The organism is Arthrobacter psychrochitiniphilus, from assembly GCF_003185915.1.
In the GTDB taxonomy this organism is placed as follows: domain Bacteria; phylum Actinomycetota; class Actinomycetes; order Actinomycetales; family Micrococcaceae; genus Specibacter; species Specibacter psychrochitiniphilus.
In genome coordinates this window covers 114,568-229,910 of the sequence record NZ_QHLZ01000005.1, presented here as the reverse complement: position 1 = coordinate 229,910, position 115,343 = coordinate 114,568, and the positions used below count along the sequence as shown (strand labels likewise).

The window sequence follows — 115,343 nt, the reverse complement described above, 5'->3', positions numbered from 1 at the left end:
TCAGCCGCTTCGCAGCTTCCACCTGGCCCAGCCCATCCGGCGATGTTCCCAGCTGGTGCTGCACTTCCTGCATGGGCAGCGTCTTCAAGCTCTCCGCGGTCGCGGCATCGCTCCCGGGGACAGGTCTCCCCGGATTGGCGGCCGCCGGTTTCTTACTGGCCATGACATGCCCCGTCCGGGTCCCAGGTCCAGTTGCGGATTTCTGGCAGATCCGCACCGTGTTGGTTGATGTAAAGGTTGTGCTCGATGAGCTTGTTGGCCATCTCTTGCTTGAGGTAGTCCGCTTTAGCCCCGAGCTGGGGCAGCCTGTCGATGACGTCTTGGACCAGGTGGAAGCGGTCGAGCCGGTTTTGCACGCGCATGTCAAAGGGCGTGGTGATGGTGCCTTCCTCGTTGTAGCCGCGCACGTGCAGGTTGTGGTTTCTGCGCCGGTACGTCAGGCGGTGGATCAGGGATGGGTATCCGTGGAACGCGAAGATGATGTGCTTGTCGCGGGTGAACAACGAGTCGTAGTCTGCGTCGGAGAGCCCGTGGGGGTGTTCGCTGGCTGATTGGAGCTTCATCAGGTCCACCACATTGACCACCCTGACCTTAAGCTCGGGCAGGCGCTCGCGCAGGATCGAGACGGCGGCCAGCACCTCAAGGGTAGGGGTGTCACCGCAGCAGGCCATGACGACGTCGGGCTCGGCGCCACGGTCGTTGCCGGCCCACTCCCAGATCCCTATTCCCTGGGTGCAGTGGATCTCGGCATCGTCCATGGAAAGCCATTGGGGCATATCGCGTTTGCCAGCGACGATGACGTTGACGTAGTGGTGGCTTCGCAGGCAGTGGTCGGCTACGGTGAGGAGACAATTCGCATCCGGTGGGAGGTACACCCGGACAATGTCCGCCTTCTTGTTCACCACATGGTCAAGGAAGCCGGGATCCTGATGGGTGAAACCGTTGTGGTCCTGCTGCCACACGTGGGAGGCAAGCAGGTAGTTCAACGAGGCGATGTCACGGCGCCACGGCAGTCCCTTGGTGATTTTCAGCCATTTGGCATGCTGGTTGAACATTGAGTCGACAATGTGAATGAAGGCCTCATAGCAGTTGAACAGGCCGTGGCGGCCCGTCAGCAGATAGCCTTCCAGCCAGCCCTGGCACTGATGCTCAGAGAGCATCGAGTCCAGCACCAAACCGGACGGGGCCAAAAACTCATCGCCCTCGATCGTGCGGGCCTCCCATTGGCGGTCGGTGACCTCGAATACGGCGCCCAGCTGGTTGGACAATGTCTCATCCGGACCGAAGAGACGGAAGTTGCGCCGTTCCGCATTCAGCGCGATCACCTCACGCAGGAAATTCCCCAGCACAAGAGTGTCCTTGGCCTCGACGGCTCCGGGTGCGGCCACGGCGACGGCGTGCGTGCGGAAGTCGGGCATACGCAGGTCCCGCAGCAGCAGCCCGCCGTTGGTGTGCGGGTTCGAACCCATCCGCCGTTCCCCGGACGGGGCCAGCGCCTCCAGTTCGGGCAGCAGCCGCCCGTCCGCGTCGAACAGTTCCTCGGGCTTGTAGCTGAGCATCCACGCCTCCAACTGGCTGACGTGACCTGGGTGGCCATCGTCCACAAGCAACGGCACTTGGTGCGAGCGGAACGTGCCCTCGATCTTCAGGCCGTCAACCACCTTGGGCCCTGTCCACCCTTTGGGGGATCGCAGCACAATCATGGGCCAGCGCGGCCTGGTGGTACTGCCACCGGTACGGGCGTCGGCTTGAATGGTAAGAATGTCCTCAATGGCCGAATCCACCACGGTGGCCATCCGCTGGTGCATCTGCTCCGGATCGCTGCCTTCGACATAGCGCGGGTCCCACCCGCAGCCATGCAGGAACGCATCAAGTTCCTCGTGCTCGATCCGGGCCAGCACGGCGGGGTTGCTGATCTTGTATCCGTTCAGGTGCAGGATGGGCAGAACTGCCCCGTCGCTGACAGGGTTAAGGAACTTCGTGGACTGCCACGATGTGGCCAACGGCCCTGTTTCGGCCTCCCCGTCGCCAACAACGCACGCGACCACCAGACTCGGATTATCGAACACGGCCCCGAACGCATGGCTGAGCGAGTAGCCCAGCTCCCCTCCCTCATGGATCGAGCCCGGAGTGGTCGGTGCCACGTGGCTTGAAATGCCTCCCGGGAACGAGAACTGCTTGAACAGTTTCTTCATGCCAGCCTCGTCCTGGCTGACGTCAGGGTAGATCTCCGAATAGCTGCCCTCCAGATAGGTGTTGGCCACCAAGGCCGGTCCGCCATGCCCGGGCCCGGAAACGTAGAACATGTCCAACCCGTACTTCACGATCGCCCGGTTCAAATGCACATAGATGAAGTTCTGTCCTGGTGTGGTGCCCCAATGCCCCACCACCAGCGGTTTCACATCCGAGAGCGCCAACGGGCGCTTGAGCAGCGGATTGTCATAGAGATAGAGCTGCCCGACCGACAGGTAGTTCGCCGCCCTCCAATAGGCATCCATGCGGTGCAGCAGTTCCTGACTCAACGGGGGCCCCGGCAGCGGGGCGGTTGCGCAGACATCGGTGTTGTTGGTCATGGCTTGATCCCTTGTCATTGTTGGGTGCGCAGGGCGGGAAGAACACTGTCGTGTTCTTGTCGACGCCGATTTCGATCAGGGATTGCAGGTTGCGCAACTGCAACGCAAGCGGGTGGGCCATTACGTTCTTCATGCTGTCCGCCAGCTGGAGGCCTTTGAGCTCCACGCCGGTGACCTCCACACCCCAATCCACTGTCCTGACATCGAGGCTCTCTCGAATGTCCACGCTGACGTTCTCACGGGTGATGATGCCCTGCCACTGGATCGGCATAGTGATGGTCCGCCAACGGACCTTGGGCATCCTGTCGGGCCGGAACAACACACCCATCTCGTACCCTGTGAGAACACGGATCGAGAGTTTGAGCGCAATCAGCGCCAGTATCACGACCACCACAATATGGGCCACAATGACAGTCATGACAACTCCCTAGGAATTGGGCTCAATTCTCAAGGAACCAAGCCGTAAAGTGTTAAGTTCGCTGGCAGATCCGGGTCAGCTGGGGCCGGCGGTCAATGCTCAGAGAGACTTGGAACCGGTTCACGGTTGGCGTGTGTGGATCGGTCGGAGCCGGTTCAGCCATGTGCTGCGTCTTGGTCAGCGCTCCCGTCTCGGCTGAAAAACCGTCCACTTGCATCCGAATCGACGGCGTCGCGATCATGACTGTTCGCGTTCAAAATACCGTCGATACGGTTCATCCTACGCCCGTGTGACGCACCTGCGAGAAGATAGTTTTACCGTGTGGCGCCATTGGCAACTTCCCGCCCTACTGCCCATACTGAGGGGTATGAGCAGACCTGCAGACAACACTAATTGCCACGGTGGCGCCGATGATGCGCAGCCACGGGCATGAACACCCACCTTGAGCGATTGGCCCAGGTCGCAGAGATACTGGGTCGCCACGGACTAGGATCCCTCGTGGCCGCCACCGGGGTGGACCGTTGGCGGGTGGCACAGGCCGTGGGCTCAAAACCCCAAATCACGAACCCCCACCGCATCAGGCTTGCATTGGAAGAGCTCGGCCCCGTGTTCATCAAGCTCGGTCAGATGCTCTCCACCCGCCCGGATCTGCTGCCCCCGGGCTACCTCACCGAGCTCTCCAAACTTCAAGACGGTGCACCACCTGTGGCAGTGGACGCTGTCCGCGCTGTCATCCAGCAGGAATTGGGCGCCGCGCCGGAACAACTGTTCGCCACGTTCGACGACGCACCCTTGGCCAGCGCTTCGATCGGCCAGGCCCATGCGGCGAGACTTTTCGACGGCACCGAAGTTGTTGTCAAGGTTCGCCGCCCGGGTGTTGTGGCACGGATCAACGAGGACCTGGAGATATTACAGAACCTAGCCACCTACGCGAACCGTACGTGGCCGGCTGCTGCTGACTTCAATTTCAGCGGCATCGCGGCTGACTTCGCAGCCACCCTGCGCGCTGAACTTGACTACCTGCAAGAAGGCCGCAACGCGGAACGTTTTGCGGCGAATTTTGCTGCTGACCCGGGCATCCACATTCCCAGGATCTTTTGGGAGACAACGAGTTCTCGGGTACTCACCATCGAGAGGATCCGCGGCATCAAGGTCGACGACGTCGAAGGGCTGATTGAGGCGGGGATCGACACGCATGACCTTGCCGACCGGGCAGCCCGGGCCGCTGCCAAAATGATCTTTGAAGATGGCTTCTTTCACGCGGACCCTCACCCCGGCAATTTGTTTGTCGAAACGTCGGGCACCATTGGCCTCATTGATTTTGGCATGGTCGGGGAAGTGCGTGCACCTCTGCGTGAGCAGTTGGCCAAACTACTGCAGGCACTCACCACCAACAACCCCGACCGGATCAGTAGTGCGCTGCTGAACCTTTCTACTGCTCCGCCCACCGCAGACCGCGCTGCGCTACGCTACGACGCAACCGTATTTGTCCAGATGTACCAGGACAAAAAATTAGGTGAGCTCGAAATCGGCCCGCTGGTGGTCCAGCTGCTGGCGATCTTGCGCAACCACCGTCTTCAGCTGCCTCGTGAAATGGCCTTGCTGGCCAAGATGCTGCTCATGACGGAGGGCATGGGGGCCCGCTTAAATCCTGACTTCAGCCTCGGCAACGTCCTGAAGCCCTATGCCAAGCACATGGCACTGGAGCGTTTTGAACCCCGGAATCTGGCCCAGGCATTCTCCCGGTTGGGGTTGACGGTGGCCGAGCTCGGCCTGGACCTGCCGGAGAAATTGGAGCGGCTGGCTGGACGCATGGACGACGGCGTCGAAGTCCGTCTGCGTGCCTCCGAGTTGGAGCCGATGGTGGCCCGTGTTGAACAGATTGGCAACCGACTGGTTGCCGGGATGGTTGCCGCCGCTTTCATCCGAGGCATCGGGGATGTGGCAACGGCGGATAGCGAGCGGTTGACAAAGTGGGGGAAACCGCTCCTTGCCGGCGCTGTTGGTGCAGTGGGGGCGTTGAGCACCTATTTGGCATGGACGGGGCGGCACCGACGGGGCGGTGGACGAAGATGATGATTCTCGATTTCCCTACCCTGACACCGGCTTGAGTCCTTCCGACGGGCGGCCTGAACCGGTTGTAGAGGGTTCCGAGGAACCTAGACTTCCCACACGCGGGGCCCCCACACCCCCGGCAGTGGTTCACGGTCGCATCCCCCGGTGGCTTTTGGTGACTGCGTCCGTCATCATCCATGGCGCTTCCGTGTGGTGGATCATCCTGCCGCAATATTCCAATGCCGTGCCGACACTGGGTTCCCTTGAACAGCTATCCGTGTATCTGGTACTACTGGCGGTCGGTCTTGAGCTTGCCTCCTTTCTTGCCTATTCCGCACTCAGCGCCTCCGTCCTGGGCGCCGGACGCCCGAGCTACTTCACCCTTCTTCGCATCGATTCATCCGACGTTGGCGTCAGCCATGTGGTGCCCGGGGCGGGGCGGCGGCAGTCCGGTACCGCTTGTTGCAACGCGCAGGAGTCCCCCGGAAAAAGCCCTGAGCGCTGCGGCCATCCAAATTTCCGGTTCCAATCTCGTGTTGGCGACACTCTTTGCCGCGGGACTGCTACTGTCCCTCACCACCATCTCTGCCAATATGTACTACCGAACTGACTCCGTCCTCGCACTTGTTGCTCTCCTTGCCTCGGGCGTCGGAATGTGGTTCCTGACCCGCCACCCACCGCGGACAATTAATAAGTGGCCGCGGTCCATCGCGCGGCGTATCCCGCCGGTGAATGAGGACTGGATCGAGACCTTCCTTGGCACGATGGCCGAACGACTCCTCCACCTCGTCAAGAGCCCCGCAGGGTGGGCCTGGATATACTGCTCGCAGCCGCGAATTGGCTTCGGCACACCGGCAGGAGTAGCACTTCTGGGGGTGATCGGCTGGCGGCTGGTCCAGTTCTGGATGCACCTCCCCTCGGCGCAGCAGCGTACACGTCCCCGCGACTGGGCCTGTTCCGAAAGAAGCCCTAACTGGCCGCTGATTTCCCGCAGCACGGCTTCACAGTTTCACTGCTTGACCTGTTTCGCGGCTTCACGGCGATTTCAGCGCAGCGGCCACACTAAATCTTGCCGCACGCCGGTGAATGTGGTGGGCGCGTCCGCGGCCGCGCGCCACCGGCCGTCCTTGGGATGGGCGGGAAAAGAACCATCTCTTGGCAAATTCCACCAGCACCAGATACACCACCGTCATCGCCAGTAACGCCAGAAAGAAGGGCACGGGCAGCGGATCAAAGCCCAAGATGGCGCCCCAGGGTGAAAGCGGCAAATAGATGCCGACCGCCACAACACCCAGAGAAGCCCAGAGCAGTCCGGCGGAGGGGCGGCTGCGCAGAAACGGCACGCGCCGGGTCCTAATGGCAAAGATGATCAGGGTTTGGGTGGCGATGGACTCGATGAACCAGCCGGCCCGGAACTCCCCCGGTGCCGCCGTGAAGACGAACAGCATGAGGCCGAACGTGGCAAAGTCGAACAGTGAGCTGATCGGGCCGAACAAGAGCATGAACCGGCGGATGAACGCAATGTCCCAATGAGAGGGGGCCAGCAGCTGCTCCGCATCGACCTTGTCCCCGGGAATGGCAAGCTGGCCGGTGTCGTAGAGAAGGTTGTTGAGCAGGATTTGGCCAGGGAGCATGGGCAAGAAGCTGAGCACAACGGAGGCGGTTGCGGCGCTGAACATGTTTCCGAAGTTGCTCGAAGTTCCCATGAGGACGTACTTGATCGTGTTGGCGAAAATTCGGCGCCCTTCCCGCACTCCTTCGGCCAGGACACCAAGGTCCTTGTCCATCAGCACAATGTCGGCCGCATCCTTGGCCACGTCGGTGGCACTGTCCACGGATATGCCGACGTCGGCGTGGTGCAGCGCCAGGGCGTCGTTGACGCCGTCACCCAGAAAGGCGACAGCGCGGCCGTCCTGGCGCAACATACGGATGATGCGCGCCTTCTGTTCGGGTGAGACCCGGGCGAAAATAGTTATGTCCCGGACGGCCGTGGCCAGTTCCGGATCCGTCAGCGCCTGAACTTGGACGCCCGTCAGCGTCCCGCCGGACACCAAGCCCAGGTCCCGGCACACTTTTTCGGCAACCTTGGCGTTGTCTCCCGTGGCAATCTTGACAGCGATGCCCAAGGAAGCCAACTCCACCAGGGAGTCCTTGGCGTTGGCCTTGGGCTTGTCCAGGAAAATGAGGAAACCGGCCAGGGTCAGACTGTTCTCATCCGCTGGCTTGATCGCGGTCATGCCCACGACGGTGCGGGTAGCGACGGCGATGACCCGTGCCCCGGCGTCGTACTGTTTATCCAACTGCGCCAGCGCATGCGGCGGGATATTGGAGCACAGCTCCATGACATCCTCGGGTGAGCCCTTCGTGACAATCCTTTGGGCACCGGCCGCATCCACCACCAGAACGCTGGTCATTCGGCGCCTGTGATCGAACGGTATGATGCCGAGTCTGCGGTGGCGCCCAGCATCAAAGTCGTTGGCCTGCGGCGATTCCCAGAGAGCGGCGTCAAGGGAGTTTTGGCCCACAGTGGAGACTGTGCCGTGCGTGTAGTCAGCTTCAGTGGCGACAAGTCCCAGCGTGAAGAGCCCCTGCTCGGAAACCTCGGGCAGGATGGGCAGGGCCGCCTGGAAGCTGATACGCCCCTCGGTTAGGGTCCCGGTTTTGTCCGTGACCAGTACATCCATGTCGCCAAGATCCTCGATGCAGATGAGCCTCTTGACCAACACCTGCCGCTTGGCCAAGGCCCGGGTTCCTGCTGCGAGGCAGGTACTAACGACAGCGGGCAGCAGCTGCGGGGTGATGCCGACGGCGATGGCCAGGGAGAACAGCAGGGACTCCAGCAGGGGGCGGCCCAGCAGGAGGTTTGCAATGAAGATCAGTGTTGTCAGGCCGACGGCCACTTGCAGCAGCAGAAAGGAGAAGCGTTTCAGGCCCCGCTGGAATTCGGTTTGCGGCTGACGCTCCCCCAGACCCATGGCAATTCGACCAAACTCGGCCCGGCCTCCGGTGGCGACGACAACTCCCGCGCAGCTTCCACTCTGGACGACGGTTCCCATGAACAGGCAGCAGGAAAGGTCCGCCAGTGCCGCCTCCCCGACGATGGCTGAAGTGGTCTTTTCCGCAGGCAGGGACTCCCCCGTGAGGATGCTTTCATCGCATAACATCTCCTCGCTGGTCAGCAGCCGGATGTCCGCCGGGATGATGGCACCCAAGGCCAGCCGCACCACGTCCCCGGGCACCAAACCCACCACGTCAATTTGGCAGGCAGTGCCGTCCCGGAGGACAACAACCGTGTGAGTGACGCGGGAATGCAGTGCCTCGGCCGCGCGTTCGGCCCGGAATTCGTTGCTGAAGCCCAAGCCCACACTGACCAGCAGGATGACCCCAATGACAATCGAATTCGTCGCATCCCCGAGAAACAGGGACAGGCTGGCAGTGACAATCAAAAGGATCAGAATGGGACTGCCCAGCTGCCGGCCCAGCACTGACCATGGGCTGGCCTTGTGACTGCGCAGCGCGTTGGGTCCCACGGCAGCCAGGCGATCCTGCGCTTCACGGCTGGAAAGTCCCAGAGCGCTCGAGTCAAGTTCAGCCAGCACCTGCTCGGGCGTGTTCTGGGCCGCATCTGCGATGGACAGCAACTTTATCGGTAGGCCGTTGACGTCATGCTTTGCCAGCAGGCTCATCGTCACCGCCTTGGAATCCTTGGGCAGGGCTGGTCAATCTCTCTTGCTTCATTTCAGTGTGCACAACCAGCACCGGGCAGGTGGCGTGTGCGGCGCAGGCCGAGCTGACAGAGCCCAGCAACAAGCCTGCGAATCCGCCGTGTCCACGTGAGCCGAGAACGAGAAGCTGCGCCGATTCAGCCAGGTCCAGCAAAACCTTCGCTGGCTGGCCGCGGACAATTTTGCTGCCAATGCCGTCAGGCGGTTTGTCCCCGAATGCGTGAACCAGCGCTGTTTCGATGACCTGCTGTGCCGTGTATTCAGGATCCCAGTCAGAAGATGCGAAGGGGCCGTACATCGACTCAAGATGCCATGCGATAACCGCTGTGATGGTGGCCCCGAGGGTTGGTGCCAACGTGTTTGCCCATTTCAAAGCAAGAATTGATTCCGGTGAACCGTCGACTCCCACCACAACTGGCGAGCCTTCTGGGCGTGTCGATTCTTTCATGGCATGAACCGTCCTTTTAGTTCTCATACTGACTCCCGGCGGGAGCCGTGCACAGGGTCCAAAGTCTCTATCTGGCCGCACCGGCTATCTCTACCAATGGGCGTTTCCACCATCCCCAGCCCTTTCTGCGGGCCCGTTGAGGGTCTTCATGGCGAGCTGCTATCCGAGCGTTCGCAGAGCACGGTGGGCGCTTTCCACCAGAACGGAGGCACCAGCTGGAACGTCGAAGATCTCACCATCGAATTGGCCTGGCAAAGGGACCTCAGTACTGAATTCGTAACGGGAAACGCTTCTCTGGTGACCGAGCCCCACGCGTGGTGTGCGGCAGGGAGATGACCTCGAACTGCCCGTCGGCAGGAATCCTTGAGTCGCTCACAGTTCCGTACTTTGCCATTCCGTTGACGTTGGCAAGAACTAGGCTGTCGAACCGGGCCCGGGCCCCGTCGGGCCGCACTATTTCGAAGGACCGCAACCTGGGAAGCGTTAGTACCACGCCAAACAGTTCAGGCACCCGCCCCTTGCCAGAGTTTTCGATCCCGCGGGCCATGGCCGCAGTGAGTCCGAAACCAACATAGGAATGCACAAATCGCTCTTTGGTTAGGCCACCATTGTCACGGACAGTCAACTTCAACAGGTCCATCTGGCGGATGGGCCCGGCAACGATCGCGTCCACGACGGTCATGGTCGCGATGCTGCGCCGATGGTCATTGGCGTTCCCAGCCGCCAAAACGGCGCAGATCGTGGTGCTGTTGGGGACGTCCATGACGCCATTGACCACGTCGTTGAAACCACCGTCTCCGCTGACGGACACGATCAGCAGTGGCAATCCACCCGAACCCTCGCCACCAGAGCAGGACGCCAAGGACTGCTGTGCAGCGGCCCTGGCCAACTCACGCCCGTGCCCGGCATGGCTGGTGGGCAGCTGCTCGATAAGGATCTCCGGCATGCGTACGGCCAACTCCGTGCACAGCTGACGGCTCAGATAGGGCGCGACCTTCTCCGGGTTCGGTTCGAAGATCACCACGATCCTTGAGAAACGGGGCTGGCCGCCGGCTTCTAGTAGCCGGTAAACTCTTCGGTGCGGATATCGTCGTCGTCTACCCCTGCACCGTTGAGGAGGCTGCGCATGGCGGTCACCATCCTGGCTGGCCCGCAAAGATAGTAGATCGGCGCGCTCAGGTCCTGGATATGCCTGGCCAGCATCGCTGCATCGACGTACCCGGTTTCCCCGGTCCAGCCATGCCGGGATTTTCCGGCCCCGTCATAGTGGGCACGACGGTGACGTTGGCTTCGGCATCTGCCACATGGTTCAGCTCGTCCAGGAATGCTGCATCCTCGGGACGCTTGTTGGAGTAGAACAACATAATCATGTGCCCAGTCTTGTCGTGGACCGATTGCAAGATGATGCTGCGCACAGGCGTGATTTTCGATTCCGCCGGTCAGAAAAACCGCGGGCCTGTCCAGCTTGCTGTGCAGGGTAAAAGAACCGTAGGGGGCATCCAGCTCCACGTCGGTGCCCAAAGGCATGTTCTTGAGTACACGCTTGAATGCGGTGTCACGCATGCGGGTTGTGCACATCAGGTTCGGCTCATAGGGGGCGCTGGCAAGCGTGAATCCCCGGGTGTTTGCCTCCGCATCGGTCTCTGAAGGCTCAAGCAGGGTGTAGTCCGCGAATTGACCGGCTGTGTACGTGAATCCTTCAGGCTTTTCAAACTGGAACAGCATGGTCCCTTCGGCTGCTTTTTCCTTCTTCACGAGTTTTGTTCTTAGAAGTGACATGGCGCAGCACCTCAGGGTGAAGAAGTGGAATCGGAAGGTGGTTCTGGCTCCTTGTCTGGTCCTAAAAAGTGGAAGGGGAAAACCGGGTATGAATAGCCACCCATCCAGTAAGGCGAGTAGCCATAGTAGCCGTAGGAGTCTTGGTGGTAGGACCGTGTGGTGACCAGCTCTGGGTCGTACGGCGGCGCCCCTGCTACCCGCTCACGGGTTTGGTCGATGTGAACCTCGCCCGGGGTGATGCCGGTGATGGCGTCAACGGGGATGAATGACTTCTTCTCGCCCATCCCTAGGAACCCGCCGGATTCCACCACCAAAAACCGGACTTTTTTTTCGCGCGGATCGATCAGCAGGTCATGGACTTTCCCGATGTCGTGGCCGTCCTTGTCTTTCACGGAATATTTACGGACATCCTCATCGCCTAGTTTAATGCTGGCACCCATGTCACTAAGTTTCATGAGCGTGCTGTTGCTGTTCTCGTTTGGTGCCTCGTTTGTTGCCATGGTTCATCCTTTCGCAGGTGCTGTGCCGGCGTCCCCTGCATTCCCGGCAGACTCGGTATTAGCGGCTGCTTGCTGTCACCATTTATCACTTGGAGCGGATACTCTCCAACAGGTTCTTCCATGATGCGTCGAAGGATTCGGTGCCTTCGTGTTGGAGTTCTCCGGCAAGCTTCTGGTGGTCGATGCCGACCTCAGCGAAGGATGACAGGGTCTGCTTCGCGGCTTGGGCCTTCGCCACTGGTAGGTCTCCCACCTCCCCATGATCGCCGAAGGCGGACAGCGTGGCCTCAGGCATCGTATTGATGGTGAAGGGCGCGGCCAACGCTTGGACGTACAAAATATCCGGCGCGGCCGGGTTCTTTGTGGAGGTACTCGCCCACAGCAAGCGCTGAGCCCTGGCTCCCTCGTTGGCCAGCCGGCCCCACCTCGCGGACTCCAGCAGCGTTCGGTACCCCTTGTAGGCAAGCGTCGAGACAGCGATGCCCAGCCGGTTCTCAAGGTGGTCTGGAACCCGTCCGGCGACAGCTTTGTCCCACCTGCTCACGAACAGCGAGGCTACGGAGGGAACAACGGGGTTCCACCCGGCAGCCACCCGCCGCTCGATGCCGCGTAGGTATGCCTCGGCGGCATCTTGGTATTGTTTGGCCGAGAAAAGCAGTGTCACATTGATGGGCACCCCTGCAAAGATGCACTCCTCGATGGCCGGCAGGCCCTCGGCCGTTCCTGGGATCTTGATAAAGATGTTCGGACGCTCCGTTTTTGCGTGCAGCGCCTTTGCCTGTTCCACGGTGGCGTTCGTGTCCCGGGCCAGCAAAGGGGAGACTTCCAAGGAGACCCAGCCGTCCACCCCGTCGGTGCGTGCATGGACCGGGGCGAAAAGGTCGGCGGCCCGCCGCAGGTCAGCCAGTGCCAGGTCGAAGAAGACTTCCTCATCGGAGCCCCCTGCCACCTTGCCGCCGGCAATGTCCTGGTCATAGTCAGTTCCGGCTGCAATAGCCTTGTCAAAAATACTCGGATTGGACGTTAACCCGGTGATGGAGTCCTCGGTAATGTAACGCTCGAGCGTGCCGGAATCGAGCAGGTTCCGGGTGATGTTGTCCAACCAGAGGCTCTGACCGAACTCGTGCAGTTGCTGTGTTGGTTTCATCGTGTTTCCTTCTGTTTCAGTGCCCGCTGTGTCAGTCATCGCTGTGTCCGCGCCCGGCTAGTTCGCGTGCGGCCGTCACAATGTGCCGGGAAGATATGCCAGCGGCGTCCAGGAGCTCGGAGGGCTTGCCTGAAGTGGGCAGTCCGCGGACGGCCAAGTGCGCAATTCTCAGTGCGGGCACGGGGGCATCGGCCAAGGCTTCCAGCACCGCGCTGCCCAATCCCCCTTCAGGATAGTGGTCCTCCACCACGACCAGACGGCTGCCGGTGACGTTGCAGGCCTCAATCAGGGCCGCCCTGTCGATGGGTTTGACCGAGTAGGCGTCAATGACCCGGGCCATGATGCCCAACTTCGCAAGTTCCTCGGCAGCAGACAGGCACTCATGGAGCGTCACGCCGGCGCCGATCAGGGCCACCTGGTCCTCGGGCCCGGCGCGGTGGAGTTTCGAGCCGCCAACAGGGAACGCTTCGGCAGCGGGATAGATCACCGGGTAAGCGCCCCTTGTGGTGCGCAGGTAAACAATGCCTTCGGTGTCGGCCATCGTCAGGGTGAGCTTGGCAGCGCAGGTGGCATCAGCGGGGTACAAAATGACCGAACCGTATACAGCGCGCAGGGCGGCTAGGTCTTCCAGCGCCATCTGGGATGGTCCGTCCTCCCCGATCTCAACTCCGGCGTGGGAGCCTACCAATCGGATGTTGACCTGTGAGATCCCGGCCATGCGGATGAAGTCAAAGGCACGCGAGAAGAACACGGCGAAAGTGGACGCAAAGGGTACGTACCCGCGCACCGCGAAGCCCACGGCCGATGCGACCAGCTGTTGCTCTGCGATGAACATTTCAAAGTACCGTTCTGGGCACACTTTGGCGAACTCTTCGGCGTGCGTTGAGTTCCCGACCTCCCCGTCAAGGACGACGACCTCGGGGCGGGCCGCCAGTGCGGCGATGGCAGCTCCGAAGGCTACCCTGGTGGCCACCTTCTCGCCCAGTTCATAGCTGGGAAGTACGACGGCGGCACCCGGGTTGGCTTTGATGGCCGGGACTGCGTGGCCCTGGGTTGGTGAAAGTGTTTTGATGACCAAATGGGTGGGTCCACCCAGCGCACTGATGGCCCGTTCCGCCATCTCCGGCGGGAGAGCCAAGCCGTGCCAGCCATTCTTGTCCTCCAACTCCGTCACGCCCTTGGCCTTGATGGTCCTGGCTAGGATCACTGTGGGCGTATCTGTATCGGAGCGAGCTTGGCGCAGTGCCGTATCGATGGCAGCTAGGTCGTGACCGTCAATGACGATGGCACGGGCCCCAAAAGCTTCCACACGGGCAACATATCGCTGTACATCCCATTGAAGTTCAGTGGGGCCGCGCTGGCCCAGCCTGTTGATGTCCACAATCGCGGTCAAGTTCCCCAACTGGTAATAGCTGGCCTTGTCCAACGCCTCCCAGATGGAGCCCTCAGCCGTCTCGCTGTCCCCGCACAACACCCACACGTGGAAGGGCAACTTGTCTAGGTACTTCCCGGCCAAGGCGATCCCGACGGCGTCGGGCAGGCCCTGGCCTAAGGAACCTGTTGCCACATCAACCCATGGAATTGTCGGGGTGGGGTGCCCGGCCAGGCGCGCCCCCAAGCGGCGGTAGGTATTGATGAGCTCGTCCTCATCGACCACCCCGACAGCCCTGTACATGGAGTACAACAGCGGGGACGCATGGCCCTTGGAGAAGATCAGATGGTCATTGACCGGGGAATCGGGTTGATCCCAGTTGTAACGCAGATGTCCCGTCAAAAGGACCGCCATCAGATCTGCCGCGGACAAGGACGAGGTGGGGTGGCCTGAACCGGCACTGGTGCTGCAACGGATAGAGTCCACCCGCAACTGTGCAGCTAGTCTGCGGTTGATAGCAAGATGCTCTTCATGCATGGTGGGGCTCCTGCCACCGGGGGTTCTCGTGGAAATCTTCCATGAGTGATCAAGACAGTGAACTGCAGGGTCTGGGCGGCACCTTTAATCAAGCTACACCCGTGGATCCACAGCCACCAGAGCCCCTAGTTACCAGAGCACAGAACACAGCCAGACAGCCGCCCTCAGGGGTACAGATGTGGCTGCTGTTGCACCGTTGCCTGCTCTGTTGCGTTTGTGGGCAAAGTGATAGATTTCCTCACAAGGTTGCCGAGCCGCATGGCAGCCGACGGCCACAGCCCAAGAACAGGCCCAGCTTCGCTAGTGACCATCCAAGAGGGCCAGGATCGCGGTGCCACGTGGGAACAAGTCCAACAGAAGAGGCCGTCCCGCGTCCCGGGGGCGACTCCATTCCCCATAAGGGAAGAATCATCGTCATCACCCTCGCGGCCGCGTTGGGTGGTCTGCTCTTCGGTTTTGACACATCGGTGATCAACGGCGCCGTCAATTCAATCCAGTCCGACTTCAACCTCGGTTCCGCAGCCATCGGGTTCACCGTCGCCATCACCTTGATCGGCTGTGCCGTCGGCGCATGGTTTGCCGGACAACTTGCAGATATCTGGGGACGCAAGCCCGTCATGGTCTTGGCCGCGCTCTTGTTCGTTGCCAGCTCTATCGGCTCGGGATACGCCTTCGCCGTGTGGGACCTGATGACGTGGCGGCTAATTGGTGGACTCGCCATTGGCATCGCCTCGGTCATAGCCCCTGCCTACATCGGTGAGATGGCCCCTGCCCGCATGCGTGGCGCGCTGAGCTCGCTCCAGCAATTAGCCATCACCCTGGGCATCTTTTTGGCACTGCTCTCCGACGCCGGTCTGGCCGGGGCTGCAGGCGGCGCCAGCAACGAACTGTGGTGGGGCATGCCTGCCTGGCGGTGGATGCTGCTGGTTGGTGTCATTCCCGCCGTCGTCTATGGTTTGTTGTCCCTGACCATCCCCGAATCTCCCCATTTTCTAATCCGCAAGGGCCGCAGTAAGGAAGCGCTCGCGGTGATTGTGCGCGTCGCCAATCCAGCGAACCCGGAGCAGCGCCTGAAAGAAATTCAAGACAGCTTGGAAAACGAAAAGCGCTCCACCTACCGCGACTTGCGCGGGCCCGCACTGGGGCTCCAACCCATCCTGTGGATCGGCATCGGCATGGCCGCCTTTCAACAGCTGGTGGGTATTAACGCGATCTTCTATTACTCCACCACGTTGTGGCAGTCTGTGGGGTTCAGCCAACAAGACTCTTTTACAACCTCCGTCATCACGGCCACCATTAACGTTCTATTGACGTTTGTGGCCATCTTCTTCGTCGACAGAGTAGGGCGTAAGCGCCTGCTGCTCGTGGGTTCGGTGGGCATGTTCGTGGGGCTTATTGCGGCCGCCATCTCGTTCTCCCAAGCGACTGGTTCAGGGGACTCCCTGACCCTCGCGGCACCATGGGGGCCGATCGCCTTAGTCGGTGCCAACTTGTTCGTCATCTTCTTTGCCGCCACGTGGGGGCCTGTGATGTGGGTGGTCTTGGGAGAGGTCTTCCCGAACAAGATCCGTGGACTGGCCCTAGGCATCGCCACAGCATTCAACTGGATCTTCAACTTCATCGTGACACTGCTCTTCCCGATCATGAGTGCCGCCGTCGGCCTTGGCTTCGTCTACGCCGGGTTTGCGTTCTTTGCCGTCTTGTCCTTCTGGTTCGTCAAGGCACTGCTGCCTGAGGTCAGCGGTCTAGAACTTGAGGACAAGAGCAAACTGATACGCCACAAGACACCACCAAGGACATAGCCGGCGCAACCGCCACGCTGGGATTCATCCATCGACAGTGGTCAGCTTGGCACCCTAGCAGATCCACACCAGTGGGGATAGGCTCAAAAATATGGCACGTCACCCAGACGATAATCTGGATCCTCCATCAGAAACCTCATCCGTCCCTGCCCAAGGCGCACACTCCCAGCTGCCTCCGGTGCCCGCAACGGATGAGGGTCCACCCACCTACAAGAGCTTCCGCTCAGAACTCACTCACAAGGACGACGACGTCATCGACCCCGAGTGGGCTGGCTCGATTCCGGCACAATACGGGGTGGCTCCCCGGGTACGGATCGGTGCCAGCAAGTGGTTTAATCTGCTGTGGCTGATTCCGATCGGCTTCGTAGTGTTGGTCATCGGGATCGCGGTGGCCAAGGGTATCCGCGGGCTCCCTGGGGTGGCGGCTTTCATGGCCGAGTATCCCGGAACTTCAAGCCTTCGCGCCGATGCCCCTGTAGGCTTCCCTGCGTGGCTGGGCTGGCAGCATTTCTTGAACCTGTTCTTCATGCTCTTCATCATCCGCTCAGGTTGGCAGATCTTAGCTGATCATCCCCGGCTGTACTGGACCCGCCACAGCACCCCGGGCAGGGGCTGGTTCCGGATGCAAAAACCTGTTCCCACCAATCCGCTGTACACCGCAAAAGAAGACTCCATCACGTTGCCCGCCGGAGTCGGCTTGCCGGGCCGGCGCCACACCATCGGGCTGGCACGTTGGTGGCACTTGGGCATCGACACGCTGTGGCTGCTCAATGGCCTCATTTTCTATGTTCTGCTCTTCTCCACGGGGCAGTGGCTGCGTCTGGTGCCGCTGCACTGGGACGTCATCCCCAACTCCATCTCAGTCGTCATCCAATACTTGTCCTTGAACTGGCCCGTTGAAACAGGCTGGACCAACTACAACAGCCTGCAGCTGATCGCGTATTTCCTGACCGTCTTCATCGCAGCTCCGCTGGCACTGATCACGGGCTTGGGCATGTCGCCAGCACTGTCCACAAAATTCAGGTGGATCAGTAGCATTTTTAGTATTCAGGTGGCCCGGTCCCTGCACTTTTTAGTCATGTGCTATTTCTGTTTGTTCATCGTCATCCATGTCACCTTGGTCCTGACGACTGGTGCTTTAGCCAACCTCAATCACATGTATGCCGCGCAGGAGAGCGAATCCTGGACCGGATTCTGGATCTTTGCCGCGTCTATGGTCATCGTGGTGGTCGCCTGGGTGGCAGCGACCCCGCTGACGTACCGTTACCCTCGGAAGGTACAACGGGTCGGGTATGCCTTGATTGGCCCCGCACAACGTTTATTCGAACATATCGATTCCAAGCCGGGGCAGTACACGGAGAAGGACATCTCTCCCTATTTCTGGCACAACGGCAAATATCCCGAATCACAGGAATATAAAGACCTCAGGGATGGCGACTTCGCCAACTATAAGTTGCAGGTCAGCGGGCTGGTAGCGAACCCTGTGCACCTGGATCTGATGGCGTTGCGTGCCCTACCCCAGCATGAGCAGATCACCCAGCACTTTTGTATCCAGGGCTGGTCAGGGGTTGCAAAATGGGGAGGCGTCTCACTGCAAACCATCATGGACCTGGTCAAACCAGCCCCGGCAGCCAAGTGGGTTGTTTTCTACTCCTTCGCCGAGGGCTCCGACAAGGGCCTGTATTACGATGCCCAACCCATCGAGCAAATGCATTATGAGCTGACTATGCTCGCTTACGATATGAACGATCAAGCCCTGTCCTACGGCCATGGCGCCCCTCTGCGGCTGCGTAATGAGGTCCAGCTCGGTTTCAAAATGGTCAAGTGGATCAAGGGCATCGAATTCGTTGAGGACTTCTCCGAAGTTGGCGGTGGCCAAGGCGGTTACAACAACGATCACGAATTCTTTGGTTACAGCCAATCGATCTAAATCAATAGCGGCTAAGTCCGCACAGAGGAAGAGAGCATGGGAGCCCAAGAGACTTTCGTCATTGTTGGAGCCGGGTTGGCCGGGGCAAAGACTGCCCAGGCACTGCGTGAGGAGGGCTTTGCCGGGCGCATAGTGCTTCTTGGACAGGAGCCCGAGCGTCCCTATGAGCGGCCGCCGCTGTCCAAGGATTTTCTGCAGGGAAAATCAGAGCGGGAAAAGATCTTTGTTCATGCCCAGTCTTGGTATGCCGAGCACAACGTCGAGCTTCGCACCAGCACCAAGGTCACAGGGATTGATCGTTCAGCACACAGGGTGGACTGTGCCCGAGGCGGACCTGTCAGCTACGACAAATTGTTGCTGGCCACCGGCGCGTCACCACGTCAGCTTTCGGTCCCCGGCAGCGACAGACATCGGGTGTATTACCTGCGCCGCATCGAAGATAGCCAACAACTAAAATTTGCGCTCTCAGTTTCATCACGTGTGGCAATCCTCGGCGCCGGATGGATTGGGCTCGAAGTCGCCGCAGCCGCACGCGCGGCGGGTCTGGAAGTGACTGTGCTGGAACGGGGAGAGCTTCCGCTCCAACGAATTCTAGGCACCGCACCGGCCGAAATATTTGCCAAGCTACACCGCGACCATGGCGTGGACCTGCGTTGCGGCGTCCAGGGGACCCGGATCATTGGCGATGATCCCCGGCAGCCCACCGGCGTGGCGCTAAGCGACGGTTCGCAGCTCGGTGTGGACCTTGTAGTGGCAGGCATTGGCGCCGTACCCAACACCTTGCTGGCGCAGGCAGCCGGACTGGAGCTTGAGAATGGTGTCATGGTTGATAAGCACCTGCGCTCCTCAGATCCCGATATCTACGCTGCCGGGGACGTTGCAAACGCCTTCCACCCGCTGCTGGGCAAACACATCCGCAGTGAGCACTGGTATAACGCTCTGAGCCAGCCGGCCGTGGCGGCCCGGTCCATGTTGGGGCAGGACGCAGTCTATGCGGAGCTGCCTTATTTCTACAGCGACCAGTACGAGTTGGGGATGGAGTATTCCGGCTATGTGGCCCCTGGCGGCTACGATGAGATCATATTCCGCGGCGACCCGGCAGCTCTGACATTCATGACGTTCTGGATCAAGGACCGCCGGGTGCTGGCAGGTATGAACGTGAACATCTGGAACCAGACCGAGACCATCAAGGCCCTGGTGCGCTGCGGCCGGCAAGTCGATGTGGCACGGTTAGCAGATTCGAAAATCCCGTTGGAGAGAGTCCTGGCTGAGGCTAGGGCCGGGGACGGGTAGTTGGCGGTGCCCTTCAAAGCGCCTGCCCCTGCTGGCGTGTTGGCGGAACGGAGCCTAGGGTGGGCGCATGAGAACGGGCAATGTGGCCGGTGTGCGCTCTACCGCAGCGCGTTCATCTGTGGCGCTACACGCGGCAATGGCGATCAGCGGGCTGATCATGATCCTTTTTTTGTTAGCCCACATGTATGGCAACCTGAAGGTCTTCGAGGGCCAACAGGGCTTTGACAGTTATGCCGGATATTTGCGGGAGATCGGCCAGCCACTGCTGCCGTATGCGGGCGCGTTGTGGATCCTGCGGGTAATTTTGCTGGTCAGTGTCCTGCTCCACATCTTTTCCGCGTTCACCCTGTGGCACCGCTCGCGCCGGGCCACGGCAGGCAAAGGCGGTTGGCGATACGAGACCACCAAGAACCGGCGCGGCGTCCAACGAAGCTACTCCTCGTTCACCATGCGCTGGGGCGGGGTGATCATAGGCCTCTTCGTGATCTACCACCTGCTGCACCTCTCCGCGGATGTCATTGCACCCGGTGGTGCCTCTGACAGCCCCTACCAAAGAATGGTCAACGGGTTCCAAATCTGGTGGGTTGTGCTCTCTTACGTGATCGCCCTCATTGCCCTCGGCTTCCATCTGCGCCATGGAATCTGGAGCGCTTTCGCTTCCCTGGGCGCCAACAAATCCGTCGCCACACGGCGTTTCCTCAATCAGCTGGCAACCGTTGTCATGCTGATCATTCTGGTGGGCTTTCTCGTTCCACCGCTGGCAATCTTCACAGGATGGGTGAGCTGATGGAGCCGTTATTCACGGTGGGAGAACCGATTCAGGATGCGAAGGCCCCCGCCGGGCCGCTTCAGGACCAGTGGGAGACCCGCCGTTTCGGTGCCAAGCTGATCAACCCTGCCAACCGGCGCAAGCTCTCCGTCATCATTGTCGGCACCGGGCTGGCTGGCTCCTCGGCTGCGGCCACCTTGGGCGAAGCCGGCTACCACGTTAAGAGTTTCTGCTACCAGGACAGCCCCCGGCGCGCCCACAGCATTGCAGCCCAGGGCGGAATCAACGCAGCCAAAAACTACCGCAATGACGGCGACAGCATCCGCCGTCTTTTTTACGACACCGTCAAGGGCGGGGACTACCGGTCCAGGGAGTCAAATGTTTACCGGCTCGCGGAGGTCAGTTCCGCCATCATCGACCAGTGCGTTGCCCAGGGGGTTCCCTTCGCCCGAGACTACGGCGGTCTGCTGGACACGCGCTCCTTTGGCGGGGTACAGGTGTCCAGGACGTTCTACGCACGCGGGCAAACAGGCCAGCAACTGCTGCTGGGCGCTTATCAAGCCCTTGAGCGCCAGGTCAGCGCAGGTACGGTGGAAGTACACACCCGCCACGAAATGCTCGAACTCATCGTCATCGACGGCTTGGCACGCGGGGTTGTGGTCCGGGACCTCGTGGACGGGACGCTGGAGACCCACCTGGCGGACGCCGTCGTCCTTGCCACAGGAGGCTACGGCAACGTCTACCACCTCTCCACCAACGCCATGGGGTGCAACACCAGTGCCACGTGGCGGGCCCACCGCAAGGGTGCTTTGTTCGCCAATCCTTGCTTCACCCAAATCCACCCGACGTGCATCCCTGTCAGCGGCGAACACCAATCAAAGCTGACACTGATGAGCGAATCGTTGCGCAACGACGGGCGCATCTGGGTGCCTGTGCAGGCCGGGGACACCCGGGCACCCGGGGATATTCCCAAGGACGAACGGGACTACTACCTCGAGCGCCAATATCCAGCCTTCGGCAACCTCGTCCCCAGGGACGTCGCCTCCCGTGCCGCCAAGAACCAGTGCGACGCCGGCCGCGGTGTGGGGCCTGGCGGGCGCGGGGTATATCTTGATTTGGCGGATGCCATCACCCGTCTGGGCAGGGACGCGATCGAGGAGAAATACGGCAACCTCCTGGACATGTACCAAAAGATCACCGACGAGGACCCATACCGGTCCCCGATGCGCATCTACCCGGCCGTGCACTACACCATGGGAGGATTGTGGGTTGACTACGACCTGGAGAGCACCATCCCCGGGTTGTTCGTCATCGGCGAAGCGAACTACTCCGATCACGGCGCGAACCGGCTCGGTGCCAGCGCACTGATGCAGGGCTTGGCTGACGGCTACTTCATCCTGCCCAACACCATCAACGACTACCTCGCCAAAAACCCTGTTGGCACCGCAGATTCCTCCCACCCAGAGGCAGTGAAAGCGCTGGAAACGGTCCGCGAACGCCTCAACCGCTTCCTGTCCATTGCCGGCAACCGGACCGTTGACTCATTCCACAAGGAGCTCGGGGCCATCGTGTGGGAGTACTGCGGCATGGAACGCAACGCCGAGGGCCTTGAACATGCTGTTGGTCTGATTCGTGCGCTCAAGGCGGAGTTTTGGTTGGACGTCAAGGTCACCGGCATGAACGAGGAACTGAACCAGACGCTGGAACGGGCAGGCCGGGTCGCAGACTTCTTCGAATTGGCCGAGCTCATGTGCATCGATGCGCTCCACCGTGGTGAATCCTGCGGCAGCCATTTCCGCACCGAAAGCCAAACCGGCGACGGCGAGGCGTTGCGCAACGATGATGCCTTCGCCTATGTTGCGGCGTGGGAATTCACCGGCGAAGGCTCCCCTCCGCGGTTGCGCAAGGAGAACCTCGAGTATCACAACGTGGAACTGGCGCAGAGGAGCTACAAATGAACATCACCGTGCGCATCTGGCGCCAACACGACCAAACCGCCGCGGGCCAGATGGTCAGCTACCGGGTGGACGGAGTCTCCCCCGACATGTCTTTTCTGGAAATGCTCGACGTACTCAACGACCAGCTCAGTGCTGCCGGAGACGATCCGGTGGCCTTTGACCACGACTGCCGCGAAGGCATCTGCGGCATGTGCAGCCTGGTCATCAACGGGATCGCCCACGGCCCCGAGGCGCTCACCACCACCTGCCAGCTATACATGCGCCACTTCAACGACGGCGACACCATAGACATTGAACCGTGGCGCTCTGCTTCCTTCCCGATCCTGCGGGACCTCATCGTGGACCGAAGCGCCTTGGACAGGATCATCCAGGCGGGCGGCTATATCAGCGCCCCCACAGGATCAGCCCCGGACGCCGCGGCAACCCTCGTGCCCAAAAAAGACGCTGACCGAGCTTTCGACGCCGCCGTGTGCATCGGCTGCGGAGCCTGCATCGCAGCCTGCCCCAACGGATCAGGAATGCTCTTCACCGGAGCCAAGGCCAACCACCTGGGCGTTCTCCCCCAAGGCCAGCCCGAACGCCACGAACGGGCACTGGCCATGGTCAACCAACACGACGCCGAAGGATTCGGCGGCTGCACACAGATCGGCGAATGCACCGCCGTGTGCCCGGTGGGAATCCCACTGGACATGATCTCCTTCCTCAATGCCGATGTCCTGTCCGCATTGCCCAAAGAAAACACCTGATCCTAGGCCCCGCTGTGGAACAGTTTCGGAGCCCGCACTACGCTGACGGTTGGCAATGCAAGCAATGAAGAAGGCCGGCTGGTCGGTGATCCTCAGAAGATCTACCCGTTGATCCCCTCGGAACTGGTGATTGACCACTCTGTCATCACTGATGTTTTCGGCACTTCGGGCGCATTTGCGGCCAACGCAAAGCTGGAATTCTTCCGCAACAAGGAACGCTACCAACGTGAACTGCTGCGCTGGGCGCAGCAGGCCTTCTCCGACTTCCTGGTCCGCCCCCCGATACAGGCATCTGTCACCAGATCAACCTTGAGTACCTCTCCCGCGTGATCTTCACCCGGGAGGCTGCAAAAGGACCCGGCAGCGTTAATGGCGTGGCGCTGCGCCAGGCATATCCGGATAGCCCGGACAGCACCACACCCACACGCCCGTGGTCAAAGGTCTCGGCGTGTTGGGCTGGGGTGTCGGTTTTTACGGTCCGGGTGTGGTTGCCATTCCACTGGCCAATCGCGCCACCCTTGGAAATATGAGCCCGGAATATGGTTGAACTTGCGCAATTTTCCCGATCGGCGCGATCACCTTGGATTATCTTCGTCTGACCGAATGGCCGGAACAGCAAATTCAGCTGGTGGTGGCCTGCGTCAAGGAACAGGGGCTCTGGCATGACGCCGGGCACGGAGCGAGCCATTCCCAGTCTGTCGAGTTCGAGCTGGCCGGGGTGGAACCATTCATCGACAGTCCCAAGCGCCCGCAGGATCGCATCCCGCTGGCCTGCGACAGGGATCGCCCAGGCGACCGGCCCGTGGACCGTGGCAGCGACGGAGACGGTGGCGGTGACGGAGCGACCTCACAGTACCCGTCGAATCCGGCTCAAGTAACATTGCCGGGCACAACGCCGGTTATTGTCGAGCACGGCCGCGTCGTCACCACCTGCATCGGCAACTCCGGTCCGCTAATTCCGCAGGCACCACAGGCCGTGACAGCCAACGATCTCACTGTCAGTTCGGTGCTCAGCGGGAACCGCGACTTCGAGGGCAGGATCCACCCCCAGACCCAAATGAATGTTCTTGCCTCACCACCGCTCGTGGTCGCCTATGCGCTGGCCGGCACCATGAACATTGACCTGCTCACGGATTCACTGGGCGAGGGCGCGTCGGGTGAGCCCGTCTACCTGCGCGATATCTGGCCCTCCAGCCAAAAAATCCAGGAAGTGGTTGGCGAAGCAGTTCATGACAAGCTGTTTGCGCCCGGCTAAGCTAACGTCTTCGATGGGGATCACAACTGGCAAAATCTTCAAATTCCCACCGCCGACATGTACGCCTGGGATGATGCTTCGACGGATGTTCGCCGGCCGTTATCTGCTGTAGCACGGCGTACAGCGCGTCGACTTCAACTCCTACGGATCTCGCTGCGGCACCCATGAAGTTATGATCCGGGGCACGTTCGTCAACCTCAGACTGCGCAATAAGATGGTGCCCGGCACCGAGGGGGTGGGGATTCACTCGCCATCTGCCAGACGGCGAACAGCTGAGCATCTTCGAGGCGTCACGGAAATATCTCTAAGACAACGTCCCATTGATTGTTATCGCCGGGGCTGAATACGGCTCGGGCTCCTCCAGGGACTGGGCGTGCTCCCGCTACAGTTCAGCCCCGGCGAGAACGCAGAGACGCTTGGGCTCAGCGGTGAAGAGGAGTACTCCATCATGGGGCTAGCCGGCGCCGCCGACATCCCAAAACAAGTCTTGGTGCGGGTTCAACAGGATGGAGAGTCCCGAGACATCAAAGCAATCGTGCGGATCGACACCCCGCCAAGGCCGCATATTTCCAAAACGGCGGGATCCTCCACAACGTCCTGCGCCAGCTTCTGGCGGCCTAAGCCCACCCCGGTCCTGGCGTTCTAAACACGAAATTTGCCTCAGCCTTCTTTGGCGATTTGAAAACCTTTCTGATTGTCCCCGTGCGGACTGGACAAACGTGAGGCACGGAGTGGGCTTTACACAGCCAGAAACTCTCTCCTCACGGGCAACACCTGCAACATCCCAACAATGATCTCGGCTGACGTCTACAGCCATGGGCGAGTAATTTAAGGGTAGGCCTCTCTAACAAGATTCTCCCGATCATTTCAACCCACAGCGATCTGGACGGTCAGCTAGACGCCCTAGATGCTTGGAGGGCACCACGATGCGGTATTCCGAATTTTTCAGGGACAAGACTATCTATAGGCGGCCACCAAGCGGAGAGATCTATTGCCTATTCCCAGATAGTGTCAAGGCGGCCCGTGCGTCTCCAAACTGGGCACCGTCCACGGTGCTAACCGCCCCTTGAGGGCGTGAATCGTTTCTCGTCGGCCTCTAGCCCCCACCCCAAGCTGCTGACATACTGATGGTGAAGGCGGGCGGACTCGCTTCCTGTACGCCAGATCAAGCTTTATGAGACCCTCCTTGCCTATTCAGACAGGGGCATCGCCTGCGAGGATGTGGAGGAATGTCATGCCTAAATTAACCGCCGAGGAACGGCGCAGCGGCGGCCGGACGGCAAGGAAAGAATGCCCCAGATCAAGCCACGCACCGTGGGATCCGCACCTGACCGGCCGGATCCCGTCACTCTTCTTGAGGGACAATCGGTCCTGCGTGTCCCCGAGCTCGTGCCCATTCGTTACGGGCGGATGATGGTCTCGCCGTTTACCTTTTTTCGGGGGGGGGGGCGGCGCTTCTCATGGCCGCGGATCTATCGACCACACCAAACTCAGGCATCATGACACAACTCTGTGGCGACGCCCACCTCTCGAATTTCGGTGTTTTCGGAACCGCAGAGCGCAAGTTAACGTTCGATATCAACGATTTCGATGAAACCCTGCCAGGGCCGTGGGAGTGGGACCTCAAACGTCTGGCGGCAAGCTTTGAGGTCGGCACCCGCAATGCCGGATTCACAGCACAACAACGGCGGAAGACAACGCTGGCCGTTGCAGAGGGCTACCGCAAGCAAATGCGTGGGGCTGCCAAGGCGCGCGTGCTGGACGCCTGGTACGACCGGCTGGACGCGGACCGCATACTTTCATGGGTCCGGTCAGAGAAAGAAGCTAAGCGGGCCGGCAAGCGCCAGGTAAAGAAGACCCAAGCAATTGTGGCCAAGGCGCGTACTAAGGACAGTGCAGCTGTATTTTCCAAACTTGTGCGGGAGATCGACGGCGAGCTGCGGATTCAGGCGGATCCCCCGCTCATTGAACCCATCGAGGACCTGATTGGCGATGCTGGAGCACGCAACCGGCTCGAGGATTCGATGCGAATGCTCCTGCACGAGTACGCGGCCACTCTGGCTTTCAAGAACCATCCGGTCAAGGAGTTCTCATTTGTACATATGGCTCGCAAGGTCGTTGGTGTAGGAAGCGTTGGCACCCGGGCCTGGATTCTGCTCCTGACGGGCAGGGACGCAAACGACCCTCTGGTCCTTCAGGCCAAGGAGGCCCAGGAATCGGTACTTGAGCGATACCTTGGGCCCAGCCAGTATCCCAGCCACGGGCAACGGGTGGTTGAGGGTCAGCGTCTGCTTCAGGCATCGGGGGACATCTTCCTCGGGTGGCAGTCCGCGGAGGGAGTGGACGGGATCATCAGGGACTTTTACCTACGGCAACTCCACGATTGGAAGGGTTCCGTGAACGTTGACGACATCCGCCCTCGCGGTGCAAAATTCTACGCGTCAGTGTGCGGGCAGACGCTGGCCCGGGCCCATGCCCGAGCCGGTGACCGGACTCTAGGCGCGTGATCTTGGATGCCGAAGTTGACCGTTGCAGCTGCTGGCTGAGCACGGCCGGTCCTAGCTGATGCCCGCCTAAGCTGTTGCCCGTCTTGGCACCCACGAAAGGTAGATACCTACAAACCGTGAGGCTTGGAACTTAGCTCCGTGGCAGGCCGTAGCAGCCCAACCGGGGCCGCAGCCAGGCTTCCACCACGTTTTCCCACCGTTCCGGGTCCACGTTCCATTCCTTGGTGTGCCGGGCCTTGCTGAACGGCTCGAACGTGACCATCTCTGGATTGCGCCGCGCCAGTTCCGCCGTGGGCTCATAGGGCACAAAATCATCATCAATGCTGTGCAGAATCAGTGACGGTGTCCGCAATTCAACGGCGCGCGAAACCCAGTCCATACTCTTGAGGTTTACGGGCCCAGCCAGGCCCGTAATGCGCCGGCCCAGTGGGTGGGTCAGCATGACCTCGGCGTATTGGCCAATGAAGTTGGGGATCCGGTTCAGCTGTGCCTGGTGCGCTAGCACGTTAACCCAGTTGATGACGGGAGCATCTAGCACCAACGCCAAGACGTGTTTGCGGTTGCGGGCCAGATCGGCCGTCTGCAGGCTGATGGTCCCACCCATGGAATTGCCAAAGAGCACCACGTCCTTGGCCCCACGGGAGATGGCAAAGTCAATGGCGACTTCCACATCGGCCCATTCGGTGACCCCCAGCCCATACCGTCCGTCTGGCGCTGCGGGGGCATCGCCGTCGTTCCTATAGGACATCAGGAGCGCATTCATACCCAGACGGTGCGCTGTGGGAACGGCCCGCAGCCCCTCATTGCGGGTGGCTCCGCGCCCATGGACCATGATGGCCCAGCTCGCTCCGGGATCGGGGGCCGGCAGCAGCCAGGCAGGTGCTGGGCCCACGGGAAGGTTCAAGGTGATGTCCTCACTGAGCAGCCCCATCTCTTCGGGGTGTGCGTGGAGGTTGCCGGACCACCAGCCGGCCGTGGCGGTGCGCAAATCCCCACCGTGCACGGCAAGTACTTCACGCGTGACGCTGCCTTCGCGCGGAACATAGGAGATGATTTTGCCAATCACGGCGTGGGCGCGGCTGTTGTTGAAGAACAGCCCGTAGCTGCCATCAATGGTGGTGTCGGGTGTGGCCTCGAGCACGATCTGCAACGCCGGGCCGTCGGCAATGACGGCGAGAATTGCAACATCGTCCACTCGCTGCTTTTCCGGGGTCACTACGCGGCGGGCAAAGTAGGCGGCAAGGCCAGAGGTTGCCGTCACCACAACGGCTGCCCCGGTCCCCGCCGCTGCGGCACCGAGGGCGCCCCACTTGAGCCATGGACGCGAGGGCTGAGAAGAGGATGCCATGCCACCATTGTGCCCACTGCCCCGGCGCGCGTCGAGCGGCGCACCGGAGCTTTCGTAACTTTCTTCGCACTTCTCTGTGCTTGTTCATTGTTTTCTTCTCAGGACGCATATGCTGGTGCCATGAGCGAGGCAATCATCATTTTGACAGAAGAAGCACTGACGTCCATTGACGCGGGAAACATCACGGAGCTCTACGGGCCTGAGGATGATGTGGAGTTGGTCCTGGTAGTGCCGGCAGATACTCGGCGCAATCTACTGGTGGACGTGGTTGATCAACTGACCATGCTGGATCTGCCCGGTGCCCTGCGGGAATTCCGCGAAAAGCCTGACGTTAACACTGTCAGGGCAGAGGCTGCGGACATCTTGGCGGCCTCCTTGTCCTCGCTTGCCGAAGCCGGGGCCAAGGCCACTGGCACTGTTGCCGAGGGCGACGCCGTTGCCTCCTTGGTTGCTAAAGTCACCGAATGCGGCGCTCGGCAGGCCGTGGTGGTCACCCGCCCGCACGCCGTCGCAGACACCTTCCGGCAGGACTGGGCGCATCAGGCACAACGCAAGCTGGGTCTACCCGTTTTACATTTGTACTCTGATTCGGGATTTATTGGTGACTCTTAAACGTTGGCAACAGTATGAACAGCTTTGAGAACTCCCCCACCGTCACCAAGAGCGATTCCCAGTGGCGAGAAGAACTCTCGCCTGCCGAGTATAAGGTCCTGCGCAAGGCTGGCACAGAGCGCCCCTTTACCGGCGAGTACTGGGACTCCATGCAGGAGGGCGTGTACGAATGCCGCGCCTGCGGTGCCGAGCTTTTCACTTCCAAGGAGAAGTTCTCCTCGCACTGCGGCTGGCCTTCCTTCTTTGCACCGCTGGCAGAAGGCACCGTGCGGTACCTGCATGATAAAACACTCGGTATGGAACGCATCGAAGTGCGTTGCACCGCGTGCGATTCTCACTTAGGCCACCTCTTCAAGGGTGAAGGGTACGACACCCCCACGGACGAACGCTTCTGCATTAATTCCATCTGCCTGACCCTTCGCCCTGCTGACCCAGCCTAAAGGCCCTGCGGGGAGCTGGGCTCTGCGGGGAGCTCACGGGAAGTCCCCCGCCAAAAGGCTCAAGAGAACTGTCGCCTGAATTGTTCACAACACTCTGAGCCAGAGAGTTTCTTATGCTCAGGCTCTTTTGACATTAGATCTTCTATTCCATTGCTACGCTCGGAATTAACCGGTCTGGAACACCTCCGGCCACCGACGAGCCTAGGAGACGGCCATGAGTCTGACGCTGGAAACCATCAATAACGCCAATTCCTTTGACGCCAGTTCCTTCGATTACTCTGAGCTGGCCCACCACCATGGGTGGCTGTCCCTGAAACAGGCTGCCACGGCCCTGGCGGAACTCCAGATCAAGGACGGCTCCGTGCCGGAGGAAGCCAACCACCCCGTTGCGGCGGAGCTGATTGAGGCCATCACAGCTGCCATTACTGCTCTGGCACCTTATTTCCCCCACGACGGCGAGTACCTGCACCTGCTGGTGGATGATTTCACCAAGTGGCTCGCACAAGGGCTGGGCGTGCCGGATTTCCTTGATTCTCTGCTGGCCTTCTGCCCTCAAGACCACCGCGTCAACGGCTTGGGGCATCTGGTGGTGTTCCCCATGTACACCCAAAACGGTTCAACGTCCCGCCTCGTGGAGGCCGTACTCGTAGAAACGCTGTGGCCTGAATTCATTAGCGAACTGGAAGCCGGGGACTATTCCAACAAACTTTTTGTTCCCCTGCGGTTCATTGACTTCACCCCCGGCTACAACAGCAACTCCGCCGTCCTCTTTCCCGAAAGCGTCGCCGTCCGCGAAACTCCCGCGTTCACGTGGGGCGCCATCTTCCAGGACCGCGAAGCCGCCCGCTTCCGCCGGGTGGTCCGGGAGGCAGCACAAGTGACCCGCCTGGAATTGCCGGCAGATGCTCTGGAACTTTTAGAGAATCAGGAACTGACGCAGGAAACCTTCATCATGTGGGACCTCATCCATGACAGGACACACATGCGCGGGGACCTGCCCTTTGATCCGTTCATGATCAAGCAGCGCATGCCGTACTTCCTGTATTCGTTGGAAGAGTTACGCTGCGACCTTACCGCGTACCGCGAATCCGTGGCCGTGGAAGCGGATGAGGAGGCCTCTCCTGAGGCTCGCAAACACGCAAAACTTGTTCAGTATGCCGTCATTTTTGACAGGATTTTCCGCTTCGCCATCACAGGCTCCCGGGTGCGCAACTACGACGGACTGGGAGGGCAGCTGCTCTTCGCCTGGCTGCACCAGCACCACGTGCTGCACTGGACCGACACCAAGCTGAGCATTGACTGGGCAGAAGTGCCCGCCGTGGTGATTGCCTTGGGCCACGAGATTGAGGAACTGTACTGGCGCTCCATTGACAGGCCCAAGGTGGCGCACTGGCTCGCCGCCTACCAGCTGGTCTCCGCCACGTTGACACCCCACCCGGCCTCACTCTGGGCCAAGGGTCCGGACGCCCTGCCATTGACGGCGCCGCTGCGTGAAATGACCGACGCCGTCATGGATGATGAGTTCCCCCACTCCATGTTCTACGAGGCCCTGAACAAGAAAATGCGGGACGTCATTGAATCCACCGCTGGCATAACCGGCACGAGCGCAGCTTAGGTGGGTACTGTTGAAAGCATGAACAGTCCCCTCGTTTTGATCGCCGGTGGCAGCAGTGCCGCCGGAATTGCTGTAGCCGGCGCCCTCCTCGGCGCTGGCATGCGTGTGCTCACTGTAGGGTCCGACGCCGAACGCATCAGTGCCGCCGCCAAACTCACCGAGGGCGCAGTCCCTCTCGTGTGCAACTTGGCTGACCCAGAGGACGTGGCCGAGCTGGCGGCCGATCTTCGAACCGGCTATGGCCGCATTGACGGCCTGATCCACCTGGTTGGCGGGTGGCGCGGCGGCACGGGAATCACTGGCCAAAGCGATAGCGACTGGGACTTCCTGCACACAACGGTCCTGACCACGTTACGGAATACCAGCAAGGCCTTTTATGACGACCTCGCTGCCTCACCCGTGGGCCGGCTGGCAATAGTCTCCTCCACCATCGTCACCAACCCCTCCGCCGGTGACGCCAACTACGCGGCGGTGAAGGCAGCAGCTGAAACGTGGGTGCGTTCCGTGGCCGCCGGATTCGCTGCCCCTCCGGCGGAAGGTGCCGCGGCCGCCGTCGTGCTGGTGGTGAAGGCCCTGGTGGATGCCACTATGCGCGCGCGCTCCCCTGAACGAACGTTCCCCGGTTTCACAGATGTGGACCAGCTGGGTCAAACTGTTGCGGGACTTTTCACCACGCCGGCCGCGGACATCAATGGTGCCCGGTTGGTCTTGGCACCACATTCATAAGAGAAAAAGGCACATAGTGAGCATTGGCAAGGAATCCATACCGCTGCACCAGAGAGACCTGAAGGGCTTCGCCTCGGATAATTATTCGGGATTTCACCCCGAGGTGCTGGCGGCACTGACTGGCGCCAATGGCGGCCACCAGGTGGCCTACGGCGGGGACGAGTACACGGCCGAACTTCAGAGGCAGATGACCGCACTATTTGGCCGTGAGGTTGAGGTGTTCCCGGTGTTCAATGGCACCGGGGCCAACGTGGTGGGACTCTCGTCACTGCTGCCGCGGTGGGGTGCTGTGGTGTGTGCTTCCACCGCCCACATCAACATGGATGAAAACGGCGCTCCGGAGCGGGTGGGCGGCATGAAGCTGCTCTCTGTTCCCACACCGGATGGGAAGCTGACGCCGGAGCTGATCGATAAGGAAGCCTGGGGCTTTGGCGATGAGCACCGCGCCCAGCCGTTGGCCGTCTCCATCACCCAGACCACTGAACTGGGCACCTGCTACACCCCGGCCGAGGTGCGCGCCATTTGTAATCATGCACATTCGCTGGGCATGAAGGTGCACATGGACGGTGCCCGGCTTGCCAATGCAGCCGCCTTCCTAGGCGTGCCGCTGCGTGAATTCACCTCGGACGCTGGCGTTGATGTGCTCTCCTTTGGCGGGACCAAAAACGGCATGCTGTACGGCGAAGTGGTAGTGGCGTTGAACCCGTCGGCGTGCGATGGGCTGATCTACCTGCGCAAAATGGATATGCAGCTCTCCTCCAAGATGCGCTTCATCTCGGCACAATTCCTGGCCATGCTGGCGGACGATTTATGGCTCAGCTCAGCCACACATGCCAATGCAATGGCCGCGCGCCTGCGCACCGCCGTTGAATCCCTGCCCGGCGTCACATGCACCCAGGCAACCCAATCAAACGGCGTCTTTGCCGTTCTGCCAGCCGGTGTGGCAGAGCTCCTGCGGGAAAGCTTCCGCTTCTACGACTGGGATGAGAGCGCCCGGGAGGTGCGCTGGATGTGTTCCTTTGATACGTCTGAGCAGGACGTTGACGCCTTCGCCGCAGCACTCGAGACTGCCTTGGAGCTTGTGCCACAGGCCTAAAGCGGCGCTGTTCCATAGTGCGCGCCAGGTAGCGGCGGGCCCGGTTAATGAGACCGGTTCCGGCGCGCCTGCGGAACTTTGTGACGAGCGCATCATAATGTTCGTGTGTGAGCCCCTCTCCAGCACTGCCGTCAGAGTTTCTGAGCGCATTGACCTCGTTGCGTGCTGCCCGGTATCGCAGCGAACTAAAACTCGCCGAGGTTCCTGCCCCGGCCAGGCTGGCCCCGTTCGGAGTAGCTTTGGGCGCGGAAATTCTCTGCAATAACGAAGAACTCGCTAAGGGACGTTTCATTCTCCTCCATGACCCGAACGGCTCTGATCTGTGGGGCGGCACATTCAGGGTTGTGACCTATATCCGTGCGCAGCTGGAATCCGAGATGGGCAACGACTCCCTGCTCGGTAACGTGGCGTGGGCTTGGTTGGTGGAGGCATTGGAGGAACAAGGTGTCACCTACACCCATGTGGGCGGGACAGCCACCCGCATCCTGTCCGAAAGCTACGGCACCTTGGCCACGCGCCCCGACGCGATAGACCTTGAACTGCGAGCCTCCTGGACGCCGGTTGGAACCTCCATGAAAGAGCATCTTGAGGCGTGGGCCAACATCCTATGCACCTTCGCGGGTGTACCACCGGTGCCAGACGGCGTCACGCTGCTGGCACCGCGGCAGAACCGGCCTGATCGCTAAGGGAAACTCATCTGCTCCCATACGCATATACACAGCCACCAGCTCCACCTGGGCGCTGCGGGTTGTTCGCAAGGGTGATCTGATGGGTTCGGACGGAAGCAATAACCCTTTAATCCGGGCCGATCGGACGCTCCGGGTCTCCATTCGGTAGACTAAGGCCATCATGACCAATGCAGATTCAAACGCACACAGCCGCGCCAGGGCCAAAATGTCCACAACACATCAGAGCCGCGGCGCCATCGCACCAACGCACCAGAACGCTTCCACCGGCGGCGCAGCCACCGGGATAGGTACCGATCTGGCACCAGAACTTCTCTCCTCTGTGCTAATTGACGGCGTGCAGGTTGAACTGGGCGAACTCCCTGAGCTGGTGAATCTGGACATGCCCCGGGACGGCATTCCCGCCGTTGTGGAAACAGAACCTGCCCTACGCCGATGCGCAGCAGCCTTGGCAGGCGGTACCGGACCCGCCGCCGTGGACACCGAGCGCGCCTCCGGATTCCGCTACGGCCAGCGAGCCATGCTCGTGCAGATCCGCCGCGAAGGCGCCGGTACTTGGCTCATTGATCCGGAAGCTTTCCCTGATCTGAAGGTCATCGACGAGGCACTGCGCGGCGTGGAATGGATTCTGCACGCAGCCAGTCAAGACCTGCCCTGCCTGGCGGGAGTGGGCATGTGGCCAGATAAGTTATTTGACACGGAACTGGCAGCCCGGATCGCCGGACTACCCCGCGTGGGGCTCGGTGCCGTGGTTGAATCACTCCTGGGTTTCCACTTGGCCAAGGAGCACTCCGCCGCAGACTGGTCCACCCGTCCCCTTCCCGAGCCGTGGCTACGCTACGCCGCACTGGATGTGGAAGTCCTGGTAGATCTGGAAGAGGAACTCCAAACACTACTGGAAGAAGGTGGCAAACTAGACTTTGCCGCCCAGGAATTCCAGCACCTCCTTGACGCCGGAGTACCCGAACCGCGGGTGGATCCCTGGCGGCGTACTTCGGGATCACACACCGTCCGCAGCCGGGTGCAACTCGCTGCGGTCCGCGAATTGTGGCAAACCCGTGAAAAACTGGCTGAGCACCGCGACATCGCACCGGGCCGCCTCATCCCGGATTCGGCCATCATCGCCGCAGCGAAGGGTATGCCTGCCACCGTTCCCGCGCTGCTGGCCCTCGCCGGGTTCCATGGCCGCTCCGCCAAGCGCGACGCACCCAAGTGGCTCCACGCGATTCAGAGTGCCAAAAACAGCACCGACCTGCCCCCGCTTCAGGTCTCCAACAACACCCCGCCACCGCCGCGCGTGTGGGCAGAACGCGACCCCGAAGCGGCAGCGCGCTTTGCTACGGCCCGCAACCGCATGGCTGAGATCTCCGAGGCCATGAACATACCGGCCGAGAACATTCTCACCCCGGACCACCTCCGCCGCGTGTGCTGGCGTCCCCCCGCACAGATCACTGTTGCGTCCGTGTCTGAGGCGCTGGCAGACCTTGGCGCCCGGCCCTGGCAGATTGCGACAACGGCGAGTATGCTCAGCAATGCCTTCTTGCATCCTGAGCCGCTGGAGCTAAAAAAGCCCAAGCACGACGACGAGCAGCCCTAGCCCAGCCCCCTCCCCGCCAAACCCCGACGCTATCCCACCAATGGTTGGATTTTCGCGAACGCTATCGCACTGAACTGCGATAGCGTTCGGCGTTTAAGCCCCATTGCTGGGATAGCGTTGCTGATCTATATCGGGACGAGAGTGTGCATTGACGAAGTTCACACGATTTGGAGCATAAGTTACTGGCGAGTAACATGATGTGCACCACAACCGCTGCCCTGACGTTTAGGCTGGGCAGTATCCGTTGTTTGCGACCAAGGAGATAGACGTGAGCCATAATCGGCAAATTAGGGACGTGGTCTTTGTTGACGGCGTCCGCACACCGTTTGGACGCGCCGGGGAAAAGGGCATTTATGCCAACACCCGCGCCGATGACCTGGTGGTCAAATGCATTCGCGAACTCATGCGTCGCAATCCGCAACTGCCCCCCGAGCGCATTGACGACGTTGCCATCGCAGCCACCACTCAGACCGGGGACCAGGGCCTGACGATCGGCCGCACCGCGGCACTGTTAGCCGGCCTGCCGCAGTCCGTGCCGGGATTCGCCATTGACCGGATGTGCGCTGGCGCCATGACCGCGGTGACAACGACGGCGTCGGGCATTGGCTTTGGCGCCTACGACGTGGTCATTGCCGGCGGCGTGGAGCACATGGGGCACCATCCGATGGGTGCCGGGGCCGATCCGAACCCGCGCTTCATGTCCGAACGCATTGTGGATCCGGCCGCACTGAACATGGGCAACACGGCGGAAAACTTGCATGACCGCTTCCCGGCCATCACCAAGGAACGCACCGACGCTTACGCCGTGGCCAGCCAGAACAAATTTGCCGCAGCGCTGGCCGAAGGTGCCATTGCGCCCGACCTAGTGCCCGTGGCCACCATGAAGCCCGGCGCAGGCTGGACCGTGAACACCGCCGATGAGCCGCCACGCCCCGGCACCACCGTGGAAGATCTTGCCAGCTTGCGTACCCCGTTCCGCGCGCACGGCCGGGTCAGTGCCGGAAATGCAGCTGGCCTGAACGACGGCGCTACGGCGGCACTTTTGGCTTCTGCCGATGCTGCCGCCGAGCTGGGCCTGCCCGTCAAGATGCGCCTAGTCACCTACGCCTTTGCCGGTGTGGCCCCTGAAGTCATGGGCATTGGCCCGGTTCCTGCCACAGAAAAGGCGCTGCGCCTGGCCGGGCTGAGCATCGAGGACATCGGGCTCTTTGAAATCAACGAGGCCTTCGCCGTTCAGGTGCTTTCCTTCTTGGATCACTTTGGCATTGCCGATGATGACCCGCGCGTGAACCGCTACGGCGGCGCCATCGCGGTGGGACACCCCCTGGCCTCCTCCGGCGTCCGGCTCATGAACCAACTAGCCCGCCAATTCGAGGAGGACCACAGCGTCCGCTACGGCATCACCACCATGTGCATCGGCTTGGGCATGGGTGCCACCGTCATCTGGGAAAACCCGCACTTCAATACCGGTACGGACACCGCAACAACCACGGAAGGGAGCGCAGCATGAGCGCCCAAGACTTCAACAAACTCGCCGTCTTGTTCCCTGACGAGGTTGTGACTCACTCCTTTGTCCAAGACATTGCCTTGCCCGGCGTGGACGGAGCACCGAGCGCCGGCACTTTTGCGCTGATCACGCTCGATAACGGACTGGACCACCGCCGCCCCACAACACTGGGCCCCAACACCCTGGTGGAGCTGGGCACCGTCCTAGAAGCCCAGCGCGAGCGGGCAGCCCGCGGCGAAATTGTGGGCGTGGGCGTCACCGGCAAACCGTTCTTCCTGGCCGCCGGCGCTGATCTTTCCGCTGTCAAGAGCCTCAAGGATCCCGAGGCGGCACTGTGGATGGCCCAGCTGGGCCACGACGTCTACTCCACCCTCAACGCGTTGGGCGTGCCCAGCTTCGTATTCATCAACGGCGTGGCACTGGGTGGCGGGCTCGAAATTGCCCTCAACGCTAACTACCGCACCGTCTCCACCGGGGCCGGAGCGCTGGCCCTGCCTGAGGCATTCCTGGGCCTGGTGCCCGGCTGGGGTGGCGTGTACCTGCTCCCCCGCCTGATCGGACCGTCCAACGCCGTCACAGTCATGATTGAAAGCTCCCTCTCCAACAACCGCACCCTCAGCGGTCCGGCTGCTTATAAGTTGGGCATTGCTGACGCGCTCTTTGAACCCGCCGACTTCCTGGAACAATCACTGATCTGGGCTGCCCGCGTGCTCGCCGGCGCCGAAAGCGTCAGCCGCCCCAATGCGGTGAGCGAACCGCTGAGTGAGGAGAACAGCGCTGCGTGGGATGCCGCCGTCGTGCGTGCCAAGGCATTTGTGGAAGCCAAGACCTCCAATGCGGCCCCGGCCCCGGCGAAGGTCATTGAACTCTTGGAGAAGGGTAAGCACTTCACCAAGGCAGAGTCCTTCGCGGCCGAGGATGCGGCACTGGCCGAGCTCATGGGCACCCCGCAGTTCCGCGACACTGTGTACGCGTTCCTGGACCTGGTCCAAAAGCGTGCCAAGAAGCCGGCTGGAGCCCCGGATCCCAAGCTGGCACGCCCCGTAACGAAGGTGGGCGTGGTAGGCGCCGGGCTCATGGCTGGCCAATTTGCGTTGCTGTTCGCCCGCCAACTCAAGGTGCCCGTGGTCATGACAGACATTGACCAGGAGCGCGTGGACAAGGGCGTGGCGTACGTGCACGGCGAGGTGGATAAGTTGCTCGCCAAGGGCCGTATCAGCCAGGACGCTGCAAACCGGACCAAGGCGCTCGTGACCGGATCCGCCAGCAAGGAAGCCTTCTTTGACGCCGACTTTGTCATTGAGGCAGTCTTCGAAGAGCTGTCAGTGAAGAAGGCCGTATTCGCGCAGGTGGAGGCGGTTGTCTCCCCCGAGTGCATCCTGGCCACCAACACCTCCTCCCTCTCCGTCACCGCCATGGCTGCGGACCTGTTGCACCCAGAGCGTCTGGTGGGCTTCCATTTCTTCAACCCCGTGGCGCTCATGCCGCTGCTGGAGATTGTGCGCGCACCCAAAACTGACGACGCCGTCCTCGCCACTGCGTTCGCCACCGCCAAGGCGCTGCGAAAGAGTGCGGTGCTGGTCAAGGACGCCGCTGCGTTTGTGGTCAACCGCGTACTGCTGCGCCTCATGGCTGAGGTGTCCAAAGCCTTCGACGAAGGTACCGACGCGCACACGGCTGATACCGCGCTGCGGCCCATGGGACTGCCCATGACCCCGTTCACGCTGCTAGCCATGGTGGGCATTCCGGTGGCGCAGCACGTCACGGAGTCATTGCATGCCGCCTTCGGGGACCGCTTCCACGTCTCCGCCAACCAGCAGGCCCTGATCGATGCGGGTATCAAGGCGCTCTGGGTCAAGAATGAGGATGGTTCTCTCGCCATCCCGGCCCAGACCCTGGCCCTGTTGAGCTTCGGCAATTCCCCTTCTTCGGGGGACGAGTTGCTGCGCAAAACCCAGGACGCTTTGGCCGAAGAGATCGGGCTCATGCTCGCCGAAGGCGTGGTGGCCGGGCCGGAGGATATTGATTTGTGCATGATCCTCGGCGCTGGCTGGCCCATGCACCTGGGCGGGATCACCCCGTACCTAGACCGGGTGGGCGCCTCCCAGCGGGTCAACGGGAAGCCGTTCCACCCGGTGGTGTAACTCACCGGTTGCTTGCCTCACTCACCAGCACAGCTTCTACCCAGTACGGCTCCGGTCCCTCACCTTGCCAAGGCGAGGGACCGGAGCCGTCCCTAGAAAGAAGGAACCATGGTCAAACCACTTGACGTTTTTTTCTCCCGAACGGAGAGGTATTCGCCGTTCCCTCGGGGAACCCCCAACCTGATAGCTGTGGCCGTTTGGCATTCTCACAGCGCAGCCTGAAAGAATGCTTCTATGACTGTTGAGCCTTCCCTGACCCGCCGCTCCACTTTGCGAGCTACCACTGCCGTCACCGGCGCCGCCTGCGCACTGGCCCTTGCTGGCTGCGCACCCTCTGTCAGCAACACCAAGGCCAAGGGCCAGGCCCCGGAAGAGATTCCCACGGGCGGCACACCCTACGAGGTGGGGAAAATTGCCGAATTGCCTGTTGGCGGCTCCGCGGCGGCAACGGCCGGTGAGGTGGAGGTCATGCTGTTCCGCCCAGACGAGGCCACCGTCCTTGCCTACTCCGATATCTGCACTCATGCAGGCTGCAAAGTGGCTCCCAGCGGCGAGGACTTCAAATGCCCCTGCCATGGAAGCATCTTTAAGGGAAGTGACGGCACGGTTGTCTCCGGCCCGGCGAAGGCCCCGCTGCCCCGGTACGCTGCCAGCATTGACGGTGAATGGATCACTGTTTCTGTCTAGAGGCCACGGACGCCCGGCTGAGGCGTCGCGCCCACTCGCTACGACTAGAGCTGCACACCCCCATGCGCCCTAGAAGAGTGCCACCTTGGGCGTTTTCGGGAAGATTAGATCGAGTTCGGCGAGATCCTGCACGGTTGGCTTCCACGATGCGGCACGCGCGTTCTCCTGTACCTGCTCGGGCTTCGTGGCCCCTGCAATCACACTGGCAACCGATGCCTGTGCTGCCAGCCAGGAGAATGCGACCTGTACTTCCGTCAGGTCCCGGGCAGCCGCAAAGTCGCTGAACGCCTGGAATTGGGACGTCTCTGCCTCTGCCACCATGTGCTGGCGTGTGTGCGAGAGCCGGCTGCCCTGCGGCACCGCGCCGCCCTTGTATTTTCCAGTCAGCAGCCCATTCGCAAGCGGGAAGTAGGGCATGACACCGAGCCCGTAAGCCTCGGCGGCCGGGGTCACTTCCTGCTCTGCCCGGCGGTCAAGGAGATTGTAGTGATTCTGACTAGCCACAAAACGCTGTGTGCCAGCCACACGGGCAGTGTATTCGGCATCGGCGATCTGCCAACCCGCCAGGTTGGAGTGGCCAATGTAGCGAACTTTTCCGGCATGGATCAGGTCATCCAGCGCTGAGAGTGTTTCAGCCATCGGGGTGAGTCCATCGGGGGTATGGTAATAAAACAGATCGATATAGTCGGTGTTCAAGCGCCGCAGCGAGGCTTCCACCGCCTGCGCGATGTACTTCCGCGAACCGCGCGCACCCCCTCCGAAACCGTTGGCGCCCTGGGCATCCATACCAAATTTAGTGGCCACAACCACCTCTCCCCGGTGCCGGCCGAGTGCTCTGCCGAGCATTGTTTCGCTGAGCCCGGCCGTCATCCCGTAGACGTCCGCTACGTCAAAATGGGTTATGCCTGCCTCCAGTGCTGCATGCACGACGGCGTCACTACCCTCCTGCGTCTGCGTCGCCGTTCCCCCTCGGCCCAAATTGTTGCAGCCCAGGCCCACGGTGGAAACTGTCAGCCCGGAGCGTCCTACTTGGCGGTATTCACTGTGATTTTCACTCATGCTTCAACAATAGTCAAAGCAACACCCACCACCCCGGCCAACGCTCGGTTAGTTTCGGGGCATTTTGAGCCAACGCTCGGTTGATCTTCCGTACCCAAAAAGGACGCTCCCTCAAGAAGGTGAGGGAGCGTCCAGAATAAACGCCCCTAAAATAACCGAGCGTTGGCTGGCGGGGTAGCGGTTATAGCGAGAAGGCTGTTCCTCCTGTGGCGCTGTGCTTGGCACGCAGCGCCGAGGGGTCATCAATGGGGCCGGTGGCCACTGTCAGCTTCGTGAAGTCAAGCTTTTCTTCACGGATGCACACCTTGATGTTAGCTACGGCGCGTGCTGCGTCGGGAGCCACAATGTAAATGTTCAGCTTGCCCAAGCCGTGCCCTGCCGCCGTGAACTCCAGCTTCTCCAAGACACCACTGCCGCGCCACGCCAAGTGTGGCGTCAGAGCGTCCTTGGCCCGGTGAGCCAGGTGCTTATCACGATCACTGACCTTGTCACTCTTGAGTGCGAACTGCGCCACCACCAGCACCTGCTCTTCACGGGAAAGGACAGCATAGCCGTCTTCGGTGCACTGCTCAGAAAAAGCCGCGAGCATGGCTTCGGCCTCTTCCAAGGAGTTAACAGCGGCCTCCTTGGACGTGCTGACATGACCCACGGTGCCATGGTTGACAACGAAGAATACGCCGTGCTCGCTACCCTCCGCGGCGTCAGTCTCCTCGGCTCCCCCAGCGTCAACCCACGCCTCACGGAAAATCAGCGTTCCGGCGTCGTCGCGTTTGTACATACGCACAATGTTGGGGTCAAGGCCCGCCAAAATGGTCTCATTGTGCTGCTCGGTGTTCATAGTCTCGCTCATGCTGGTTGCAGCGTCCTTCCAAGGGTGAACCAGGCCGCGTCGCGGCCATCGAATGGGGCGTGGCCGGCCGCCACGGCGTCCGTAAGTGCGCCCGTGGCGGTCTCCATACGCGTGCAGAGTTCCTGCGGATAGGAAAACTTCACAGTGTGTTGGGCAAATTCGTCGCGGTCATCAACAAACAATCCGCGGCTCTTGGTGCGCACCACGTCAAGGTCCATGTCAATCATGTGGAACTCAATAACGGAGGGGCGAATGCGGTGCCACTGCAGATCCAGTGCCAAATCAATGTACAGTTCCACGCCGTTTGGGTGCCCGTCATCGAAGAAGGTGGCCACCCAATCCCCGGTATGCGGGATCAAAAAAATGGCATCCGATTCGGTGTACAGGGCAGCACCTGGCCGGGAAATGAATTCATGCGTGCCTTGGAAAATCCAGTGCCCATGCTCATCCGTGCCAAGGTGGCGTCCCGGCACAACCCAGTGGGCTGTGCCGTCATATTTGCGGTTACGGGCAACCACTAAGTCCCCGGGCACCGGAAAATCCGCGCCCTGGAGCGTAGTGTGAAAGGCTTCCGTCACAGGATCGGCATCTGTCCCGTGCGGGGAGCAACTTCACCGGGCAGCGGCCGCGCAAAGGGCACCTTCGTGCCAAGGACCTGTTCCACGACGTCCTGGGCCACCCGCTGTGCCGTCAGTCCCACACGTTCTAGGACTTGCTCGCGCGAACCGTGTGCCAAAAATTCCACCGGCAGACCCACCTCATTCAGGGCGGTGTCTATCCCTGCGGCACGTAATTCTTGGCGGATGCGGGAACCGACACCACCAGCACGGACCCCGTCTTCAACCACAATGACTATTCTGTGCTGTGAGGCCAGCTGCACAATGGAGCGCGGCACGGGCAGAACCCAGCGTGGATCAACCACAGTGGAGCTAATTCCTTGGGCACCAATCCGTGCGGCGACATCAAGGGAGAGTTCGCTCATAGAGCCAACACTGACTATCAGGACATCAGCCTGGGGTTCTTTGGCGGCACCTGGCATCTCGTGTTGTGAGCGGGACAGGACATCAACGCCGTCGTACAAACGCTCAATGGCCGCAACTTCCGGGCCCACCTTACCCTTGGAATAACGCACCACGCTGGGTGCATCCGAAATGGCTACCGCCTCACGAAGTTCTTCCCGGAGACGTTGCGCATCCCGGGGGGCGGCAAGGTGGAGACCTGGCACTATCTGCAGCATGGACAAATCCCACATGCCATGGTGACTGGGACCGTCAGGACCTGTGACACCGGCCCGGTCCAGCACAATTGTGACACCGGCCTTGTGCAGGGCAACGTCCATCAGGAGCTGGTCAAAGGCCCGGTTCAAGAACGTAGCGTAAATTGCTACCACCGGGTGCAGTCCACCAAAGGCCATGCCGGCGGCCATGGTCAGTGCATGTTGTTCTGCGATACCAACATCGATGACACGTTCGGGAAACTTTGCAGCTAACGCGGCGAAGCCAACGGGGAGCAGCATGGCGCCCGTTATGGCCACAATGTCTTCGCGTTCCTCGGCGATCTTGGTGATTTCCTCGCCAAACACACCCGTCCAGGACTTTCCACTGGATTGCTCTACAGAGGCCCCTGTTTCCGGATTGATGACGCCCACGGCGTGGAATTGATCGTTGATATCGGCACGGGCTGGTGCGTAGCCGCGGCCCTTCTCCGTGAAGGCGTGCACAATGACGGGCCCTGCATAGTTCTTGGCCAGCTGCAGCGCAGCTTCCATTGCTTTTTCATCGTGGCCATCCACCGGACCCACATACTTCATGCCGAGATCATCGAAGAGGCCCTGAGGGGCCCACCAATCCTTGACGCCTTTTTTGGCAGCGTGCAGGCTCTTGTAAACGAAACGGCCGGCAGCGTTGCCGTCCTGCAAACGCTTCTTACCCCAGTCCATGGACGCTTCATACTTCTTGTGGGTACGCACCTGGTCAATGGCGGGGCGAAGTGATGCCAGGTAATCGGCGACCCCGCCAACGGTGGGCGCATAGGAGCGGCCGTTGTCATTGACCACTATGACAACCTTGCGGTCCTTATCTGCGGCAATGTTGTTAATGGCTTCCCAGGTCATGCCGCCTGTGAGTGCCCCGTCACCAATGACGGCCACTACGTAGCGATCGTTTTCACCCTTGAGCTGGTGGGCCCGGGCAATTCCATCGGCCCAGGACAAGGATGAGGAGGCGTGGGAGCTTTCTACGATGTCATGCTCAGATTCGCCCCGGTCCGGATACCCGGACAGTCCGCCCTGCTGGCGCAAGGTGGAGAAATTCTGCCGACCCGTCAGTAGTTTATGCACATACGACTGGTGGCCCGTGTCAAAAACAATGCTGTCACGGGGTGAATCGAAGATCCTGTGGATGGCAAGGGTCAGCTCAACAACACCCAAGTTGGGGCCAAGATGGCCGCCTGTTTGGGACACGTTCGCAATGAGGAAGCCCCGGATCTCCTGGGCCAGCTCCTCCATTTGATGCTCACTGAGCCGGCTCAGGTCACGCGGATGCGTGATGGTTTCTAAAAGTCCCATGGGTACCTCCTCGGTGCACAGATAACATCTAACAATATCGCGTCTGACTGGTTTACGTGTGCGTGCCCCGGACGAACTACCGGATGAATGTTCCCGGCACTATATTCTGCACCGAAATGATCGGATTGAAAGCCAAAAACACGAAGGGGCGGGCCTCCGGTTTCCCGGCTGCCCGCCCCTTGAACGCTAGCTCACTGTAAGTACCAATTAATCCTTAGTACCAACTGCTCACTCTTACTAGCTTGCCGTGATCTGGCGCAGCACGTACTGCAGAATTCCACCATTGCGGTAGTAGTCTGCTTCACCGGGAGTGTCGATCCGCAATACGGCATCGAAGCTTACGGTGGTGCCGTCTTCGCTCACAGCAGTGACCTTGAGCGTCTTAGGCGTGGTGCCGTTGTTCAGCTCCGTCACGCCTGCTACGGAGAAGGTTTCCGTACCGTTCAGGCCCAAGGAAGCAGCGTTCTGCCCGGCCGGGTACTGCAACGGCAGGACACCCATGCCAATGAGGTTGGAGCGGTGGATGCGCTCGTAGCTCTCGGCAACTACAGCCTTGACGCCCAAAAGCGCGGTGCCCTTGGCTGCCCAGTCACGTGAGGACCCGGAGCCGTATTCCTTACCAGCCAGAACAACCAGCGGTGTGCCGGCGGCCTGGTAGTTAACGGAGGCATCGTAGACGTAAGCCTGCGGGCCATCAGCCTGGGTAAAGTCGCGGGTAAAGCCACCCTCAACGTTGTCCAGGATCTGGTTGCGGATACGGATGTTCGCGAAGGTACCGCGGATCATGACCTCATGGTTGCCACGGCGTGAACCGTAGGAGTTGAAGTCCTTGCGGTCCACCCCGTTGGCCAACAGGTACTGGCCAGCCGGGGTCTCGGACTTGAAGGAACCTGCGGGGCTGATGTGGTCCGTGGTGACGGAATCGCCCAGCTTGAGCAGCACGCGTGCCCCGGTGATATCTTCTACCGGATCAGCTTGCGCCTTCATGCCATCAAAGTACGGTGGCTTGCGAACGTAGGTTGACTTGGGATCCCATTCGAAGACGTTGCCTTCAGGAGTTTCCAGGGCCTTCCAGCGATCGTCACCGTCGAAGATGGTGGCGTAGGAGTTCGTGAACATCTCACGGTCAATGGAGGCATCCATGACTTCCTGGACCTCAACCGGGTTGGGCCAGATGTCCTTCAGGAAGACATCGTTGCCCTCGGCGTCCTGACCCAAGGCATCGGCTTCAAAGTCGAAGTCCATGGTGCCGGCCAGTGCGTACGCGATGACCAATGGCGGTGAAGCCAAGTAGTTCATCTTCACGTCCGGGTTGATGCGGCCTTCAAAGTTGCGGTTACCCGAGAGAACAGCGGTCACGGACAGATCGTTTTCGGCAATGGCTGCCGAAACTTCTGTGTCCAACGGACCGGAGTTACCAATGCAGGTTGCGCAGCCGTAACCCACTGTGAAGAAGCCCAGCTTCTCCAGGTACGGCACCAGACCTGACTTCTCGTAGTAGTCGGTGACAACCTTTGAGCCCGGGGCAACGCTGGTCTTGACCCACGGCTTGGACACCAGGCCCTTGTTGACGGCGTTGCGAGCCAATACGGCGGCAGCGAGCATCACTGAAGGGTTGGAGGTGTTGGTGCAAGAGGTGATCGAGGCGATTGAGACTGCACCGTGATCCAGCTCGAATTCAACGCCTGATTCGTTCTTGACGTGAATCGGGCTGGACTGACGGCCGTTAGCACCGCTAGCAGCGGAAACGAGCGTGCGCTCGGTGTCATGCTGGTGCGTGTCCGGGTGAGTGAAGGACGGGGCGTCCGAGGCTGGGAAGGACTCTTCCAAGGACTCATCAACTGTGTTGCCTTCAGCATGTGCATCAGCAGCAACGTAGTTGTTCAGATCCGAGCGGAACTGAACCTTGGCGTTGGTCAGCTCAATGCGGTCCTGCGGGCGCTTGGGGCCAGAGATGGAGGGAACCACCGTGGACAAATCCAGCTCGAGGTACTCGGAGAACGCGATCTCAACTGAAGGATCGTGCCAGAGGCCCTGCTCCTTGGCGTAAGCCTCAACGAGAGCAAGCTGCTCTTCGCTGCGGCCGGTCAGGCGCAGGTAATCAACAGTGACGCTGTCAATGGGGAACATGGCAGCCGTGGAACCGAACTCCGGGCTCATATTGCCAATGGTTGCGCGGTTGGCCAACGGCACAGCCGCAACACCTTCACCGTAGAACTCCACGAACTTGCCAACAACGCCGTGCTTACGCAGCTGCTCGGTGATGGTCAAAACCACATCAGTTGCGGTGGCACCGGCCGGGATTTCACCGGTCAGCTTGAAACCTACAACGCGCGGGATCAGCATGGAGACGGGCTGTCCCAACATGGCCGCCTCGGCTTCAATGCCACCAACACCCCAACCCAGCACACCCAGGCCATTGACCATGGTGGTGTGTGAGTCGGTGCCAACCAGCGTGTCCGGGTAGGCGCGCAAGACGCCGTCCACCTCGCGGGTCATCACGGTGCGGGCCAAGTACTCAATGTTGACCTGGTGCACAATACCCATGCCCGGGGGAACAACCTTGAAGTCTTCAAAAGCGGTCTGGCCCCAGCGCAGGAACTGGTAACGCTCACCATTGCGCTGGTATTCAATGTCCATGTTGCGCTCAACAGCACCTGAGTTGCCGAAGACGTCAATCTGCACGGAGTGGTCAATGACCATCTCGGCCGGAGCCAACGGGTTGACTCGGCTGGGATCGCCTCCGAGGTCCTTGACTGCTTCACGCATGGTGGCCAAATCAACAATGCAAGGAACTCCTGTGAAGTCCTGCATGATGACGCGGGCCGGGGTGAACTGAATTTCGGTATCGGGCTCCGAGTTCGGATCCCAACCTGCCAACGCACGAACGTGCTCGGCTGTGATGTTTGCACCGTCTTCGGTACGAAGCAGGTTTTCCAGCAATACCTTGAGGCTGAACGGAAGGCTCTTGGCGCCTTCTACCGAGTTCAGTCGGAAAATCTCGTAATCGGTTCCGCCTACATTAAGTACGCCTTTTGAACCGAAGCTGTCCACATTAGTCATCGATGGACTCCTCTCGCCACTACTTTTATCTTTGTCACGCACAGGACAGGATGCCAGTTAGGCACCCCTTACTCACGCTCTGAAACTGCTCCACGCTTCTTCAAAAAACGGTAGAGCAGTTCAACAGCTACGCATCCTGCGGCAGTTACCGCAATAGTAGCCGCTAACAGCCCACCACTTGGGATATCGAGGGCGAAGAAGTTGCGGGCGAACGGCACTGCCATGATCAACACAAGCCCCACCACCAGGGCGGCCACCAACAATGCCCGCCATTTATCGAAGGGCCGGGCCAGCGCCCCCAACACCCAAAGCGCCACCACCAGCACCGTCATGGTGGCAGCGGTTTGTGCCTCGCGAATCAGGTGTTCCCCGCTCAATGCCGAATTCGGGAAGGCACTCGCGTACCAGTACACGGCCATGATGCAGGCGGCCACAATAGTGCCGGAGGGAATCGCGAACATGAGTGTTCGCCGGAGAAATCCAGGCTGATAGCGCCGGGCATTGGGCAGTAGAGCCAGGAAGAACGCGGGGATGCCAATGGTCATGGAGCTCACAATGGACAGCTGGCGCGGCAGGAAAGGATACCGCCACATCAAGATGCCAATCGTGATGGAAATGATGATCGCATAGGTGGTTTTTGTGAGGAACAAATTGGCCACTCGCTCCACATTGGCAATCACCCGCCGGCCTTCTGCAACCACCGAGGGAAGGTGCGAGAACTGCCCATCCAGGAGCACCAGCCGGGACACGGCCTTGGTGGCGGCAGCGCCGCTGCCCATGGCGATCCCAATGTCGGCGTGCTTCAACGCGAGGGCGTCATTGACGCCGTCGCCGGTCATGGCCACCACGTGCCCGCGGCTCTGCAGAGCCAGCACAATGGCCTTTTTCTGCTCCGGAGTGACCCGGCCAAAGACGCTTTCACGCTCCAGAACCAGGGACATGGCATCCACGTCATCCGGGAGCTCCCGTGCGTCATATCCGTCACCCTCGAAGCTAAACCCAACATCTCGGGCCACCGCGGCAACCGTTCGAGGGTTATCTCCTGAGATGATTTTCAGCTCCACACCCTGCTCCCGGAAGTACTCCAGCGTGGCCCCGGCATCGGGGCGGACCCGTTCACGGAACACCAGCAGCGCCACAGGCGTCAGGTCCGCAAGGCTGAAGGAAGCGTCCGACGCCGGATGGGCCGCCTGCTCCTGTACCTCCCGGTGGGCCGGCTCCTTCACCTCCCGGTGGGCGAGGATGACAGCGCGCAGCCCACTGCCAGACGCTTCATCTGAGGCCGCTAACGCCTCCCGGTGGAGCCCGGCTGCCAGGACCACCTCCGGGGCGCCCAGCACCCATTCTCCCGCCGCAGGGCCGGCCCCAAAGGTGACGGCACTGAACTTGCGGGCACTGCTGAAGTGCACCTCGGAGAGGGGAAGCCGCGCCAGCCCGTCCCGGTAGCTGCCAGCAAGGGCCAAGGCCGTGGCATTCGCGTTGGGGTGGACACTTTGCCAGGCCAGGACTTTTTCCCAGCCGGGAACGGCGGAAAAGACAGTGGTGCTGGCCAGTTCCATGTGCCCTTCGGTCAGGGTCCCGGTTTTGTCTAGGCACACCATGTCCACACGGGCCAGTCCTTCCACCGCCGGCAACTCCTGGACCAGCACTTGGCGCCGGGCCAGACTCACGGCGGCCATGCCGAAGGAGATGCTGGTCAACAGCACCAGCCCTTCAGGGATCATGGCCACAATGCTTGCCACTGCGCTGACCACGGCTATGCGCCATTGGCCCGACGCTATGGCCTGGGTCCAACCACCATGGGCACTCATCTGACCATTGATGACGAGCAAAATGATAGGGATCAAGGCCCACGCAATGTACAAGATGATGCGGTTGATGGAGTTGCGGATCTCAGAGTTCACCAGCGAGAAACGCCGTGCCTCGGCGGTCAACACCGAAGCGTAGGACTCGGCGCCCACCCCGTGGACGCGTGCACTGGCGTACCCGGCCACAACGGCCGAGCCGGACAATGCTGTGTCACCAGAAATTTTGATGACGGGATCTGCCTCCCCCGTCAGCAGCGATTCATCAATTTCTAAGGCGTCTGCCGCCAGGATGGTGGCATCCGCCGGTACTTGATCCCCCGTGCGCAACAGCAGCACATCATCATGAACCACGTCAGCTACGGCAATGGCAACCTCCGCCCCGTCCCGGAGTACTCGAGCCCGCGGGGCGTGCAGGACGGCGAGCCTGTCCAGCGTGCGTTTGGCCCGGTACTCCTGCACCACTCCGATGGCGGCATTGGCCACCACAATGAACCCAAACAACGCATCCCGCGGGTCCCCCACCAGTAACACGAGAAACAGAGCGCTGCCCAACACCGTATTGAACAAAGTGAAGACATTGGCCCGCACAATGGCCCAAATGCTGCGGCTGCTCTCATGCGCCACAGCATTGCTGAGCTCAGCCAGCCGACGTTCCCGGACCTGAGCCGCGTCCAGACCATTCGTGGCCAGGCGTGCGGGGTCAACCGGAGCCAGAGCAGCGCGCGCCGCTGCCATGGCGGCGCGGCGGTGTGCCTCACGCCGTTCGGCAATCAACGTACCTTTGGGTTTGTTGCGGGTCAGGTCCCGGCGGGCCAGCTTGTGGTTCTGTACAACCTTGACCTGCTGGGCCGCCATTTCCTTGCGGGCCTGCTGCTTCACGTGGGTTCCTAGGCGTCTGACGGTTGAGGGAGGCTCTTCACTGGCACCAATAGGGCCACAGTTTCAACGTGGTGCGTGTGCGGGTACAGGTCAAAGGCCCGCAAGGATGCCAGCGCCCATCCGGCATTGGCAAAGTACTTGACGTCGCGGGCAAACGCGGCCGGATCGCACGCCACGTAGGCAATGGCTCGCGGCGAGGTGGCAACCAGTGCCCGGACCACAGCTTTTCCGGCACCTGCACGGGGCGGGTCAAGCACCACGGCGTCAAACCGGCGGCGCTGTCCTGCTGGGGTATGTGAGCCCCTGGAGGAGGTGCCCAGGATTCGCTCCACCCGGCCCTGCGAAATCTCTACCTGCTCGCTGGCGTGCAGGTTCTTGCGTGCGTCGCGGCTTGTGCCGGCGGATCCTTCCACGGAAAGCACGCTGCCCTCCGGGCCCACAGCATCAGCCAGGGGTGCCGTGAACAGGCCTGCTCCTGCGTAGAGGTCAGCTACATCGGCGCCATCATCTAAGTATCCGCCTTGCAGCAAGGCGCCCAGAGCGGCATCCGTGAGAACTTTGGGGGCGCGGCGGTGAATCTGCCAGAAGCCGTCGCCCGTGACCCGGAATTCGTGGTCGTCTGTGGTTTCCTTGACCCAGCCGCGCCCATTGAGCACCTCAATGGCACTGTTTTCCGGGTTCCAACGGGCCACCGAGGGCGCGTTTTCAAGGGCAGCCAAGGCGCGTGCGACCCGTTTGACAGCGGCCCCGGCAGCCTTTTCGCTCAAGGTGGGCTCCGGTGCCAGCAAAACCAGTACGCCTGAGCCATTAGCGGGAGCGGCAACTTCTATCCGCTCAATGCCGGTGAAGTCCAGTTCCCACAGACGGAGCTCGTTGATGGCAGGCAGGGCCAGTGGCATGTCATGGATGGGCACAATGGTGTTCGAGCGGTGCGCGTGCATGCCCAGCTTGCCGGAGCGGGTCACAGCGAATCCTGTGCGGGTCCGCCAGCCCAGGCCGGAGCGCTGATCAGCAGTGCCGTGCGCATCGACATCTTCCACCCCGGCGCTGAACAATGAATCGAGCTGCTCCGTGGCGATCCCGCCCAAGCGTTCGAGCTGTTCGCGCACCACAGCGGTTTTGAGGGCAAGCTGGCCGGACCGTGAAATATGGCCAAATTCGGCTCCCCCCACGGGCGCTGTGGAGCGCGCGCCAGCCCGCAAGGAGTCAGCTTCGGGCCAAAAGTGGGCTACGCGATCGGGTGAGGCCACCACAACATTGGTGACGTCGGCGCGCCAGAATTTGGCGTCGGGTTCGTTCTCAGTCAGCGTGATCTCAACGGTTTCGCCGGGAATTCCGTGGCGCACAAAAATGACGCGACCCTCATGCCGGGCGACGCAATGGCCGCCATGGGCCACTGGCCCTACGGTAACGCTCAGTCGGGGACTGCTGGTGGGCTCACTCATGTGCTCTACGCTCTTCTACTCTTGGTACTTCTTCGCGTCAGTGGAGGACTTCAGCTGCCAAGGCACACTGGCCACCACCACGCCGGGTTCAAAATGCAACCGCGTCTTAATCCGCAGGGCAGTCTGGTTATGCACCAGCTGCTCCCACCATTTGCCCACCACGTATTCCGGGATGTACACCACAATCAAATCGCGCGGGGAATCCCTGCGCATGGCCTTGATGTGGTTGATCAGCGGCGTTAGCGTTTCCCGGTACGGGCTCGCTAACACAGTCAACGGTACCGGGATGCGCAGCCGCTCCCAATCCGCAATGGTCGCTTCCGTCTCCGCGGGGTCCAGATCCACCGTGATCGCTTCCAGCGTGGAGGGCCGGGAAGCACGGGCAAAAGCAATAGCACGCATGACAGGCTTGCGCACGTGCGAGACTAAAATCACAGCGTGAATCCGGGCTGGGAGCGCCTTAGTGGCGGAGTCTGTCTCCACCGCCAGCTCACGGGCCACGTTGTCATAATGCTTGCGGATGCTTGCCATGACAGCAAACAGGGCCGCCATGGCGAGTAGCGCAATCCAGGCTCCCTGTTCAAACTTGGTGATCAGAACAATGATCAGCACCGTCAACGTCATACAGAAACCAAGAGAGTTAATGACCCGTGAACGCATCATTTTGAACCGTATGGTCTTGTCCTTGACCTTGAGCAATTCTCGGCTCCAGTGCCTCACCATGCCCAACTGGCTGGCCGTGAAGGAGATGAAAACGCCCACAATGTAGAGCTGAATCAGCCGGGTCACATCGGCGTTGAAGGCAACTATAAGAACCAGTGCGCCAACAGCTAGCAGCAGCACGCCGTTGCTGAACGCAAGCCTGTCTCCGCGGGTGCGCAGCTGGCGGGGCAGGTAGCCGTCCTTGGCAAGGATGGAAGCAAGCACTGGGAACCCGTTGAACGCCGTGTTGGAGGCGAACACCAAGATGGTGCCTGTGGCAGCCACAATGATGAAAAACGGGATGGACCCGGCACCGAATATGGTGGCCGCAATCTGGCTAATGGAAGGGTTTTGAACATAGTCAGCAGGTGGAGCTACTCCATTGACTAAGAATTCGGTGTGCGGATCAGCCACAATATGAACGCCCGTGGCGTTGGCCAGGAACAAGATGCTAGCCATCATGCCCGCAGCGATGGCCCCGAGCAGCAGCAGGGTGGTGGCAGCATTTTTACTCTTGGGCTTGCGGAAATTGGGCACCCCATTGCTGATGGCTTCAACACCTGTAAGAGCTGCGGCGCCGGAGGAGAAGGCTCGCAGGAGCAAGAAGGCACCGGCCAGTCCCACCAGACCCTGGTTGAAGGCGGCTTCGGGAACAATCTCAAAATCGGCCGACGGCGCCCGGCCCAGCGTGCCCGTAGCCGCCTGAAAAAGACCCGCCGCGGTCATGGCGAAGATGCAGAACATGAAAATGTAGGTGGGCACGGCAAAGACCGAGCCCGCTTCGCGAATGCCGCGCAGATTCACCAGTGCCAAGATGATGACACCCACCACGGCGATCACCGTTTGGGTTCCATGCCAGCCAGGAATGGCGGTGGCTAGGTAGTTAGCGGCCGATGACATGGACACGGCCACGGTCAGCACATAATCCACCATGAGCGCGGAGGCCACTGTGAGGCCGGCATTCTTTCCCAAGTTGACGGTGGCGATCTCATAGTCACCACCGCCTGAGGGGTATGCGTGAACGTTCTGGCGGTAGGAGGCAACCACCGTTAGCAGCACCACCATGACGGCCAAGCCCACCCAGGGAGAAAGCGCCACGGCCGCCACCCCCGCCAGTGCCAGGGTCAGCAAAATTTCATCCGGGGCATACGCCACAGAGGACAATGCGTCAGAGGCAAAAACCGGCAGGGCAATACGTTTGGGCAACAGCGTGTGATGCAGCGTATCGCTGCGGAACGGGCGGCCCACAAGAACCCGCTTGAACGCGTTGAAAAAATTCAGCACGCGGGTAACGCTAGCACCAGTGACGGCACCAGCGCCCCTATCCGGGTGCCGGGTCGCCACCATGACACACTAGTGACACGCCAGGATGCGCCATCGGCTTCGAGCCGGACTTGACCGCGGGGCCCTGCAGAGCATGAAATTGTTATCCGCACGGCTTAGAAAAGCCATGCATACAAGCGGAACCTGGAAAAAAATTCCGGGGCCGCCACATCAGGGAGCGTCAATGGCACATTTCGTGATCATGGGTTGCGGACGAGTGGGTGCAACCTTGGCCCATACATTAGAGGACTCGGGCCATTCGGTGGCAATTATTGACCAGGATGAACGGGCGTTCCGGCGTCTGCGCACCGGTTTTGGTGGCCGAAAGATCACAGGTGTCGGTTTTGACCAAGACACCCTCAAGCAGGCCGGCATTGAGGAAGCCTACGCTTTTGCCGCTGTTTCCAGTGGCGATAACTCAAATATTCTCGCTACTCGCGTGGCCAGGGAAACTTTCCATGTGGAACACGTGGTGGCAAGGATCTACGATCCCGGCCGGGCCGAGATATACCAGCGCCTAGGCATCCCCACGGTGGCTGCCGTGCGGTGGAGCGCAGATCAGGTGCTGCGGCGCATCCTGCCGGAGACTGCCATCAAGGGCGACTTCCGTGAACCGTCCGGGCGCCTGCTGCTGTGTGAGCTCTCGCCAAACGCGCAGTGGATTGGCTGTCATCTTGTGGATATGGAGAAAGCCGCGAACGTTCGGATAGCCTACTTGACCCGCTTCGGGGAGGGCATTTTGCCCGGCCCTGATACCAGCTACCAACAGGGCGACACCGTCCATGCCATGGTGGCCAGCGCCCGCGTAACAGAAGTTGCGCGCATCCTGGCAGCAGCACCCGTGAAGGAGTTTTAATATGCTTGTTGTCATTGTCGGTGCCGGCAGCGTGGGCTGTTCCATTGCCAAGGAACTGCTGTCCCACGGTCATGAGACCCTACTGATCGATCCCAAACCTGAAGTGATTGGCAAGAGCGGGCTGCGCGGCGCCCGCTGGCTGGTGGGCGACGCCTGCGAAATCAGCACCCTACGTGAAGCGAAGTTGGAAGAGGCTGATGTGGTGGTTTCGGCCACCGGTGATGACAAAGTCAACCTGGTGGTTTCACTGCTTGCCAAATCTGAATTTGGTGTGGGCCGCACAGTGGGCCGGGTCAACAATCCCAAGAATGACTGGATGTTTGATGATTCCTGGGGTGTGGACGTGGCCGTCAACACTCCGCGCCTGATGACAGCACTCGTAGAAGAGGCCGTGGAGATCGGAGACCTGGTCCGGCTACTGACGTTGCAAACCGGTGTGGCATCTCTGGTGGAGTTCACGGTTCCTGGTGACTCGCACGTGATTGGCTCAACCGTGGGAGCCATCATGTGGCCACACGATTCCTCGCTCGTGGCTATTTTGCGCGATGAAGCCCCCATCACGCCCAGCCCGGATGATGTGGTGGAAGCCGGAGATGAGCTGTTCTTCATCACCACCATTGCGGCCGAAAATGAACTACGAACCCTGCTGGTAGCCCGCTAACTGCGCTGCTGCCCTGCCCCGGCGCCCGGACTTGTCTCTAGAGTTCTGTGGACTTGTTCTCGGTGACGGGGCGGCTGACCAGCCAGGCGATCCACAGCCCGAAGGCATAAAGTGGCACACCCATGATCAAGCGCATGGCTCCGAGCGCATCCACTTGCCCGGCAAAGTACAGCGGCAGTTGCACCAGAAGCCGGGCACCCATGACAGCCACAATAATCCACGTGGCCACACGGTAGGCGCGGAGCCGTTCTGGTTGCGTCCGCCAGCGCACACCCTCATTGCGGGCGTAGCCGAACAATAGTCCAAGAACCGGCCAGCGGACTGCGATGGAGACCACCATGGCGGCGATGTAGGCGGCGTTGGTGTAGAAACCCACAGTATAGAAATTCTCGGCCTTGCCGGTTTTCATTGCCAAAAAAGCTGATAGCGCGACGCCGGCAATTCCGGCCAGCGCCTGCGTCAAGGGAGTGCGCTGGATCAGCCGGGCCACCAGGAACACGGCAGCCATGGCCACCGATCCCACCAGGGCAATAGTCAAATCCCGGGTCACGGTGAAAGCCACCAAGAACACCAGCCCCGGCAAGACACTTTCGGCAATGCCTCTGATGCCACCGGCTGCGGCGAGGAGATCTATGTGGCCGTTTTCCTTACGGACCAGTGTACTTTTCGCCGCCATTTCCTGGGCAATCTCGGCAAATCCGCCACTCGGCTTGGGATCTGGCATATTTTCTTCGGGGCTCTGCTGACTCAACTAGCTCTCCTGAATTCCAATGATCTCGTAGCGTGGGTTGTACATGGTGGGCAGTCCCTCGCGCAGGGAGACCATACCCTCAACACGGAGCCGAACGCCGGCGCTAATGCCGGGGACACGCCGTCGTCCTAGCCACACGATCCGCAGACGGTGGTTGCCTGGACCTTGGGCCGCGCGGTGAAAATCCGTATCGCTGAGAATCGCCGTGAAAGCGGGTGTGGCTGTGGCCGGGGGGATCGTAACGGCGTCGATGATTCCCCCGCACACCGCCCTGCCGCGGGCCGGCAGTTCCGCAATGGGGATTGCTGCCGGCCAGTTACCTTGCTCAGTAGTGGCCAAGGCTAACCGATCGTGGTGATTTCCGGACCGCGCTCCAGCGGGGAACCACCTTGAGCAGAGCCCATGTCCGGGCCGCTGGTAGCGGGTGCGGAGGCCATGGCGTCCTTGGGAAGGCGCAGGAGCAAGAGATCGCGCGGAGGCAAGGGCACCTCGCCGCGGACTACAACCACGCCACGGAACAAGTCTTCCAAAGGCAGCGCAGCTTGGCTATCAACAGCTGCAGCACCGCCCAAGACGCCGCGGAGGAACCAGCGCGGGCCGTCAACACCAATGAAGCGGGCAACCCGGAATCCCCGGCTGCCATCATCACTCTGGGCAGGTACCTTCGCCAACACTTCCTTACCGAAGGTACCGTCGAGAATCTCAATTTCGCCGCCCTGTGCACCCACCGAGAGGCCAATCTGCTCACGAATGTCTCGCCACAGGGGCTCCGAACGTGAGGCCGCAAACGCCTGGAGCTGCAGGCTGGAACCGTTCAAATCCAAGGTGACCGCAATAACGCGCTGGGTGTTCTCTTCAACTTCAAGGCGAAGCGAGAGGCCCTCCAACGGGGTCACCATCAATGCGCCCAGATCCACGTAACCGTCCGTGGTCTCGATTTCGTCAACATCGAGGGGGCCATGGAGATCTCTCTCGTACACCGTGTCTGCCGGGTCCGGAGGCAGCGCAACAGCATCAGCCGATGGCTGTGCTACTTCTGCATCTGCTATTTCTGTGCCAGCGTTCTCGGCGTCCTGTGTGTCAGCTTCGGAGACAAAAGGCACCGGAGCCTCGGAACTGCTCTTATTTTTCTTACCAAACCCAAAAGCCATGGGAATTAAGACTCCTTGTCAAGGATGGAAACTGCGGATCAGCAGTTAGTTGGGTGCTGGTGGATTCGTGGACGGGGAAAAACCGCCGGTTGAGCCGAAGCCACCGGTGCCTCGCACCGAATCGGCGAGTTCGTTCACGGCAATGAACTGGGCGGTTTCCACGCGTTGAATCACCATTTGTGCAATTCTATCGCCCCGTGACAGGGAGATGGAATGATGCGCATCGGTGTTCAGCAGGGTCACGGAAATCTCTCCGCGGTACCCTGCGTCAACAGTTCCAGGACTGTTGACAATGGTCAGGCCATGTTTGGCAGCCAACCCGGAACGTGGGTGGATCAAGGCAACAAAACCAAAGGGCAACGCGATGCTCACCCCTGTTGGGACAAGCACGCGCTCCCCCGGGGCCAGCACCAGATCAATGCGGCTGCGCAGGTCCGCTCCAGCATCGCCCGGGTGGGCGTAGCTGGGAGGTTCAATCCCGGCGTCGAGCATGTGCATCTGCACTTGAACTACGGAGCTCTGAAGATCGGTGGCGGGGTTGGCATCAAAAGTCTCATGGGTCACAACAGAACACTCTATCTTGAAGCCGTGGCTCCCGCCTGCGGGCAATAAGGGCACCTCAAGGTGAATTACGGGGCGAAAGATGAAAAGCTTGACCCATGTCATCTCAATCGCCACAAAGCTCCACCTCCGCAGCAACGGCAAACTACACCGAAAAGCTCTGGCCAAATTTCTGGGGTTGGGTGATTGTGCTGGGTCTCTCGTGTGCAGGAATCCTGATCTTCATTCCCATCAGCCCCACGGCGGGCTTCGTGGCATTTGCCGTGTTGCTGGCCCTGCAGACGCTGGTGCTGGTGACAACCACCCCCACCATCGCCGTCACACCGGAGACCCTGCAGGTAGGCCGGGCACAGATTGAGCGGCAATTTGTGGGAGAAGTCAGCGTCTACTTCGGCGACGACGCCACCGATCAGCGCGGCATCAAACTCAACGGCTTGGCGTATCTGTGCATCCGCGGCTGGATCAAGCCCGTGGTGAAGATTGAAATTACGGACCCGAATGACAGGACCCCCTACTGGTTGGCGTCCTCTCGCAACCCTGAACACCTGGCGGCGGCGCTGCGCGCTGGCCGCTAACTAGAAAAATACCCCGGGAAAACTGCTCGTTGAGCATTCTCCCGGGGTATTTTTCTGCCATAACGCGGCCTATCCTTCGCAGTCCCGGCAGTACATGAGGTTCTTGCTTTCCTTGGCCAGCTGGGAGCGGTGCCTGATAAAAAAACAGCTGCTACAGGTAAACTCGTCTGCCTGTTCGGTCATGATCTCCAGGGCTTGGTCATCAGGAGCGTGCTCGCCACCGGGCAGTTCGTAACTTTCGGCAAGCTCACTCTCGCTCAGGTCGATCACCGCTACCGGCGAAGCGGTGGCGCGGGGGGCCCTGTGGTGCTGGCGGGTGCCGGTGTTCATGTCTGTTCCCTCACTCTGTGGCCAGATGCAACTCTGGATTAATACAGCAAACACCCTAAAGGAAGCCAGCGGCTCTACTGCCCAACAGAGCTGCCGAGTTCGCAGCAGGCTTAAGTTTGACCCTCTATGAATGAGCTAAAGGGAAAAATTTGACAAAAATCGTAGCCATCTCACGCCACGCCTAGCGCGGTAGTAGGATTTGCCACGCATCGGTGGCAAAGTCTTGAACTGAACTAATAAGAGATTTTTGGAGGACGGCATGGCTGATTTACGGCTGGTGGGTGTCCACGACGACGGCGAACATCTGCTGCTCAGTGGTCCTGATGGGGACAATTACCTACTCCCCCTGGATGAGGCACTGCGCACAGCCGTGGGCCGGACCAGCCAACGCGCACCCAGGCTTAACCAGCCCGGTGCTCGCATGACTCCGCGCGAAATCCAGTCGCTGATCCGTGCCGGATCCAACGCCAGCGACGTCGCTGACCAGTCGGGGCTGACGCTTGAACAGGTGCGCCGCTATGAAGGTCCCGTCTTGGCGGAACGTGAGTACATTGCCAACCAGGCCCGAGCTGTTTCTGTAGCAATTTCCACGCAGCACACGGAAAACTACTCCTCCTCCATGGCTCAGGAACCCACCACGCTCGAGGAGATGGTTCTTCACCGTCTCTCCGCTTTCGGCATCGAGAAGGCCTCGCTGCGATGGGATGCTTGGCGTGACCACGCCGGTGCCTGGACCATCAGCGCAGACTTTGAGCCAGGCACCGAATGGGCTGCCAGCAGCATTGGCCAAGCCCCTCCAGCCTTGTGGAGCTTCCACGCCGGACGCAAGTCCTTGAAGAACGCCAACCGCTGGGCACAGCAGCTCAGTGAACTTGAGCCGTTGGACAGCCCTGTGCCGGAGCGCCGGCTCAGTGCCGTTGCCGACAAACCGTTCGATGTTGAGGCGGAGGCCGTTGCGGATCCGCACTCGCCGGAGTCCTTTGACGGCGGCGATGGCGCCGAACCCGAGCACTCCCCCGACGCCTCCTCCGAAGCCGTCGTCAAGGAACAGGACTCCAGTACCGGCTACTCGGGGCACGGTTTCTTGGACATGCTCCGTTCCCGCAGGGGTGTTCGTTTGGGCATTGACGAGGACGGCGACGACGAACTCGCAGCCATGCTGGGAACCCACGTTCCTGGCGCTCACCCTCGCGATGAAGCCCGTTACTCTCTAACCACGGATACGCAGGAGCCCGCCAGCACCACCCAGGGCACGGACTCCCCCAGCGATCAAGTGAAGAAGATGCCTTTTTTGCAATTGGCACCCCGATTGGTTGAGGACACGCACGTTGGCAGTGTTGCCGAGGTCAGTACTGAGACCCGGGAGATTGTCCTTTCCGGCGAGCCGTTGGCCCGTCTGAAGCCGCTCCAGGAGCCGGCAGCCCCCGAGTCGTCTGAGTACAGGGCTCCCTCCGCTGGGCCTCTCGAAGCCGCTGAGAGTGGGCCCAGCGATAGCGAAGTTGCCGCACGCCTGGAACGCAAGGCTGCGGCCAAACCCAAACGGTCCAGCGTGCCCAGCTGGGACGAGATTGTCTTTGGCACCAAGGGTGACTGAATCCTGATCCACCGAACCGCTCCCGGCTGCCGAACTCCTGGCGGCCGGGGGCGGTTTTGCGTTGCTGCGCCCGCTGCGAGCTTGCGCGTGACGGGTTGGCGGAGAGGGTGTGGGTGGGGCCACGCGCCCGAGGGACCCGCTGCGAGCTTGCGCGTGACGGGTTGGCGGAGAGGGTGTGGGTGGGGCCACGCGCCCGAGGGACCCGCTGCGAGCTTGCGAACAGTGGGAGGGTGTGGGGACTAGCGGCGTTTGCCCTTGGCCTTTTTCTCTGTGACCGGGATCCGCAGTAGCGGCACTTCCCTTTCGGCTTTGGTGATGGAGCCGTGCTGGCCCACCACTCCCATGGCTTGGACGCGAACGCGGCGCAGATCATAGAATGCCACTGATTCACGGGCCAGGACCAGCACGTCACCAATGCGTGCGCTGACGCTCTCGCTCACCTTGCCAAAGTAACCTGCCGTGATGGCTTGTTCCTTGGTCAGTACCCATGCTTTGTTCCGGAAGTGTTCCAGCCAGGCAGCCACGAGCCGGTCCCGGCCTTCCTCGGTTGTTTCGGGTTCAAGGTACAAGTGGACCATCCGGGGTTCCCCGGCGGTGTGACGGACGTTCTCCACCAAGTCCGGGAAAACAGAATAGTCAATCCGGTCTGAGTAGGGGATGTCAATCATCCCGTGATCGGCCGTCAACAGGATCAGGGTGTCCGAAGGCGCCGTTGCCGCTAGACGTTTCATGCCGGCGTCGAGCTCTTCCAATTGCCTCTCCCACTGGGGCGAGTCTGCGCCGTAGGCGTGCCCTGCCTTATCTAGTTCGCTCCAGTAGAGATAGACGAGTGCTTTGGGTGTGGCCGCCAATGCCGCGGCCGCCGCTTCCACTCTCGCGTGGGTGGAGGTGGCGCCCTTGAAGTTGCTTCCTCGCAGGGCCGCGCGTGTCATGGCTGAGTCGGCAAACTTAGGCAGGCTGACGGTGGTGGCTGGTACGTCTTGTGGCAGTGTTTGAAAGACTGTTGGAATTGGTTGCCACAGCAGCGGGTCTACGCCACCGTCCCAGTTGCCCAGCAGATTCACCACCTTGTCCTGGCGTGGATCAAGGACGTCATACCCCACCATGCCGTGTTGACCCGGTACTGCCCCCGTACCCAGTGCCGTCAACGAGGTGGCTGTGGTGCTGGGAAATGCAGCGTGAAGGGTACGGGGGTGTTCGCCACCGGAATCGGCGGCCATGACCCCGCGGAGGAACGGCGCATGGGAGGCGCGCTTCTTTAGCAGTGACTTCCCCAACCCATCGACCAAGACCACGCAGATCCGCCGGGCAGTGGGCAGTCTCAACACGTTGTTGTAGGACTCCGCGCCAAGCACGGCAGCGGCACTGGTCAGGACATCACCAACGCTGGCTTTGCCGTACTCGGGTGCGGCCGGCAATGTTGGCTGGCTGGCAAGGAGGGATTCGCTGGCGAGCGTGGTCTCGGGAACACCCACGGCGTTATCGGCGGTAATGGGAGCGAGCCAATCGTGCGCCGAAGGCAGGGAACCGGCCGGGTCCCGCATCGAGATGAGCTGGCGTACCGGTCCTGGTGTTCACGGCACGCAGGGCGCGGGCGAAGGCTTTGGCATCCGCCACGGCCTGCAGGCCCTCAGCCTCGGCGCTGATGCGCAAGGCGATGTCTTCCTGGGCGATGCTTCCCGAGTAGCCATGGTCGGCATCGCATTCGGCGTCCCCGCACGACGCCGGTCCCATTTCCACCCGCTGGCCCCCGGACCAGGCAATTGACAAGGTCAGCTCACGGGCCTGATCGGAGCTTCTGTAATCCTGAGGTTGAGCGTAAATGTAGCTCAGTACCACCGATTTGATCTGGCTGACGGGAACCGACTCCGTGGAGACCTGTGCCACCATCTGCTCTCCAGAGTCATCTAGCTGGTGATCATCAACGTGCGTGATCACCAACATTTCTGGGGTCAGTACCAAAACGGTAATGTGCCGGTGCACTTCAGTACGGTCAAAGTGGGTTTCCAGATGTACCAGGTGGGACAGCGGCTCCTGATTATCCAAAGCATCATTGACCACGTCGGCAACCAGCCGGGGATAAAAACCAGAGCGCTGTAACGCTGATTCCAAATCGCGGCCCTTGATGTTGGCCGGTACACCTGCTCCAAAGCTGTTCATGGTCCTTATTTTCGCACTTTGCACGGAGCGTTGCGAACTGACGCCGTGAAACTGCTCAACACCGTGGAATTACCCACCTAGGACCTCATGGCGCGTCTGGCACTGTCAGTGCGTTGGGCGGAGTTTCCGATCCGCACGTCCACGGCCAACACGGTCACCGTGGTGGGTCCAACAAGGATGGGTTTGAATTCTATGAGCGCCACTTCTGGATGTTCATCCTTGAGCATGGCAACACGCGCCACCAAATCTTCCAAGGCAGAAATATTTCCTGCTGGCAGCCCCTCATAGCCAAAAAGTTTCACGGCTGCCCTGGGCGATCGGATCAGGTCCGCCGAGTCACAGGCGGAAAGGGGCGGCACCCTGTGCGCCCAGTCATCGAGGAGGTTGACGGCGTCCCCGGACAAGCCGAAGGAAACCACCGGTCCCAACAGTGGATCTTCAATGGCGCGCAGTGTGCATGACTGCCCCACTTCTGCCATGCTCTGCACTTCCAAGTTTTTCTCACCGTATGGTTCAAGAAATTTGCGCATTTGCACAATATTGCGGCGCAGCGAATCCGCGTTTTCAATATTGATCCGTACACCTCCCAAATCCAGGCGGTGGCGCAGACTCGGATCTAAGGTCTTGATCGCGACAGGCCAGCCCAGACGTTCGGCGCCGGCCACAGCCTGGTCTTCGCTACCGAACGGCACGGACTCCAAGACCTCAATGCCGTAATGGCCCAGGAGTTCCCGGGCCTGATCGGTGCTGAGGGTGCGCAGTTGCGCGCCGGCAACGTCCTTTAGCCACGTATCCAGCAGGGCTTCAGCAGCCTGTGGGTTGACGCCGGCGGGTGGCTCAAAAACGGATGATTCCAGTGTTAGCCAGTGCGCATAACGCGTGACCGCAGCCAGTGCCGCTATGGCTGCTCCGGGATTGGAAAACGCTGGCAGCGCCCCGGCCATTTGCCGGTTCACGTGAATACTCACATCCACAATCCCAGTAAACACGGCAAGGACGGGTTTACCGGATTCCTCCGAACAGGCCTGCAGCGTCTTGGCGATGGTGTCCACGGGAAGCCCCACCACGGGCAAGAGCGTCACTATGGCCGAATCGGCACCCTTCTTCCCCAGAGCTGCCAGAACGGTCCTCTTGAGCAGAGGCAAAGCCCGCGACTGGCCAATGTCCAGCTCCAGAGCCGCCTGCATCTCCACCACCGTGAGCCCGTTCTCCTCGGCTGCATCAGCCACCACTGTGCCGAGAGCCCCGGAATTGGAAAGAATCGCCAGTCCCGGCCCCTTGGGCAGCGGCTGCCCCACCATGATCTGCGCCACATCGGAAAGTTCTTCAATGGTGTTCACCCGAACCACGCCGGACTGCCTGAGCATGGCGTCCAGGGCACCAGCCGGGGCCTGGGTGGTACGCACGGCGTGCCCCGGAGGAAGACGCAAGCCAATGGAATCCGACTTCGCTACAATGACAGGTTTACTGCGGGCCAGACGGCGCGAAATACGAGAAAATTTGCGCGGATTTCCAATGGATTCAAGGTACAGGGCGCACACAGTGGTGTTGGGGTCATCTTCCCAGAACTGCATCATGTCATTGCCCGAAACATCCGCCCTGTTTCCGGCGGACAACACGGTGGACATGCCCAGGCTGCGCCTGCTCAGGGAGGCGAAGAGGGAGACGCCCAGCGCCGCTGATTGGGTGAATACTCCGAGGCCGCCCTGCGTGGGCAGTTCTGGCGCCATGGAGGCATTGAGCAAAACGGCGGGGTCGGTGTTGGCCAGGCCCAACGACGCCGGCCCCACCAGCCTCATGCCGTTGGCTCGGGCCTGGCGCACCAGGTCCCGCTGCCGCGCAAGGCCGCGTTCGCCGTCGTCCCCGAAACCTGCCGTGGCAATGACTAAGCCCCGCACCCCTGCACGACCGCACTGTTCAATGACGCCGGGCACCTGATCGTAGGGGACGGCAATGACGGCCAAGTCCACAGGCCCGGGAACCTGGGCAATACTGCCGTAGGGCATCATGCCCGAAACCTCCAGCGCATCCTGGTTGACCGCATAGACGGCGCCCGTGAACTTACCTTCGATCACATGCTCCAGTAATTGCTGACCAACACTGCCCCACTCCCGGCTGGCCCCAATCACAGCCACCGAGGTGGGTGCTACCAACCCGGCGACGCTGAGCGCCTCGGCTCGGTGTTCGCGAGATGCCATGACGGCCCGGGATTTTTCTGTGGGGTCAATATCGAATGACAAGGAGATCACGCCATCATCAAAGTGCCGCTGCACCTCATAACCGGCCTCGGAAAATACCTGCATCATTTTTCGGTTCTCGGGCAGGACCTCGGCGGAAAACTTATCGATCCCGTTTTCGCGGGCCGCAGCGGCCAAGTGTTCCAATAGGATAGAGCCTAGGCCACGGCCTTGATGCGCGTCCGAGACGTTGAAGGCCACTTCTGCCTCGGTGGGCTCATTCAAGCGGTCATAGCGACCGATGCCGATGATTTCCCCGCCGCGGGTGATCACAAAGGCCACACGGTCGTGATAGTCCAGCTCCGTGAAACGGCGCAGCTCCTTGGCCGTAAGTTTGGACTTGTAAGTGAAAAAACGCAGGTAAATGGAGTTTTGCGATTGCGCCATGTGGAAAGTCTGGACGGCCTGCGCATCATCTGCCCGCATGGGACGCAAATGTCCTGTGCCCCCATCGCGAAGAACAACATCGGCTTCCCAATGGGCCGGATATTCGGGCGCTAGCTCTGGCTTCACCATAGAATCACTGTACCGACATGATGCCTGTTTTGGCGTGCATGCCACCCGCAACACCCAGTTAGAAAAGGAATCACCGCCACCATGGCCAAGCGCCAACCCCCTGCAGCAGATGACTTCGTTGAGAACATTGTTGACATTGATGTTTCCAATGAGATGGAAAGTTCCTTCCTGGAGTACGCCTATTCGGTGATTTACTCCCGTGCGCTCCCCGATGCGCGGGACGGTCTGAAGCCTGTGCAAAGGCGCATTCTGTACATGATGACCGAGATGGGTCTGCGCCCGGAAAAGGGGCATGTGAAAAGTGCCCGCGTGGTGGGCGAGGTCATGGGCAAGCTGCACCCGCACGGTGACTCGGCCATTTACGACACCATGGTGCGCATGGCGCAGGACTTCTCCTTGCGCCTGCCCCTCATTGACGGCCACGGCAACTTTGGCTCGCTCGACGACGGCCCCGCCGCCCCCCGCTACACCGAGGCCCGGCTGGCCGCGGCGGCCCTGACCCTGACCGGCAACCTGGATGAAGATGTTGTGGACTTTGTGCCCAACTATGACAACCAGATGATGCAACCCTCCGTACTCCCGGCCGCTTATCCGAATCTTCTGGTCAACGGGGCCAGCGGTATCGCTGTGGGTATGGCAACCAACATGGCCCCGCACAACCTGGTAGAAGTCATTGCCGCAGCCAGGCACCTGATTGAGCACCCGGACGCCACTCTTGAGGACGTCATGGCCTATGTGCCGGGTCCCGATCTGCCCTCCGGCGGGCGCATTGTGGGGTTGCAGGGTATTCGCGATGCGTACGCAACGGGCCGCGGTTCCTTCAAGATGCGCGCCAAGATCGCCGTTGAACAGCTTTCCCCACGCAAGGTGGGCCTGGTAGTCACCGAACTGCCGTACCTGGTGGGCCCGGAAAAGGTCAGGGAAAAGCTCAAGGACGCCCGCAATAACAACAAAGTAGTGGGCGTGGCAGATTTCATTGATCTCTCCGACCGCAAGCATGGGCTGCGTCTGGTCATTGAAATCAAGAACGGCTTCAACCCCGCCGCGGTCATGGAGCAGCTATACAAGTTCACACCGCTGGAGGAGTCCTTCGGCATCAACAACGTGTGCCTGGTGGACGGTCAGCCGCAAACTCTGGGTCTACTGCCGCTACTGCAGGTCTTTGTCAGCCACCGTATTGACGTGGTTCGCCGCCGCACAGCCTTCCGTCTGGGCAAGAAACAGGCCCGCCTGCACATTGTCGAGGGCATGCTCATTGCGATCGTGGACATTGACGAGGTCATCCAGATCATCCGCACCTCGGATGAAGTGGCCAATGCCCGCGAACGGCTCATGGCCGTCTATGACCTCTCCGAGATTCAGGCCAACTACATTCTTGACCTGCAACTGCGCCGCCTGACGCGTTTTTCCATGGTGGAGCTGGAATCCGAGCGGGACGATCTACGCCGCGAAATTGCCGCCCTTGAGGAAATTCTGGCCTCAGAAGAGGTTCTGCACCGGCTGGTTTCCGATGAACTCGGCGAGGTTGCCGCCAAGCATGGCACCCCCCGGCGAACTGTGCTGTTGGAATCAGAGGCCCTGGCACCGTCCGTGGCGAAGGCACTGGCCGCCGGCCTTGGCTCCAAAGCTGGCAAGGCCGCCCCGTTAGCCCTGGAAATTGCCGACGACCCCACCTGGGTGTTGCTGAGCGCCACGGGCCAAATTGCCCGGACGGCCACAGCGGATCCGCTCGTGGAATCAGGGGGCCGCAGCAAGCATGATGTGTTCACCTCGGTATTCAAAACCACTGCCCGCGCAGAAATTGGCGCCCTGACCTCGCTGGGACGGATGCTGCGCCTGCAAGTGGTTGATATGCCGGTGCTGCCGCCCACCGCGGCCCTGCCCAACTTAGCTGGTGGGGTGCCCGCCAAGGACTTCATCACCTTAACCAAGGGTGAAACACTGGTGGGCTTTGTGCCGTTGAACGCCGTCTTTGCGGTGGGCACGGCGGCGGGCGTGGTTAAACGGGTCACACCCGAGTACCCGCTGAACCGCGATGAGTGGGAGTACATCTCGCTCAAACCCAAGGACTACGTGGTGGGTGCCGGGATTTCCACGGAACACGAGGACCTGGTCTTCATCACCCGCGGTGCCCAGCTGCTGCGCTACAGTGCAGCCAATGTCCGTCCGCAGGGGCGGACCGCCGGTGGCATGGCCGGGATCAAGCTGGGGGCCAATGACGCCGTACTTTCCTTCGGGGTCCTTTCCCCTGCCGATCCGGACGCCGTGGTGGTGACGGTCTCGGGTGGGCAGGACGCTTTGCCGGGAACACCCTCGGGCTCGGCCAAGGTCACCGCACTCTCCGAGTATCCGAGCAAGGGACGTGCCACGGCCGGTGTGCGTGCACACCGGTTCTTGAAGGGCGAGGACCACCTGTTGGTGGCATGGGCAGGTCATGGCCCGGCGAAGGCCTCCTCAAGTTCTGGCGTGGCGCGGGCACTTCCCGTAGAACACGGGCACCGGGACGGTTCAGGTGTCCCGTTGACCGCTGGCATTGACCTGCTCGGTCCCAGTATTTCCACGCACGACGCCGGCCTGCCGCCAACCCTGCCTGCGGCCCCTCCCACAGTGAGTAGCCCGGCAACGGCACCGCCACCACCACTGCGTGATCCCAAACCCATCCCAGACTCCACCCAGGAAGCGTTTGAACTGCCGTTGGACTGATGCCGACCCATTTGCGCACCCCGCCATGGCCCCAGCCTAGACTGGGGCCATGGCAATCATTCCAGATGACAAAGATTGGACCTGGGTCTTGGATCGCCCCTGTCCAGAGTGTAATTTCAGTGCGTCAAAGGCCACTCCTGCAACGGCTGCAACCATGGTGCCCGCGCTGCTGCCTCGGTGGGAGGCAGCACTCCAGCGTGCCGGTGCCGAGGAACGCAGTGACCCTGGCAAATGGTCGGTGCTGGAATACGGCGCCCATGTTCGGGACGTCTTTGAGGTGTTCACCTCGAGGCTGGAACTCATGCTCCGTGAGGACAACCCCACCTTTGCAAACTGGGACCAAGACCAGGCCGCTCTTGACGGCAACTATGAGGCACTGGATCCGGCCGAGGTAGCAGCAGATCTTACCCAGAACGGTCTCGATGCGGCAGCCGCCTTTGGTGCTGTCACACCAGAGCAGTGGGACCGCAGAGGGCGCCGCAGCAACGGGTCAGAGTTCACCGTAGTCACAATCAGCGGCTACTTCCTGCACGATCTGGTCCACCACTTGCATGACATCGACGCCTGAACCGCCGGACGCAGGGAGCCCCAGATGCATCTTCACAGGAGGGACTTCACTCCGCCGCCGCCGAACCTGACAGATCAGGCATCGTTGCAACGAACATACCGCTACCTGCGGCTGGGCGTTGGCGGAACTGTGGTGCTCATTTTTGTTGCCGTCGCCGTCGCCATGGTCCAGGTGGGGGTGTTGTCCTCGGTCAGTGCCTACTTCTACACACCGGCCCGCACCGTTTTTGTGGGTGCCTTGATTGCTGCGTCACTGGGATTGCTGGCCATTTCCGGTACGGGACTCGAGCGGGCCCTGCTGGTCGCGGCCGGGTTGCTGGCACCCCTGATCGCTCTCGTCCCAACACCCCTGATCCCAGGATCAGTTCCAGGGATCGCCATCGATTGCGTGCCGGGGAACAGCTGTGTGCCCTCTGCTTACCGTCCCGACGTTGCGAATGGAATCTCCACCTACCTTGTAGTCAGTGTGGTCATGGTGGTTGCCGCGTTCTTCATTTTCAAGGGTCGCAACCACGAATTTCAGGCCGTCCGGAGCTCGCTGCTGGCGGCGAGCGGTCTGCTGCTCTTGGTGGCACTGATGTGGGTGTTGGCCCGGGAAGCGTTCCTGCAGTACACACACGTCACGGCCGCGATCGTGTTCTTCCTTGCGATCGGTACCGTTGCCGTGGCCAAAGCCTTCGAACACCACCACGGCATCCGGCCCACTAAGGAGTATCAGCGGCTGTACTGGCTCATTGCCGCAGGTTTCCTGCTCGACGCCGTGGTTGCCATTGCCGTCATCTCCGGCGGCTGGCTTGAAGCTTTAGCGGTGCCCCCGGTTCTGGTCTGCGAACTCGTAGCTCTGGCCCTGTTCCTGCTGTACTGGATTTTGCAATCTTTCCCCCGGTGGGATGCGCAGAACCCGGAACTGGTCTTCCCCGGTTCACTCATTGCGGCGAAGATGGGTCAACAGGGCCGCTCTCTGTGAGTGGCCCGCAGGGCCGCGCAATGTGAGGTACTCCATTCCTTGTGCACCTCCGTTGCCGCTAGGGAGGAACCCGGTACGGGACGCCGTGGTGATGATGCAGTAGTGATGCAGGCTTCCGGTTCCTTGAAGGGATTGGTGTCAGTGGGTGATTCAACCAAGACAAGGTGTGTCAAGGATCTGGGACGTTGCTTATGTGTTCCGGGATTATGCGTCCATACCGAACCCATCACCATGCGCCGTTTCCTTTGGGCGAAGGCTGGTCTCGGGCCAGAGCTGGATCAAGTAGTGCTTGCCTGGGGGTGCGGCGAGCCTGTATCCGCCGTAGTCCTCACCTCGGCCCCGCCAGCCACCGGGCCGGTGTTCAAGACGTGATAGACCGGGGAGGGGTCAAGCAGGGGCCAGAAAAAATTGGTGGTGGCAAGCCTCCGCCGCCAATTCTTCTTGTCCTCCCTTCCTGGCTTGCACGCGAACAGCAGCTACGGCGTGAGCAGGACCTTGATGGCCCGCCGCTCATCCATGGCGCGGTAAGCTTCCGCCGCGTCCGCCAGTGGAAGCGTGAGGTCAAATACCCGCCCGGGGTTGATCTTCCGTGCCCAGATCAGCTCGATCAGTTCGGGCAGGAAACGGCGCACGGGTGCGGGGCCGCCATGCAGGTGAATGCCGGAGAGGAATAGTTCCTGGCCGGAGAGTTCCACGTCGTGGGAGACACCGACATAGCCGACATGTCCGCCGGGGCGGGTGGCGCGAATGGCCTGCATCATGGACTCCTGGGTGCCGACGGCTTCGATGACCGAATGTGCCCCGTACCCTCCGGTGACAATGTCTGTGGCCCCAAAATCGCGGGCCATCTCCTGCCGGTCGGCGTGCCGTGACATGGCAATGATTCTCGTGGCACCGAGTTGACTGGCCGCGAGAATACCGAGCGGGCCGAGGGCGCCGTCCCCAACCACCAACAGCAACGGGACCAAATAGGCGTCGGGCATGCCCGGCGTAGCTACCAAGGTGCCGCCCGCCCAAGGGATGCGGGCGTATTCGGCTTGCGTGCCAATCCCACCCATGCCCACAACATGAACACACCGAGATTGGTAGCCGGCCTGGCAGATCTCGCACGTATTGTCCGAGGCCATGAAGGAACCCACAACGAAAGCGCCCGGTTTGGTGTTTTTGACGTCCGCGCCGATTTCCGCCACCACACCCACATACGCATGGCCCATGGAAGCGTCGTGTACCTCGTGGGCGCCGCGGTAGGGCCATAGGTCCGATCCACAGACGCAGCTCGCGGTCACCTTGATGATCGCGTCGGTAGCCTCAACAATGGTGGGGTTCTCACGTTCGGCGACGCGGATATCGCCGGGGGCGGCCATGATGACTGCGTGCATGGTGGTTTCCTTCTTGCGAAGTGGCTTGGTCTGCCCTTCAAAGACACCACTGCTTGCGAAAGTGCAAAAGACGCTAGTAGCAGTGAATTGCGTGGAACGCGCACAGGCCAGCGTAACCAAGCCCTTGGTAGCCAGATCCCAACTAGTCAGGTCCCGAGTAGTTTGTCCCAGACCATGCTGCGGCGCACCGGCTGGTAGCCCATGCTCTCATACAACCTGAGAGCTCCAGAGGGGTTCTCCGTGTCCACATCCAGTGCGGCACGGTCCAAACCTGCTTGCACAAAACGTGTCATGGCGTCGGCCAGCAGTGCCGGGGCGATCCCGCGCCCGCGCCACTCCCGGCGCACACCGAGCAGTTCGGTGTACCCCTCACCGCCATGCCCGGGACGTAAATCCCCCGGGTCAACCGTTACCAGCTGGTATCCGGCTACTTCACCGGTGGTGCTGTCCACGGCAACCGTACACAAGTCTTGGCGCAGGTGTTCGTGCCGCATTTCAACGGCCCACCGTTCCTGAGTGCGCGGCTCAGAACCCCAATGATCAGCGAAGGCCTCATTATGCCCCAGCCGCACAGCCTCGCTGAGCTCATCGGTCAACGGCGTGATGGTGATCCCCTCAGGAGCCTGCACGGCAGGCAGGTCAAGCAACGGCCGTTGCATCTGCGAGTAGTACCTCACCACAGAGTAACCGGCACCGGCAAGCAAGGCCCGTTGCCCCACATTGTCCTCTTCTACGTGGTTGCGCACCTTGGGTACCCGCGGATCGGGGGCTTGAACGTTGTCGAGGACCAGAGCGCTGTCAACCGCAAAGCGTGCGGCAGCCTGTGCTTCCTGCCAGGCAAGCAAGGCCGCCCCCACGCCGCGCCGGCGCCACAGCGGATCCACGCCGCCTTGGACATTGGCTTTGTCCCCGGCAGGGTTCTTGCTCACATCGGCGTAAGCGCGCAGCACGCCGTCCGCGTCCACACCAACCAGAGCATTTTCCGCCACGGGATTGCCCGGATCGGCCAGTGCAGCCTCCAGCTCGGAACGTTGGGCATGCCACGGCGCATTTTCAAACGCCGCAATGCGCTTAACAAGACCCAGCCAAGCATCCACATCGCCTATAAGCGGTGGACGGAACACCAGCCCATCAGCATGCGGGAGGGGAATGTTCGTGCCGGAGGGTTCCTCAATCATCCTCTCAGCCTAAAGGTGAGCACCCGCGCCTTCCAACACAGGCTCCCCCAACCGAAGGTGAGTATCGGCACGTTGGGCAAGGTCGTCGTCGTGCGTCACCAGCACCACGGCGGCACCGCTCAGAGCCGTACGCAAATCATCTATCAGCTCGGCGCCCTCGTCTTGGCCCAGGTGTGCTGTGGGCTCATCGAGAAGTACCACGTCGGCCCCCGCCACGAGCGTGCGGGCCACCGACACGCGGGTCCGCTGCCCGCCGGAGAGGTGGTGCCCACCGGGCCCCACCCGAGTGTCCAGTCCCAGCGGCAGCTCAGCGAGCCACGAGCCCAGCCCCACTGTGTGCAGGACGGCGCGCAGCTGCTCCTCATCAGGGGGTGATGTTGCCGGGCGAGCCAACGCCAAGTTCGAGCGCAAAGTGGAGTTGAACAAGTAGGCGTCCTGCGGGCACCAGGCGATCTTGGTCAGGGTCTTTGGCTCAGCGGGGTGGTTGTTGATCAAATAATGCCCTGATTCATTTTTCAAGAAGCCCAACAACACTGCCAGAAGGGTCGACTTCCCGGAGCCCGAGGGCCCGCTGATGCTCCACCACTTTCCGCGCTGAGCTGTCCCGCTCAAGCCTTCAAAAACAGTGTGCTCAGAGTTGGGGTAGCGGGCACTGATGTTCTCCACCTCAAGCGTCTGCACGTCAATCTTTTGCGCGTCATCGCGCCGCACGGCTTCGCCAGGAACAGAACCCACCTGCTGCGAGAATGTCTCATCAGGGGCCTCCTTCGCGACTTGGACTGTGACGGGAGCATCCAGTAAAGGAAGTGTCCGGCTCATCAAGGCGGCGAGGGCCGGAAGAGAACTGACTGCTTCTATGTATTGGCCCAGCGGCTCAGCCAAGGCAAGCATGAGCAGTGCCGCCACGGCGGCGGCACGGGGGTCAACACCAGCCACAATTGCGCTCAGGGCAGCCGCAATGGCGGCCAGGGAGGTCAACAAGCTGACAAAGCCCTGGCCTAGACCGTCAGCCCCTGCCAGCCGGCGCAGCGGCTTGGCCACAGCAGCATCGGCGTCCCTGAACCGCTGAGCCGCAATGGCACCCACGCCGTTGGCGCTCAAATCGCCGGCAGCGGCAAACAAGGTGGTGGCACGTTCGGCCAACCACACCCGGTGAACAGCAGCCGCGGCCGAGGCGCGCCGCTGGGCGGCAAGTACCAGAACAGGCAGCAGTACCAGTACCAAAACACCCAGTATCAGGACAACGCCGGCAGCTTGCGGAACCAGCAAGAACACGGTCAACAGCACCCCACCATAAGAGATCAATGCCGAAGGGATGGGTACCACGGCGCGCGGCACGGCGTCGCGCAGTTCATCAACGTCCGCCACCAACGTTCCCAGGGCGCCGCCCGATCGGGTGAGCCTGCCCCAGTGCACCACAGAGGAACCCAGTGAGTCCCACAGTTTCAGGCGCAGTTCTGTGGCCCAGCGGAATACTGCATCATGAGTCAGTAGCCGTTCACAATAGCGCAGCAGCGAGCGGCCAATGCCGAAGGCACGGACACCCACAATGAACGTCATCAGGTACAGAATTGGCGGCTGCGCGGAGGCCCACACAATGAGCCATCCGGAAATCCCTGACAGGGCTGCTGCGCTGAGCGTGGCCAGTGCCGAAACTAAAACTCCGGCGGCAAATCGTGGTGAGCGCAGGGGCAGGTGACGCATGTGCCGCCACTGAAAACGCGCCACAGGAACAGCTACTTCGCCTGTATCCACGGCAGCCAAGCCATCGGAAACTTCCACAACATCCACAGACTCCACTATGTTGAGCCCGGAGTCCGGACCGCTGGCGCACAAGAGTGTGCCTAGGAGCTGATCGTGAGTTGCAACAACCACTGCCACGCTCCCCCGCAGCCGGGCAAGTTCCCTCCTCACGGCGTGGGCGGAGACGGGGTCAAGATGGGCTGTGGGCTCGTCAAAGAGCGCCAGTTCCACGGCCGGATCCGCAGCAATCCTTGCTAGGGCGCGGGCTACGGCTACCCGGCGCAGTTCCCCAGGGCTGCATTCCAGCACTGGACGGTGGAGTAGATGTGCGGCATTGACAGCAGTCAGTGCCGCCACGATGGCGCTGTGGCTGAGGCCCTGGTTGTGAGGAACGCTGGCGTACAGGGCCACTTCCTGAGCCACCGTGGCCTCAGTAAAAGCCGGGTGCTGAGAGACAAAAACGATGGCTGCCGGGTTCCGGATGGCAAGTTCGCCACCAAGGCGTGCCGCACCGGGACCTGTCAGCGGCAGTAAACCTGCCAGCGCGGCAAGGATGGTGGATTTTCCAGTTCCGCTAGGTGTTGCCAACACCAGCGCTTCGCCGGGGGCAAGACTGGCGGTGAATCCGGAAACGGCGGCTTCGGTGCGATCTGGATAGCTGACGGTGAAGTTGTTGGCCTCAAGTACCACGTCCGCGGCGGCCGGTGCCTGGATCGGCTGGGAGGGCGAGGCTGCGCCGAGAATTTCCGTGGAACGGCGCAAGGCCTCCACTCCGTCCTCGCTGCCGTGGTGGGCTGCGCCAAGATCACGCAGCGGCCGGAAGCACTCCGGGGCGAGCATGAGCGCCAGCAGACCGGCCTCCAAGTCCATGGAACCACTCACCAGACGCACACCGATGAACACGGCAACTACGGCAACAGAAATGGTGCTGATGAGTTCCAGCGCCATGGAGGAGAGAAAGGCGGTGCGCAAAGTTGCCATGGTGGATTTGCGGTAGCCCTCACAAACGTCCTCCAGTGCCTTGCGTTGAGCGCCGGCGCGGCGCAGGCCCACCAGGACGGGAAGTCCGCGGGCCAGTTCCAGCAGATGGTTCGAGAGCCTGTCCAGGCCGTTGGCAGCCTGTTCCACCCGCTCCTGGGTGTGGAAACCGATCAGGATCATGAACACCGGCACCAGCGGCAAGGTCAGGGCTACGATCAGGGCACTGACCCAGTCTGAGATGAGAATTTGCAGGCCGATCGCCAGCGGCAGCACCGCACAGCTGACAAGTGCAGGCAGGTACGTGGCAAAGTAGTTATCCAGACCGTCCAGTCCACGGCTGGCCAGCATGCCTTCGGCCCCGACGGCCCCACCCTGACCGCCATTGCGCGGGTCAAGGCGGTGGGCCACGAGGTTGGCGCGCAATTCTTCCTTGGCACCGAGCGCTGCGCGGCGGGCCAGAATGGACGCTCCCCACACGGCTGCGCCCAGCAGGATGGCGCCCACACTCCCCTGCACCAGCAACTTGGTGCCATCCAGCGCCTCATGACCAGCCCATTGGGCCAAGGCATGGGCCAGGGCACCCAGGCCAAGAACCAGGGCAACGGCCTTCAGGGCAGCCAAGCCACCCAGACCGGCCAGAGCCAGTTTGGTTGAATTACCAGGAGGGAGTGTGGGGCGCATGCTCATACTAGGAATCTCCGCCAGTTGTGGTGTGCTCGAAGTGGGGCTCGCTGGTGGATCCAACAGAAACATATCCGACGGCGGGACCAAACTCGTGCGGTTCGGGCAGGTGAGCCACGGTGATGCGCTTGCGGAAGATCCAGTACGTCCACGCTTGGTAGGCCAACACCAGCGGGACACCCACAGCCGCCACAATGGACATCAGGCCCAGCGTGTAGCTTGAGGAAGAGGCGTTCTCCACTGTCAGGTTCCACAGCGGATCCAGCGTGGACGGCAGCACTACGGGGTAGGCGGCGCTGAAGATCGCGGTAGCACCTGCAAGCAGGAAGCCGCCCATGGCCAGGAAGCTGAGGCCTTCACGGCCTGCCTTGTTGGCCATCCAGGAAGCTACGGCGCACGCAACGGCTACGGCGATCAAAAGCCAGCTAAACCATTTGCCGTTCTCCAGGGCCACCGCAATGGCCCACACCGCCATCGGCGCCAGTCCCACAGGCATCCACCGGCCCACCAATCGGCGGGCGCGGTGGCGGATGTCGCCGTCGGTCTTCAGGGCAACAAACGCTGCGGCATGGATGATAGCGAAGCCCACTACGGCGAGCCCACCAATCACGGCGTACCAGGTGAACCAGGCGAAGGGCCCTCCCACGCGGTCGCCATTCGCGTTCAGCGGCAGACCCGTGGTGGTCAAGGCCAGCATGGCACCGATGCCGAAGGCAGCAACGAAGGAGCCTAGGGCGATGGCCCAGTCCCAGACCGTCCGCCACATATCGGAGTGGACTTTGCCCCGGTATTCAAAGGCCACGGCGCGGAAGATCAGCGCTATCAGCACGAACACCAGGGGAATGTACAGTGCCGAGAACAGCGAGGCATACCAGAACGGGAATGCGGCGAAGGTGGCGCCGCCGGCAGTGAGCAGCCACACCTCGTTGCCGTCCCAGACAGGCCCCACGGTGTTGAGCAGGACACGGCGTTCCTTTTCGCCGCGGGCGAAGGTCTTCATGAGTATGCCAACACCCAAATCGAATCCTTCAAGGAAGAGGTAGCCGATCCACAGCACGGCAATCAGTATGAACCACAAAGTGGGAAGAAAATCCATCATTAGTCCTTTGGCTTCAGCAGCAAGTCAGGGGCGCGGGCACGCTGTTGGTGCCCTGGAGGTCAGTACGCGAACGCAAGCACATCGTCGTCCGCTTCCCCGCCTGGGCCGGCGCCGCCGTCGTCCGTCTTTTTGGTCTGGTCCAGTTCCGGCATGGCCGAGACCACGCCGCCGCGGATGTACTTGGTCAGCAGGACCACTTCCACTACCAGCAGCACGGCGTACACGGTGGTCAGTGCCACGAGGGAGAAGATCACCTCGCCGGCCGAGACGCCAGGGGAAACGGCCGAGGCGGTGAACATGAACACTTGATCGATGCCGCTCATGGACGGGTTGGGTGCCACCACGAAGGGCTGGCGGCCCATTTCGGTGAAGATCCAGCCGGCGGCGTTGGCGCCAAAGGGCGCAAGGATGCCGATCAGGGCAAGGCGCATCAGGGCCTTGGACTTGGGAACGGTGCCCTTGCGGGTGGCCCACAGGGCTACGGCAGCGGCGGCAGCAGCAAGCCCGCCAAAGCCGATCATCATGCGGAAGCCCCAGTAAGTGACGGGCATGACCGGAACGTAGTTGATCTCTTGGCCGGCCCGGTCACCGTACATCGGATCATCGGGAAGGTACTTGCCGTATTTGGCCTGGTACTCGGGTACCAGAGTGTTCACGCCCTTGATCTCGGTGGTGAAGTCGTTGTGAGCCAGGAAGGAGAGCAGGCCTGGCACTTCCATGACGGCCACAACCTCGGAGCAGTCGCGGCTTCCAACGTCACCAAGGGACAGGATGGAGAAACTGGTTCCGTCATGGCAGGCAGCCTCGGCGGCTGCCATCTTCATGGGTTGCTGTTCAAACATCAGCTTTCCTGACAAGTCACCGGAGACGGCGGACCCGGCAAAAGCGATCATGGCAACCACGGCACCGAAGCGCAGTGATTTGATCCACACCGAATGATCCTTCTTGTCTCGGCCCGGTATGGTGGCTGATTCGCCCACAATGACCCGTCCCGTGGCATCCACGGTGTCAATGCCGTCCTTGCGGCGGCGCCACAGCTGGTACCAGGAGATACCGAGGAGGAAGCCGCCGGCCACGGCCAGCGCACCGGTAATGGTGTGGAAGAAGGCCACGAGTGCGGTGTTGTTGGTGAAGACAGCCCAGGCGTCCACCATGACGGGGCGCCCGTTGAGCATTTCCACACCTACGGGGTGCTGCATCCAGGAGTTCGCCACGAGGATGAAGTATGCCGAAACAATGGATCCTGCAACGGCGATCCAGAGGCAGGCCAAGTGAATGCGTGGGGGAAGCTTCTTCCAGCCGAAGATCCACAGGCCCAGGAAGGTTGATTCAACGAAAAAGGCCAGCAGGGCTTCCATGGCCAGGGGCGCCCCGAACACGTCACCGACGAAGCGGCTGTATTCGCTCCACGCCATGCCGAATTGGAACTCCTGGACGATCCCGGTGGCCACGCCCATGATGAAATTGATCAGGAAGAGCTTGCCCCAGAACTTTGTCATGCGCAGATAGGCTTCGTTGCCGGTTTTGTGCCAGCGTGTCTGCAAAATGGCCACCAAAGTACCCAAGCCGATGGTCAGCGGCACCATTAGGAAGTGGTACACGGTCACTATTCCGAACTGCCACCTGGCAATGTCCAGAGCTTCCACTATGTTTCCCCTCGTCCATGAAAAATATTCAGACTATCCAGCACGTTCTACATCTTGTAGAACTTCTATTTCTACCTTGTGTAGAACATCGCTGTCAAAAGCTGTATATTTAGTGATGTACGTATATTTGGCGTACTCTTACGTGTTTCGATGACTGCAGTGAAGTAGAGGATTTGAATGGCAACGCTTGGGGATTTGGAAAGAGCTGTCATGGACCTGCTGTGGGAGCATCAGGAAGCCATAACAGCTAATATTCTGCGGGATTTACTCTCGCAGCGGACCACGGATGACAATGCAGAGTCACGCCCGTTGGCCGTCACCACAGTGCTGACGGTGCTGTCCAGGCTGGAAAAAAAGGGCTTGGTTGAGCGCGAAAGGGCTTCACGACCGCACCGCTACCGCGCTGTCACAAGTCGCGAAGAACACACCGCAGAACTCATGCTGGAAGTATTGGGCTCCGCCCCGGACCGCGAAGCCGTTTTGGCGCGATTCATCGGTACCGTCAGTCCCGGCGAGGCCCAGACACTGCGCACCCTTCTGGGACGTCCCTAACATTTGCATCCACTAAGCGCACTTGCCACGCCCAGTGCTTGACTGAGCTCGTTGAGCGCACTGGTGGAGCCCACTGGCGCAGTACCCTGTGCAAGCCAGAGACGGTAAGTTGTAGAACATGTTCTGGACCTCCTGGTTCCTTGCCGCCTTGGCTATAGCCTTGGCGTGGCCGGTGCCTGTTTTTCTTTCCCGCGCGGCATGGCCTGCCCGGGCACCTTTTGCCGCCATGGTGTTGTGGCAGTCCATAGCCCTTGCTGGTGGCCTGTCCATGATTGGGGCCATGCTTTGCTGGGGTTTGGTGCCCCTGGGTGAGAACCTGGCCAGCGGGCTGCACGGACTGGCCCTGATCTTGCTGGGCCGGGATTCCCTTGACACACTGGGATTAATCCACGCTTTTGCACTCAGTGCGGCGGCCCTACTCTCAGCCCATTTGGTCTTCACGCTGTGGCTGACCTACTACCGCATCCAGCGCCAGCGCAGCAGGCACCGGGACCTGTTGAACCTGCTCAGTTCACCGTCAACCGACCGCCCCGACACGCTCGTCATCAATCATCAGGCCCCTGTTGCATATTGCCTGCCAGGGGGCTCACGCTCCGTTACCGTGCTCTCAGAGGGGCTCCTTGAGTTGCTCTCACCTGAGGAGTTGCATGCGGTTCTGCTCCATGAGCAGACTCATCTGTTACAGCGCCACCACCTGCTGTTGTGGGCCTTCGCCGCATGGCGTTCGGCACTTCCTTGGCTACCCACCTCGAAGCTGGCCCAGCAGGCGGTTTCGTCCCTGATTGAGATCATGGCCGACGACGTAGCCTTGCGTTCCGTGGACAAGGCCACCTTGGTCACGGCCATCGCCTTGGTGGCCAGCGGTTCAGCCCAGCTGCCTGCCGATACGCTGATGGCGGACAACGCAAGCCAAATCGACACGCCCACCACCACCTCGGCCCGCCTGAGTAAATTGTTGGCCCCCGCCCCAGCCCTGGCCACGGGCCGCCAGGTACTGATCATCGCCGGGGCGCTCATGCTCCTGGCCATTCCCACAGCCCTCCTGCTGGTTCCCGGCATTCTGGCCTAGAGCGGCGCAGGGCGCCTTAATGCCAGGTGGTGCGAGCCGCTGCGGGGTTGGGGCTAGTGCAAGGTGGGGCTAGGCGTCAATGCGTCCCTGATCCAACTGTTCACTACCGGCAACAATGAATTCCTTGCGGGGCGCCACCTCTGAACCCATGAGAAGTTCAAACGTGTGCTCGGCACGGTCGGCGTCGGCGCTTGTGACCCGTCGCAGCATCCTATGGCGAGGATCCATGGTGGTTTCGGCCAACTGGTCAGCGTCCATCTCGCCCAGACCCTTGTAGCGCTGAATAGGGATCTTGTGGCTCTTTCCTGCCTTTTCCAGCTTGGCGAGGAGCTTATGCAGTTCGTTCTCAGAGTAAATGTAGATCATTTCATTGGCTTTGGCGCCTGCGTTGATGACCTCCACCCGGTAGAGCGGCGGAACAGCGGCATACACATTTCCGGCATCGACCATGGGGCGCATGTAACGGAAGAACAAGGTCAATAGGAGTGTCCGGATATGTGCGCCGTCAACGTCAGCATCCGTCATCAGGATCACCTTCCCGTAACGTGCTGCGGCCAAGTCAAAGCTGCGTCCTGAGCCGGCTCCAACCACCTGGATTAGGGCTGCGCACTCGGCGTTGGCCAGCATGTCTCCCACCGAGGCCTTTTGCACGTTCAGGATCTTGCCTCGGATGGGCAGCAGAGCCTGGAAATCGGAGGATCTGGCCATTTTGGCCGTACCCAGTGCGCTGTCCCCTTCCACAATAAAGAGCTCGCTCTTGGCTACATCGGTGCTGCGGCAATCCGCCAGCTTGGTGGGTAGGGAGGATGTTTCCAAGGCGTTTTTGCGCCGCTGGGTTTCTTTGTGGACCCGGGCGGAGATGCGTGACTTCATTTCTGAAACCACTTTTTCCAACAGCTGCGCGGACTGGATTTTTTCCCCGCGTGCCGTGGAGTCGAGTTTTTCCTTGAGCGCCTTCTCCACTACCTTGGCCACAATGGCTTTGACGGCCGGGGTCCCCAAAATTTCTTTTGTCTGGCCTTCGAACTGGGGCTCTGCCAGCCGGACCGTCAGGACGGCCGTCAGACCGGCCATAACATCGTCCTTTTCGATCTTGTCGTTGCCTGCCTTGAGCTTTCGCGCATTGGCCTCAATGACCTTGCGGAACGTTTTGAGCAGCGCCTGCTCAAAGCCTTCCTGGTGCCGGCCACCTTTGGGTGTGGCAATGATGTTCACGAAGCTGCGCATGGTGGTCTCGTAGCCCACCCCCCAGCGCAAAGCAATATCCACCTCGCAATCGCGTTCCATCGCAGTGCTTTCCAGACGCCCCTCCGCGTTGAGAACGGGAACGGTTTCGGTGAAGGTGCCATGACCTTGCAGACGCCAAATATCCGTGACCGCCCCGCCAACGGAGAGGAAGTCAACAAACTCGGACAGGCCGCCGTCGTGGTGGAAGATCTCCTCATGCGTGGCAAACTCCCCCGGTGTCCCAGCGAGGCGGCGTTCGTCAATGACTTTGATTTTCAAGCCCGGCACCAGGAAGGAGGTCTGCCGTGCACGTGCCACAAGTTCGTCGTAGGAGAACTTGGCATCCGCTGTGAAGATCTGCCGGTCCGCCCAGTACCGAATCCTGGTGCCTGTCACCCCGCGCTTGGTGGTGCCCACAACATCGAGGCTGGAGGCCTCGGTAAAGGGCGCAAAAGCCACATCAGGGCTGAGGGACTTTCCGGGGTCTTTAAAGTGGCCCGGTTCCCCGCGACGGAAGCTCATTTGGTAGGTTTTTCCACCACGATCCACCTGGGCGTCCATGCGTGAGGACAAGGCGTTGACAACACTGGCACCCACACCGTGCAGACCACCAGAAGCAGCGTAGGAACTTCCACCAAACTTGCCTCCGGCGTGAAGTTTCGTCAGAACAACTTCCAGACCCGTCAGCCCGGTCTTAGGCTCCACATCCACGGGAATGCCGCGGCCGTCGTCATGCACTTCCACCGAGGAATCCTTGTGCAGGATGACAGTGATGTTTTGACCGTATCCGGCCAGCGCCTCATCCACGGAGTTATCGATAATCTCCCACAAGCAGTGCATGAGACCGCGAGAGTCGGTGGACCCGATGTACATGCCGGGACGCTTGCGCACAGCCTCCAGCCCCTCCAGGACGGAGAGATGGCGTGCGCTGTAATCGGAACTTTGGCGTGCCACTGTGGACATACTCCTTCAAGGTTTGCTTGGCCTAACAATTACTAAGGTTAATGGCTGGCGCGGCGTTGTGGTTACAGGCTGGCCGGGCCAAGAGACTTCCATCGGGATACGCGGTTAGCGAAAGTACCCCACGTCGATGGAAGCACAGCGCCCCATTGGTGGTTGTATAAAGTACAAGAACTTATTAAGGAGGCCATCATGACCACCACGACCGTCAGCAACCTAGAACTGACTACCCTTGACCGTTGTGACCGTTGCGGCGCACAAGCTTATGTGCGAGTAACATTGGAGTCCTCCGGCGGTGAGCTGCGTTTTTGCGGCCACCACGCCCGGGCAGTAGAAGCTACTTTGAAGCCTCTCGCTTCGCAGTGGCACGACGAGACCAACCGCCTGCACGAAAAGGCGCCCGTTTCGATCGACTAGGACACCTGCCTGAACAGAATCGGTATAAGAGAAGGGCCCCGGAAGATCCGGGGCCCTTCTCTTATGTCCTCATCCACACCCGGCGCTCACTAGGAGCAGACGGTTGGGCCCATAGTTCCGAGGGCCCCAAGCATCGGCTCGCTTGCGAGCCACAGACCGGGAGCAGACGGGTGGGCCCACAGTTCCGAGGGCCCCAAGCATCGGCTCGCTTGCGAGCCGATGCTTGGGAGGAACTGGGGACTAGTCCAGGTAGTCGCGCAGAACCTGTGAGCGTGACGGGTGGCGCAGCTTGGACATGGTTTTGGATTCGATCTGGCGGATGCGTTCACGCGTCACACCGTAGACCTTGCCAATTTCATCTAAAGTCTTCGGCTGGCCATCGGTCAGGCCGAAGCGCATGGCGACGACGCCTGCTTCACGTTCGGACAGGGTGTCCAGAACTGAGTGAAGCTGTTCCTGCAACAGGGTGAAGGAGACTGCGTCTGCCGGTACAACGGCTTCGGAGTCTTCAATCAAGTCACCGAACTCGGAGTCACCGTCTTCACCCAGCGGGGTATGAAGGGAGATGGGTTCGCGGCCGTACTTTTGAACTTCAACAACCTTTTCAGGAGTCATGTCCAATTCCTTGGCCAGTTCCTCAGGTGTGGGTTCGCGGCCCAAATCCTGCAACATCTGGCGCTGCACGCGTGCCAGCTTGTTGATGACTTCTACCATGTGCACCGGGATGCGGATGGTACGAGCCTGATCCGCCATTGCGCGGGTAATGGCCTGACGGATCCACCAGGTGGCGTAGGTGGAGAACTTGAAGCCCTTGGTGTAGTCGAACTTCTCGACGGCACGGATCAGGCCCAGGTTTCCTTCCTGGATCAGATCCAGGAAGAGCATTCCGCGGCCGGTGTAGCGTTTGGCCAGGGATACCACTAGGCGCAGGTTAGCTTCCAGCAAGTGGTTCTTGGCAATGCCACCGTCGTGGACAATGCGGTCCATGTCGCGCCTGAGCTGGGCGTCCATGGCCTCGCGGCCCTCTTTGAGCTTTTCAGTGGCGAAAAGTCCTGCTTCAATGCGCAGAGCCAGGTCAACTTCCTGCTCAGCGTTGAGAAGGGCAACTTTACCGATTTGCTTGAGGTAGTCCTTAACAGGGTCAGCCGTAGCGCCTGCGGACATGACTTGCTGCACGGGGGCATCATCATCATCAGAGTCCGAGTACACGAATCCGGTACCTGTGGCGACGGGACGTTCCTTAGCAGTTTCTTCCTGCTCGTCTTCATCCATCGGATCTTCGGCGGCAGCCTCTTCTTCAATCTTGGCCTTGCCGCGGCGGGCCGGAGCGGCCTTCTTGGGTGCAGCCGTGGCACCAGTAGCGGGCTCTGCGCCAGCAGCCTCGGCTGCGGCTGCTTTCTTTGCAGCCATGGTGGCAGCACGCTTCTGTGCTGGCGTCAGGGGCACGGTTGCTGACGAGGTGGGATCCTCAGTCTCCTTAGTTGTGGAGACGTTGCTCTTAGCAGTAGCAGACACAGAAAACCTTTCTTACGGCGGTCTGTGGAGTTACCGTCGGGCAACACCACTATGACCCTGTCAAGTCCGCGCTGGTAAGCGCATCACATTTTCTTGAAGGGTCACAGGGTATAACTCCCCGCAACACGGCATTGTTCCCGCCGTCCGAATGATTTTTATCTTCGGCACAATCAACTAAAAATGAATGCATCAACACGGACCCCACCGGGTCTTGCATCCAGTGTCTCACGATTTTGCACTACCATCTTGCGCACGCCACGCTCTAGGGCGATGCTGGTGTGCAATAAAGATCACAACCCGCTTATGCGGCCTCGTCGAGATCAGTTTCTTTGTCCTGGTTGTCTCGGTGCCAGGCAGTTTTTGGATTCCTGGCGCACTCGGCAACGTGACCGGCGGAAAGTAGTTGCTCAAGAAGGGACGCTAATCGGTACCCGGGCTGGTAGTCCATGCAGGCCTGGAAATATTGTCCAGCCCAGCTGCCCCGGCCCTTGCACCATTGGATCCATCCCAAAATGCACAGCACGGGCGCTTTGTCAGTGTCATCACTGGCCTGTGCCAGAAATTGCAAGAAGCGCTCCGCCTTGTCAAGCCGAGCCCAATCTAGGACGCGAGGCTCCTCGCCCGGGATTCTGGGCTCGCTTGCTCCGATGAGGATATTGCTGAAATTGTAGGCCGCCTCAACTAGGTGATCATCGCTGAGGCAATCAACGTTCAAAGGCCGCCCGGCAGCTTGATTTCCACCGTACCAATTCTTGGCCACCATGATCGGTTCCGTGTCTGGCCCCACCAAACTCATACCAGCGGCACCTGCCAGAGCATACTCGGCGGTGGTGGCGAGGAGCACCATGACGGCGTCACGCGCACTGTGATTGGCCAGCCCGGCAAGCAGGAAGGCGCACATGTGTGGATCTGGCGGTTTTGGCCATAGTTCCAGACTGAACGCCCACGCCTGCAAGGTGGCCGTCAATTGCTGCACCCCACACCCATTAATGACCATGCTCCCCGCTAGAATTTCACCGCCAACGACGCCGGCGGCGGCCACTGTGGCAGCAAACTCCGGGTCTCTCACCGCTATTAACTCACGCACTTGTTCCATGGGGGCCCGCCCCACTACGCTGCCGCGAAAGATGAATTCGGCGTTGACAAAGCTTTCTTTGATGCAGAGATTCTCTTTTCCTGGCCACGGGCAGCACCGGGCGTCCGTGCATTCGAGGGATCGCCAGTGCTCCGTACCAATAAACCATGCGTCCCTCACGGGCAGTCCTTGCGCTTCGAACGCCTTGCGCAATGCCTTGTACAACTGCGCTTGAGGCAGCCCGCCGGGCACGCGCCAATCTTGTCTACCGAAAATAGCAATTAAAGAACCATCGGCGCCCTTGTCATTAGCGAGCTGGGTCGCTGCGATGGCGGCAAAGCGCCCGACTTCCTTGCCACTGGTTGAATCGGGTGGAAGGTCAAGACGCATGGTGGCTCGCAGCTTCTTGCCCAGCATGGAAATGGCGACAATGCTGGCATCGGGCCAGTACCCCACCATGTGAGGAATGAATGCCATGAGGTCTTCGCCGGCACTGACTTTGATGGTTTCTAGTGGTTTGTTCATGGTCCAAGACTGGTCCCCAGGTGATCTGGATTCCAGAGCGCTGACCGCAAACCGCTCAATCTGTGGATAACAGGCGCTTTGGTCAGCAAGCCCGTGGTGAACTTCTCACAGTGGCGGCTAGGACTTGCGGTGGTTCTTCTCATCACGGCGTTCGGCTTTGTACTGCTGCTGGCGGCGGCGGCTATCGGCTAGGACAACGCGCAGCGGCGGAACCACTGCTCCGCGCTCGGCCATGGTTCGCCGTACTTTTCGGCGGCTAGTAATGACGGCGGCAATGCCGATTCCGAGAACAATGAATTGGAAAGAGAACGCAACCCGGAATGCATCGAGAGAATACAACCCCTCCGGGGAAAAGCCCGTTCCATTGAGCAGGTCAAGAATCAGCCCCACCATATACATGGTCACCAACGCTGCGAAGAAACCACCCACATTCACAATGCCAGTGGCCGTGCCCACCCGGTGGGAGGGGTTAAAGGTCCGGGCAAAATCAAAAGCGATCATCGAAGCGGGCCCGCCCACTGCCAGCACCAACACCAACACCACTAACAGCCACAACGGGGAGGGCCCGGACTGCAGCAACACGGCAGCCCAGACGGCGACGATGGCAAAGGTCACAGCCAGCACCATGGTGGAGCGGCGTAGCGGATGTTTCCCCACCCAACTGCCCAGGAAGGGACCGCACACGATCCCGACCACAACGAACAGGCTCAGCAGTATGCTGGCGGTGCCAGTGTCCAGGCCCTGACCCGAGACCAAGAAGGGGTATCCCCAGGTGAGAACAAAGACCGTGCCGGAAAATTGGGTTGCGAAGTGGCTCCACATGCCCAGCCTTGTACCGGGCTGCCGCCAGGCGGTGGCCAGGTCTGACATTGATTCCTTCAAGCCCTGCTGCGAGGATGCACTCACTGCGCCTAGGGGCGCGTTGCGCACTAGCGCAAAAGCGAGCACACAGGCCAGTACTCCCAGGGCGGCCAAGCCCGCGAAGGCCGGGCTCCACCCGGCAGCATGGAGCACAAAAGCAAAAGGGGCGATGCTGATGAGCTGCCCAAATTGACCCAGCTGACCTGTCAGCTGGGTCAGGAGAGGAACTTTTCGTGTAGAGAACCAGAAGGGAACGAGCCGGATCACGGCAATGAAGGTCATGGCGTCACCGGCACCAACAAAGATTCTCCCCACAACACCTGCGGGAATGGAGGAAGCGGCCGCCAATTGCAGTTGCCCCACGGCCATCAGGGCAGCGCCTGTGGCAATCATGATGCGGGGACCGAACCTGTCAACGAGGACGCCAACCGGGATTTGCAGCCCGGCATATACAACGAGCTGGATCACGGTGAAGGCAGATAAAGCCGCCGCAGTGGCCCCAAATCGGTCAGTGGCCACCAGACCCGCTACGCCGAAGGAAGTCCTTTGGGTAACGGCAATCAGGTAGGCAAAAACTCCAACACCCCAAACCAACCACGCACGCTTACTATCCACGTATTTAGCTTATGCCACCATCAGGCTCGGCGGTTGCTCCCCCATCGCGGCTAGCCAGGTACGCTTCAACCGCGGCACCCAACTCGTCGGCGTCGGGCAATTCATCATTCTCGCCAGCCAGTAGTGAGCGGCGGGCAGTGCCTTCGCTGTGTTCGTCATACTGCCTCTCAAGCTTTGTCACAACCCCAGCCACATCGCTGGACGCTTCAACCTGCTCAGTGATTTGGCGCTCAACAGCCCGGCCGGCTTCGCGCAAACGCTCACTGGGAAGCATTAAGGAGGCGGCTGCGCCCAAGTATTCCAAACCGGCTACGGCGGCGGGAGGGTATTCGGCGTCGGATAGATAGTGCGGGACATGGATGGCATAGCCCACCACGTTCCGGCCCGCATCAGTGAGCTTGAACTCAATGACGTGGCCAATGGCGGCCGGGACCTCCATGGTGGCTTTCCATGCTGAAATGCCTTCAATAAGTTCTGGCCGGTTGCCGTGGACAGTGGCCCCTATTGGGCGTGTATGCGGCACGGGCATGGGCACTGAATGCACCCAGGCCACCAGATTCACATCTAAGCGGTCAACGAGTCCAAGAATAGCTTTACTGAACCGCTCCCATTGGAGGTCAGGCTCAGTGCCATAAAGATACAAAAATGGTGTCCCCAAGGCATCCACCATGCGGTGAAGCACCAGGGACGGGGGCCTGTAGTCGCTGAGATGGTCTTCGCTAAACGTGATGCGTGGCCGGCGTGAGCGGTAGTCAATGAGCTGGTCAATATCAAAAACTGCCAAGGGTTCGTGGGCCAGATGATCCGCCAGCTCACCGTTGATCTGTGTGACCACGTGACCGGCATCGGAAAATCCGGTGAACGCCATGATCAGGCTCAGACCGGTAAGGTCCTCGGCGGCAAGCAGGTCCTCATTTAGAACATAGAGGGACTCCGGGGTATGAAACGGGGTGTGCTCAAAATTATTCATGCTTTTCCTCAGCTGCTTGTGTCTCTGAACAGCACAACACCGCAGGACCCCTGAATCATTCCGCCTCAGCCCAGGGAGGGCGTTGGCGGGGCGGGGCACCGCGGTGGTGTGGCACTTCTGGCGGCCTTATCAGGATGCTGGCCGGGCACACTTCTTAGGCTTTTACCTTGACGGTGACGAATGGCGGCTTGACCACGCTCACGCCCAATCGGCGTCCACGAATGTCCAGTGCCAGTTCCTGCCCCCATTCCACGCCTGGGTCAACCAAGGCCAGTGCCACGCCGTTACCCAGGGTGGGCGAAAAGGTTCCGGAGGTTGTGTGCCCCACAACCGTGCCTGCGGCATCGAGGACATCAACACCGGCACGCGGCACTCCGCGTTCTGTGGCCAACAGGCCCACGGACTTGCGCTTCACACCGTCCAGCTTTTGGGTACTCAAAGTTTCCTTGCCCCAGAATTCCGGCTTTTTCCAGCCTACAGCCCAGCCAATACCGGCCTCCAGCGCTGTGATCTCTGTGGAAAGTTCATGTCCGTGCAGGGCATAACCCATCTCGGTACGTAGTGTGTCCCGGGCACCAAGACCCGCAGCACGGCCACCAGCGTTCGCCACTGCCACGGCCAGCGCCTCCCACACCACGGCGGCGTTTGCCCAGGCCGGAACCACTTCGTAGCCGATCTCTCCCGTGTAGCCGGTGCGGCACACGGTTAAGGAAATCTCTTCTCCGTGCAGAGAAACTGTGGTGTCAACGAAGGACATATAGTCCGCGGGTGTGGGCAGGCCTACGGCGTCAAGCACGTCGCTAGCCAGCGGACCCTGGACAGCGAAAACACCAAATTCGCGGTGCAGGTTCAAAATCTCAACGTCACTTCCCTCGGCATCGCGGGCTGCTTCCAAGGCCGCAACAACGGCACTGGTGTTGGCTGCGTTGGGGATCAGGAACAGATCATCCTCGGCGCGTAGATACGCGATGAGGTCATCGGTGACTGTGCCGGCGTCGGTCAGGGCCAGGGTGTACTGGGCACTGCCGGGCTTGATCCGGTTGAGGTCATTGGAGAAGCAGCGGTTCGCGAACTCGACGGCACCGGCCCCCCGAATTTCGGCCTTGCCCAGGTGGGAGACGTCAAAGAGGCCAACCGTGGTCCGCACAGCCTTATGCTCGGCCACCACACCGCCGCCGTCATACTGCAGCGGCATCAGCCAACCGCCAAATTCAGCCATCTTTGCTCCGTGGCTGGTGTGCCACTCATGCAAGGGCCCGTGCAGGAGTTCTTCGGAATTTTCACTCATGGCTCATACGGTACCGCAGGCTGGGGTGGCTTCGGTTGCACTGGGGCTCCAAGGTGCCAACACTGAGCAATCATTGGGTAATCGTTGGGCAGTCGTTGGCCAAAGACTGGGAAGTAGCGGGGCATTGGGAAGGCATTTACGATGGCGGCTTTGACGATACGATCGAAGACAGCATCACAATTCATCAACACCCCACAGTGAGGACAAAATTTCCCGTGAGTGTCAAAGACATTATCAGCTTCCGTGTCATCAATACCGACTTGGCGAAAGCTTCCTCCGATGCCTTGGTGATTGCTGTGGCCAAGGGTGCCAACGGTCCTGTAATCCTCGATTCCCCGCTCTCCCCCGCAGCCTTGGCGTCCTTGAAGGAAACGTTGACGGCTTTGGGCGTGACCGGAGCAGCTGACCAGGTGGTGCGCCTGCCCGGACACCCGGATACGGGTGCCACCATCTTGGTGCTCGCTGGTGTGGGACCCGTCAAGGGAACCGCTGTCACCGAAGAGGCGCTGCGCCGGATGGCAGGTGCCACGTTGCGTGCACTTGCAGGTCTCAAGCATGTGGTTTTTGCCGTGCCAACTACAACGGTCAGCCATGTTGCCGCGCTTGCCGAGGGTGCCGCATTGGGCAGCTACCAGTTCGCCAGCATGCACACGAGCGCATCCGGGCGCAAACTCCCCGTCTCCAAGGTCACAATTCATTCCACGCTGGCTAAGGACCCGGAACTGGCAGCCGCCTTGGAGCGCTCCTCCATTGTGGCCAAGGCTGTCAATGCCACCCGCACCCTAGTCAACGAACCGCCGAGCACGTTATACCCGGCCACATTTGCTGACGCAGCACGGGAACTCTCCAAGGGCCTACCCGTGAAGCTCACGGTTCTGGATGAGAAGCGCCTGCTGAAGGAAGGCTGGGGCGGCATCATGGGCGTGGGCCAGGGCTCGTCAAGGCCTCCGCGCATGGTCAAGGTTGAATACAAGTCAGAGCGCGCCGTGGCCAACCTCGCGTTCGTTGGCAAGGGCATTACCTTTGACAGCGGCGGAATTTCCATCAAGCCCGGCGCCGGAATGGTCACCATGAAATGTGACATGGCAGGTGCTGCCGCAGTACTCAACGCCGTGCTGGCGGTGGCAGCTCTGGGGCTTCCCGTCAATGTCACCGGCTGGCTGTGCATTGCCGAGAACATGCCTTCAGGGACGGCCATCCGCCCCTCCGATGTGTTGACAATGTTCGGCGGGAAAACTGTTGAGGTGCTCAACACTGACGCCGAGGGACGCTTGGTCATGGCCGATGGCCTGGTTGCTGCTTCAGCGGAATTCCCCGATGTCATCATTGATGTTGCCACTCTGACGGGCGCTCAAGTCATGGCTTTGGGTCATCGCACCGCCGGTGTCATGGGCGATGAGGGTGTCACCGCCGCACTGAAGGCTGCGGCCGACAGGGCAGGCGAGCTCATCTGGCCCATGCCGCTGCCGGAGGAGCTACGCCCTTCCTTGGATTCCCCCGTTGCGGACATGGCCAACATTGGCGAACGCATGGGTGGAATGATGACCGCAGCCGTCTTCTTGCAGGAGTTTATTGGCAAGAGCAAGGACGGAGAAACCATTCCTTGGGCCCATTTGGATATTGCCGGGCCAGCTTTCAACGAAAGCGCACCCTACGGTTACACCCCCAAGCAGGGAACCGGAATGTCCGTCCGGACCCTGGTGGCTTACGTTGAGGATGTTGTTGCGCGAAGCGCGTAAACGCCACCACACCGTCACGGCTGCTGCAGCAGTTTCAAAAAAGTGAGTATGACCACATTCGCGTTTCTGTGACACCCGTGACGGTGCAGTACTAGGCAACTAACGTAAGGTAAACCCTGAAAGTATTTATCTTTGACTTCGAAGAAGTCTGGAAGTTCCACGAGAACTCTCAGCCTTCTCTCAATAAATGATGAGATGACGCGCCAAAAATGCGCGCGTCACCCGAACGCGAGGGAGCGTCTAAGTGGCCGAACAGGCAGCTGGGCAAGAATTCGATATTTTGATTCTGGGCGGTGGCAGCGGCGGTTACGCCACTGCTCTGCGGGCAGTCCAATTGGGTATGACCGTTGGTCTGGTGGAGAAGGGCAAGCTGGGCGGTACGTGCCTGCACAACGGCTGTATCCCCACCAAGGCACTGCTTCACGCAGCCGAGGTCGCAGACCTCGCCCGTGAAGGATCCTCCATCGGTGTCAACAGCCAACTCAATGGCATTGACCTGGTGGGCGTTAACAAGTACAAAGACGACATCATTGCAGGGAAGTTCAAGGGCCTGCAGGGACTCATCAAGGGTAAGGGTGTGACGGTCATCGAAGGCGAAGGCCGTCTGACCGCTGCCAATACCATCACCGTCAATGGTGTGAACTACACGGGTAAGAACATTGTTCTGGCCACGGGTTCATACTCCCGCAGCCTGCCCGGGCTGGAAATTGGCGGCAAGGTCATCACCTCTGATGAAGCCTTGAAAATGACTGAACTGCCCAAGAGCGCCATTGTGCTTGGCGGCGGCGTCATTGGCGTCGAATTTGCTTCCGTGTGGAAGTCCTTCGGCGTCGATGTGACCATCATCGAAGGTATGGCCTCACTGGTCCCCAACGAAGATGCCTCCATCATCAAGGTCCTTGAGCGCACCTTCCGCAAGCGTGGCATCAAGTTCAACACCGGCACCTTCTTCCAGGGTGTGGAGCAGAACAACGACGGCGTCAAGGCAACCTTGGTTGACGGCAAGACCTTCGAAGCTGACCTCATGCTGGTCGCCGTTGGCCGTGGCCCGTCCACAGCCGGCATGGGCTTTGAAGAAGCTGGTGTCACGGTTGACCGCGGCTTCGTCATCACCAACGATCGTCTGCACACCGGCGTAGGCAACGTCTACGCCGTGGGCGACATTGTTCCCGGCATCCAGCTTGCTCACCGCGGCTTCCAGCAGGGTATTTTTGTGGCCGAGGAAATCGCCGGCATGAACCCGGTCATCGTCGAAGACATCAACATCCCCAAGGTCACCTACTGTGACCCGGAGATTGCCTCCGTCGGTTTGAACGAGAAGCAGGCCAAGGAAAAGTTTGGCGACGCTAACGTCGAATCCACCGAGTACAACCTTGCTGGTAACGGCAAGAGCGCCATCTTGGGTACCAGCGGCATCATCAAGTTTGTCCGCGAAAAGGATGGCCCCGTTGTGGGTGTTCACATGATCGGCACCCACATTGGTGAGCAGATCGGTGAAGCACAGCTGATTGTGAACTGGGAAGCGTACCCGGAGGATATTGCAGGCCTCATCCACGCACACCCCACGCAGAACGAAGCTTTGGGAGAAGCGGCAATGGCCTTGGCCGGACGCCCGCTCCACGGCTAGCAACAACTTCTTAGTGCACTCGGCGCCAGCGCCGGGTGCACTAAGCTGAATCCAATACTTTAAGAATAAAAATTTCGGAGCAATGCACAAGCGTTCACAACGATGCAAATGCAGCGCACGAGAAGGAGAACGGGGACGCAATGTCTGAATCCGTGAACTTGCCCGCCTTGGGTGAAAGCGTTACCGAAGGAACCGTCACACGATGGCTCAAGCAAGTTGGGGACCGCGTCGAAATTGACGAGCCCTTACTGGAAGTTTCCACCGACAAGGTTGACACCGAGATCCCGTCACCCTTCGCCGGCATCTTGGAAGAAATCCTTGTACCTGAGGATGAAACAGCAGAAGTCGGAGCTGCCCTGTGCCGCATTGGCACTGGCGACGGCGCACCGGCGGCTCCGGCAGCCGCGCCCGTTGAGGCAGCTCCGGCTGAGCCTGCTGCAGCCCCTGTGGCCGAGCCAGTTGCGGCCGCTCCGGCAGCTCCTGCTGCCGCCACCGATGCTCACGAGCTGGTTTTGCCCGCTTTGGGTGAGTCCGTCACCGAAGGCACCGTCACCCGCTGGCTAAAGGCCGTTGGCGACACCATCGAAGTGGACGAGCCGCTGCTCGAGGTTTCCACCGACAAGGTTGACACTGAGATCCCCTCCCCCGTGGCTGGCGTCTTGCTGGAAATCCGCGTACCCGAGGATGAGACCGCCGAAGTTGGTGGCGTCCTGGCGCTGATCGGTTCCGCCGGTACCGCACCAGCTGCTGCACCTGCCGCCGCTCCGGCTCCTGTTGCAGCACCCGCTCCGGCCGCCCCGGCACCCGTTGCTGCACCTGTTGCCGCTCCGGCTCCTGTTGCAGCTCCCGCTCCGGCCGCCCCGGCACCCGTTACTGCTCCGGCTCCTGTTGCTGCCCCTGCGGCCTCAGGCGCCGAGTCCAACTACGTGACGCCGTTGGTCCGCAAGCTGGCCAAGACCCACGGTGTTGATCTCGCCACGGTCACCGGTTCCGGTGTTGGTGGACGTATCCGTAAGGAAGACGTCCTTGCAGCAGCAGAGGCCGCTAAGGCCGTTGCAGCTCCGGCCACCGCATCAGCCCCCGCCCCGGCAGCGAAGTCCGCTCCCGCCGTGGTGCCTTCAGCACTGCGCGGCACCACGGTCAAGGCACCCCGCATCCGCCAGGTTATTGCCCGCCGTATGCGCGAATCGCTGGAAGCCTCCACGCAGCTCACGCAGGTGCACGAGATTGACATGACGCGGATCGTCAAGCTGCGCACCCAGGCAAAGGACCAGTTCCAGGCCGTCAACGGCACCAAGCTGACGTACCTGCCCTTCATTGCCAAGGCTGTCGCCGAGGCGCTCAAGGCGCACCCCTCGGTCAACGGTGAATACAATGAGGAAACTCAGATGATCACTTACCACAACGCCGAGCATCTGGCGTTTGCTGTGGACACTGACAAGGGCCTGTTGGTCCCTGTCATCTCCAACGCAGGAGATCTGAACCTTGCAGGCCTGGCCGGCAAGATTTCCGATGTTGCCGCACGCACCCGCAGCGGTAAGATCGGCCCGGACGAGCTTTCCGGCGGCACGTTCTCCATCACGAACATCGGCTCCGTTGGCGCACTGTTCGACACCCCCATCATTAACCAGCCCAACGTTGCCATCCTGGGCACCGGCGCGATCGTCAAGCGCGCAGTGGTTGTTGCTGATGCAGACGGTGATGACACCATCGCCATCCGTCACATGATGTACCTGTGCCTGACGTACGATCACCGTTTGGTGGACGGCGCAGACGCTGGCCGGTTCTTGCAGACCCTCAAGGCCCGCCTTGAGGGTGGCGCCTTCGAAGCTGACCTCGGCCTGTAAGCACTTTCTTCACAGAAGTACGACGGCGGTGTGGTGACTTGGGATTCTTCAGTCACCACACCGCCGTCGTTAGTTAAGGCTGCCCTATATAGACACTCTGTCACCAAGTTGCCTAAACTGAGGGCATGGACTTTTTACGCTTAGTGCTCGTATTTTTGCATATTCTTGGTGCCGCTGCGATTGTTGGCGGCTGGCTTGCCGCCTTCAAGACGCCTACCGTTAGCCAGTGGCAGTGGATCGGTGCGCTGACACAGCTCATCACGGGACTACTGCTGGTTGGGCTGGCTGAAATGGGTGATGGAGATGTCAACAACGTCAAAATTGGCGTCAAGCTAATCATCGCCCTCATTGTTGCCGTCGCAGCGTTCATCGCTCGCCGCAAGATCAAGAACAACCAGGACGTTTCCAAGGGACTGGCACACGCAGTGGGCGGCATGGCCTTGATCAATATCGCCGTCGCCGTCTTTTGGGTCTAACTCCTTACGAGGCTGTACCTGCAGGCACCGCCTCACTGCATTAAGCGCGCTTCCCGTAACGGCTGCCCATTCAAGGCAATGACCACGGGGGCGCGCTGTTTTTTTGCAGCCAGCTTATTGCCTCCCGCGGTTCTGCCACGGCGAACACTAAAAGCGTCTATGCGATGCGGTTGTGCCAATTGTGACGAATCTTGGTAGTTTTACGATGTGGAATTTCAATTCCGTTCACGCCGAGGCGATCAAGAGCATATGGTAGTTGTATAGCTGGCTGCACGCAGCAAGCTACACCCCATTTGAATCTTCATAAGGAGTTACCATGGCTACAACTCGCAACGCCCACGCAGGCTGGGTCGGCGACCTTCCCACCGGCGCCGGACAGGTCACCTTGGACAGCTCGGAACTTGGCACCTTTGATATCACCTGGAAGGCACGCGCAGAAGCTGCCGAGGGAAAGACCAGCCCGGAAGAGCTGATCGCCGCCGCGCACGCATCCTGCTTCGCCATGGCATTCTCGAACGAGCTCAGCACGGCCGGACACGCTGCCGACTACGTCAACACCAGCGCCGCCGTGACGTTTGTACCCGGCACCGGCATCACCGGCAGCCACCTGACTCTTGCCGCCAAGATCCCCGGCATCAGCCAGGAAGACTTCGATACGATCTCCAACGCAGCCAAGTCAGGTTGCCCCGTTTCGGCGGCACTGGCCGGAGTGGAAATCACCCTCGACGCGACACTCGAAGCATAGTCTTTACCAACGTTCGCCAAGAGGCGGCAGCTGCTTTTGCGGCTGCCGCCTCTTGTGTGAGTGCCGCTGAAAGCGCGTCTGGTCAGGTCTGTGAGCTCATTTCGGAACGGACCCTATTGTGGCGTGGGGGCGGCGTTAAGAATTTCTTGAATGGTCCATCTAGAATCTGCCCGCGTCAGCACGAATCGAAGCTCTTGGCGCCGCTCCTTTGGATAGTTGTGCACCAGCGCCCCGGTGGAGTCCTGCTCTGCGAAGGCACTGGTAATAATGGTGGCCTGCACCGTGGCAATGGCATCTTTAGCTACGTCACCCCCTGTTACTGATCCTCCAGCAGGGGTGTGATGGACTTTTTCCACCGTGAATTCCAACCCCGTGAAGACGTGACCTTCCGCTTCCAAAGCCTCCACTATGGCCACGTCTGCCGCCAGTGCCGGCGAGTTAGCCGCATTAATGTGGCTAAGGAGAGTCTCATCCGTGTTGGAAAGTGCATAAGAACGCACCCACGCCAGCGCTGGCAGCGCATCCGCCGCCGCCGTTGACATGAGCCCCAAACGGATCTGTGGAGGGAGTGCCCGGGCCCAAACAGGTGCCTTCTCAACAGCCTCCGCTGCCGGTGCGTCCTGGTCACGTGGGGTTTGATTCGTTCCCGGGGTCCTTAGATCACCCTGCAGCCGTCCTCCCACGGACACAGCAACCCCAAACAGGAGTACTCCCATGACCAATAGGGCGATTAACCAGAGCCGCAAGTTGCTGGCCCTTGTGCCCACTCGATCACGGCGCCCCTGTCTGGCAGGCCCGTCTCGTCGGCGCCCTTGCCTTCGATGCACAGCCCGTCGATGCCTTTGCCCGTCTGCTCCTACCTCCAACCGTGCGACTGGATTCTTAGCAGGCCTAGGCACCCTTTCACCGCTCCCCCACAGCGGTGCCAACCCCTTGATTTTCCTGTGCCGCCGGAACCAACTCGCCTTCTTCAACGGAGCAACTTCCGCGCCACCGTTTCTTATGCCACCCATAAACCACGACCGGCCGTGAGAGCGCACCTTCCGACGCCGCTTTGGTTTGACCAGTACACTATGACGGGTCGGTAGCTCGGGGAGGACGCTGGGATGAACAGCGTGGGCCAAGATGAGCGCCTCCGCCCGTGCACTTCGAAAGACTGCTTGGGCCAAAGCCGCCGCCGTGGGTCTCTGCCTCGGATCTTCCTGCAACCCGGCTTCGAGGGCTGCTACAAGTTCACGGGGCACATCCCGGACCAGACTGGACAAGGGAGCCCGGCCACGGGTGAGCGGTGGGGTGTACCCCGTCAATACAAACCAGCCCACTGCGGCCAGAGCATAAACATCAGATGCCGTATCGCGGCGCGTATCGGATGGACAATAGAACCCCGCGGTGCCCGATGGCGTTTCCACGGTGTCCCCTAGCACCCGGCTGACGCCAAAGTCGGCAAGGTACGGTTTTCCACTGGCGCTCAGCAGCACATTCCCGCTGGAAATATCGCCGTGAACCGCTCCGCGTTCATGCAAAAAATCCAGCACCTGTCCCATGGGCGTCAGGATTGTCACGGCCTCTCCCACCGAAAGAACTCCCCTGGCGTGCACAATCTGGGCCAAGGAACCTCCCGCCGCATACTCCATGATGAGGACAAGAGAGCCATCCTGGTCTGTCACGAGTCCCGCTACCGGGATCAGATGTTCATGCCTGAACTGGGCCAGAAGCCCCCATTCTCGCGTGACCTGGCTCTCATTATGACGGTGCGGGTCTACTCTTTGACTCACGGCCAACGAGCCGGGTGCGGGAACCAAAAATTTTGCTGCCACATGCTTTGAACCGTCCTGTGGGGCCATCAGCCACACCTGCCCCTGTGACCCCTGCCCCAGACACCGCACGGGATCAAAGCCGGAAAGGCGAGGCGGCCTCGACGTGCGCACAGAGTTCGCGGAAATGTCCATATCTAAGTAGTAGTCGCCATTTGCAGATCTTGCTTGAAGTTATCCACAGCTATGACGGCCGCCAGTATTTTCTGATTTACGCGAAAAAGCTTCATCCTCTAAAGTGTCAGCTATGAGTGTTGAGTTCACAGAAGTTGGATTTACCCCGAATTTCATTGACTACGCCACCGCCTGGGACTTGCAACGTCGCGTCCACGGCGCCGTCGTTTCAGGCACCGCGCCTAACACTGTCCTGCTTCTAGAACATGCCCCTGTTTACACAGCGGGCAAACGGACAGAAGACCACGAGCGGCCTTTCGATGGGACACCCGTGATCAATGTTGATCGTGGTGGCAAACTCACGTGGCATGGCCCAGGCCAGCTCGTGATGTACCCGATCGTCCGCCTGCGGGATGCTCACAGTATCCGCGAGTATGTCCACGCCCTCGAAGAGATCATCATCGAAGTCCTGGCCAAGTCCAACATTGTTGGCGTACGTGTCGACGGACGCGCAGGCATCTGGCTTCTCTCCGATGCCAAGGGTCCCACCAGGAAAATTGCAGCCATTGGTATTAGGGTTCACGAAGGCGTGACTATGCACGGCATCGCCATCAACGCCAACAACAGTTTGGCCCCCTACAACCAGATCATCGCCTGCGGTATTGCGGATGCTGGCACCACCACCATGGCGGCAGAGACCGGGGTTGACATTACTCCGACGGGGCTGCTGCATCACCTAAAGGACGCCACAACAAGGTTCTTGGCGCCTCTCATCACCGAACCAGAGCCCCCAGTGGCATCAACCGCCAACCCCGCAGATGCGGCTCGGCCAGAAGGAGTATTGCTGTGACGTTGGCACCTGAAGGGCGCAAGCTACTGCGCATTGAACAGCGGAACGCGGCCGTCCCTGTGGAGCGCAAGCCTGAGTGGATGAAGGCCAAGGTCTCCATGGGCCCTGAGTACATTGCCATGAAAAACCTGGTTAAGGGCCAGGGGCTGCACACTGTCTGCGAAGAAGCAGGCTGTCCCAACATTTTCGAATGCTGGGAAGACCGGGAGGCCACGTTCCTCATTGGCGGGTCTGAATGCACCCGCCGCTGTGACTTCTGCCAAATTGATACGGGCAAACCCTCACCCATTGACATGTTTGAACCCACCAAGGTGGCCCGCTCTGTGGTCAAAATGAACCTGCGGTACGCCACCGTCACGGGCGTGGCCCGCGACGACCTGGCAGATGAGGGCGTCTGGCTCTACGCCGAGACGGTCCGTAAGATTCACGAACTCAACCCGAACACCGGCGTCGAACTTCTCATCCCCGACTTTTCCGGCAAGCCCGAGAACATCGCCGCGATCTGCGAGTCAGCCCCCGAGGTGTTCGCCCACAATGTCGAGACCGTTCCGCGCATCTTCAAACGCATCCGCCCCGCCTTCCGTTACGACCGCTCTCTGGATGTCATCAGTCAGGGACGGGACCTGGGCATGGTCACCAAGTCCAACCTGATCTTGGGCATGGGAGAAACCCGCGAGGAACTCTCCCAGGCGTTGCAGGACCTGCACGATGCCGGAACCGATCTAATCACCATCACCCAGTACCTGCGCCCTTCTGAACGTCATCTTCCCGTGGACCGCTGGGTCAAGCCGCAAGAGTTCTTGGAACTCTCTCAAGAAGCCGAGGAAATTGGGTTCCTGGGTGTCATGAGCGGGCCGTTGGTGCGCTCCTCCTACCGGGCCGGCCGGCTCTGGGCCACGGCCATGCGCAAGAAGGGCCTGGACATCCCGGAACACCTCGCCCACATTGCCGAAGGCATTGAAGATTCAGGCTTCACACGCCAGGAAGCCGCGTCCTTGCTGGCCGCACAATAATTCCATCCAAACCCGCTAGAATTGAATCACTATGGCCAAATCTGACTCATCATCCAGCAGCACTGACGACACCAAGCGCTCCCTTTTTTCGCGCAAGCCCAAGGCTGAGAAGCCGAAAAAGAACAAAAAGCCCAGCCGTATCAAGCAAATGGTGGACATCTTCAAGATGACCCGTAAGCATGATCCGATGGTTACCTGGCTGATGCTTGGCGCATTCCTGGTGCCCATCGCCGTTGCTTTCGGTATCGGCTTCTTGCTGGATAACTGGATCACAGGTTTGCTGCTCGGCATCCCTCTGGGCCTGCTATGCGCTCTGTTGATCATGTCCCGCCGCGCCGAACGCGCTGCCTACTCACAGATTGAAGGCAAGGCAGGTGCAGCCGGTGCCGCGCTGAGCTCCTTGAAGAAGGGGTGGATCTTTGACGAGCAGCCCGCATCGGTGAACCCACGCACCCAGGACGTGGTGTTCCGTGCCATCGGAAAGCCCGGCATTGTCTTGGTGACCGAAGGCCCCTCCACCCGTGTCAAGGGCTTGGTCGACGCCGAACGACGCCGTCTGAACCGGATCCTGCCCAACGTCACTGTCACGGTCATTGAGACTGGCAAAGGTGAAGGACAGGTGCCGATCGCCAAGGTCACTAAGAAGATGGGCAAGCTCAAGAATGAGCTGACCAAGGTTGAGGTCAGTGCCGTGAACAAGCGCATCACCTCCATGGGTAACAAGCTGCCCATCCCCAAGGGTATTGACCCTTACAAGGCACGCCCCGACCGCAAAGCCTCACGCGGACGCTAGTAACTACTGATACGTGAAGGGGCCCGGCAGGAATTCCTGCCGGGCCCTTTCACATCTGCTTCGAACATGCCTGTCTGGCTCGCACGTCTCTAGCGGCGGATCAAGATGGACTTGATGGCCTGGTCGTGAAGGCCGCGGTGATCAGCATCCACAATGATGGCTGGGATGACCAGGCAGACCAGTAGGGCCCGAATCACTCCTGCCAGTAACCCGGGCTGCCGGCCATCCAGCCTGACCACTTCAATGCCCATGATGCGGTGGCCCACGCTGTAGCCAAGAAGGCCTACAAGAAGCATTTGTTCGGCTGCGAAGATGGCAAGAATGGCGTTGGGATTGCCGTCAAAGAAGGCAATCGCAATCAGGTAGGAAAGACCCCAATCGATGCAGAGGGCAATAATGCGCCGCCCTGCCCGAGCCATGGATCCGGGACCGGATTCGGGCTGGCCTAAACGCTCGCCCGGGAATTTGGATATATTGGAAGTGTCCGGCCCACTGAGCCAGGAAGCTATGTCTTTACGATCTACCACCCCACCAGCCTACCGCCGCCGGGTGAAACCCGGGTATCGGGCAGGCATGGAGGGGATGTAACGTGCCGGAAACATTTCCGTCACTAGTGAGTAATGGCACCGTTCTAGGCTTATGCCAGTTGTACATGCACTATGGCCGCACCCAGTCGGCCAAAATCCCCAGCGCCAAGGAGCGTAGATGTTCAAGAACGCGGAAGAAGTCCTCCAGTTCATCAAAGACGAAGATGTTAAGTTCGTCGATATTCGATTCACTGACCTGCCCGGCGTCCAGCAGCACTTCAATGTTCCGGCCAAAACAGTTGACCTGGACTTCTTTGTCCACGGCCAGCTCTTTGACGGCTCCTCTATTCGTGGATTCCAGGGCATCGCCGAATCAGATATGCAGCTGATCCCAGATCCCAAGACCGCCTTTGTGGACACGTTCCGCAAGGAAAAGACGCTCGCACTGAACTTCTCCATTGTGAACCCCCGCACGGGCGATCCTTACCACCGTGACCCTCGCGGTGTGGCCGAAAAGGCTGAGGCTTACCTGGAGTCAACAGGCATCGCCGATACCGCCTTCTTCGGCGCTGAAGCTGAATTCTTTGTCTTCGATAACATCCAGTATGAATCCTCCCCGCAGGGTTCCTTTTACAAGATCGATTCCGAAGAGGCTTACTGGAACACGGGCCGCAAGGAAGAGGGCGGGAACCTCGGTTACAAGACACCGCAAAAGGGCGGCTACTTCCCCGTGGCCCCGATTGACCACCAGGCGGATCTGCGTGACGCCATGTGCCTTGAGATGGACGCTGCGGGCCTTGAGGTCGAACGCTCCCACCACGAGGTTGGCGCTGCCGGTCAGGCAGAAATCAACTACAAGTTCAACACCCTCACGCATGCTGCGGATGACATGCAGAAGTTCAAGTACGTCATCAAGAACACTGCATGGGCCTGGGGCAAGTCCGTCACGTTCATGCCCAAGCCCGTCTTCGGTGACAACGGCTCCGGCATGCATTGCCACCAGTCGCTGTGGACCAGCGGTGAGCCGTTGTTCTACGACGAGAAGGGCTACGCTGGCCTGTCAGACATGGCACGCTGGTACATTGGCGGCCTCCTCAAGCACGCAGACGCCGTACTGGCCTTCACCAACCCCACGGTGAATTCCTACCGCCGCTTGGTCAAGGGCTTTGAAGCCCCGGTGAACATGGTGTACTCACAAGGCAACCGCTCCGCCGGTATCCGTATCCCGATCACAGGCTCCAACCCGAAGGCCAAGCGCCTGGAGTTCCGCGCACCGGATCCCTCCTCCAACCCGTACCTGGCCTTCGCCGCCCAGCTGATGGCAGGCCTTGACGGTATTAAGAACCGGATTGAACCTCCGGCTCCCATCGACAAGGACCTCTACGAGCTGCCCCCGGAGGAAGCCAAGGACATCCCCAAGGCTCCCGAATCGCTCGAAGAGGCACTGATCGCTCTCGAGAACGACAACGAGTTCCTGCAGGCCGGTGGCGTCTTTACCCAGGACCTGATTGACACCTGGATCGATTACAAGCGTGAATACGAGATCAAGCCGTTGCAGCTGCGCCCGAACCCGTACGAGTTCGAGCTCTACTACGGCTGCTAGCTAAAACAAGCAGCAAACTTGGGATAGTCCGCAAGGATCAGAATCCGTGAGCGCAATGAGGGCTCGGAACAGTGCGTTCCGAGCCCTCATTGCGCTTGCATGCTCCCCGCTAGGTTACGCTTCCACGCCTAGAAGATGGACCAGCCAGTCTTGGCTGTGAATTCATCCAGCGCCGCAATGCCCGCCACGGAGTTTCCATTGGGTCCAAGCGCTGGACCCCACACGGTAATGGAACAGCGTCCGGGCACAATGGCAACAATGCCGCCACCCACTCCGCTCTTACCCGGCAGGCCCACACGGTAGGCGAACTCCCCGGCAGCGTCATAGGTTCCGCAGGTGAGCATAACGGCATTGACGCGTTTACTCTGATTAGGACTCAAAAATGGCGTACCGCCAGCAGCCACTCCGTGCCGGGCCAAGAAGCGCGATGCCTTGGCCAGATCTTCGCAACTCATGGCGAGGGCGCACTGTTTGAAGTAGCTATCCAGCACTTCATCCACTGGATTCTCCAGGTTCCCGTAACTTGCCAGAAGATGGGCCATGGATGCGTTCCGGTGACCGTGGTCCGCCTCGGAAGCGGCCACCAGTGCATCGATCTCCACCTCCGGATTCCCGGATTCCTGTCTCAGCAAGCCCCGTACCGAAGCGGCCGCGTCTCCGGTGATGGAGAGCAACCTGTCGGTAACTACCAAGGCCCCCGCATTGATGAATGGATTCCGGGGAATCCCGCGATCTGCTTCCAGCTGAACCATCGAGTTAAAGGGTGTGCCGGAGGGTTCCCTGAACACCCTTTTCCAGATGGAGTCATAGTCATAGGACATGACTAGCGCCAATGAGAATACTTTTGAAATACTTTGGATTGAGAATGGTTTCTGCCAGTCCCCCGCTCCGAAAACCTCACCGTCAGCCATGGCGACACAAATACCGAAGCTATCCGGGGAGACCTCCCCCAGACTAGGAATGTAGCTAGCCACCTCGCCTTGTAAACACAGCGGCGCCACATGGGCAACAATCTCATCCAGGATTTCCTGCATGTCCAACATGTTCGCTCCCACCGTTCATCCCGCCGTTGCACTTCACCTGCCGCACTTCTGTCTGTACTACTGCCGCTCTTCCAACTGTATTGACGTTTAAAGCAGAGGGGCGGCAGCTCGACAGCCGACGCCCCTCACACAACAAACGTTAGAGCACTTTCGCCAGGAACTCCTGCAGACGAGGCTGCGCAGCGTTGCTGAAGATGGCCTCGGGTGAGCCTTCCTCACAGATGACCCCGGCATCCATGAAGATCACCCGGTCAGCCACCTCGCGAGCAAAACCCATCTCATGCGTGACCACCACCATGGTCATGCCTTCCGCAGCCAGATCTCGAATGACCTGCAAAACCTCGCCCACCATCTCAGGGTCAAGGGCGCTGGTAGCCTCGTCGAAGAGCATGATGCCGGGGTTCATGGCCAGCGCACGCGCAATGGCCACACGCTGTTTCTGCCCGCCGGAGAGCGAGGCGGGACGGGCATCTGCCTTCTCGGACAGGCCCACACGCTTGAGCAGTTCCATGCCCTTGGCCCGGGCCGCAGCCTTGTCCAGCTTCTTGAGCTCCACCGGTGCAAGCATGATGTTCTGAAGCACGGACATGTGTGGGAACAAGTTGAAGTGCTGGAACACCATGCCGATGTTCTGACGTACAGCGTTTAGGTCTACCTTGGGCTCGGTCAAGTCAATACCGTTAACAGTGACGGTGCCGCCGGTGATGTCCTCGAGCTTGTTCAGGCAACGTAGGAACGTGGACTTACCCGAACCTGACGGGCCAATAACACACACAACCTCGCCTTCAGCAATGTCCACATCCATGCCCTTGAGCACTTCATTGGAACCAAAGGACTTTTTAAGCCCACGGACACTTATTTTCGCAGTGCTCATTTGTTGAACTTCCTGTCAAGGACGTTGGAAAGCTGAGTCAAGATGGAGATCACAATGAAGTACAGCGCGGCCACAATCAACAGTGTTTCACCGGTACGGAAGTTGGACGCGTAAATCTGCTGGCCTTGGTAGGTCAATTCCGCAAAGCCAATCACTGCCAGCAAGGAGGTGTCCTTCAACGTGATGACGAACTGGTTGATGAACGAGGGCGTCATGATCTTCACGGCCTGGGGCACCACTACACGGCGCATGGAAGTGACGTAGCTCAGACCCAAGCTGCGGCTGGCTTCGAGCTGGCCGGGATCAACTGACTGGATGCCGCCACGAACAATCTCGGTCATGTAGGCACCCGCGTTCAGGCTCAAGGTGATAACACCTGCTGTCAGGACGTTAATGGGCTGCCCTGTCATCTGCGGCAAACCGAAGTAGAAGAAGAATGCCTGGACCAGTAACGGGGTGCCACGGAAAATAGACACATACGTAGTGGCAATGCCCCGCATGATCTTGCTTTCGGAGACCTTGAAGAAGCCGAACAGGACACCGAGGACGAGGGCGATTGCAAGCGAGAGGACGGTGGCCACCATGGTCAGCCAGAGCCCCTTCATGAGGGCGGGGAAGCTGTCCGCAACGAGCTGGAAGAAGCTGCCCTGCTCGGTGACCTCGGTCTTGGCCAGGTAGGTGTCCAAGATCAAGTCGTACTCGCCATTGGCCTTCAACTCGGCCAAGCCGGTGTCAAACGCCTTCAGAAGGTCCTGATTTTGGCCCTTGTTAACGGCGAAGCCGTAGGAGCTGCCCTGTTCTTTTTCGGTGACAATCTTCAGCCCGTTGTTCTGGCTGACACCGTAAGCGAGCACCGGGTAGTCGTCGAACACGGCCACGGAGTTGCCGGCCTTGACGTCGTCATACATGGTGGCGGAATCTGCGAGTGCCTTGACGGTGAAACCGTATTTGCCCGCGATGGACTTGGCGAACGTTTCACCCTCGCTGCCACGCTTGGCGGTGACGCTCTTGCCCTTGAGATCGGCGTAGGTCTTGATGGCGTCGTCGTTCTTGGCCACCGCCATCTGCACACCGGAGTCAAAGTAGGGGTCGGAGAAGTCAAAGATCTTCTTGCGCTCATCCGTGATGGACATGCCAGCGATGACGCCTGCTACCTGGTTGGACTGCAATGCCTGCAACGCCGCATCAAAGCCCAATGACTTGATGTCAACTTCAAAGCCCTGACTCTTGGCAATGGCGTTGAGCAGGTCCATGTCGATGCCCACCAGATTGCCGCTGCCGTCACGGAATTCAAAGGGGGCGAAGGTGGTGTCAGTGGCAATGGCGAATTTCTTGCCCTCCACGCCGGTGTGCTGCACTGCGGTGCCCGCCGCTGCAGGTGCCGGCACGCTCAACGCTGAGGCGCCGCCAATCCCGAGCAGCATGAAAACGACGGTAAAAAAGGCGGCGAGGGCGGCAAATGTGCCGCCGCTGCGCCGCCGTAGGGGTGGAAGCCTGAGCATAAATTTTCCCTCACAACGGTGTCACGCCCTTCTTGGGGCGATTTAAGTACCCCTCGACGGTACAGCGTTTGTTCCGATCATGCGAGATGGATCACGATTCGATATCAGTTTCACCCCGAATGCGCCACTGCTGTCCATCTCTCAAGACTGCTTCATTGGGTAAGCTGGATGTAATTCCGGCCACTTCCTGGCTATCCATCCGGCCAGCATCTGACCATCCCTGTGACGAAAGTAGCTCATGACCAAGCCCAATGTGATTCTCATTTGCGTCGATGAGTGGCGTGGAGATTGTTTGGGGGCTGAGGGCCACCCTTACGTTCAAACACCTCACTTGGACGAGCTAGCCGGAGCGGGCGCCCGATTCCGGCACGGCTATTCAGCAACACCCACCTGCGTTCCTGCCCGGGTGGCCTTGTTTACCGGCCAGTCCCAGGAGCGCCACGGCCGGGTGGGCTACCAGGAGGGCGTGAAGTTTGACGAGGTCCATCCGATCACGCTGCAGGGCGAGTTCCGCAAGGCGGGTTACCAAACCCAGGCGATTGGCAAGCTCCACGTATATCCGGAGCGCTCGCGCGTGGGCTTTGACGATGTCATCCTGCACGACGGATTCCTTCATTTTGCGCGCAAGGAAAACCGCCGAGACTTCAAGTTCTTTGACGACTACGTTCCGTGGCTGCGCCGCCAACCCGGTGTCACGGCGGACGAGGAGTATTTTGACCACGGTGCAGGCTGCAACTCCACCGTGGCCCGCCCGTGGGACAAGGCGGAGCGGCTGCACCCCACGTCTTGGCTTGGCAGCCAAACAGTGGAATGGCTGTACCGCCGCGACACCACGGTCCCTTTCTTCTTGTACCTGTCCTTTCACCGCCCCCATCCCCCCTACGATCCCCCTGCCTGGGCCATGGAGATGTACCTTGACCTACCGGCCTTCAAGCGGCGAGTAGGCGATTGGGAGCACCACTTCGAATCGGTACGCCGCGACGGCTACCACCAGACGAGCTTTGGGACGCTGCCGGAGGCCGTCACCCACAGGGCCAGAGCCGGTTACTACGGGCTCATGACGCAGATTGACCTGCAGCTAGGGCGCATCTTTGAGGCCCTCAATGAATTTGGTGTGGCGGATGACACCGTCATTGCCTTCACCTCGGATCACGGTGAAATGCTTGGGGACCATGATTTCTACCGTAAGTCTGTGGGTTATGAGGGCTCTGCCCGGGTTCCCTTCATAGTGGTCCCGGCACCTAATGATCCCCGGGCCCTGCGCGGCACAGTGGTGGACGAGGTGGTGGAACTGCGCGACATCATGCCCACCCTGCTGGAACTGGCCAATGTGCCGGTCCCGGAATCCTGCGACGGTAAATCGTTGGTGAGGTTCCTGCGCCAGACACCCTCCGGAGCCGAGCCTGCCGGGGACGTTGAGCCGTGGCGTGAGTGGCTGCACGGTGAGCACGTGTACTTTGACCAATCGCTGCAGTGGGTCACCGACGGGCATGTGAAGTACCTGTGGGCCTCGGAGTGGGGTACGGAGGAGCTTTTTGATCTGGACGCGGACCCGGAGGAAATGCATAACCTCGCTCCCCTGCCCGAGTATGCTCCCTTGTTGGCATTGTGGAAGTCGCGGCTGATTGCCGATCTCACCGGACGTGAGGAAGGGTTCGTGCACGACGGCGAACTGGTCACCGGTGCTCCCGTTGCCACCATGCTGGCCCACGCCAGGGCGCGCATGGCAGGCTGATCGCTCACGTCCTAGCGCTCCCGGTCTAGCGCTCGGGGTCTGGCGCCAACGAGCTGGCGCCGGCGTAATTGCGGAAAGCACAAAGACAAGAGCGGCCCCGCACCAATTGGTGGGGGGCCGCTCTTGCTTGCTGCTAACTACGAGCTGCTAGCTGTGGTTGGAACGCTGGCGGCGCCGTGCCACCATCAGTACCAGACCGCCCACGAGCAGAAGGCCGCCCATGCCGATCAGCGGAGCTGCGCTGCTGCTAGCTGTCCCGGTGGTGGGGGGCGCTACCGGATCCTTCGTGGTGACGGGTTCCGTGGCCGGGTCAGTTGTAGGCTCCGTCGTCGGCTCAGTCGACGGAGCCACGGAAGGGTCCGTGGTTGCCGGAGCAGACGTTGCCGGGACCGTAGTTGCTGGAGCAGTGGGTGCCGGAAGGGTTTCGCCTTCAACAGCGGGAACGAATGCAATGGCAAAGACGTGCAGGTTCGCGTTGTTCGGCAACGTCACCATGGATACGGTCTTGGACGCATCAATGGCAATGGTGTTAGTGAACATGCGGTATGGGAACTCTTCATTGGCGAAGCCTGCGGGCGTGTTGCGGCCCATGACTTCAACCGCAAGGCTGGCACCGTGAGCGGTAACCTCTTGGAAGCCCCAGTTGGGGAGTCCGAAGGTGCCCTTGGAACTGCTGCCGGCGGTGTAGTGAACCGTGGCCTCGCCAACGGCGCCGTTGTGAACTCCGGAACCGAGGAAGGCGATCTTGCTGCCCTGGCCTTCGAACTTGAAGGTCTGCCCTGATCCAGTCACGTTATCCGGCTTGCCAGGTTCAGCTGAAGGCCACGTGAATTCGGTGCCTGCAGCGGTGATCTTCGCGCCGGGCGTGTAACCCTTCAAGGCCAGTTTCTCGCGTGAGAAGCTGTTCTTGCCACCGTCGTAGTCACCCTGCGCGGTGGTGCCCACAGTGGTGGTGCCAACATTGCCGAACAGTTCGGCCAGGCTGGCCGGAACGGGACCTGTGAACTGGTTGCGCTCCGCGAAGGAGGTCTTGACGCCATCTCCGCCTGCATAGGTTGCAGCGGCGGTGAAGTTGCGGGTTACCGAACCGGAGGGGTTGTTCGGTACGTGGATTTCTGCGGTGACAGTGGCGCTCGCACCGGCTGCCAAGGGCGCGCTCAGGCTTTGAGTCTCGGGGTACAGGGTCCAGTTGATGGGTCCTGTGATGACTACCGAAACATCCGTCATGGCTGCGTTGGAGGTGTTTTTCAGTGTGACTGTGACATCAGAAATAACCGGGCCCTGGAGATTGACCTCGGCGATGCTCATGACGAGGGCGGAATTGCTTCCTTCCGCCCCGGCAGGGGAGCCCAGGATGGTTATTGCTCCGCCAAAGACCAGCGCGGTGGCCAGCATGGCGATAAGTGCTCTTAGTTTCTTCATGTTTTGTTATTGCTCCTTTCCAGGTGCGTTAGACCACTGCTGGCATGTCGATGGCTACCGAATCCAGGCCCACACGCGGGCGGACCCAGCCGCCACGGGTGAAGTCGGGAATTTCCACGGGTTTGCCACCATCGGCCAGGGACATGACACTGAGCGGGACAGGGGCGCACCACGCTGCTGAGTCGTACACGTCAATGTCGGCAATGGTGCCTGTGCGCATGGATTGGATGGTCCGCCACGCCATGATGTAGTCCATGCCGCCGTGGCCGCCGTTAGCTACAGCATCCTCCCCAACCTTCTGCCACAACCAGTGATCATATTTGGTCAGTGACGGGGAGAAATCGGCCCAGGAGTGACCGCCGTGGTCCGGTTCCATGTAGACCCGGGCATTGGTGTTGCCGCCGCCTGCGTAATCCTCAAAAATACCGCCGCTGCCGGCAAGGCTGTTGATGCGGCTGTACGGGCGTGGTGTTCAGACATCGTGTTCGGCGCGGATAATCCGGCCCTTTTCCGTGCTGATCATGCAGGTGACCAGGTCACCGTTGACGTACGTCTCGTTCCAGGAGCGGTGCCCCTTGGGAACAAATCTGGCGCGGTAGTCGGCAAGGCCTTTGGCCGTGGTGGCCGTGGCGGAGAGAGTCTTCATCCGATCGCCGCGGTTGATGTCCATGGCAGCGGCGATGGGTGCCAGTCCGTGCATCGCATAGAAGCTTGCCGTGCTCTTGGTGTGCCACTTGCGGCGCCAGTCATCCGTGTAGTAACCGTCGTTGAAGAGCAGATCGCGAAGATCGTGCAGATAGCCGCCGTGGCCGTTGTGCACATCACCGAAGACGCCTTCATGAGCCATCTTCAGCATGGCCAATTCGTTGCGGCCGTAGGAGCAGTTCTCGGCCAGCATCATGTGCCTGCGAGTCTTTTCAGAGGTATCTACCAGATCCCACAGCTCATCAAGTCCCGTGGCGATGGGCAGTTCCACCATGGCGTGGGCGCCGGAGATCATGGCGGCTTTGCCTTGCTCGTGGTGGAATTCCCAGGGAGTGGCGATGTAGACCAGGTCAAGGTCCATCTCATTGAGCATCGTCTTGTAGGAATCGGCTGAACCACCGTACTGCGCCGGGCGTGGACGCCCCAATGCTGCCAGACGGTCAGCCACTCGCTTTGAGCGATCTGCGCGGATATCGCAAACAGCAACTACCTTGGCGCCGGGCACTGCGGCCCAGCCCTCGCTCATGGGACCGCCACGGTTCCCCAACCCAATGACGCCGATGCGCACTGTTGAGTATTTTTCAAAGGGAACGCCAATCATGGTTTCCTGGCCAGCGGGGCGCAGTTGCATGTTTCTGGCAGCCACAGCGTTGGGAGCCAGCGCAGCCATCAGGCCTGTGGCCAACGCACCCCCCCAGAACGCTGCGCCGCGACGCTGATGATAAATGGAGCATGCAGAACCTCCTACAGAAAAATCCTGAACGAATGGCCTAAGTCAGACGTACAGGTTCTAAAGCTCTGCTGTGAAGATGCCGCGGTCAAGCACAGTCAATTCCGGCGCACTTCAAGCCGCTTCCGGCCACTTCCGCTCAGGCCAGGAACAGGCCCCTTCAGGCCAGGATCGGGTTAGCCGTAGAACAGCCGCTCAAAAACGGCCCTAGCACGCCGGGTCAGCCCCAGATAGTGCTCTTCGAAGGCTGCCGCGTTGCCTGGTTCGTAGCCGCACCACCTAGCCACCGCCTCCAGATCATGGCGGGCCGAGGGCAGCAGATCCGAATTCTTGCCGGTCCACATGACATTGGCGTTGCGGATCTTCCCCGCGAGCCGCCACGCAGCCTCCAAGGTCTCGGAATCGTCCCCATCAACTAGCCCCAGCGCCGTAGCGGCGTGGAGGGCGGCAATGGTGCGGGTGGTGCGCAGTTCGGGGTGAGCGTGGGCGTGCTGAAGCTGGAGGAGCTGAACCAACCATTCAACATCGCTCAATCCGCCCCGGCCCAGCTTCACGTGCCGGGCAGGATCGGCACCGCGTGGCAGCCGTTCGGATTCCATCCTCGCCTTGATGCGTTTGATTTCGCGAAGGTTAATTTCCGGCACGGATTGTGGGTACCGGATGGGGTTCACCATGGAGATGAAATCGCGTGCCAGGACATCCGAGCCAGCCATGGGAAGCGCCCGCAACAGGGCCTGAGCCTCCCAGGCGGAGGACCAGCGGGAATAGTATTCCCGGTACGCTTCCAGTGACCGAACCAGGGGCCCGTTGCGGCCCTCCGGGCGGAGCCCGGCGTCCACAGTGAGTACCCGCTCGGCTTGGATGGCAGGCTTCAAAGGAGCCGTCAGCAGTGTGGTGAGCCGCTGAACGATTGCCTTGGCCTGCTGCGTGGCCTCCCCCATCCGGTCCTGCGCCAGCCCGTCAACGGGCCGGTGCACAAACAGGACGTCAGCGTCTGAGCCGTACCCGATTTCTTGTCCACCCTGACGGCCCATGGCCACCACGAGGACGCGGGTCAGCGGTGGCGTGCCAGCGTAGATTTCATTTTCGGCCACGAGGAGGGCGCCCAGCACGGCGGCCCGGTCCACGTCGCTCAAGGCCCGAGAGACAGCGTCTTGTCGCAGCAGCCCGCAGCTGTCAGCTATGCCAATGCGCAGGATCTCGCGTTGGCGCAGCAGGCGGATGAGCCGGATGGCACCGGCATCTCCCCCATGGCGGGATAGCGTTGACTGAATTTCACTCCACTGTGATTCAAAGCTTTGCGGAACAAGTTCTTTACTGTTGCCCAGCCAGGCGGTGGCCTCCGGTGAGACCTCTAGCAGGTCACTGACCAGGCGGGAACTGGAAAGCAGGTGACACAAGCGCTCTGCGGCCGCTTGGTGATCGCGCAGCATGCCCAGGTACCAATGGGAGGTTCCCAGCGCGTCGCTCACCCGGCGGAAGGCGAGCAGACCGGCGTCGGGGTCAACGCCGTTGGCCAACCAGCCGAGCAGAACCGGCAGGAGTTGGCGCTGCAAAGCTGCCCGGCGGCTCACACCGGCGGTCAGGGCCTCGATGTGCCGAACTGCCCCCGCCGTATCCCGGTAGCCGAGGGCAGCAAGGCGGGCCCGGGCGGCGTCGGTAGTCAGGGCGGCATCCTCTGCACTGAGATTTGCAGCCGTGGCCAGGATGGGACGGTAAAAAATCTGCTCATGCAAGGAACTCACGGAACGTTTAACCTTGGACCAGTTAGCTTCGAGGGAATCCGCACTGGGCCGCTTCATGCTCAGCGGCCCCTCCAGGGACCTGGCGAGGGCGCGCAATTGCTCCGGCGCTGTTGGCATAGTGTGCGTGCGGCGCATATGCACCAGTTGAATCCGGTGTTCTAGCACGCGCAAATATGTGTAGTGATTGAGCAGCAGCGCGGCATCGGTGCGGCCAATATATCCGGCATGTGTGAGCGCTTCAATGGCCGCAGTGGTGGCACGCAAACGAACACTCGGATCAGTTTTACCGTGGACTAGCTGAAGTAACTGGACGGAAAATTCAACATCACGCAGGCCGCCCTTGCCCAGTTTGATCTGGCGTCCGGCATCCGCGTCACGAATACTCGCTGTCACACGCCGTCGCATGGCCTGGACGGACTCCACAAAGCCGTCCCGCTCAGAGGAGTTCCAGATCAGCGGTTCCACAGCGTTCTCAAAATCGGCGCCAAGCGCCCTGTCTCCGGCGATGGTCCGGGCTTTCAAGAGTGCCTGGAATTCCCAGCTTTGCGCCCACCGGTGGTAGTAGGCAAGGTACGACTCGAGGGTGCGCACCAACGGCCCGTCCTTGCCTTCGGGGCGCAGATTGGCATCAACTTCCCACAGGCCCGGCTCACGTTCCGAAGCATAAATGGTGCGTGAGAGTGCCCCTGCCAGAGCATTGCCCACCCTGACCAGTTCGCTCTCATCAATACCCTGCGCCCCGGCGGCCTGTTCATCGAGTGCCACAACGTACATGACGTCCACGTCGGAGATGTAGTTCAGCTCCCGGGCGCCACATTTGCCCATGCCCACCACGGATAGCCGCACAGCCGCCACCTTCTCGGCTCCCAAGGCTGCCCCGACCTCATTGCGTGCCACTGCCAAAGCGGCTTCGAGCGCTGCTGCCGCCAAATCCGCCAGCTCCGCTCCGGCCTGGGGCATGGCTGCCTGAGGCGACGGCGCTGCCAGGTCCCGTAACGCCAACTCGCATAAGTGCCTGCGGTACATGGTTCGCAAGGCGATCCGCCCCTGGCTTTTGGACATCTGCGCCACGGCACGCTCCGCCGTGGGCTCTGCCCCCACCGAGCGCAGCAGCGAAGCCCGCAGCACCTCCGGATCTGCTGCGGCAGGGCGCCCCATGAGGGCAGGGTCCACCACCTCGAGATGTTCCGGGTGCCGCATCAGGAAGTCAGCCAATGACTCCGATGCCCCGAGGAGCCTGAACAAGTGCGCGTTGGAGAGTGTCCGTCCCGTGTCAGGATCTACGCAGGTGAGCAGGCTCCGGGTTTGCGGGGCACGGCTGAGCAGCCGTACCAATGACTGCAGCGCCATATCCGGGTTGTCGGCAATGGCCAGCGCGTCCAGCAACTGTGTCTGGTCCAGGTCTGCGAGTTCGCTAAATCCTAGAAACCTCTCACAGTTTTCAAGGTCGGAGAAGCCACGTGAGATCAAGGTGCGGGTCAGGGAACTCATGGCAGTGTGTTAGAGCACCCCCAAGTAGCGGTTGATCTCATAGGGGGTCACCTGGAGGCGATATTCCTGCCACTCGGAACGTTTGTTACGCAGGAAATTTTCGAAGACCTGTTCACCCAGGATTTCCGGCATGAGCTCTGATTCTTCCATTTGCCGCACGGCGTCATGCAGGCTGGATGGCAGCGGGTCATGGCCCATGAGCCTGCGCTCTGCACTCGTCAACGCACTGATGTCTTCCACGGCGGCCGGTGGCAACTCATAACCTTCCTCGATACCCTTCAGCCCGGCTCCCAGCAGGACTGCATAGGCAAGGTAAGGGTTCGCGGCTGAATCAATACCGCGGTATTCAAGGCGCGCGGCCTGCCCCTTGCCCGGCTTGTAGAGGGGCACCCTCATCAGGGCGGAGCGGTTGTTGTGGCCCCAGGAGACGTAGCTGGGGGCTTCTCCGCCACCCCACAGCCGCTTGTAGGAGTTGACGAACTGGTTGGTCACCGCGGTGAATTCCGGGGCGTGCTTGAGGATCCCGGCCATGAATTGCCGCGCCGTCTTGGAGAGCTGGTACTCGGCGCCCGGTTCGTGGAAGGCGTTGCTATCGCCTTCAAAGAGGGAGAAGTGGGTGTGCATCCCGGAACCGGGGTGGTCTGAGAATGGTTTCGGCATGAACGTGGCATAAGTGCCTTGTTGAATGGCGACCTCACGGATCACCGTTCGGAAGGTCATGATGTTGTCTGCCGTTTGGAGTGCGTCGGCATAGCGCAGATCGATCTCATTCTGCCCCGGCCCGCCCTCATGGTGGCTGAACTCTACGGAGATACCCACGTCTTCGAGCATGGTCACGGCGGTGCGCCTAAAATCCTGAGCTACCCCGCCTGGCACATGGTCAAAATAGCCGGCCTGGTCCACAGGGACGGGGATGCCGTCAGGTCCGGGCCTATCTGACTTGAGCAGATAGAACTCAATCTCGGGGTGGGTGTAACAGGTGAATCCCATGTCAGCGGCCTTCGCCAAGGTTCGCTTCAGGACGTTGCGCGGATCAGCGGCGGAGGGTTCGCCGTCGGGCGTGAGAACATCGCAGAACATGCGGGAGGTCTGTTCTGTCTTGCCGTTGCCGCGCCAGGGCAGGATTTGGAAGGTTGACGGATCGGGCTGGGCCAGCATGTCGGATTCAAAGATCCGGGCCAGGCCTTCAATGGCGGAGCCATCGAACCCCAGACCCTCTTCGAAGGCGCCCTCCACTTCAGCCGGGGCCAGTGCCACCGATTTCAAGGAGCCCACAACGTCAGTAAACCAAAGCCGCACAAACCTGACATCGCGCTCCTCAATGGTGCGCAACACAAATTCCTGTTGACGGTTCATGTACGGGCCTCTTCCTCTGGCACCAGCACCTCCTGGCACCAGTTGCGGGCAGGTGGCGGACGGGTTTGCGGCAGGTGTGTCCCCCGCAATCTTCACTCTACTAACTAGTGTGGCGCCCGGTGCCCATCCCACACCCGTAATCGTAATAAGCTGAGGTCATGGCACCCTCAAGCACCCCTGACTCCCCCGCGTCTGATTCCCCCGCGTCCGCCGAGCTGGCGGCCCCTTACGGTTCCGGCGCCGCTGCCCGGACCGCTACCCCCGGCGGCATCCCCGTCACCACACAGAAAATCCGTACACACCATCTGTTGGCGGCAAAAAAGGCTGGCCAAAAATTTGCCATGCTGACGGCTTACGATCAGTACACGGCACAAATTTTTGATGAGGCTGGCATTGAAGTGCTGCTGGTGGGCGACTCCGCCTCCAACAACGTGCTGGGCAATGAAACGTCCCTGCCCATCACCTTGGATGAAATGATCATCTTCTCCCGAGCGGTGACGGCTGGCGCCCACCGCGCCCTGGTGGTGGCGGATCTGCCCTTTGGCAGCTACGAGCAATCACCCGAGCAGGCAATCGCATCCTCGGTACGCCTCATGAAAGAGGGCCTGGTTCACGCCGTGAAAATGGAAGGCGGAGCCTACTACGCCTCAACCGTGCGCGCTCTGACGCAGGCCGGCATCCCTGTCATGGCGCACATTGGCTTTACCCCTCAAAGCGAGCACACCCTGGGTGGCTACCGCGTGCAAGGTCGCGGCGAGATGGCTCAGGCCATGATTGACGACGCCGTAGCGCTGGCTGACGCTGGCGCGTTTTGTGTGCTGATGGAAATGGTCCCAGCCGAGACGGCAGCCGCCGTGGAAGCCGCAGTTTCCGTACCCACTGTGGGCATCGGGGCGGGCAACACCACCACGGGGCAGGTTCTGGTGTGGCAGGACATGGCAGGATTGCGTACCGGCAAGATGGCCAAGTTTGTCAAGCAGTATGCCCAGCTGCGCACCATTCTGGCTGACGCTGCCCGCGAGTATGGCGACGAAGTTCGCTCTGGTGTATTCCCCGGACCGGAACACACCTTCTAACATCCGGCCGGGGCTGGGAAGGGCCACAAGGTGCTGTGGGACGTGCCGGAAGAGAGTTAGTCTTCTTCGTCTTCGTCCAGGGCGTCCGCGGCGGCATTGCGCTCTTGGACCTTGGCCAAGGCATGCTCGGCCTCTTCCC

Annotated in this window: 91 protein-coding genes and 1 pseudogene (2 of these 92 only partly in view); 43 read left to right on the top strand and 49 right to left on the bottom strand. The window is 60.6% G+C overall.

The features are described 5' to 3' along the window. The 3 genes in view from CVS29_RS09775 to CVS29_RS18860 are tightly spaced (each overlapping or abutting the next) and all read right to left on the bottom strand, a layout consistent with a single transcriptional unit that may run on beyond the window. Positions 1-163 carry the 5' portion of a plasma-membrane proton-efflux P-type ATPase gene (locus CVS29_RS09775; RefSeq protein ID WP_110106129.1) on the bottom strand. The gene continues 2,363 nt to the left of window position 1, outside the view, so 163 of the gene's 2,526 nt are visible here — the first part of the coding sequence; the start codon lies at positions 161-163; its stop codon lies off the left edge, out of view. Further along, complete coding sequence (locus CVS29_RS09770; protein ID WP_245932176.1) at positions 153-2,498, bottom strand: phosphoketolase family protein; 2,346 nt, start codon at positions 2,496-2,498, stop codon at positions 153-155. Before CVS29_RS09770 ends, CVS29_RS09775 begins: the two co-directional genes overlap by 11 nt. Beyond that, positions 2,440-2,991: an SPFH domain-containing protein gene (locus CVS29_RS18860; protein ID WP_245932156.1), complete on the bottom strand. Its 552-nt coding sequence runs from the start codon at positions 2,989-2,991 to the stop codon at positions 2,440-2,442. The genes CVS29_RS09770 and CVS29_RS18860 overlap by 59 nt, the downstream gene beginning before the upstream one ends. A gap of 429 nt (positions 2,992-3,420) precedes the next feature. Between CVS29_RS18860 and CVS29_RS09760 the strand changes: the two genes are divergently transcribed. Further along, positions 3,421-5,067: an ABC1 kinase family protein gene (locus CVS29_RS09760; protein WP_110106127.1), complete on the top strand. Its 1,647-nt coding sequence runs from the start codon at positions 3,421-3,423 to the stop codon at positions 5,065-5,067. Between the two features lie 1,013 nt (positions 5,068-6,080). On the opposite strand, the gene mgtA is transcribed toward CVS29_RS09760, so the two are convergent. From mgtA to CVS29_RS09720, 7 genes are all read right to left on the bottom strand, one after another. Beyond that, positions 6,081-8,732, bottom strand: a complete 2,652-nt coding sequence (gene mgtA / locus CVS29_RS09750; RefSeq protein WP_110106125.1) for a magnesium-translocating P-type ATPase — start codon at positions 8,730-8,732, stop codon at positions 6,081-6,083. After that, positions 8,710-9,219: a universal stress protein gene (locus CVS29_RS09745; RefSeq protein WP_110106124.1), complete on the bottom strand. Its 510-nt coding sequence runs from the start codon at positions 9,217-9,219 to the stop codon at positions 8,710-8,712. Before CVS29_RS09745 ends, mgtA begins: the two co-directional genes overlap by 23 nt. Positions 9,220-9,481: 262 nt before the next feature. Further along, complete coding sequence (locus CVS29_RS09740) at positions 9,482-10,243, bottom strand: diacylglycerol/lipid kinase family protein (RefSeq protein WP_245932155.1); 762 nt, start codon at positions 10,241-10,243, stop codon at positions 9,482-9,484. A gap of 32 nt (positions 10,244-10,275) precedes the next feature. Next, a complete protein-coding gene (locus CVS29_RS18855; protein WP_218868001.1) occupies positions 10,276-10,974 on the bottom strand; it encodes an FAD-dependent oxidoreductase in 699 nt (232 codons plus the stop codon). Between the two features lie 35 nt (positions 10,975-11,009). Beyond that, the gene (locus CVS29_RS09730; RefSeq protein WP_110106123.1) at positions 11,010-11,498 is read right to left on the bottom strand and encodes a PRC-barrel domain-containing protein; all 489 of its coding nucleotides are present in this window, start codon (positions 11,496-11,498) and stop codon (positions 11,010-11,012) included. A gap of 85 nt (positions 11,499-11,583) precedes the next feature. Then, complete coding sequence (tal, locus tag CVS29_RS09725) at positions 11,584-12,645, bottom strand: transaldolase (protein WP_110106122.1); 1,062 nt, start codon at positions 12,643-12,645, stop codon at positions 11,584-11,586. A gap of 31 nt (positions 12,646-12,676) precedes the next feature. Next, positions 12,677-14,554, bottom strand: coding sequence for a transketolase (locus CVS29_RS09720; protein ID WP_110106121.1), 1,878 nt, complete (start codon positions 14,552-14,554; stop codon positions 12,677-12,679). 338 nt (positions 14,555-14,892) lie between these two features. Here CVS29_RS09720 and CVS29_RS09715 point away from each other — a divergent pair, with 338 nt between their 5' ends. The 11 genes from CVS29_RS09715 (at position 14,893) to CVS29_RS09660 (ending at position 26,814) form a co-directional block, all read left to right on the top strand. Further along, positions 14,893-16,356 carry a sugar porter family MFS transporter gene (locus CVS29_RS09715; RefSeq protein WP_245932154.1) on the top strand — a complete coding sequence of 488 codons (1,464 nt, stop codon included), beginning with the start codon at positions 14,893-14,895 and terminating at the stop codon, positions 16,354-16,356. Positions 16,357-16,447: 91 nt separating this feature from the next. Further along, entirely contained in the window at positions 16,448-18,286 is a 1,839-nt protein-coding gene (locus CVS29_RS09710) for a molybdopterin-dependent oxidoreductase (RefSeq protein ID WP_110106119.1), read from the top strand. Positions 18,287-18,322: 36 nt separating this feature from the next. Continuing rightward, positions 18,323-19,579: an NAD(P)/FAD-dependent oxidoreductase gene (locus CVS29_RS09705; protein WP_110106118.1), complete on the top strand. Its 1,257-nt coding sequence runs from the start codon at positions 18,323-18,325 to the stop codon at positions 19,577-19,579. 67 nt (positions 19,580-19,646) lie between these two features. Further along, positions 19,647-20,366 carry a succinate dehydrogenase cytochrome b subunit gene (locus CVS29_RS09700; protein ID WP_179442403.1) on the top strand — a complete coding sequence of 240 codons (720 nt, stop codon included), beginning with the start codon at positions 19,647-19,649 and terminating at the stop codon, positions 20,364-20,366. Beyond that, positions 20,354-22,306, top strand: a complete 1,953-nt coding sequence (locus tag CVS29_RS09695) for a fumarate reductase/succinate dehydrogenase flavoprotein subunit (RefSeq protein WP_211315116.1) — start codon at positions 20,354-20,356, stop codon at positions 22,304-22,306. The genes CVS29_RS09700 and CVS29_RS09695 overlap by 13 nt, the downstream gene beginning before the upstream one ends. Beyond that, complete coding sequence (locus CVS29_RS09690; protein ID WP_110106117.1) at positions 22,303-23,052, top strand: succinate dehydrogenase/fumarate reductase iron-sulfur subunit; 750 nt, start codon at positions 22,303-22,305, stop codon at positions 23,050-23,052. The genes CVS29_RS09695 and CVS29_RS09690 overlap by 4 nt, the downstream gene beginning before the upstream one ends. 108 nt (positions 23,053-23,160) lie before the next feature. Further along, positions 23,161-23,382, top strand: coding sequence for a hypothetical protein (locus tag CVS29_RS19210; protein ID WP_306457006.1), 222 nt, complete (start codon positions 23,161-23,163; stop codon positions 23,380-23,382). 226 nt (positions 23,383-23,608) lie between these two features. Continuing rightward, positions 23,609-24,307 (top strand): aconitase family protein, encoded by a 699-nt coding sequence (locus tag CVS29_RS19090; protein WP_373366717.1) that lies wholly within the window; start codon positions 23,609-23,611, stop codon positions 24,305-24,307. A gap of 373 nt (positions 24,308-24,680) precedes the next feature. After that, complete coding sequence (locus tag CVS29_RS18840; RefSeq protein WP_245932179.1) at positions 24,681-24,953, top strand: hypothetical protein; 273 nt, start codon at positions 24,681-24,683, stop codon at positions 24,951-24,953. Positions 24,954-25,597: 644 nt separating this feature from the next. Next, entirely contained in the window at positions 25,598-25,810 is a 213-nt protein-coding gene (locus tag CVS29_RS19245) for a DUF2252 family protein (protein WP_110106113.1), read from the top strand. Continuing rightward, positions 25,768-26,814: a DUF2252 domain-containing protein gene (locus tag CVS29_RS09660; protein WP_110106112.1), complete on the top strand. Its 1,047-nt coding sequence runs from the start codon at positions 25,768-25,770 to the stop codon at positions 26,812-26,814. Before CVS29_RS19245 ends, CVS29_RS09660 begins: the two co-directional genes overlap by 43 nt. A gap of 130 nt (positions 26,815-26,944) precedes the next feature. Here CVS29_RS09660 and CVS29_RS09655 read toward each other — a convergent pair whose 3' ends face one another. Beyond that, the gene (locus CVS29_RS09655; protein ID WP_110106111.1) at positions 26,945-28,162 is read right to left on the bottom strand and encodes an alpha/beta hydrolase family protein; all 1,218 of its coding nucleotides are present in this window, start codon (positions 28,160-28,162) and stop codon (positions 26,945-26,947) included. 120 nt (positions 28,163-28,282) lie between these two features. On the opposite strand from CVS29_RS09655, the gene CVS29_RS09650 reads away from it, so the two are divergent. From CVS29_RS09650 to CVS29_RS09605, 10 genes are all read left to right on the top strand, one after another. Then, positions 28,283-28,774 (top strand): hypothetical protein, encoded by a 492-nt coding sequence (locus CVS29_RS09650; protein WP_110106110.1) that lies wholly within the window; start codon positions 28,283-28,285, stop codon positions 28,772-28,774. A gap of 14 nt (positions 28,775-28,788) precedes the next feature. Further along, a complete protein-coding gene (gene msrB, locus CVS29_RS09645) occupies positions 28,789-29,214 on the top strand; it encodes a peptide-methionine (R)-S-oxide reductase MsrB (RefSeq protein ID WP_110106109.1) in 426 nt (141 codons plus the stop codon). A gap of 214 nt (positions 29,215-29,428) precedes the next feature. Then, entirely contained in the window at positions 29,429-30,829 is a 1,401-nt protein-coding gene (locus CVS29_RS09640) for a DUF6421 family protein (protein WP_245932152.1), read from the top strand. A gap of 18 nt (positions 30,830-30,847) precedes the next feature. Next, a complete protein-coding gene (locus CVS29_RS09635; protein WP_110106241.1) occupies positions 30,848-31,555 on the top strand; it encodes an SDR family oxidoreductase in 708 nt (235 codons plus the stop codon). 16 nt (positions 31,556-31,571) lie between these two features. Next, positions 31,572-32,651: a threonine aldolase family protein gene (locus CVS29_RS09630; RefSeq protein ID WP_245932151.1), complete on the top strand. Its 1,080-nt coding sequence runs from the start codon at positions 31,572-31,574 to the stop codon at positions 32,649-32,651. A 107-nt stretch (positions 32,652-32,758) separates the two neighbouring features. Next, a complete protein-coding gene (locus CVS29_RS09625; RefSeq protein ID WP_110106107.1) occupies positions 32,759-33,337 on the top strand; it encodes a DUF3000 domain-containing protein in 579 nt (192 codons plus the stop codon). Positions 33,338-33,575: 238 nt separating this feature from the next. After that, a complete protein-coding gene (locus CVS29_RS09620; RefSeq protein ID WP_373366718.1) occupies positions 33,576-34,934 on the top strand; it encodes an HRDC domain-containing protein in 1,359 nt (452 codons plus the stop codon). 268 nt (positions 34,935-35,202) lie between these two features. Beyond that, the gene (locus CVS29_RS09615) at positions 35,203-36,444 is read left to right on the top strand and encodes a thiolase family protein (RefSeq protein WP_245932149.1); all 1,242 of its coding nucleotides are present in this window, start codon (positions 35,203-35,205) and stop codon (positions 36,442-36,444) included. After that, a complete protein-coding gene (locus tag CVS29_RS09610; RefSeq protein WP_110106106.1) occupies positions 36,441-38,585 on the top strand; it encodes a 3-hydroxyacyl-CoA dehydrogenase NAD-binding domain-containing protein in 2,145 nt (714 codons plus the stop codon). The genes CVS29_RS09615 and CVS29_RS09610 overlap by 4 nt, the downstream gene beginning before the upstream one ends. 234 nt (positions 38,586-38,819) lie before the next feature. After that, the gene (locus CVS29_RS09605) at positions 38,820-39,272 is read left to right on the top strand and encodes a Rieske (2Fe-2S) protein (protein WP_110106105.1); all 453 of its coding nucleotides are present in this window, start codon (positions 38,820-38,822) and stop codon (positions 39,270-39,272) included. Between the two features lie 69 nt (positions 39,273-39,341). Here the strand turns inward: CVS29_RS09605 and CVS29_RS09600 are convergent, their stop codons facing one another. From CVS29_RS09600 to CVS29_RS09565, 8 genes are all read right to left on the bottom strand, one after another. Then, a complete protein-coding gene (locus tag CVS29_RS09600) occupies positions 39,342-40,331 on the bottom strand; it encodes an aldo/keto reductase (RefSeq protein WP_110106104.1) in 990 nt (329 codons plus the stop codon). A gap of 181 nt (positions 40,332-40,512) precedes the next feature. Continuing rightward, positions 40,513-41,181, bottom strand: coding sequence for a hypothetical protein (locus CVS29_RS09595; protein ID WP_245932148.1), 669 nt, complete (start codon positions 41,179-41,181; stop codon positions 40,513-40,515). Further along, positions 41,178-41,759 (bottom strand): DUF402 domain-containing protein, encoded by a 582-nt coding sequence (locus CVS29_RS09590; protein ID WP_179442405.1) that lies wholly within the window; start codon positions 41,757-41,759, stop codon positions 41,178-41,180. Before CVS29_RS09590 ends, CVS29_RS09595 begins: the two co-directional genes overlap by 4 nt. Beyond that, complete coding sequence (gene dxs, locus CVS29_RS09585; protein ID WP_110106102.1) at positions 41,756-43,747, bottom strand: 1-deoxy-D-xylulose-5-phosphate synthase; 1,992 nt, start codon at positions 43,745-43,747, stop codon at positions 41,756-41,758. The genes CVS29_RS09590 and dxs overlap by 4 nt, the downstream gene beginning before the upstream one ends. A gap of 237 nt (positions 43,748-43,984) precedes the next feature. After that, positions 43,985-46,810 (bottom strand): aconitate hydratase, encoded by a 2,826-nt coding sequence (locus CVS29_RS09580; protein WP_110106101.1) that lies wholly within the window; start codon positions 46,808-46,810, stop codon positions 43,985-43,987. Positions 46,811-46,878: 68 nt separating this feature from the next. After that, positions 46,879-49,497, bottom strand: coding sequence for an HAD-IC family P-type ATPase (locus CVS29_RS09575; RefSeq protein WP_308467734.1), 2,619 nt, complete (start codon positions 49,495-49,497; stop codon positions 46,879-46,881). A gap of 8 nt (positions 49,498-49,505) precedes the next feature. Continuing rightward, positions 49,506-50,942, bottom strand: coding sequence for a class I SAM-dependent RNA methyltransferase (locus tag CVS29_RS09570; protein ID WP_110106100.1), 1,437 nt, complete (start codon positions 50,940-50,942; stop codon positions 49,506-49,508). Between the two features lie 15 nt (positions 50,943-50,957). Then, entirely contained in the window at positions 50,958-52,928 is a 1,971-nt protein-coding gene (locus CVS29_RS09565) for an APC family permease (protein ID WP_245932147.1), read from the bottom strand. A 223-nt stretch (positions 52,929-53,151) separates the two neighbouring features. Here CVS29_RS09565 and CVS29_RS09560 point away from each other — a divergent pair, with 223 nt between their 5' ends. Then, positions 53,152-53,823: a potassium channel family protein gene (locus CVS29_RS09560; protein WP_110106098.1), complete on the top strand. Its 672-nt coding sequence runs from the start codon at positions 53,152-53,154 to the stop codon at positions 53,821-53,823. 1 nt (position 53,824) lies between these two features. Beyond that, entirely contained in the window at positions 53,825-54,484 is a 660-nt protein-coding gene (locus CVS29_RS09555; RefSeq protein ID WP_110106097.1) for a potassium channel family protein, read from the top strand. Between the two features lie 37 nt (positions 54,485-54,521). Here CVS29_RS09555 and CVS29_RS09550 read toward each other — a convergent pair whose 3' ends face one another. From CVS29_RS09550 to dut, 4 genes are read right to left on the bottom strand one after another with little or no spacing between them, the layout of a single operon-like run. Then, positions 54,522-55,208 carry a DUF3159 domain-containing protein gene (locus CVS29_RS09550; protein WP_110106236.1) on the bottom strand — a complete coding sequence of 229 codons (687 nt, stop codon included), beginning with the start codon at positions 55,206-55,208 and terminating at the stop codon, positions 54,522-54,524. A 27-nt stretch (positions 55,209-55,235) separates the two neighbouring features. Next, positions 55,236-55,574: a single stranded DNA-binding domain-containing protein gene (locus tag CVS29_RS09545; RefSeq protein ID WP_218868003.1), complete on the bottom strand. Its 339-nt coding sequence runs from the start codon at positions 55,572-55,574 to the stop codon at positions 55,236-55,238. A gap of 2 nt (positions 55,575-55,576) precedes the next feature. Next, positions 55,577-56,386, bottom strand: a complete 810-nt coding sequence (locus tag CVS29_RS09540; RefSeq protein ID WP_110106096.1) for a DUF3710 domain-containing protein — start codon at positions 56,384-56,386, stop codon at positions 55,577-55,579. 45 nt (positions 56,387-56,431) lie between these two features. After that, positions 56,432-56,950: a dUTP diphosphatase gene (dut, locus tag CVS29_RS09535; protein ID WP_245932146.1), complete on the bottom strand. Its 519-nt coding sequence runs from the start codon at positions 56,948-56,950 to the stop codon at positions 56,432-56,434. A gap of 95 nt (positions 56,951-57,045) precedes the next feature. Between dut and CVS29_RS09530 the strand changes: the two genes are divergently transcribed. Further along, positions 57,046-57,522, top strand: a complete 477-nt coding sequence (locus CVS29_RS09530; protein WP_110106094.1) for a DUF3093 domain-containing protein — start codon at positions 57,046-57,048, stop codon at positions 57,520-57,522. A 69-nt stretch (positions 57,523-57,591) separates the two neighbouring features. Here the strand turns inward: CVS29_RS09530 and CVS29_RS09525 are convergent, their stop codons facing one another. Next, on the bottom strand, positions 57,592-57,852 hold the full coding sequence (locus CVS29_RS09525; protein ID WP_110106093.1) for a DUF4193 family protein: 261 nt from the start codon (positions 57,850-57,852) through the stop codon (positions 57,592-57,594). Between the two features lie 259 nt (positions 57,853-58,111). Between CVS29_RS09525 and sepH the strand changes: the two genes are divergently transcribed. After that, the gene (gene sepH, locus CVS29_RS09520; protein ID WP_110106092.1) at positions 58,112-59,446 is read left to right on the top strand and encodes a septation protein SepH; all 1,335 of its coding nucleotides are present in this window, start codon (positions 58,112-58,114) and stop codon (positions 59,444-59,446) included. A 239-nt stretch (positions 59,447-59,685) separates the two neighbouring features. Here sepH and CVS29_RS09515 read toward each other — a convergent pair whose 3' ends face one another. The 3 genes from CVS29_RS09515 to CVS29_RS09505 form a co-directional block, all read right to left on the bottom strand. Further along, the gene (locus CVS29_RS09515; protein WP_110106091.1) at positions 59,686-60,990 is read right to left on the bottom strand and encodes an alkaline phosphatase family protein; all 1,305 of its coding nucleotides are present in this window, start codon (positions 60,988-60,990) and stop codon (positions 59,686-59,688) included. Next, positions 60,926-61,606 carry a DUF5998 family protein gene (locus CVS29_RS09510; RefSeq protein ID WP_110106090.1) on the bottom strand — a complete coding sequence of 227 codons (681 nt, stop codon included), beginning with the start codon at positions 61,604-61,606 and terminating at the stop codon, positions 60,926-60,928. The genes CVS29_RS09515 and CVS29_RS09510 overlap by 65 nt, the downstream gene beginning before the upstream one ends. A gap of 77 nt (positions 61,607-61,683) precedes the next feature. Next, positions 61,684-64,359, bottom strand: coding sequence for a bifunctional acetate--CoA ligase family protein/GNAT family N-acetyltransferase (locus tag CVS29_RS09505; RefSeq protein WP_110106089.1), 2,676 nt, complete (start codon positions 64,357-64,359; stop codon positions 61,684-61,686). A gap of 81 nt (positions 64,360-64,440) precedes the next feature. Between CVS29_RS09505 and CVS29_RS09500 the strand changes: the two genes are divergently transcribed. The 3 genes from CVS29_RS09500 to CVS29_RS09490 are packed head-to-tail and all read left to right on the top strand — an operon-like array spanning position 64,441 to position 68,596. After that, positions 64,441-67,062 carry a DNA gyrase/topoisomerase IV subunit A gene (locus tag CVS29_RS09500; protein WP_110106088.1) on the top strand — a complete coding sequence of 874 codons (2,622 nt, stop codon included), beginning with the start codon at positions 64,441-64,443 and terminating at the stop codon, positions 67,060-67,062. Between the two features lie 49 nt (positions 67,063-67,111). After that, complete coding sequence (locus CVS29_RS09495) at positions 67,112-67,630, top strand: DinB family protein (RefSeq protein ID WP_110106087.1); 519 nt, start codon at positions 67,112-67,114, stop codon at positions 67,628-67,630. A gap of 24 nt (positions 67,631-67,654) precedes the next feature. Further along, positions 67,655-68,596 carry a hypothetical protein gene (locus CVS29_RS09490; protein ID WP_110106086.1) on the top strand — a complete coding sequence of 314 codons (942 nt, stop codon included), beginning with the start codon at positions 67,655-67,657 and terminating at the stop codon, positions 68,594-68,596. Between the two features lie 476 nt (positions 68,597-69,072). On the opposite strand, the gene CVS29_RS09485 is transcribed toward CVS29_RS09490, so the two are convergent. From CVS29_RS09485 to CVS29_RS09465, 5 genes are all read right to left on the bottom strand, one after another. Further along, the gene (locus CVS29_RS09485) at positions 69,073-69,975 is read right to left on the bottom strand and encodes an alcohol dehydrogenase catalytic domain-containing protein (RefSeq protein WP_110106085.1); all 903 of its coding nucleotides are present in this window, start codon (positions 69,973-69,975) and stop codon (positions 69,073-69,075) included. Positions 69,976-70,121: 146 nt separating this feature from the next. Beyond that, positions 70,122-71,153 (bottom strand): GNAT family N-acetyltransferase, encoded by a 1,032-nt coding sequence (locus tag CVS29_RS09480; protein WP_110106084.1) that lies wholly within the window; start codon positions 71,151-71,153, stop codon positions 70,122-70,124. A gap of 9 nt (positions 71,154-71,162) precedes the next feature. Then, positions 71,163-74,564 carry a thiol reductant ABC exporter subunit CydC gene (gene cydC, locus CVS29_RS09475; RefSeq protein WP_170120948.1) on the bottom strand — a complete coding sequence of 1,134 codons (3,402 nt, stop codon included), beginning with the start codon at positions 74,562-74,564 and terminating at the stop codon, positions 71,163-71,165. 1 nt (position 74,565) lies between these two features. Next, positions 74,566-75,654, bottom strand: coding sequence for a cytochrome d ubiquinol oxidase subunit II (gene cydB / locus CVS29_RS09470; RefSeq protein WP_110106234.1), 1,089 nt, complete (start codon positions 75,652-75,654; stop codon positions 74,566-74,568). A 62-nt stretch (positions 75,655-75,716) separates the two neighbouring features. After that, the gene (locus CVS29_RS09465; RefSeq protein WP_110106082.1) at positions 75,717-77,303 is read right to left on the bottom strand and encodes a cytochrome ubiquinol oxidase subunit I; all 1,587 of its coding nucleotides are present in this window, start codon (positions 77,301-77,303) and stop codon (positions 75,717-75,719) included. A 177-nt stretch (positions 77,304-77,480) separates the two neighbouring features. Between CVS29_RS09465 and CVS29_RS09460 the strand changes: the two genes are divergently transcribed. Both CVS29_RS09460 and CVS29_RS09455 read left to right on the top strand, forming a co-directional pair. After that, positions 77,481-77,855, top strand: a complete 375-nt coding sequence (locus CVS29_RS09460; RefSeq protein ID WP_110106081.1) for a BlaI/MecI/CopY family transcriptional regulator — start codon at positions 77,481-77,483, stop codon at positions 77,853-77,855. 118 nt (positions 77,856-77,973) lie between these two features. After that, positions 77,974-78,924, top strand: coding sequence for a M48 family metalloprotease (locus tag CVS29_RS09455; RefSeq protein WP_110106080.1), 951 nt, complete (start codon positions 77,974-77,976; stop codon positions 78,922-78,924). A gap of 69 nt (positions 78,925-78,993) precedes the next feature. Here the strand turns inward: CVS29_RS09455 and CVS29_RS09450 are convergent, their stop codons facing one another. Beyond that, positions 78,994-81,114 (bottom strand): DNA gyrase/topoisomerase IV subunit B, encoded by a 2,121-nt coding sequence (locus CVS29_RS09450; RefSeq protein ID WP_110106079.1) that lies wholly within the window; start codon positions 81,112-81,114, stop codon positions 78,994-78,996. A gap of 189 nt (positions 81,115-81,303) precedes the next feature. On the opposite strand from CVS29_RS09450, the gene CVS29_RS09445 reads away from it, so the two are divergent. Beyond that, a complete protein-coding gene (locus tag CVS29_RS09445) occupies positions 81,304-81,528 on the top strand; it encodes a DUF7455 domain-containing protein (RefSeq protein WP_110106078.1) in 225 nt (74 codons plus the stop codon). 240 nt (positions 81,529-81,768) lie between these two features. Here the strand turns inward: CVS29_RS09445 and CVS29_RS09440 are convergent, their stop codons facing one another. The 5 genes from CVS29_RS09440 to gcvT form a co-directional block, all read right to left on the bottom strand. Continuing rightward, entirely contained in the window at positions 81,769-83,043 is a 1,275-nt protein-coding gene (locus CVS29_RS09440) for an RNA polymerase sigma factor (RefSeq protein ID WP_110106077.1), read from the bottom strand. A gap of 301 nt (positions 83,044-83,344) precedes the next feature. Continuing rightward, a complete protein-coding gene (locus tag CVS29_RS09435; RefSeq protein ID WP_110106076.1) occupies positions 83,345-84,643 on the bottom strand; it encodes a DUF4192 domain-containing protein in 1,299 nt (432 codons plus the stop codon). Between the two features lie 117 nt (positions 84,644-84,760). Further along, entirely contained in the window at positions 84,761-86,119 is a 1,359-nt protein-coding gene (locus CVS29_RS09430) for an MFS transporter (protein ID WP_110106075.1), read from the bottom strand. A 4-nt stretch (positions 86,120-86,123) separates the two neighbouring features. Continuing rightward, positions 86,124-87,089, bottom strand: coding sequence for a proteasome assembly chaperone family protein (locus CVS29_RS09425; protein ID WP_110106074.1), 966 nt, complete (start codon positions 87,087-87,089; stop codon positions 86,124-86,126). 154 nt (positions 87,090-87,243) lie between these two features. Then, on the bottom strand, positions 87,244-88,377 hold the full coding sequence (gene gcvT, locus CVS29_RS09420; RefSeq protein ID WP_110106073.1) for a glycine cleavage system aminomethyltransferase GcvT: 1,134 nt from the start codon (positions 88,375-88,377) through the stop codon (positions 87,244-87,246). A 215-nt stretch (positions 88,378-88,592) separates the two neighbouring features. Between gcvT and CVS29_RS09415 the strand changes: the two genes are divergently transcribed. From CVS29_RS09415 to CVS29_RS09395, 5 genes are all read left to right on the top strand, one after another. Beyond that, the gene (locus tag CVS29_RS09415; protein WP_245932145.1) at positions 88,593-90,116 is read left to right on the top strand and encodes a leucyl aminopeptidase; all 1,524 of its coding nucleotides are present in this window, start codon (positions 88,593-88,595) and stop codon (positions 90,114-90,116) included. Between the two features lie 244 nt (positions 90,117-90,360). After that, positions 90,361-91,743 carry a dihydrolipoyl dehydrogenase gene (lpdA, locus tag CVS29_RS09410; protein WP_110106072.1) on the top strand — a complete coding sequence of 461 codons (1,383 nt, stop codon included), beginning with the start codon at positions 90,361-90,363 and terminating at the stop codon, positions 91,741-91,743. Between the two features lie 140 nt (positions 91,744-91,883). Next, positions 91,884-93,590, top strand: a complete 1,707-nt coding sequence (gene sucB / locus CVS29_RS09405; protein WP_110106071.1) for a 2-oxoglutarate dehydrogenase, E2 component, dihydrolipoamide succinyltransferase — start codon at positions 91,884-91,886, stop codon at positions 93,588-93,590. 125 nt (positions 93,591-93,715) lie between these two features. Further along, on the top strand, positions 93,716-94,066 hold the full coding sequence (locus CVS29_RS09400) for a hypothetical protein (RefSeq protein WP_110106070.1): 351 nt from the start codon (positions 93,716-93,718) through the stop codon (positions 94,064-94,066). A 316-nt stretch (positions 94,067-94,382) separates the two neighbouring features. Beyond that, positions 94,383-94,811 (top strand): OsmC family peroxiredoxin, encoded by a 429-nt coding sequence (locus CVS29_RS09395; protein WP_110106069.1) that lies wholly within the window; start codon positions 94,383-94,385, stop codon positions 94,809-94,811. A gap of 113 nt (positions 94,812-94,924) precedes the next feature. On the opposite strand, the gene CVS29_RS09390 is transcribed toward CVS29_RS09395, so the two are convergent. After that, the gene (locus CVS29_RS09390; protein ID WP_110106068.1) at positions 94,925-96,760 is read right to left on the bottom strand and encodes a serine/threonine-protein kinase; all 1,836 of its coding nucleotides are present in this window, start codon (positions 96,758-96,760) and stop codon (positions 94,925-94,927) included. A gap of 82 nt (positions 96,761-96,842) precedes the next feature. Between CVS29_RS09390 and lipB the strand changes: the two are divergent. From lipB to CVS29_RS09375, 3 genes and pseudogenes are all read left to right on the top strand, one after another. Next, a pseudogene (gene lipB, locus CVS29_RS09385) lies at positions 96,843-97,589 on the top strand (lipoyl(octanoyl) transferase LipB); the annotation flags it as partial. Next, positions 97,586-98,602, top strand: coding sequence for a lipoyl synthase (lipA, locus tag CVS29_RS09380; RefSeq protein ID WP_110106066.1), 1,017 nt, complete (start codon positions 97,586-97,588; stop codon positions 98,600-98,602). The pseudogene lipB and the gene lipA, both read left to right, overlap by 4 nt. Positions 98,603-98,633: 31 nt before the next feature. Beyond that, positions 98,634-99,395 (top strand): DUF4191 domain-containing protein, encoded by a 762-nt coding sequence (locus CVS29_RS09375; protein WP_110106065.1) that lies wholly within the window; start codon positions 98,634-98,636, stop codon positions 99,393-99,395. Between the two features lie 89 nt (positions 99,396-99,484). Here CVS29_RS09375 and CVS29_RS09370 read toward each other — a convergent pair whose 3' ends face one another. After that, entirely contained in the window at positions 99,485-99,922 is a 438-nt protein-coding gene (locus CVS29_RS09370; RefSeq protein WP_110106064.1) for an RDD family protein, read from the bottom strand. Positions 99,923-100,100: 178 nt separating this feature from the next. Here CVS29_RS09370 and glnA (CVS29_RS09365) point away from each other — a divergent pair, with 178 nt between their 5' ends. Further along, on the top strand, positions 100,101-101,525 hold the full coding sequence (gene glnA, locus CVS29_RS09365) for a type I glutamate--ammonia ligase (protein WP_110106063.1): 1,425 nt from the start codon (positions 100,101-100,103) through the stop codon (positions 101,523-101,525). Positions 101,526-101,653: 128 nt separating this feature from the next. Here glnA (CVS29_RS09365) and CVS29_RS09360 read toward each other — a convergent pair whose 3' ends face one another. From CVS29_RS09360 to CVS29_RS09350, 3 genes are all read right to left on the bottom strand, one after another. Then, on the bottom strand, positions 101,654-102,565 hold the full coding sequence (locus CVS29_RS09360) for a glutaminase (protein ID WP_110106232.1): 912 nt from the start codon (positions 102,563-102,565) through the stop codon (positions 101,654-101,656). 142 nt (positions 102,566-102,707) lie between these two features. Further along, entirely contained in the window at positions 102,708-103,442 is a 735-nt protein-coding gene (locus tag CVS29_RS09355) for an amino acid ABC transporter ATP-binding protein (protein ID WP_110106062.1), read from the bottom strand. Continuing rightward, complete coding sequence (locus CVS29_RS09350) at positions 103,439-104,866, bottom strand: amino acid ABC transporter substrate-binding protein/permease (RefSeq protein WP_110106231.1); 1,428 nt, start codon at positions 104,864-104,866, stop codon at positions 103,439-103,441. The genes CVS29_RS09355 and CVS29_RS09350 overlap by 4 nt, the downstream gene beginning before the upstream one ends. A 316-nt stretch (positions 104,867-105,182) precedes the next feature. On the opposite strand from CVS29_RS09350, the gene CVS29_RS09345 reads away from it, so the two are divergent. Further along, positions 105,183-106,679: an arylsulfatase gene (locus CVS29_RS09345; RefSeq protein WP_110106061.1), complete on the top strand. Its 1,497-nt coding sequence runs from the start codon at positions 105,183-105,185 to the stop codon at positions 106,677-106,679. Between the two features lie 147 nt (positions 106,680-106,826). Here the strand turns inward: CVS29_RS09345 and CVS29_RS09340 are convergent, their stop codons facing one another. The 5 genes from CVS29_RS09340 to glnA (CVS29_RS09325) form a co-directional block, all read right to left on the bottom strand. Then, positions 106,827-108,101 carry an NEW3 domain-containing protein gene (locus tag CVS29_RS09340; protein ID WP_110106060.1) on the bottom strand — a complete coding sequence of 425 codons (1,275 nt, stop codon included), beginning with the start codon at positions 108,099-108,101 and terminating at the stop codon, positions 106,827-106,829. 28 nt (positions 108,102-108,129) lie between these two features. Then, a complete protein-coding gene (locus CVS29_RS18655) occupies positions 108,130-108,477 on the bottom strand; it encodes a hypothetical protein (protein WP_211315115.1) in 348 nt (115 codons plus the stop codon). Between the two features lie 96 nt (positions 108,478-108,573). After that, a complete protein-coding gene (locus tag CVS29_RS09335) occupies positions 108,574-109,476 on the bottom strand; it encodes a Gfo/Idh/MocA family protein (protein WP_211315114.1) in 903 nt (300 codons plus the stop codon). A 236-nt stretch (positions 109,477-109,712) separates the two neighbouring features. Beyond that, complete coding sequence (locus CVS29_RS09330; protein WP_110106059.1) at positions 109,713-112,772, bottom strand: bifunctional [glutamine synthetase] adenylyltransferase/[glutamine synthetase]-adenylyl-L-tyrosine phosphorylase; 3,060 nt, start codon at positions 112,770-112,772, stop codon at positions 109,713-109,715. A 9-nt stretch (positions 112,773-112,781) separates the two neighbouring features. Then, positions 112,782-114,128 carry a type I glutamate--ammonia ligase gene (gene glnA / locus CVS29_RS09325; RefSeq protein ID WP_110106058.1) on the bottom strand — a complete coding sequence of 449 codons (1,347 nt, stop codon included), beginning with the start codon at positions 114,126-114,128 and terminating at the stop codon, positions 112,782-112,784. A gap of 158 nt (positions 114,129-114,286) precedes the next feature. On the opposite strand from glnA (CVS29_RS09325), the gene panB reads away from it, so the two are divergent. After that, positions 114,287-115,204 (top strand): 3-methyl-2-oxobutanoate hydroxymethyltransferase, encoded by a 918-nt coding sequence (gene panB / locus CVS29_RS09320; protein ID WP_110106057.1) that lies wholly within the window; start codon positions 114,287-114,289, stop codon positions 115,202-115,204. Positions 115,205-115,260: 56 nt separating this feature from the next. On the opposite strand, the gene CVS29_RS09315 is transcribed toward panB, so the two are convergent. Continuing rightward, a protein-coding gene (locus CVS29_RS09315) for an SPOR domain-containing protein (protein WP_110106056.1) crosses the window boundary here: on the bottom strand, positions 115,261-115,343 show its 3' portion. Its footprint extends 91 nt past the window's final position; 83 of the gene's 174 nt are visible here — the last part of the coding sequence; its start codon lies off the right edge, out of view — the gene reads right to left on this strand; it ends in the stop codon at positions 115,261-115,263.

Excerpts from the sequence above, each read along its gene's own strand:
- CVS29_RS09485 (WP_110106085.1), bottom strand. The coding sequence starts at position 69,975 with ATGCACGCAGTCATCATGGCCGCCCCCGGCGATATCCGCGTCGCCGAA.
- CVS29_RS09710 (WP_110106119.1), top strand. The coding sequence starts at position 16,448 with ATGGCACGTCACCCAGACGATAATCTGGATCCTCCATCAGAAACCTCA.
- CVS29_RS09610 (WP_110106106.1), top strand. The coding sequence starts at position 36,441 with ATGAGCGCCCAAGACTTCAACAAACTCGCCGTCTTGTTCCCTGACGAG.
- CVS29_RS09480 (WP_110106084.1), bottom strand. The coding sequence starts at position 71,153 with ATGATTGAGGAACCCTCCGGCACGAACATTCCCCTCCCGCATGCTGAT.
- CVS29_RS09445 (WP_110106078.1), top strand. The coding sequence starts at position 81,304 with ATGACCACCACGACCGTCAGCAACCTAGAACTGACTACCCTTGACCGT.
- CVS29_RS09655 (WP_110106111.1), bottom strand. The coding sequence starts at position 28,162 with ATGGCATCCTCTTCTCAGCCCTCGCGTCCATGGCTCAAGTGGGGCGCC.
- CVS29_RS09525 (WP_110106093.1), bottom strand. The coding sequence starts at position 57,852 with ATGAACACCGGCACCCGCCAGCACCACAGGGCCCCCCGCGCCACCGCT.
- CVS29_RS09570 (WP_110106100.1), bottom strand. The coding sequence starts at position 50,942 with ATGAGTGAGCCCACCAGCAGTCCCCGACTGAGCGTTACCGTAGGGCCA.
- CVS29_RS09690 (WP_110106117.1), top strand. The coding sequence starts at position 22,303 with ATGAACATCACCGTGCGCATCTGGCGCCAACACGACCAAACCGCCGCG.
- CVS29_RS09530 (WP_110106094.1), top strand. The coding sequence starts at position 57,046 with ATGTCATCTCAATCGCCACAAAGCTCCACCTCCGCAGCAACGGCAAAC.
- CVS29_RS09505 (WP_110106089.1), bottom strand. The coding sequence starts at position 64,359 with ATGGTGAAGCCAGAGCTAGCGCCCGAATATCCGGCCCATTGGGAAGCC.
- CVS29_RS09510 (WP_110106090.1), bottom strand. The coding sequence starts at position 61,606 with ATGAACAGCTTTGGAGCAGGTGTACCGGCCAACATCAAGGGCCGCGAT.
- CVS29_RS09450 (WP_110106079.1), bottom strand. The coding sequence starts at position 81,114 with ATGTCCACAGTGGCACGCCAAAGTTCCGATTACAGCGCACGCCATCTC.
- CVS29_RS09605 (WP_110106105.1), top strand. The coding sequence starts at position 38,820 with ATGACTGTTGAGCCTTCCCTGACCCGCCGCTCCACTTTGCGAGCTACC.
- CVS29_RS09435 (WP_110106076.1), bottom strand. The coding sequence starts at position 84,643 with ATGAACAAACCACTAGAAACCATCAAAGTCAGTGCCGGCGAAGACCTC.
- CVS29_RS09390 (WP_110106068.1), bottom strand. The coding sequence starts at position 96,760 with ATGGACATTTCCGCGAACTCTGTGCGCACGTCGAGGCCGCCTCGCCTT.
- CVS29_RS09700 (WP_179442403.1), top strand. The coding sequence starts at position 19,647 with ATGAGAACGGGCAATGTGGCCGGTGTGCGCTCTACCGCAGCGCGTTCA.
- CVS29_RS09660 (WP_110106112.1), top strand. The coding sequence starts at position 25,768 with ATGGCCGCGGATCTATCGACCACACCAAACTCAGGCATCATGACACAA.
- CVS29_RS09730 (WP_110106123.1), bottom strand. The coding sequence starts at position 11,498 with ATGGCAACAAACGAGGCACCAAACGAGAACAGCAACAGCACGCTCATG.
- dxs (WP_110106102.1), bottom strand. The coding sequence starts at position 43,747 with ATGGGACTTTTAGAAACCATCACGCATCCGCGTGACCTGAGCCGGCTC.
- CVS29_RS09745 (WP_110106124.1), bottom strand. The coding sequence starts at position 9,219 with ATGAAAGAATCGACACGCCCAGAAGGCTCGCCAGTTGTGGTGGGAGTC.
- CVS29_RS09550 (WP_110106236.1), bottom strand. The coding sequence starts at position 55,208 with ATGCCAGATCCCAAGCCGAGTGGCGGATTTGCCGAGATTGCCCAGGAA.
- sucB (WP_110106071.1), top strand. The coding sequence starts at position 91,884 with ATGTCTGAATCCGTGAACTTGCCCGCCTTGGGTGAAAGCGTTACCGAA.
- CVS29_RS09650 (WP_110106110.1), top strand. The coding sequence starts at position 28,283 with ATGAGCGAGGCAATCATCATTTTGACAGAAGAAGCACTGACGTCCATT.
- CVS29_RS09580 (WP_110106101.1), bottom strand. The coding sequence starts at position 46,810 with ATGACTAATGTGGACAGCTTCGGTTCAAAAGGCGTACTTAATGTAGGC.
- CVS29_RS09460 (WP_110106081.1), top strand. The coding sequence starts at position 77,481 with ATGGCAACGCTTGGGGATTTGGAAAGAGCTGTCATGGACCTGCTGTGG.
- CVS29_RS09490 (WP_110106086.1), top strand. The coding sequence starts at position 67,655 with ATGCATCTTCACAGGAGGGACTTCACTCCGCCGCCGCCGAACCTGACA.
- CVS29_RS09335 (WP_211315114.1), bottom strand. The coding sequence starts at position 109,476 with ATGGCTGCGCTGGCTCCCAACGCTGTGGCTGCCAGAAACATGCAACTG.
- CVS29_RS09455 (WP_110106080.1), top strand. The coding sequence starts at position 77,974 with ATGTTCTGGACCTCCTGGTTCCTTGCCGCCTTGGCTATAGCCTTGGCG.
- CVS29_RS09500 (WP_110106088.1), top strand. The coding sequence starts at position 64,441 with ATGGCCAAGCGCCAACCCCCTGCAGCAGATGACTTCGTTGAGAACATT.
- cydC (WP_170120948.1), bottom strand. The coding sequence starts at position 74,564 with ATGAGCATGCGCCCCACACTCCCTCCTGGTAATTCAACCAAACTGGCT.
- CVS29_RS09400 (WP_110106070.1), top strand. The coding sequence starts at position 93,716 with ATGGACTTTTTACGCTTAGTGCTCGTATTTTTGCATATTCTTGGTGCC.
- CVS29_RS09600 (WP_110106104.1), bottom strand. The coding sequence starts at position 40,331 with ATGAGTGAAAATCACAGTGAATACCGCCAAGTAGGACGCTCCGGGCTG.
- CVS29_RS18655 (WP_211315115.1), bottom strand. The coding sequence starts at position 108,477 with ATGGAACCGGACCACGGCGGTCACTCCTGGGCCGATTTCTCCCCGTCA.
- CVS29_RS09375 (WP_110106065.1), top strand. The coding sequence starts at position 98,634 with ATGGCCAAATCTGACTCATCATCCAGCAGCACTGACGACACCAAGCGC.
- tal (WP_110106122.1), bottom strand. The coding sequence starts at position 12,645 with ATGAAACCAACACAGCAACTGCACGAGTTCGGTCAGAGCCTCTGGTTG.
- CVS29_RS09720 (WP_110106121.1), bottom strand. The coding sequence starts at position 14,554 with ATGCATGAAGAGCATCTTGCTATCAACCGCAGACTAGCTGCACAGTTG.
- CVS29_RS09540 (WP_110106096.1), bottom strand. The coding sequence starts at position 56,386 with ATGGCTTTTGGGTTTGGTAAGAAAAATAAGAGCAGTTCCGAGGCTCCG.
- CVS29_RS09350 (WP_110106231.1), bottom strand. The coding sequence starts at position 104,866 with ATGCTGCTCGGGATTGGCGGCGCCTCAGCGTTGAGCGTGCCGGCACCT.
- CVS29_RS09345 (WP_110106061.1), top strand. The coding sequence starts at position 105,183 with ATGACCAAGCCCAATGTGATTCTCATTTGCGTCGATGAGTGGCGTGGA.
- CVS29_RS09640 (WP_245932152.1), top strand. The coding sequence starts at position 29,429 with ATGAGTCTGACGCTGGAAACCATCAATAACGCCAATTCCTTTGACGCC.
- CVS29_RS19245 (WP_110106113.1), top strand. The coding sequence starts at position 25,598 with ATGCCCCAGATCAAGCCACGCACCGTGGGATCCGCACCTGACCGGCCG.
- cydB (WP_110106234.1), bottom strand. The coding sequence starts at position 75,654 with ATGGATTTTCTTCCCACTTTGTGGTTCATACTGATTGCCGTGCTGTGG.
- CVS29_RS09705 (WP_110106118.1), top strand. The coding sequence starts at position 18,323 with ATGGGAGCCCAAGAGACTTTCGTCATTGTTGGAGCCGGGTTGGCCGGG.
- CVS29_RS09395 (WP_110106069.1), top strand. The coding sequence starts at position 94,383 with ATGGCTACAACTCGCAACGCCCACGCAGGCTGGGTCGGCGACCTTCCC.
- mgtA (WP_110106125.1), bottom strand. The coding sequence starts at position 8,732 with ATGAGCCTGCTGGCAAAGCATGACGTCAACGGCCTACCGATAAAGTTG.
- CVS29_RS09355 (WP_110106062.1), bottom strand. The coding sequence starts at position 103,442 with ATGAGCACTGCGAAAATAAGTGTCCGTGGGCTTAAAAAGTCCTTTGGT.
- CVS29_RS09555 (WP_110106097.1), top strand. The coding sequence starts at position 53,825 with ATGCTTGTTGTCATTGTCGGTGCCGGCAGCGTGGGCTGTTCCATTGCC.
- msrB (WP_110106109.1), top strand. The coding sequence starts at position 28,789 with ATGAACAGCTTTGAGAACTCCCCCACCGTCACCAAGAGCGATTCCCAG.
- CVS29_RS09515 (WP_110106091.1), bottom strand. The coding sequence starts at position 60,990 with ATGCGGGACCCGGCCGGTTCCCTGCCTTCGGCGCACGATTGGCTCGCT.
- CVS29_RS09340 (WP_110106060.1), bottom strand. The coding sequence starts at position 108,101 with ATGAAGAAACTAAGAGCACTTATCGCCATGCTGGCCACCGCGCTGGTC.
- CVS29_RS09770 (WP_245932176.1), bottom strand. The coding sequence starts at position 2,498 with ATGGATGCCTATTGGAGGGCGGCGAACTACCTGTCGGTCGGGCAGCTC.
- CVS29_RS09695 (WP_211315116.1), top strand. The coding sequence starts at position 20,354 with ATGGGTGAGCTGATGGAGCCGTTATTCACGGTGGGAGAACCGATTCAG.
- CVS29_RS09760 (WP_110106127.1), top strand. The coding sequence starts at position 3,421 with ATGAACACCCACCTTGAGCGATTGGCCCAGGTCGCAGAGATACTGGGT.
- glnA (WP_110106063.1), top strand. The coding sequence starts at position 100,101 with ATGTTCAAGAACGCGGAAGAAGTCCTCCAGTTCATCAAAGACGAAGAT.
- CVS29_RS09425 (WP_110106074.1), bottom strand. The coding sequence starts at position 87,089 with ATGAATAATTTTGAGCACACCCCGTTTCATACCCCGGAGTCCCTCTAT.
- glnA (WP_110106058.1), bottom strand. The coding sequence starts at position 114,128 with ATGAACCGTCAACAGGAATTTGTGTTGCGCACCATTGAGGAGCGCGAT.
- gcvT (WP_110106073.1), bottom strand. The coding sequence starts at position 88,377 with ATGAGTGAAAATTCCGAAGAACTCCTGCACGGGCCCTTGCATGAGTGG.
- CVS29_RS09330 (WP_110106059.1), bottom strand. The coding sequence starts at position 112,772 with ATGAGTTCCCTGACCCGCACCTTGATCTCACGTGGCTTCTCCGACCTT.
- CVS29_RS09495 (WP_110106087.1), top strand. The coding sequence starts at position 67,112 with ATGGCAATCATTCCAGATGACAAAGATTGGACCTGGGTCTTGGATCGC.
- CVS29_RS09595 (WP_245932148.1), bottom strand. The coding sequence starts at position 41,181 with ATGAGCGAGACTATGAACACCGAGCAGCACAATGAGACCATTTTGGCG.
- CVS29_RS18860 (WP_245932156.1), bottom strand. The coding sequence starts at position 2,991 with ATGACTGTCATTGTGGCCCATATTGTGGTGGTCGTGATACTGGCGCTG.
- CVS29_RS09635 (WP_110106241.1), top strand. The coding sequence starts at position 30,848 with ATGAACAGTCCCCTCGTTTTGATCGCCGGTGGCAGCAGTGCCGCCGGA.
- CVS29_RS09560 (WP_110106098.1), top strand. The coding sequence starts at position 53,152 with ATGGCACATTTCGTGATCATGGGTTGCGGACGAGTGGGTGCAACCTTG.
- sepH (WP_110106092.1), top strand. The coding sequence starts at position 58,112 with ATGGCTGATTTACGGCTGGTGGGTGTCCACGACGACGGCGAACATCTG.
- panB (WP_110106057.1), top strand. The coding sequence starts at position 114,287 with ATGGCACCCTCAAGCACCCCTGACTCCCCCGCGTCTGATTCCCCCGCG.